At 43.8% G+C, this 115,343-nt stretch carries 107 protein-coding genes and 1 tRNA gene (1 of these 108 running past the window's edge); 21 read left to right on the forward strand and 87 right to left on the reverse strand.

Going from position 1 to position 115,343, the window contains the following annotated elements:
• From G601_RS26680 to G601_RS0119270, 16 genes are all read right to left on the reverse strand, one after another.
• Positions 1-329 (reverse strand): hypothetical protein (locus G601_RS26680; RefSeq protein WP_035791163.1); only part of this gene is annotated, 329 nt, incomplete at its 3' end.
• A gap of 11 nt (positions 330-340) precedes the next feature.
• Positions 341-1,327: an ABC transporter ATP-binding protein gene (locus G601_RS0119205; protein ID WP_026666302.1), complete on the reverse strand. Its 987-nt coding sequence runs from the start codon at positions 1,325-1,327 to the stop codon at positions 341-343.
• Positions 1,328-1,331: 4 nt separating this feature from the next.
• Positions 1,332-2,153 carry an ABC transporter permease gene (locus tag G601_RS0119210; RefSeq protein ID WP_242834458.1) on the reverse strand — a complete coding sequence of 274 codons (822 nt, stop codon included), beginning with the start codon at positions 2,151-2,153 and terminating at the stop codon, positions 1,332-1,334.
• 2 nt (positions 2,154-2,155) lie between these two features.
• Positions 2,156-3,070: an ABC transporter permease gene (locus G601_RS0119215; RefSeq protein ID WP_026666304.1), complete on the reverse strand. Its 915-nt coding sequence runs from the start codon at positions 3,068-3,070 to the stop codon at positions 2,156-2,158.
• Complete coding sequence (locus tag G601_RS24235) at positions 3,071-4,759, reverse strand: ABC transporter substrate-binding protein (RefSeq protein ID WP_051206078.1); 1,689 nt, start codon at positions 4,757-4,759, stop codon at positions 3,071-3,073. It lies immediately after the preceding gene.
• Entirely contained in the window at positions 4,756-4,893 is a 138-nt protein-coding gene (locus G601_RS26685) for a hypothetical protein (protein WP_207638071.1), read from the reverse strand. The genes G601_RS24235 and G601_RS26685 overlap by 4 nt, the downstream gene beginning before the upstream one ends.
• 42 nt (positions 4,894-4,935) lie before the next feature.
• Positions 4,936-5,244 carry a hypothetical protein gene (locus G601_RS0119225; RefSeq protein WP_026666305.1) on the reverse strand — a complete coding sequence of 103 codons (309 nt, stop codon included), beginning with the start codon at positions 5,242-5,244 and terminating at the stop codon, positions 4,936-4,938.
• A 115-nt stretch (positions 5,245-5,359) separates the two neighbouring features.
• Complete coding sequence (locus G601_RS25475; RefSeq protein ID WP_051201002.1) at positions 5,360-6,118, reverse strand: response regulator; 759 nt, start codon at positions 6,116-6,118, stop codon at positions 5,360-5,362.
• A gap of 27 nt (positions 6,119-6,145) precedes the next feature.
• A complete protein-coding gene (locus G601_RS24245; protein ID WP_035791165.1) occupies positions 6,146-7,669 on the reverse strand; it encodes an alanine/glycine:cation symporter family protein in 1,524 nt (507 codons plus the stop codon).
• 35 nt (positions 7,670-7,704) lie between these two features.
• Entirely contained in the window at positions 7,705-11,136 is a 3,432-nt protein-coding gene (locus G601_RS24250; RefSeq protein WP_051206083.1) for a DegV family protein, read from the reverse strand.
• Entirely contained in the window at positions 11,133-13,184 is a 2,052-nt protein-coding gene (locus tag G601_RS0119245) for a response regulator (protein ID WP_026666306.1), read from the reverse strand. The genes G601_RS24250 and G601_RS0119245 overlap by 4 nt, the downstream gene beginning before the upstream one ends.
• A 151-nt stretch (positions 13,185-13,335) precedes the next feature.
• Positions 13,336-14,757 (reverse strand): amidophosphoribosyltransferase, encoded by a 1,422-nt coding sequence (locus G601_RS0119250; protein ID WP_026666307.1) that lies wholly within the window; start codon positions 14,755-14,757, stop codon positions 13,336-13,338.
• A gap of 121 nt (positions 14,758-14,878) precedes the next feature.
• A complete protein-coding gene (glgD, locus tag G601_RS0119255) occupies positions 14,879-15,997 on the reverse strand; it encodes a glucose-1-phosphate adenylyltransferase subunit GlgD (protein ID WP_026666308.1) in 1,119 nt (372 codons plus the stop codon).
• Position 15,998: 1 nt separating this feature from the next.
• Positions 15,999-17,141 carry a glucose-1-phosphate adenylyltransferase gene (locus G601_RS0119260; protein ID WP_026492467.1) on the reverse strand — a complete coding sequence of 381 codons (1,143 nt, stop codon included), beginning with the start codon at positions 17,139-17,141 and terminating at the stop codon, positions 15,999-16,001.
• A gap of 169 nt (positions 17,142-17,310) precedes the next feature.
• On the reverse strand, positions 17,311-18,993 hold the full coding sequence (locus G601_RS0119265; protein WP_026666309.1) for an extracellular solute-binding protein: 1,683 nt from the start codon (positions 18,991-18,993) through the stop codon (positions 17,311-17,313).
• A gap of 23 nt (positions 18,994-19,016) precedes the next feature.
• Positions 19,017-20,339, reverse strand: a complete 1,323-nt coding sequence (locus tag G601_RS0119270; protein ID WP_026666310.1) for a glycoside hydrolase family 27 protein — start codon at positions 20,337-20,339, stop codon at positions 19,017-19,019.
• A gap of 204 nt (positions 20,340-20,543) precedes the next feature.
• Between G601_RS0119270 and G601_RS0119275 the strand changes: the two genes are divergently transcribed.
• The gene (locus tag G601_RS0119275) at positions 20,544-20,807 is read left to right on the forward strand and encodes a hypothetical protein (protein WP_026492464.1); all 264 of its coding nucleotides are present in this window, start codon (positions 20,544-20,546) and stop codon (positions 20,805-20,807) included.
• Positions 20,808-20,861: 54 nt separating this feature from the next.
• Here G601_RS0119275 and G601_RS0119280 read toward each other — a convergent pair whose 3' ends face one another.
• From G601_RS0119280 to G601_RS0119315, 8 genes are all read right to left on the reverse strand, one after another.
• A complete protein-coding gene (locus G601_RS0119280; RefSeq protein ID WP_026666311.1) occupies positions 20,862-21,347 on the reverse strand; it encodes a hypothetical protein in 486 nt (161 codons plus the stop codon).
• 44 nt (positions 21,348-21,391) lie between these two features.
• Positions 21,392-22,372: a phage tail tip lysozyme gene (locus G601_RS0119285; RefSeq protein WP_026492462.1), complete on the reverse strand. Its 981-nt coding sequence runs from the start codon at positions 22,370-22,372 to the stop codon at positions 21,392-21,394.
• A gap of 90 nt (positions 22,373-22,462) precedes the next feature.
• Positions 22,463-23,242, reverse strand: coding sequence for a CheR family methyltransferase (locus tag G601_RS0119290; protein WP_026492461.1), 780 nt, complete (start codon positions 23,240-23,242; stop codon positions 22,463-22,465).
• Positions 23,243-23,451: 209 nt separating this feature from the next.
• Entirely contained in the window at positions 23,452-24,585 is a 1,134-nt protein-coding gene (gene rpsA / locus G601_RS0119295; protein ID WP_026492460.1) for a 30S ribosomal protein S1, read from the reverse strand.
• Entirely contained in the window at positions 24,566-25,420 is an 855-nt protein-coding gene (gene ispH, locus G601_RS0119300) for a 4-hydroxy-3-methylbut-2-enyl diphosphate reductase (protein WP_026492459.1), read from the reverse strand. The genes rpsA and ispH overlap by 20 nt, the downstream gene beginning before the upstream one ends.
• A 3-nt stretch (positions 25,421-25,423) precedes the next feature.
• Positions 25,424-26,086 (reverse strand): (d)CMP kinase, encoded by a 663-nt coding sequence (gene cmk / locus G601_RS0119305; protein ID WP_026666312.1) that lies wholly within the window; start codon positions 26,084-26,086, stop codon positions 25,424-25,426.
• Positions 26,087-26,255: 169 nt separating this feature from the next.
• Positions 26,256-27,545, reverse strand: a complete 1,290-nt coding sequence (locus G601_RS0119310) for an NAD(P)/FAD-dependent oxidoreductase (protein WP_026666313.1) — start codon at positions 27,543-27,545, stop codon at positions 26,256-26,258.
• A gap of 21 nt (positions 27,546-27,566) precedes the next feature.
• Complete coding sequence (locus G601_RS0119315) at positions 27,567-28,118, reverse strand: TetR/AcrR family transcriptional regulator (RefSeq protein WP_026492456.1); 552 nt, start codon at positions 28,116-28,118, stop codon at positions 27,567-27,569.
• 247 nt (positions 28,119-28,365) lie between these two features.
• On the opposite strand from G601_RS0119315, the gene G601_RS0119320 reads away from it, so the two are divergent.
• On the forward strand, positions 28,366-29,124 hold the full coding sequence (locus G601_RS0119320; protein ID WP_026666314.1) for a hypothetical protein: 759 nt from the start codon (positions 28,366-28,368) through the stop codon (positions 29,122-29,124).
• A 115-nt stretch (positions 29,125-29,239) separates the two neighbouring features.
• Here G601_RS0119320 and G601_RS0119325 read toward each other — a convergent pair whose 3' ends face one another.
• Positions 29,240-30,595, reverse strand: coding sequence for an NCS2 family permease (locus G601_RS0119325; RefSeq protein ID WP_330368879.1), 1,356 nt, complete (start codon positions 30,593-30,595; stop codon positions 29,240-29,242).
• A gap of 328 nt (positions 30,596-30,923) precedes the next feature.
• On the opposite strand from G601_RS0119325, the gene G601_RS0119330 reads away from it, so the two are divergent.
• A complete protein-coding gene (locus tag G601_RS0119330; RefSeq protein WP_026666316.1) occupies positions 30,924-32,933 on the forward strand; it encodes a methyl-accepting chemotaxis protein in 2,010 nt (669 codons plus the stop codon).
• A gap of 95 nt (positions 32,934-33,028) precedes the next feature.
• On the opposite strand, the gene G601_RS0119335 is transcribed toward G601_RS0119330, so the two are convergent.
• The 18 genes from G601_RS0119335 to prdC form a co-directional block, all read right to left on the reverse strand.
• Complete coding sequence (locus tag G601_RS0119335; protein ID WP_026666317.1) at positions 33,029-34,255, reverse strand: aspartate aminotransferase family protein; 1,227 nt, start codon at positions 34,253-34,255, stop codon at positions 33,029-33,031.
• Positions 34,256-34,292: 37 nt separating this feature from the next.
• Positions 34,293-34,979 (reverse strand): AAA family ATPase, encoded by a 687-nt coding sequence (locus G601_RS24255; protein WP_051206085.1) that lies wholly within the window; start codon positions 34,977-34,979, stop codon positions 34,293-34,295.
• Positions 34,980-34,998: 19 nt separating this feature from the next.
• Positions 34,999-35,739 (reverse strand): amino acid ABC transporter ATP-binding protein, encoded by a 741-nt coding sequence (locus G601_RS0119345; RefSeq protein ID WP_026666318.1) that lies wholly within the window; start codon positions 35,737-35,739, stop codon positions 34,999-35,001.
• Between the two features lie 11 nt (positions 35,740-35,750).
• On the reverse strand, positions 35,751-36,518 hold the full coding sequence (locus G601_RS0119350) for an amino acid ABC transporter permease (protein ID WP_242830079.1): 768 nt from the start codon (positions 36,516-36,518) through the stop codon (positions 35,751-35,753).
• A 75-nt stretch (positions 36,519-36,593) separates the two neighbouring features.
• Positions 36,594-37,514, reverse strand: a complete 921-nt coding sequence (locus G601_RS0119355; protein ID WP_026666319.1) for a transporter substrate-binding domain-containing protein — start codon at positions 37,512-37,514, stop codon at positions 36,594-36,596.
• 364 nt (positions 37,515-37,878) lie between these two features.
• Positions 37,879-39,075 (reverse strand): PucR family transcriptional regulator, encoded by a 1,197-nt coding sequence (locus G601_RS0119360; RefSeq protein WP_035786551.1) that lies wholly within the window; start codon positions 39,073-39,075, stop codon positions 37,879-37,881.
• 95 nt (positions 39,076-39,170) lie between these two features.
• Entirely contained in the window at positions 39,171-40,049 is an 879-nt protein-coding gene (gene sdaAA / locus G601_RS0119365) for an L-serine ammonia-lyase, iron-sulfur-dependent, subunit alpha (protein ID WP_026666320.1), read from the reverse strand.
• Positions 40,050-40,052: 3 nt separating this feature from the next.
• Positions 40,053-40,718, reverse strand: coding sequence for an L-serine ammonia-lyase, iron-sulfur-dependent subunit beta (gene sdaAB, locus G601_RS0119370; protein WP_026666321.1), 666 nt, complete (start codon positions 40,716-40,718; stop codon positions 40,053-40,055).
• 125 nt (positions 40,719-40,843) lie between these two features.
• Entirely contained in the window at positions 40,844-41,995 is a 1,152-nt protein-coding gene (locus G601_RS0119375) for an iron-containing alcohol dehydrogenase (RefSeq protein ID WP_026666322.1), read from the reverse strand.
• A gap of 19 nt (positions 41,996-42,014) precedes the next feature.
• Entirely contained in the window at positions 42,015-43,106 is a 1,092-nt protein-coding gene (locus tag G601_RS0119380; RefSeq protein WP_026666323.1) for a proline racemase family protein, read from the reverse strand.
• A 4-nt stretch (positions 43,107-43,110) separates the two neighbouring features.
• The gene (locus G601_RS0119385) at positions 43,111-43,704 is read right to left on the reverse strand and encodes an AAA family ATPase (RefSeq protein ID WP_026492443.1); all 594 of its coding nucleotides are present in this window, start codon (positions 43,702-43,704) and stop codon (positions 43,111-43,113) included.
• Entirely contained in the window at positions 43,673-44,497 is an 825-nt protein-coding gene (locus tag G601_RS24260; RefSeq protein WP_051200998.1) for an amino acid ABC transporter ATP-binding protein, read from the reverse strand. The genes G601_RS0119385 and G601_RS24260 overlap by 32 nt, the downstream gene beginning before the upstream one ends.
• A gap of 13 nt (positions 44,498-44,510) precedes the next feature.
• Positions 44,511-45,176, reverse strand: a complete 666-nt coding sequence (locus G601_RS0119395; protein ID WP_026492442.1) for an amino acid ABC transporter permease — start codon at positions 45,174-45,176, stop codon at positions 44,511-44,513.
• A 30-nt stretch (positions 45,177-45,206) separates the two neighbouring features.
• Positions 45,207-46,148 (reverse strand): ABC transporter substrate-binding protein, encoded by a 942-nt coding sequence (locus tag G601_RS0119400; protein WP_026492441.1) that lies wholly within the window; start codon positions 46,146-46,148, stop codon positions 45,207-45,209.
• Between the two features lie 214 nt (positions 46,149-46,362).
• Positions 46,363-47,097, reverse strand: coding sequence for a D-proline reductase (dithiol) protein PrdB (gene prdB, locus G601_RS0119405; protein WP_255346228.1), 735 nt, complete (start codon positions 47,095-47,097; stop codon positions 46,363-46,365).
• 76 nt (positions 47,098-47,173) lie between these two features.
• Complete coding sequence (locus G601_RS27045) at positions 47,174-47,620, reverse strand: CBO2463/CBO2479 domain-containing protein (RefSeq protein ID WP_026666325.1); 447 nt, start codon at positions 47,618-47,620, stop codon at positions 47,174-47,176.
• A gap of 13 nt (positions 47,621-47,633) precedes the next feature.
• Entirely contained in the window at positions 47,634-49,436 is a 1,803-nt protein-coding gene (prdA, locus tag G601_RS0119415; protein WP_026666326.1) for a D-proline reductase (dithiol) proprotein PrdA, read from the reverse strand.
• Between the two features lie 17 nt (positions 49,437-49,453).
• The gene (gene prdC / locus G601_RS0119420) at positions 49,454-50,767 is read right to left on the reverse strand and encodes a proline reductase-associated electron transfer protein PrdC (protein WP_026666327.1); all 1,314 of its coding nucleotides are present in this window, start codon (positions 50,765-50,767) and stop codon (positions 49,454-49,456) included.
• Positions 50,768-51,092: 325 nt separating this feature from the next.
• Between prdC and G601_RS0119425 the strand changes: the two genes are divergently transcribed.
• The gene (locus G601_RS0119425; RefSeq protein ID WP_026492436.1) at positions 51,093-51,974 is read left to right on the forward strand and encodes a LysR family transcriptional regulator; all 882 of its coding nucleotides are present in this window, start codon (positions 51,093-51,095) and stop codon (positions 51,972-51,974) included.
• Positions 51,975-52,117: 143 nt separating this feature from the next.
• Positions 52,118-53,392: a sensor domain-containing diguanylate cyclase gene (locus G601_RS25480; protein ID WP_026666328.1), complete on the forward strand. Its 1,275-nt coding sequence runs from the start codon at positions 52,118-52,120 to the stop codon at positions 53,390-53,392.
• A gap of 94 nt (positions 53,393-53,486) precedes the next feature.
• Here the strand turns inward: G601_RS25480 and tpiA (G601_RS0119435) are convergent, their stop codons facing one another.
• From tpiA (G601_RS0119435) to gap, 5 genes are all read right to left on the reverse strand, one after another.
• Positions 53,487-54,236, reverse strand: a complete 750-nt coding sequence (tpiA, locus tag G601_RS0119435) for a triose-phosphate isomerase (RefSeq protein WP_026666329.1) — start codon at positions 54,234-54,236, stop codon at positions 53,487-53,489.
• Between the two features lies 1 nt (position 54,237).
• Positions 54,238-54,753 carry a shikimate kinase gene (locus G601_RS0119440; RefSeq protein ID WP_026492433.1) on the reverse strand — a complete coding sequence of 172 codons (516 nt, stop codon included), beginning with the start codon at positions 54,751-54,753 and terminating at the stop codon, positions 54,238-54,240.
• A gap of 84 nt (positions 54,754-54,837) precedes the next feature.
• Positions 54,838-55,584, reverse strand: coding sequence for a triose-phosphate isomerase (gene tpiA, locus G601_RS0119445; protein ID WP_026492432.1), 747 nt, complete (start codon positions 55,582-55,584; stop codon positions 54,838-54,840).
• Positions 55,585-55,599: 15 nt separating this feature from the next.
• Positions 55,600-56,835, reverse strand: a complete 1,236-nt coding sequence (locus G601_RS0119450; protein WP_026666330.1) for a phosphoglycerate kinase — start codon at positions 56,833-56,835, stop codon at positions 55,600-55,602.
• Positions 56,836-56,990: 155 nt separating this feature from the next.
• Positions 56,991-58,016: a type I glyceraldehyde-3-phosphate dehydrogenase gene (gap, locus tag G601_RS0119455; protein WP_026494260.1), complete on the reverse strand. Its 1,026-nt coding sequence runs from the start codon at positions 58,014-58,016 to the stop codon at positions 56,991-56,993.
• Positions 58,017-58,378: 362 nt separating this feature from the next.
• On the opposite strand from gap, the gene G601_RS0119460 reads away from it, so the two are divergent.
• The gene (locus G601_RS0119460) at positions 58,379-60,436 is read left to right on the forward strand and encodes a methyl-accepting chemotaxis protein (protein WP_026666331.1); all 2,058 of its coding nucleotides are present in this window, start codon (positions 58,379-58,381) and stop codon (positions 60,434-60,436) included.
• Positions 60,437-60,571: 135 nt separating this feature from the next.
• Positions 60,572-61,402 (forward strand): histidinol-phosphatase HisJ family protein, encoded by an 831-nt coding sequence (locus G601_RS0119465; protein WP_026666332.1) that lies wholly within the window; start codon positions 60,572-60,574, stop codon positions 61,400-61,402.
• 181 nt (positions 61,403-61,583) lie between these two features.
• Here G601_RS0119465 and G601_RS0119470 read toward each other — a convergent pair whose 3' ends face one another.
• Both G601_RS0119470 and G601_RS0119475 read right to left on the reverse strand, forming a co-directional pair.
• On the reverse strand, positions 61,584-63,611 hold the full coding sequence (locus G601_RS0119470) for a methyl-accepting chemotaxis protein (protein WP_026666333.1): 2,028 nt from the start codon (positions 63,609-63,611) through the stop codon (positions 61,584-61,586).
• Between the two features lie 29 nt (positions 63,612-63,640).
• Positions 63,641-63,853, reverse strand: coding sequence for a hypothetical protein (locus tag G601_RS0119475; RefSeq protein ID WP_207638072.1), 213 nt, complete (start codon positions 63,851-63,853; stop codon positions 63,641-63,643).
• A 249-nt stretch (positions 63,854-64,102) separates the two neighbouring features.
• Here G601_RS0119475 and G601_RS24270 point away from each other — a divergent pair, with 249 nt between their 5' ends.
• The 9 genes from G601_RS24270 to G601_RS25490 are packed head-to-tail and all read left to right on the forward strand — an operon-like array spanning position 64,103 to position 70,905.
• Positions 64,103-64,795 carry a GGDEF domain-containing protein gene (locus tag G601_RS24270; RefSeq protein WP_207638073.1) on the forward strand — a complete coding sequence of 231 codons (693 nt, stop codon included), beginning with the start codon at positions 64,103-64,105 and terminating at the stop codon, positions 64,793-64,795.
• 12 nt (positions 64,796-64,807) lie between these two features.
• Complete coding sequence (locus G601_RS0119485; protein WP_026666335.1) at positions 64,808-65,296, forward strand: RNA polymerase sigma factor; 489 nt, start codon at positions 64,808-64,810, stop codon at positions 65,294-65,296.
• Positions 65,293-66,447 (forward strand): transglutaminase domain-containing protein, encoded by a 1,155-nt coding sequence (locus G601_RS24275; RefSeq protein WP_051200996.1) that lies wholly within the window; start codon positions 65,293-65,295, stop codon positions 66,445-66,447. The genes G601_RS0119485 and G601_RS24275 overlap by 4 nt, the downstream gene beginning before the upstream one ends.
• A 16-nt stretch (positions 66,448-66,463) precedes the next feature.
• The gene (locus G601_RS0119495) at positions 66,464-67,516 is read left to right on the forward strand and encodes a type II secretion system F family protein (protein WP_026492424.1); all 1,053 of its coding nucleotides are present in this window, start codon (positions 66,464-66,466) and stop codon (positions 67,514-67,516) included.
• Positions 67,517-67,523: 7 nt separating this feature from the next.
• A complete protein-coding gene (locus G601_RS0119500; RefSeq protein WP_026666336.1) occupies positions 67,524-67,883 on the forward strand; it encodes a hypothetical protein in 360 nt (119 codons plus the stop codon).
• Positions 67,880-68,368, forward strand: coding sequence for a DUF4860 domain-containing protein (locus G601_RS0119505; protein ID WP_026492422.1), 489 nt, complete (start codon positions 67,880-67,882; stop codon positions 68,366-68,368). The genes G601_RS0119500 and G601_RS0119505 overlap by 4 nt, the downstream gene beginning before the upstream one ends.
• A gap of 9 nt (positions 68,369-68,377) precedes the next feature.
• Positions 68,378-68,965, forward strand: a complete 588-nt coding sequence (locus G601_RS24280) for a hypothetical protein (protein WP_035791168.1) — start codon at positions 68,378-68,380, stop codon at positions 68,963-68,965.
• A complete protein-coding gene (locus G601_RS25485; protein ID WP_026492421.1) occupies positions 68,955-69,371 on the forward strand; it encodes a hypothetical protein in 417 nt (138 codons plus the stop codon). Before G601_RS24280 ends, G601_RS25485 begins: the two co-directional genes overlap by 11 nt.
• Positions 69,372-69,420: 49 nt before the next feature.
• Complete coding sequence (locus G601_RS25490) at positions 69,421-70,905, forward strand: diguanylate cyclase (RefSeq protein WP_026666337.1); 1,485 nt, start codon at positions 69,421-69,423, stop codon at positions 70,903-70,905.
• A gap of 33 nt (positions 70,906-70,938) precedes the next feature.
• On the opposite strand, the gene G601_RS0119525 is transcribed toward G601_RS25490, so the two are convergent.
• From G601_RS0119525 to G601_RS0119545, 5 genes are all read right to left on the reverse strand, one after another.
• The gene (locus tag G601_RS0119525) at positions 70,939-72,879 is read right to left on the reverse strand and encodes an ABC transporter ATP-binding protein (protein WP_026666338.1); all 1,941 of its coding nucleotides are present in this window, start codon (positions 72,877-72,879) and stop codon (positions 70,939-70,941) included.
• A 19-nt stretch (positions 72,880-72,898) separates the two neighbouring features.
• Entirely contained in the window at positions 72,899-74,647 is a 1,749-nt protein-coding gene (locus tag G601_RS0119530; protein WP_026666339.1) for an ABC transporter ATP-binding protein, read from the reverse strand.
• A gap of 127 nt (positions 74,648-74,774) precedes the next feature.
• Positions 74,775-75,908, reverse strand: coding sequence for a DUF4317 domain-containing protein (locus tag G601_RS0119535; RefSeq protein WP_026492022.1), 1,134 nt, complete (start codon positions 75,906-75,908; stop codon positions 74,775-74,777).
• Between the two features lie 10 nt (positions 75,909-75,918).
• Entirely contained in the window at positions 75,919-76,521 is a 603-nt protein-coding gene (gene fliY / locus G601_RS0119540; RefSeq protein WP_026492023.1) for a flagellar motor switch phosphatase FliY, read from the reverse strand.
• 133 nt (positions 76,522-76,654) lie between these two features.
• Positions 76,655-77,305: an HAD family hydrolase gene (locus G601_RS0119545; protein ID WP_242834459.1), complete on the reverse strand. Its 651-nt coding sequence runs from the start codon at positions 77,303-77,305 to the stop codon at positions 76,655-76,657.
• A 219-nt stretch (positions 77,306-77,524) separates the two neighbouring features.
• Here G601_RS0119545 and G601_RS0119550 point away from each other — a divergent pair, with 219 nt between their 5' ends.
• The 5 genes from G601_RS0119550 to ptsP all read left to right on the forward strand — a co-directional run bounded on the left by G601_RS0119550 (position 77,525) and on the right by ptsP (position 83,423).
• Complete coding sequence (locus G601_RS0119550) at positions 77,525-78,274, forward strand: DeoR/GlpR family DNA-binding transcription regulator (RefSeq protein ID WP_026666341.1); 750 nt, start codon at positions 77,525-77,527, stop codon at positions 78,272-78,274.
• Positions 78,275-78,313: 39 nt separating this feature from the next.
• The gene (gene pfkB / locus G601_RS0119555; RefSeq protein WP_026666342.1) at positions 78,314-79,222 is read left to right on the forward strand and encodes a 1-phosphofructokinase; all 909 of its coding nucleotides are present in this window, start codon (positions 78,314-78,316) and stop codon (positions 79,220-79,222) included.
• Positions 79,223-79,300: 78 nt separating this feature from the next.
• Complete coding sequence (locus tag G601_RS0119560) at positions 79,301-81,238, forward strand: PTS fructose transporter subunit IIABC (RefSeq protein WP_026666343.1); 1,938 nt, start codon at positions 79,301-79,303, stop codon at positions 81,236-81,238.
• A gap of 105 nt (positions 81,239-81,343) precedes the next feature.
• Entirely contained in the window at positions 81,344-81,607 is a 264-nt protein-coding gene (locus tag G601_RS0119565) for an HPr family phosphocarrier protein (protein ID WP_026492028.1), read from the forward strand.
• A 109-nt stretch (positions 81,608-81,716) separates the two neighbouring features.
• Positions 81,717-83,423 (forward strand): phosphoenolpyruvate--protein phosphotransferase, encoded by a 1,707-nt coding sequence (ptsP, locus tag G601_RS0119570; RefSeq protein ID WP_026666344.1) that lies wholly within the window; start codon positions 81,717-81,719, stop codon positions 83,421-83,423.
• 199 nt (positions 83,424-83,622) lie between these two features.
• On the opposite strand, the gene G601_RS26335 is transcribed toward ptsP, so the two are convergent.
• The 32 genes from G601_RS26335 to ychF all read right to left on the reverse strand — a co-directional run.
• Positions 83,623-83,787 carry a hypothetical protein gene (locus tag G601_RS26335; RefSeq protein WP_155829476.1) on the reverse strand — a complete coding sequence of 55 codons (165 nt, stop codon included), beginning with the start codon at positions 83,785-83,787 and terminating at the stop codon, positions 83,623-83,625.
• A gap of 204 nt (positions 83,788-83,991) precedes the next feature.
• The gene (locus G601_RS24295; protein ID WP_035786292.1) at positions 83,992-85,527 is read right to left on the reverse strand and encodes a Na+/H+ antiporter NhaC family protein; all 1,536 of its coding nucleotides are present in this window, start codon (positions 85,525-85,527) and stop codon (positions 83,992-83,994) included.
• Positions 85,528-85,720: 193 nt separating this feature from the next.
• Positions 85,721-87,055 carry an NADP-specific glutamate dehydrogenase gene (gene gdhA / locus G601_RS0119585; RefSeq protein WP_026666345.1) on the reverse strand — a complete coding sequence of 445 codons (1,335 nt, stop codon included), beginning with the start codon at positions 87,053-87,055 and terminating at the stop codon, positions 85,721-85,723.
• 205 nt (positions 87,056-87,260) lie between these two features.
• On the reverse strand, positions 87,261-88,241 hold the full coding sequence (locus G601_RS0119590; RefSeq protein WP_026666346.1) for a Gfo/Idh/MocA family protein: 981 nt from the start codon (positions 88,239-88,241) through the stop codon (positions 87,261-87,263).
• Positions 88,242-88,335: 94 nt separating this feature from the next.
• A complete protein-coding gene (locus G601_RS25910; RefSeq protein WP_026666347.1) occupies positions 88,336-89,784 on the reverse strand; it encodes an SH3 domain-containing protein in 1,449 nt (482 codons plus the stop codon).
• Between the two features lie 28 nt (positions 89,785-89,812).
• Positions 89,813-89,884, reverse strand: a tRNA-Arg gene (locus G601_RS0119600).
• Between the two features lie 31 nt (positions 89,885-89,915).
• Positions 89,916-90,830: a DUF5688 family protein gene (locus G601_RS0119605; RefSeq protein WP_026666348.1), complete on the reverse strand. Its 915-nt coding sequence runs from the start codon at positions 90,828-90,830 to the stop codon at positions 89,916-89,918.
• 111 nt (positions 90,831-90,941) lie between these two features.
• Positions 90,942-91,499 carry an elongation factor P gene (efp, locus tag G601_RS0119610; RefSeq protein ID WP_026492034.1) on the reverse strand — a complete coding sequence of 186 codons (558 nt, stop codon included), beginning with the start codon at positions 91,497-91,499 and terminating at the stop codon, positions 90,942-90,944.
• A 121-nt stretch (positions 91,500-91,620) separates the two neighbouring features.
• A complete protein-coding gene (locus tag G601_RS0119615) occupies positions 91,621-92,058 on the reverse strand; it encodes a type II 3-dehydroquinate dehydratase (protein WP_026666349.1) in 438 nt (145 codons plus the stop codon).
• 8 nt (positions 92,059-92,066) lie between these two features.
• Positions 92,067-93,455, reverse strand: coding sequence for a shikimate dehydrogenase (gene aroE / locus G601_RS0119620; protein ID WP_026666350.1), 1,389 nt, complete (start codon positions 93,453-93,455; stop codon positions 92,067-92,069).
• Positions 93,456-93,487: 32 nt separating this feature from the next.
• Positions 93,488-93,997 (reverse strand): YqeG family HAD IIIA-type phosphatase, encoded by a 510-nt coding sequence (locus tag G601_RS0119625; RefSeq protein ID WP_026666351.1) that lies wholly within the window; start codon positions 93,995-93,997, stop codon positions 93,488-93,490.
• A gap of 88 nt (positions 93,998-94,085) precedes the next feature.
• On the reverse strand, positions 94,086-94,367 hold the full coding sequence (locus G601_RS0119635; RefSeq protein WP_026492038.1) for a hypothetical protein: 282 nt from the start codon (positions 94,365-94,367) through the stop codon (positions 94,086-94,088).
• 147 nt (positions 94,368-94,514) lie between these two features.
• On the reverse strand, positions 94,515-95,267 hold the full coding sequence (locus G601_RS0119640) for an ABC transporter ATP-binding protein (protein ID WP_026492039.1): 753 nt from the start codon (positions 95,265-95,267) through the stop codon (positions 94,515-94,517).
• Positions 95,268-95,289: 22 nt separating this feature from the next.
• Entirely contained in the window at positions 95,290-96,090 is an 801-nt protein-coding gene (locus G601_RS24300) for an ABC transporter ATP-binding protein (protein ID WP_051200936.1), read from the reverse strand.
• A gap of 11 nt (positions 96,091-96,101) precedes the next feature.
• Entirely contained in the window at positions 96,102-96,938 is an 837-nt protein-coding gene (locus tag G601_RS0119650) for an ABC transporter permease (RefSeq protein WP_051200937.1), read from the reverse strand.
• On the reverse strand, positions 96,938-97,870 hold the full coding sequence (locus G601_RS0119655; RefSeq protein ID WP_330364436.1) for an ABC transporter permease: 933 nt from the start codon (positions 97,868-97,870) through the stop codon (positions 96,938-96,940). Before G601_RS0119655 ends, G601_RS0119650 begins: the two co-directional genes overlap by 1 nt.
• A gap of 73 nt (positions 97,871-97,943) precedes the next feature.
• A complete protein-coding gene (locus G601_RS0119660; RefSeq protein WP_026492042.1) occupies positions 97,944-99,554 on the reverse strand; it encodes an ABC transporter substrate-binding protein in 1,611 nt (536 codons plus the stop codon).
• A gap of 78 nt (positions 99,555-99,632) precedes the next feature.
• Positions 99,633-100,145 (reverse strand): transcriptional regulator NrdR, encoded by a 513-nt coding sequence (gene nrdR / locus G601_RS0119665; protein ID WP_026492043.1) that lies wholly within the window; start codon positions 100,143-100,145, stop codon positions 99,633-99,635.
• Positions 100,146-100,339: 194 nt separating this feature from the next.
• On the reverse strand, positions 100,340-101,602 hold the full coding sequence (gene ftsZ, locus G601_RS0119670) for a cell division protein FtsZ (RefSeq protein ID WP_026492044.1): 1,263 nt from the start codon (positions 101,600-101,602) through the stop codon (positions 100,340-100,342).
• Positions 101,603-101,680: 78 nt separating this feature from the next.
• The gene (locus G601_RS0119675; RefSeq protein WP_026492045.1) at positions 101,681-102,478 is read right to left on the reverse strand and encodes a cell division protein FtsQ/DivIB; all 798 of its coding nucleotides are present in this window, start codon (positions 102,476-102,478) and stop codon (positions 101,681-101,683) included.
• A 12-nt stretch (positions 102,479-102,490) separates the two neighbouring features.
• Entirely contained in the window at positions 102,491-103,705 is a 1,215-nt protein-coding gene (locus G601_RS0119680) for a putative peptidoglycan glycosyltransferase FtsW (RefSeq protein WP_330368881.1), read from the reverse strand.
• Between the two features lie 12 nt (positions 103,706-103,717).
• On the reverse strand, positions 103,718-105,088 hold the full coding sequence (gene murD / locus G601_RS0119685; RefSeq protein ID WP_035791177.1) for a UDP-N-acetylmuramoyl-L-alanine--D-glutamate ligase: 1,371 nt from the start codon (positions 105,086-105,088) through the stop codon (positions 103,718-103,720).
• 54 nt (positions 105,089-105,142) lie between these two features.
• The gene (locus G601_RS0119690; protein WP_026492048.1) at positions 105,143-107,503 is read right to left on the reverse strand and encodes a peptidoglycan D,D-transpeptidase FtsI family protein; all 2,361 of its coding nucleotides are present in this window, start codon (positions 107,501-107,503) and stop codon (positions 105,143-105,145) included.
• A 4-nt stretch (positions 107,504-107,507) separates the two neighbouring features.
• Entirely contained in the window at positions 107,508-107,948 is a 441-nt protein-coding gene (locus G601_RS0119695; protein ID WP_026492049.1) for a cell division protein FtsL, read from the reverse strand.
• Between the two features lie 40 nt (positions 107,949-107,988).
• Positions 107,989-108,933, reverse strand: coding sequence for a 16S rRNA (cytosine(1402)-N(4))-methyltransferase RsmH (gene rsmH / locus G601_RS0119700; RefSeq protein WP_026666354.1), 945 nt, complete (start codon positions 108,931-108,933; stop codon positions 107,989-107,991).
• A 40-nt stretch (positions 108,934-108,973) separates the two neighbouring features.
• Positions 108,974-109,414: a division/cell wall cluster transcriptional repressor MraZ gene (gene mraZ, locus G601_RS0119705; RefSeq protein ID WP_026492051.1), complete on the reverse strand. Its 441-nt coding sequence runs from the start codon at positions 109,412-109,414 to the stop codon at positions 108,974-108,976.
• A 695-nt stretch (positions 109,415-110,109) separates the two neighbouring features.
• A complete protein-coding gene (locus tag G601_RS0119710) occupies positions 110,110-110,916 on the reverse strand; it encodes a hypothetical protein (protein WP_026666355.1) in 807 nt (268 codons plus the stop codon).
• 233 nt (positions 110,917-111,149) lie between these two features.
• Positions 111,150-112,289, reverse strand: coding sequence for an SLC13 family permease (locus G601_RS0119715; RefSeq protein WP_026666356.1), 1,140 nt, complete (start codon positions 112,287-112,289; stop codon positions 111,150-111,152).
• Positions 112,290-112,455: 166 nt separating this feature from the next.
• Complete coding sequence (locus G601_RS0119720; protein WP_026492054.1) at positions 112,456-112,653, reverse strand: PTS ascorbate transporter subunit IIC; 198 nt, start codon at positions 112,651-112,653, stop codon at positions 112,456-112,458.
• On the reverse strand, positions 112,653-113,720 hold the full coding sequence (locus tag G601_RS0119725; protein ID WP_026666357.1) for an SPFH domain-containing protein: 1,068 nt from the start codon (positions 113,718-113,720) through the stop codon (positions 112,653-112,655). Before G601_RS0119725 ends, G601_RS0119720 begins: the two co-directional genes overlap by 1 nt.
• A gap of 41 nt (positions 113,721-113,761) precedes the next feature.
• Complete coding sequence (locus G601_RS24305) at positions 113,762-114,700, reverse strand: CPBP family intramembrane glutamic endopeptidase (RefSeq protein ID WP_051206089.1); 939 nt, start codon at positions 114,698-114,700, stop codon at positions 113,762-113,764.
• 239 nt (positions 114,701-114,939) lie between these two features.
• Positions 114,940-115,343 carry the 3' portion of a redox-regulated ATPase YchF gene (gene ychF, locus G601_RS0119735; protein ID WP_026492056.1) on the reverse strand. The gene runs 694 nt beyond the window's last position, so the window shows 404 of its 1,098 coding nt (coding positions 695-1,098); the start codon falls outside the window, past its right edge — the gene reads right to left on this strand; the stop codon is at positions 114,940-114,942.

The following is a 115,343-nucleotide window of genomic DNA, read 5'->3' on the forward strand; positions in this document are numbered from 1 at the left end:
CCCCCGAAAGGCCACTCCCGCAGGTCAACCAATACACTAACTTGTTCGCGGATAGACGTAACGCCCCCAGAAGGCCACTCCCGCAAGTCAACCAACATGCGCCAATCCGTCCCCACTGACTCAACGCCCCCTGATTGTTCTAAGATTCTGAGCCAGAGGTATTCCCCCAGCCACCGCGTAAGCGGCTTGCCCTTGAGAGCGCAAAAAATAACTGCTACACTGCCGCGAGCGACGGAGAAAATCTGATTGTTCTTGAGTTCCTCGCCGTCGGTGACCACTATCCAGCAGTTATTTTTGGTGCTGTCAAGGGTGGCGTCCGGCCTTCTCATCCTATATCCTCTTAACCTATTGAATGGCAGCGGACATAGTGATCTTCCCCTACCTTTTTCATCTCTGCCTTTTCAAAAAAGCATTTCTTTATATCATCGGAGCAGCGAAGGCAAAACTCGCAGCCCTTAAGATTCCTTGCAGCAATAGGTATATTCCCAGGGATGGTCTCCAGAAATTCAGGGTTATCGCCTACCCTTGGGATTGATGACAAAAGTCCCTTGGTGTAAGGGTGCACAGGATTTCTGAAGAGCTCCTGCACAGGAGCCTGCTCCATTATTGAGCCAAGATACATGACATATACGTAGTCGCAGATAGTTGATACCACGCCCAGGTTGTGGGTTATGACCAGGGTGCTCATGGAATAGTCTTCGCTCATCTTGCGGATAAGCTTAAGAATCTGTGCTTCAATAGTTACGTCCAGAGCGGTAGTGGGTTCATCTGCAATTAGTAGCCTTGGTGAACCTATCATTGCCATGGCTATCATTACTCTCTGGCGCTGACCGCCTGAGAGCTCATGAGGCCAGGATTTGTACCTTCTTTCAGGCTCCTTGATACCAACTGCATCGAGCATCTCTATTACTCTCGCCTTTGCCCTTGCCTGATCCTTTTCAAGCTTGTGTATCATCAAAACTTCTTTAATCTGATCGCCGATGCACATCATGGGATTTAGTGAAGTCATGGGCTCCTGGAATATCATCGCAACGTCTGTACCGCAGCGCTTCCTTATGTCCTTCTCAGATAAGGGCACAAGGTCGCACACATCCCCTGATTCCTCATGCCAGAGGATCTGCCCGTCTGTCACGCTGACAAAGGGAGGAAGGATATGGTTTATGGACTTTGCGGTGAGACTTTTCCCGGATCCGGACTCGCCAACTAACCCTACTATTCCTCTCTTTGGAATCGTAAGGTTTATGTGCTTTACAAGCGGTACCGTATCCTTCTTTTTCTTTACGGATACAGTGACATCTTTCAGTTCGAGAAGTATGTCTTCGTTCATAGCTTTAATACTTCGTCTTCGGATCAAGAATATCCCGAAGCGCATCACCCAGATAATTAAACGCCATTACCAGAATCATTATCGTTACAGAAGGAACAAGTGCCAGCCAGGGCATATTAAATAAAAGTGTCTTGGACTGATTAACCATAAGTCCAAGTGAAACATCAGGGGGCTGAATACCTATCCCCAGGAAGCTAAGAGCGCTTTCAGACAGGATTGAGGATGGAATATTCAGAGTAAAAAGGACGATCATCGTAGGCATGAGATTTGGAATTATATGCTTTACGATTATGGCAAACCACTTCACTCCCATAGACCTCGCCGCCTGGATATATTCATTTTCCAAAATGGATAATGTGACAGACCGGACTATTCTCACGATGCTTCCACACTCCATTATCACAATGGACAGCACCACTGAAACAAAGGTGCCTCCAAAGGTGTACATAATAACCATGGCAAGCAGCATTCCCGGAAATGCCAGGGTCACATCTGCGATCCACATGATGATCATATCAGCCGCTTTTCCATGATACGCTCCTATGATGCCAAGAATTGTTCCGACAAGAACGGCCATGGCTGTTGGTAAAACAGCAATCATAAGTGACACTCTGGTGCCATAGAGCATTCTGGTAAAAACATCCCTGCCCAGCTCATCTGTTCCAAACAGATGCCCAGCTCCGGGTTTTACAAGTCTTACTGCCAGATCCTGTCTCGTAACATCATAAGGAGACACAACCGGCGCAAGGACTGCCAGAATCGCAATACAGATAATGATCGCCGCCGATATGACCGCTGCTTTGTTTTTAAAAAACGTCTTCATCATATCTACACTCTCATCCTCGGATCCAGGCATACATTGATCAGATCAGCAATAATGTTACCAAGTGAAATCACAAGCGCAGAAAACAGAACAGTGCCCTGAAGAAGCGGCATATCCCTTGTCTGCACCGCTGTCAGGGCAAGCTTACCAAGCCCCGCTATTCCAAATACGCTCTCGGTTATGACTGCTCCTGAGAGCATGCCCGATAACTGCAGAGCCATCATGGTAATAATGGGAAGCATGGCATTTTTAAGTCCATGTCGTAATACAGCCTGTCTTGAGGTGAGTCCCTTGGCTCTTGCCGTATCAAGATATGGCTGGTCAAACTGCTCCATCAGATTGGAGCGGGTAAGTCTTGCGACGCTACCCGCGCTATTCCATCCAAGAGCGATGGCGGGCAGTATCATTGAAGCGATACTGCCGTCATACATTAGTGGTAAAAGTGAAAATTTGAAATAAAACAGATACTGTAAAAACAATGCCACCATAAATACAGGGAGGGATACTCCCAAAAGTGAGACTCCCCTGAAGAGATAATCAGGAAGTCTGTCATGATGTATTGCAGAAATCACGCCGATGCTGATTCCTAAAAGCCATGCAAAGAAGGCCGCAAGAACCGTCAATTTCAAGGTATAGGGAAAAGCCGTAAGAACCAGAGACGACACGGACTTTTTCATGTAATAGCTCTGCCCCAGGTCGCCGCGGAGCACCCCTGCAAGGTAGCCAAAGAACTGCTCATGCAGAGGTCTGTCCAGTCCCATTGTTGCTGTCAGCCGCTCAATGGTCTCTTTATTAACATGATCATTAAGAAGAACTGCCGCGGGATTGCCCGGAATAATCCAAAGCACAATGAAGATCAAGGCTATAACACCAAGGAAAACCAGAACAACCCCGACGCATCGTCTGATAAATCCACCCATTTACTTTAGTGTAACTCCCGTGAAATAAATGTCATTCCAACCTGCCCAGTGAGGTGTAAATGATGAAACTCTGTCACTGATAACATACATATGCTTTAGTGAGAACATAGGAACCCATGCGGCATCATCCTGAACCACCTTCTTCTCAAGAGCCGCATATTCAGCCATTCTCTCATCCTGATCAACAATGCCTCTTGCAGCAGCTATTCGATTAATCACATCAGTATCAGTATAGTTATTGGATCTGAGAACCGTATTATCCTTTGAGCCAAAGAATGTATAGATAACATTATCGGGATCGTTATAATCCAGTGTCCACATCGCAAGGTATGCAGGCATATCACCGCTGTTTCTAAGCTCCAGATAACTGGCCTGATCATAATTTTTTATAGTCGCATTAATACCTACATCCTGCAGGTTCTGAGCTATTATCTGAATAACATTCTTGTTCGACTCATTTTCTGAAGATTTAAGTGCTATTTCCAGATCAAAGCCATTAGCATAACCCGCTTCTTCCAGAAGCTTTTTAGCTCCGTCAGGGTCATGTTTTAACCATCCCTGATTAGCCTCACTGTAACCAAGGCATCCTGAAGGGTATACCCCATCTTCCAGTTTTCCGTCTCCGTTAAAGATTGACTGCAAAATAGATTCGCGATCAATAGCCAGCTGGATTGCCTTTCTTACTTTGAGATCATTCAAGGGCTCAATCTTTTCATTTAGTATCAGAAAATTAACACCCAGGCGGTCCACAGATACAATGCTGTCCTTATACTGTGTCTTATAGGTTGAATCAACAACTGCAGAATCAATAAGCTGACAGTCTAAAATATCGATGTCACCCTTCTGGAAAGCCATATCCATGGAAGAAGCATCCATAACTCTCAGGATAACCTTTTTAACAGAAGGCTCTTTTCCCCAGTAGCGCGGATTATATTCGAAGGTCAGTCCTGCGCCGCGCTCCCACTCTGTTACGATATAAGGGCCTGAACCGATGGTTTTCTCAGGTACAACGCCGAAGTCATCGCCGGCACTTGTCACAAGTGATTTGGACATTATTATTGTTGGAGGTGTTGCAAGCTGTGCCAGGAATCCTGAAAAAGGCTCCTTAAGGGTAATGGAAAAATGAGTATCATCATCCACCTTGATACCACTCAGCTCAGTAGCTTTTCCTTCCATAAGGGCATCAGCACCTTCGATAGAGATTCCATAGTCGGTCTGCTCGCTGTCAGGAAGTGTAAGCATTCGCTCAAAGGTAAACTTTACATCTTCTGCAGTAAGAGGAGTTCCATCAGAGAAAACCACTCCGTCGCGGAGTGTAAAGTTATAGACCAGTCCATCCTCGGAGACGCTATAATCCTCCACAAGATTTTTCTCAATACTGGATGAACCATCACTGCCTTTTACAACCATGAAAAGTGTATCAAATACATTCATGGGCACAAGGTAATCGTTAGTGGTCTTGTGAACATCCATAGTGACTATATCAGCGTTCACCGCAATACGAAGTAACCCTGCTTCCGTATCCGCAGTATACTGACCCGCTTCCGTAGCCGTAGCGGAATTTTCAGTTTCCCCGGTTGCAGGTTCAGATGCGGACTCGTTTGTGGTCTTAGACGAACCACAGGCAGCACACATAAAGATCATTGAAGTAGTGAGGCCCAGGGCCAATGCTTTGCTAATTCTTCTCAATTTGGTGTCCTCCTCATAATTAATCTTTCCGGTAAATAAACTCCTCCACTTAAAATTATAGGGTAAATATGGGTGAGAACAATATCACAAACAGTAACATATTCTAAAGTTTTTAATAACAATATAATGTTCATATAAAGTCTGAATTTTTCACATAAAAAAATGATGACAGTCGTTTAAACTGTCATCACTATATTCATGAAGTCTTTGTATTTTCTTGATAGATTCGGCATCGGAATAATCAGCTCCGGGAAATACCTGATATCACCTGTCTCTGAGATTACCTTGCGCTTGTCCTGATTGACTATGAAAATGTCAGCGTCAAAATCCCAGGTGTATGAATTGTAGTCTTCCATGAACTTCTTTTCCGGGAAAAACGATGCCAGATTTTCCTTCCTTAATCCCTCAAACTCACGTGTATCCGCATATTTCTTGGCCATAATCTTAAGTACATTGTTAGTGAAATCTATCGTTACAGTTTTCATATACTACTCCAAACCTTTTCAATCACAAATAGATAATCAAAATGCAATATCTTGTACTTATTATACCAATTTTAATGCTTTTATATCAATATGATGTTTTAAAACAAAACATTTTTTACTTATTGAAAAATTCTCTTATGGTAACAAGAAGGTCTGACTTAGTCGCTGACTTCAGAACGTACCCCTGGGGTTTAAGCTTTATAACCTTAGCTACGCTCTCCTTCTTATCAACTCCCGTAAGGAAGATTACGGGGATTGAGGCTGTTGTCTGATCCTCTCTTAGCATCTGCAACACCTGGGGGCCGTCAACTATCGGCATCTCGTAGTCAAGGAGAATAAGGTCAACCTTGTTTTTGGTAAGGAAGGTAAGGCTCTGTGCACCTGATGCCACGATATCTACTCTATATGAGTCCTTAAGCCACTCTGCTACCATCTTGGCATAATTGGGATCGTCATCCACTATCAGGATTCGCTTCATGACGGCCTGCTTCTTGTTCTTCTCCATAGCCCTTTTGACCATGAATCCGAAATCCTCGATGTCCAGCGGTCTGTCAAACCAGATGAGATACTCACCCAGCTTTTTAAGTCTTGAAACCAGTATTCCCTTCATCTCAACTTCACCGATGAGAACGATTGGTTTACCGCTATCCAGTGAATAATCAGCAAGATAAACCAATGACTTCATAAGGTCATCGGATATCTCATCAGGCAGATAGATAATGAAAAGATCCGCATCATTCCTGTGCGCTTCTATTCGTTCGATCTTAGCCTTTGTGATAACTGAATGGAATTTCATCTCAGTCAGCTTCATCTCAATGCTTCGAACAATTATACTTTCCTTATCACTGATAAGCATAGCTGTTATCTTTTCCATTTATGCACCTTCCTCCATCACCACGAGTTAATCTGCACCCTTAAGGACAGCTCTTAGGGCTTCCTTCTGAATATCTGCGTCATAGGACAGAATAGCGTCTACATTTTTACCTTTGATTTTTCTATCAGTATAATTCTTTGTTAATCTTATTATAAGGGGTATTTGAGCTACAAGTCCAATGAGATTTGGAATCATCATAAGACCGTTGAAGGTATCTGAAATATCCCATGCCAGATTGGACTCCATAACCGCACCAAAAAGTATAAGTCCTACAAAAAGAAATCTGTATAGCTTACCCATCGTAACCCCGAACAGGTACTCCGTAACCTTCGCGCCATAGTAAGACCAGCCAAGCACCGTTGTAAATGCAAACAGGGTAATCGCCAGAACCACAAACCACTCTCCCGGTTTTCCAAAGTGTGCTCCAAAGGCCTGTGTCACCAGTGTGGCATCATTTACGCCTTCCTTTGCTAGTCCTGTCTCTAAGTCTATGAATCCCGAATTAAGGATTACAACAGCCGTGATCGTGCATATAACCATCGTATCAAGGAACACCTCTGCTATGCCCCAGAGTCCCTGATGAACCGGCTCTCTTACGCAGCTGGTGCTGTGAACCATAACTGAGGAGCCAAGTCCTGCTTCGTTTGAAAATACGCCTCGCTTACAGCCATTTTTAATAGTGTTTAAGGCCAGCGCCACAGCTGATCCTGCTGCCCCTCCTTTTATTGCAGAAGGGCCAAGTGCAAATCGGAAAATAGCTGCAAATACAGCAGGTATTCCTCTGATATTCATCAGGATAACTATGATGCAGCCCACCGCATAAAAGAAGGACATATACGGCACTAATAGCTCTGAAACCGCTGTCATTCTTCTATAGCCACCAAGAATAATGACAGCCGTGGCAGCAAGTAAAACCAGTCCTATTGCCCATTCAGCATTGGGAATTCCTATATACTCTCCGGTATCCTTCCCCGCCAGGAAGGCGGCCTCAACATTTAAAGTTATCTTATTTATCTGCGCCATATTACCTATTCCAAAGGACGCCAGCGCTGTAAAAACGCAGAACAAAATTCCAAGAATTTTTCCTAGCCTTTTGCAATGCTTCATGGAGCCAAGGCCATCCTGAAGGTAATACATAGGTCCGCCCGACCAGGCACCCTCTATGTTTCTTCGCCTGTAGTACATTCCAAGAAGGTTCTCTGAGTACTTGACCATCATTCCGAAAAAGGCCGCAACCCACATCCAGAATACAGCTCCCGGGCCGCCCATGCATATAGCTGTGGCAACGCCCGCAATATTGCCGGTACCTATGGTAGCGCATAACGATGTCCAGAAGGCCCTTCGCTGGGATAAGGCTCCTGCATCATTTATGATGCGGCCCTTTCCGTTCATTATCCCGAAGGTGTTCTTCACCCAGTGTACAACGTGTGTGATCTGGAAAAAGCCCGTAATGACCGTGCAGATAAGACCTGTTCCCAAAAGCAGGAAAAGGCCGAAGGTTCCCCATGCAAAGTTATTCACCGCATCATTTATCCGGATTACTGTTTCCATGCAGAATTTCCCTTCTAATACATATTACACCATCATCACTTTAATATCTCCAGGATTCCGTCATAATCAAGCTGCGACGCCCTGGCTGACAGAGCTTCAAATTTTTCCTTTTCATCGTCAGGAATTTCATAGCGCTTAATGTCGTTCATGATGTCTTCAACTGCGCTGTAATCCATGGCTTCAGCTGCTTCCTTAAGTCCGTCGTAGACGATACCCAGAAGGAACGCATCCGCTACAGGTTTACTACGCTTTTTGGCCGTTTCATCCCTGGGTTCCTCAAATACCTTACTGAGCTTTTCCTTATAGGCCTTGTACTCCTCCATGAATTCATCATGGTGTTCCTTGATAAATTCTATGTCATCAGCTTTTCCTGCCATCTCAAGATTCTCAGCCTTCTTGGAGGTCTTAAGTGCGCCTATGAGCTTACAGGAGCTCTTAAGGGCATGAATCTTAATGGTGTAGGAAGGCCAGTCACTGTTTTCAAAATAGCCCTCCAGCTCCTTGGAATAATCCTCGATGGACTCATAGAATATCTTAAGAACTGATTTAAAGGCATCCTCTGAGCCGCTGTTCTTAATTGCAGCATTGCCCTCAATTCCTTCTATTTCGTCGTACCATTTGGGCCCAGGGGCCCCCGCTGCTACTGCTTCTACAGCTACTTCCTCAGAGCTTTCTTCCTCATCAGCTTCTTCTGTATCCTGCTCCTCTTCCAAAAGAAGCTCTTCCTCTTCTTCGTCCTCGATAATCTTTTCCTTCTCAAAGAAGCTTGAGAGATTGTAGGACTTGTTGGTCTTTACAAAGTAGATAATTCCTAAGGATCCGGGACCACAGTTTGAGGAAATAGCGGCTGATGCCTGCTTAAACACTACATTTTCGAAGTAAGCATATTTACTTATCTCTTCCTTAACCCACATAAGAATGTCCATGGGTATATCCACATAGGTTATGAAACACACCTCGGGATCAGGAATCACATCAACAGGAAATGCGCTTGCAATATATCCCTTATAGGCCTTCCTGCTGTTGCCCATCCAGATGCTTCCCACGCGATACTTATTGCCCTTTATGACAACGCTCGGATGTAAATTAAGACTTCTTGCCAGCTTGTCGATTCCGGAGCTCACAAGACCTTTTCTTGCCATGAACTCAGTAGTATCCATGATGAAGCTGCACTTTAAGCGGGTTTTTACCTGCTCAAGCTCTTCTACTATCTCTTCTACATTATCCTTCATCTGCATCAGCTTGCAGGCTATGAGAACAAGTAAGCCTGTAGCTGAGGAGAGACACTCTGAATTGATTACTGTAACGTTATCAAAGGACTTCGCGGCCTCCGAAGCTATCTTGTACTCATCACTCATACTGGTAGTAAGTGATATGTGGATAAGATGATGAGCCTTCTTTAATCCTGCTGCAAAGAAATCTGTGTACGCCGCTTCATCAGGTGGTGTTGACGTAGCATTTCTGCCGCTTCTTATGTAGCGCATAAGCTCATCTGCTCCCATCTGAATGCCGTCCTTAAATACTCCCTCTTCTGTCCTGATCTGGAAGGGCAAAATAGGAATGTGCAATTTTTTAAGAAGTGATCCCGGAAGGTCACACATACTTGTAGATGTGATTATTACGGGAGCTTTTCCTGAATAGCCTGTAGCGGTATTTATGTCCTCTCTCAGGTTCATAACCTTGCTTCTGCCCACAACAAGCTTCTCTATCGGAATGAACTTGATAAGCAGCTTTTCAAGAGCCTCACCGGATACCGGCTTTACCAGGTAACCATCGAAGCCTGCACGGTTATACAGCTCCTTATTATCGCTTCCTGCGTTGGCAGTAAGAACCACCACAGGTGTTGCAAGATTAAGTCCTCCTGCATGGTTTCTTATCTTCTCAAGGCACTGTATACCATCCATCTCAGGCATCAGATGATCCATCAGTATGACATCGTATTTGTGCTTTAAGTCAAGCTCAAGGGCTTCCTTACCGCTCACAGCCTTATCGATCGTCATATCGGTATCTGCAAGAAGCTTGGCCTCTACCTCGAGATTCATAACATTATCATCAACGATGAGGATTCTTGCTTCAGGTGCGCTGAAGCTGCTGGTATAAATTGTCCTGGTTACAGCACTCTGATTGTGAATATTGAGCTCGCCGATATGTGTGGCGTCGGAAATGCCCTGGTTTAACACAACAGTGAAGGTTGAGCCCTCTCCGTATACACTGTTTACGGTGATGGTTCCGCCCATAAGGTCAACAAGCTGCTTTACTATGGAAAGTCCAAGTCCCGTTCCTTCAATGTAGCGGTTCTTCTCTTCATCCACTCTCTTAAAGGCATCGAAAAGATAGGGAATAACTTCCTTCTTTATACCCATACCTGTATCTGAAACTGAAATGGTAAGGGCCACTGTTTTTTCATTCTTCTGCTCACTCTCAATGCGAAGGTCGACACTACCGGCACCTGTGTATTTAACCGCATTGTTAAGAATATTGATGATTATCTGCCTGATGCGTATCTCATCACCATAGAGAACCGTAGGTACTGAAGGATCAACGCTGACGCCCAGCTTGATGCCCTTTTCATGGGCTTTCAGCCAGACCATATTAACTATCTCAGAGAGCATGTCACCTATTTTGTAGTCCACAGGAACGATGCTCATATTTCCGGCTTCCATCTTGGAGAAGTCCAGAATGTCGTTTATAAGGGACAGGAGCATTTTGCCTGAGCCCTGGATTCCATTGGCATCACGCACTATCTCATCTGTCGCATCAGGGTCACGAAGTATCAGCTCATTTAATCCCAATATGGAATTGATGGGCGTGCGGATTTCATGGCTCATGCTGGAAAAGAATCTGTTCTGGGATTTTGTAAGTTCCTCAGCCATTTCCGCAGACTTTCTGGCACGGGAATTTTCATCCTTGAAAAACATATTCTGAAGCCAGGTCATGGCAAAGCAGATGATACCTACAAGTACAATGGACATGTACGAATCAAACAGGAATACACTTTTTGAATGCTCATAAACCAGCTCAGGGTGATAGTATTCAAGCATGTAGCAGCCAAGGGACATGCTTACAATGAGTACAAATATCACTCTTCTCCACATACCTGTGAGGACAAGACCTGCATAAGTAAATATGAAGATGATCCACAGAACGCCTCCGCCTTCTACACCGCCTCCAAAGACAAACAGCGAAGGAAGGATGATAAATACCAGGCCAAGGACTGTAATTTTCGTAGCCACATAAACCTTATTATGCTTAAGAGAGATTATCATTATGACCGGAACAAATATCAGCGTTCCTGCAATGACGGCGATCTCATGAGGGTTTTCCTGCTCAATAATATCGCCGATAAGTGCGATCAGTACTGTCACCTCAGAAATGCAGGAAAGGGCTATATATATTCTCTCCTTGATATCTCTCTCAGGATCTCTTATGGCATCCATGATGTTTCTTATAAGCCCGTTTTTCTTCATAATGACTGACCTCCCTTATCTTCAACTGATTTGGGAAGTTCCCTTGTCAAAACGCGTTCAAAGTCAGCGATATTTATGGGCTTTGCAATGAAGCCGTCAAAGCCCTCCTGTATGAACATCTCTCTCGCACCGGAAACCGCATTGGCAGTAAGTGCTATTACCACGATGCTCTTATGCATATCTGCTGCCACGGATTTAATCTGCTTCATGGCTTCAACGCCGTCCATACCGGGCATCATGTGGTCCATGAATACCACGTCATAGTCATTATTGCGGAACTTGCTTATAGCTTCCTTTCCGCTTCCTGCTGTATCCGTAATGATTTCATAGTCCTTGAAAAGCTCTGTTGCAACCACAAGGTTCATGGGTTCATCATCAACAACAAGGGCTCTGACATTCTTAAATGACGGTCTTGGATTCTGTCCTATATCTGTAAGATCACCTGCTTCGCGGCCTTCGTTGAGTACCTTGATTACAGGATATGCATAGAGAGGCTTAGGCATTACAAGAACAGCACTACCTGTATTTGGCTTAAAGCCAGGTGATGCAGATACTGCCACCACGACATCTCCCTTACTCATCTCATCGAAGTATTCGGGATTTTCCTCGTATTCCTCCTGCCCCATGAAAATAACTGAAATATCAAGCTTTTCCTTTAGCTTTTCTATCTCACCTACTGTCTCTGCGGGATATAGCGGAACTCGGATTCCTGCTGCAAGATTAGTCGCCATAGAGCGATAGAAATCGCGGACTATAGGAACCTTGTACTTATCCGAGCGGACATGGAAAATGATGTCTCCGCTGAAATCATTTGACAGCTTAAGACATGGATTCTTGTCCACAACCTTCTGAGGGATTGTCACACGGACAGTGGTTCCTACGTGCTTCTCACTGTCGATTTTTACAAAGCCTCCCATCTTGTGGGCATAGCCATACACGATAAATAACCCAAGACCGATTCCGCCTGAGCTGCGATTTCTTTTCTTATTGACCTGATACATGCCCTTGGAGACAGATGCTATCGACCATCTGTCCATACCGATACCTGTATCAGTCATCTCTATACAGAGGTTTACACCGTAGTCTGTGTTCTCCGTAAAGGCCTTTACATAGATTCCGCCTTTTCTGGTAAATTTTATAGCGTTTTCTAAGAGGTGCCTGAATATCTTATGGATCTTCTTAACGTCTCCCAGCATCTTTGAAGGGACCTTCGGATCCATATCCACGATCATCTCAAGATTTTTTTCATTGTTCAGAAAACGGAAGCCCACCACAACGTCATTTAGAAGTGATGTGCTCATGTATTCATCCTCTTCAAGAATTACCTTCTCTCTCTTACATTCCGTGTAATCCTGAATATCCTCGATCTGGTAGGCAAGGCGGATTCCGGCATTTTTAATGGAGTATGCCTCGTTGCCCACATTCTTTTTAATCAGCATCTCTGACATGCCGTTTACTACATTTACAGGGGTTCTGAGCTCATGGGAAATATTGGAAAGAAAGTCCTCCATGTCCATATCAACAGATTCGATACGCCGCTCCTTTTCCGAGTCAGACTGCATCATCTCCTGTCTGTTATCAATGGCTTTGGTGCAGCAATAATAGAACATGGTAACGATGGCTACATGGAGAACGATTCTCGATATTGTCATGGAATCAAATGTGAAGTTCAGATTACCGATGGCCATGACAAGCTGCATTCCCATGATCAGGATGTATTCAGCCAGCAGCAGGTTCATCATATATATATCATCGTAGAAGGAAAAAGCGACCATGGAAATACCAACCACCAGAGCAACATCAAAAAAGCTGCTCTCGTGGACGCCATGGAAAAAGATCGCCAGCATCGCAAAGGCAAGACCTGCAACCTTGCGCACCTTGTATTCAGGATTCCCGGAAATATGCATGAGCCACAGACCCAGAGTACCAATAATAATGATCGGCGGAACCCAAAATTCCCAGCCGGCCAGGGTAGTCTCTATCGCAAGGCCTACGCAAGCAACGGAAATAAGGAGAATAATAAATCTCTCATTTTTCGCCTGGTCCATATTTATCCCTCTCATAAGAAAACACTATCCCGTATACATTTATTCTAACGTGAGGTGATAACTTTTTTATAGTTGCAAATCGAAACATTTGCTAAAGAATTTATAAAAAAACCACACCCATTTTTCAGGGTGTGGTGCGTAGATTCGTATATTATTCTTTGCCGCTCCAGCAGTATGTGCAAAGCTTGCAGGGCTCCATGGGAATAGCCTCAACCATATCATCAAGTCTGTGATAATGAAGTGATGTGAAATTGAGCTCTTTTCTTATCTCCTCAAGCATAGCCTCGTACTGGGGTGAGTCGGGATCAGTATACTTTCTTACTGTCTCCTCGCCCGGCTTCGGATAGCCTTCAAGCTTCTCGATAACTCGTCTGGTGATAAGCTCCATCTCTGAGTTGGAACGTGAGAAGTTGAGGTATTTACATCCATATATAAGCGGAGGACATGCAGGTCTGATGTGAACCTCCTTAGCACCGCTCTTATACAGGAATTCTGTGGTCTCACGAAGCTGTGTACCGCGCACGATAGAGTCGTCGATAAGAAGAAGACTCTTGTTATTTATGAGCTGATTAACGGGAATAAGCTTCATCTTGGCGATGAGATCACGTCTTGACTGAACTGTAGGCATAAAGGATCTCGGCCATGTGGGTGTGTATTTTACAAAGGGTCTGGAATAAGGAATTCCTGATGCGTTGGAATAACCGATAGCGTGAGCCACACCGGAATCCGGAACGCCTGCAACGATATCGGGGTGCAGTCCTCTTTGCATATCACGCTGGGCAAGCTTCTTACCACAGCCGTATCTCATATTCTCGACGTTAAGTCCTTCATAGCAGGATGCCGGGAATCCGTAGTAAATCCAGAGGAATGTACAGATGCGCATCTCGTCAAAGGCAGGTGCCACGATCTCCACACTCTCAGGAGTGATATATGCTATCTCTCCGGGGCCAAGCTCCCTGTAGGGATCATAGCCGAGGTTTAAGTAGGAAAAGCTCTCAAAGCATACGCAGTAGCCCTCTTCCTTATGGCCTATCTGAACGGGAGTCCTTCCGTATCTGTCGCGGGCGGCATATATACCCTCGGTAGTCATGATGAGCATTGTCATTGAGCCCTTTATGATCTCCTGGGCATAACGTATTCCTTCAACTATTGTAACCTTCTGGTTGATGATGGAAGCTACCAGCTCTGTGGGGTTGATATCTCCACCACTCATCTCGAGAAAGTGGGATCTGTTGTCCGCAAAAAGCTTATTGGTTATCTCCTCAAGGTTGTTGATCTTACCCACTGTTGTAATGGCGTATGTGCCATGATGTGAGCGTACGATAAGGGGCTGCGGCTCGAAATCTGAAATACAGCCGATACCAAGATGACCTTCCATTCTAAGCATATCCTCTTCGAATTTAGGTCTGAAATATGATCTCTCTATATTGTGAATGGAACGGTCGAAGCCTTTTTTCCTGTCATATACAGCAAGACCTGCACGGCGAGTGCCGAGATGTGAATGATAATCTGTTCCGTAAAACAGATCAAAAACTGCGTCTTCACGCGATGCTACTCCAAAAAAACCACCCATGGAAACCTCCCTGAATAATGATTATCATTTGAACTATACGCTCTACATGATAACACAAAGAAGGTTCCATGTGTGGTTTTAATTTTTGAATATTTTATGTAGTTCTGTTAACGCTTGGTGATTAGAGTCTATCGTTTCTCTTTACGTAAGCAGGTGTTACAGATCCGGATACCACCTTTTTCACATGTCTTATCTGTGCCCACTTATCGATTACGGCATTCTCGATATAAACGCCATCAGCGATATCGTTGTAGGCAAGAATAATCGAATTCCTGACAACTGTATTTTTACCAATGTGAACATTACGTCCAATGATGGAATTCTCAACTGTTCCCTCAATGAGACCTGCGTTACATACAAGTGAGTTAACAACCTTGGCGCCATGTACGTACTGTGTAGGGCACGCATCTGTGGTTCTGGTGTAGATAGGCCACTCAGGTCTGAAGAACTCCATTGAAGTACTGTAATCAAGGAGTTCCATATTTGCTCTGTAGTAGTCATCAAGGCTTGTTATTGCAGCAAAGAAGCCCTTGTGCTGGAAGCCTCTTACATCAAGCTCTTTGCAGGAAAGAGCTATCATATCAGCAAGTGAATATGCTGAGGATTCCTTTCTTGACTTCTTGATGAGGTCTATGAAAATCTCCTTGCTCATAACATAGGTGTCCATGCTGATATTTCTCTCCTTGGCGGTACCCATGTTGCGCTCAAGTGACTCTACACCCTTCTGCTTATTCAGAGTTACTATATTGCAGCCTCTGTAATATTCCTTAGCCTGATCTACTTTATGGTAAAGCAGTGTAATATCTGTTCCGGATTCAATATGCGCATCCAGAAGTGCCTCATAATCCTGTTTATAGATCATGTAGCTGGGTGCTATGACAACGTACTCCTGGGGCATACGCTCAATCTGCTCAATATTTTCAAGATAAGCGTTGATATCAGTATTATAAATGGAGCTTGCACCGTTGTTCTGTGTGAAGAACATCTGAATAGCTCCGCGCTTGGAGTTGATGTTGTAATGGCGACCGGATCCGATATGCTCTACAATGGAACGTGGTCTTGAGTTAAGGCATACCTGGATTCTCTCGAAGCCGCTGTTACTCATGTTCGAAATAGGAAAATCGATAACACGGAATCTTCCAAGGAATGAAAATGCTCCGATAGGTCTGTAATCGTGAAGTCCCTCAACTCGAATAAAATTAGAAGCGGAATTTATCACGCCAAATGCTCTGCTTGCCATATCACTTATCCTCCCCCTTTATACTTTTTGCAACAAGGAGGATTTCTTCACTCTTCTTGTTTCCAACAGTTACATTTCTGCCTATACGGACATGGTCAGCTACGAGGCATCTTGTGACTGTAGCGCCCTCAAGGACAACTGCTCCCGGCATAAGCACGGAATCTGTAACCTTAGCTCCGGGGCCAATCTTAACTCCCGAGAAGATAACTGAGTTCTTAACCTCACCGCCGATGGCAGAGCCCTGGTTGATGTATGCTCTGTCGATCTTGGCACTCTCTGCGATGTACGCAGGTGTCATACCTGTATCCTCTGTATAGATCTTCCAGGATGTATCAGCAAGGTTAAGCTCGTTCTCGCTGTCCAGAAGGTCCATATTGGCCTCCCAGAGAGAATCGATTGTTCCCACATCCTTCCAGTAGCCCTTGAATTCATAGGCATAGAGAGCCTTGCCTTCGTCGAGCATTACAGGGATGAAGTCCTTACCGAAATCATGGCTTGAATCCGGATTCTTCATATCCTCGATAAGCATCTTGCGCATGGTCTTCCAGTTGAATATATAAATACCCATGGATGCAAGGTTGCTCTTCGGCTTCGGGGGCTTTTCCTCGAACTCCACAATACGTCCGTCATTTGCAGTATTCATAATACCGAAACGGCTTGCTTCCTTCATGGGAACGCCTATAACGGCAATAGTTGCGTCTGCATTATGCTCCTTGTGGAATCTGAGCATCTTATCATAATTCATTTTGTAAATGTGATCTCCGGAAAGAACAAGTAAATACTCCGGATCGTAGGCATCGATAAAATCGATGTTCTGAGAAATGGCATCAGCCGTTCCGCGATAAACGTCAAAGCCTGAATCAGCTTTTTCTCTGGGTGTCAGAACGAATACACCGCTGTCCTTGGTATCAAGGCCCCAGCGTCCGCCTGCAGCCACATAGCTGTTCAGAAGGACTGACTCATACTGTGTAAGTACTCCGACAATATCTATACCACTGTTAGCACAGTTACTAAGCGGAAAATCTATGATACGGTATTTTCCACCGAAGGCAACAGCCGGCTTAGCGACTTTGTTGGTAAGCTCGTGAAGACGGCTTCCTCTTCCACCGGCAAGTATCATAGCAAGCATGTTAGTTTGAGCCATATCAAACCCCCCTCTTTTTTCATAATTGTAGATACAATAATTTTAAGCGGTGTGCACAATAATTTCAATAAAAATTAGGGGATTTCAGATAAAATAGAGGTTATATTTTTTTAATAAAATAACCTCCCCATCTCATAAAATGAAAGGGGAGGTTTCGCTGCAAAAATTGTCATCTGTACAGTGTGTCGATCTGCTCCTGAAGAGCGGCTGTCACGTCATCAATTCCTTCAAGAGCCAGCTCCTTTTGCATCTCTTCAACGATGCTCTCTGCCGTGCCGTTGTATTTGCCAAAGGATATCTGCTTCATATAGGTCTCATAGATTTTGTTGCACTTCTCTATTTTGGCCTCTATCTCTGTCTCATCAGGAACAAACTGTCCGTAGGGATAGTCATATTTTTTCTTGTCATAAGCTGTGTATAATTCGTCTACTACATCCCAGTTGGTGTCGGCATCACGGATCTCAAGATTGTCATTTCTGCCCCACCAGAAATCGGTTATATCATAGATGTTATCACTTTCAGGGTCGTATCCCTCCGGTTTTGCTCTTAAGCCCTCTTCGTTTATGATGTAGGATATGCCCTCTATTCCATAGCAGATAAGCCTGTAGCAGGTTTCATTGTTACGAAGCATATCATAAACCATAAGGGCTCTCTCAGGATTCTCTGACGCTGCAGAGATGGCCATGGCACCGTGGGTTATTGTTCCGGAAACAAGGTTGTCATTCTCCTCTCCAAAGTAGAAGAAGCCGGACTCCGCATTTGGGTTATCTTTATATAACACGTTCTCTTCATTTTTAGAGCAGAGATTTACGAAGGTTTGGGTGTGATGCTGTTCTGCCGCAACAAGTCCTCTCCTGTACTCAAGCCTGTTATCACTTTTAGGCTCATCCATGACGTGGGAGGTCCAAACTCCCATCCTATCCCATTTTTTCATAAGCTCGGCATACGCAACCAGTATATCCGTATCGTCCATTGCAGGAACATAAATCGTGTAAGGATCTTCTCTGGTGCCTCCCCAGAGCTTCTCATTGCCAAGGCTGTCTATAGGCACAAACTCGGAATGGGAGGTTATCCATCCTTCCGCCATATTGTTATACATGGTGGAATTCGCATCCCAGGGACAGTTCAGCTCGGGATGATTTTTCTTTACATACTCAAAGTACGTTGTCATGTCATCCCAGCTCTTTACGCCCTTTTTCAGTCCCGCTTCCTTAGCAAAATCCATGCGGTAGATAAAGCCATGATTGGTCCACTGGGTGTAGTTATCCTCTGGCATAAAGTATATCTGGTCATTATATTTGCACATTTCCCAGTGCTCCGGTGAAACGGATTCGTAGGTCTTGGGAGCATAGGTTCTTAGTATCACATCTGACAGCGGAAGAAAAACTCCTTTTTTCACATTTGCCCAGCCGTCAAGCCAGTCCGTGGAAGCGCCTATAAGATCAACGCTGCCGTCCATAAGTCCTATCTCTTTATTGTATTTTTCCAGGTAATTATCCCAGCCTACAAATTTAATACTGAGCTCTGCGTTTAATTCATCGCCAAGGATTTCATTTAATTCGGCGATTGTCTCCCTGAGCCTCTCAGATGCTTTTCCTGTAGGCTCATCACCAATCGTAAGGTAATTTATGACTACGTGCTCAGATGTGTCTATGCCGGAGGTATCAAAGCCGGCCCCTTCCTCATTTCCCTGAGAAATAATGTTTTCAGAGGAATAAAGAATATCCTCCGAAGCCACAAAGCCGCCATCATTTGTATTATGGGCAGTGTCTTCAGGCGCAGACTTTTTGCAGCCTGCTCCGCCCACAATCATTATGAAGCATAATAAAGTTGCCAGTACCCTCTTTTTCATAGGCACACCTCTAGCGCTAATCGTCAGCCAATTCTATAAACCTTAACTCCGTGTGGAGTTATTGTTGATTTAAGTGTCCTGCAATCCTCAAATGAGAAATCCGAGGTATTTCCATTCCATACGTCAGTAACGCTGGTGGATTTATCAAGTATCTCTGTCTCGGATATATCCTCTAAATCTGCGCTGATCTCTCTCTCCTCATCACTGGTATTGAAAAGAGCGATATAACATTCTGTCTTACTCTCGTCGCAGTTTTTCCAGATTGCTTCGTCATCTGTTCTGAGTACCTGTTCACCGTAATGACGGCCGTCCATGAGCTTTAAAAGATCCTTGTTGATGAGGTACTGCAGATCCTCAGCTGTCATCTTGGTGAGCTCACCGCCTATCATGAGGGGTGAACCGAACATGCACCAGAGACTCATCATTGTGCGGAGCTCATCACCGTTAAAGTTGGATCTTCTCTCATTGCCAAAGCCGTAGCCAAGCCATCCGATGGGAAGCATGTCACAGTCAGGGTAGTTGCCCCTTGATGTTCTCTTGTTCCAGGATTCGCATCTGTAGAACATCTCCTTTAAGAGTCTCCAGTCATCCCAGAAGTCATCGGTAATACGCCACATATTGGCATTTTCCTCATAGAAAAATGCTCTGTCCACGTGAGCAGGTCCCGGTGAAAGTGAAAGAACGATGCTTCTTCCGGTCTTCTCAATTGCTCTGTGAATCATCTTTGTTTCTTCATAGCCGCTGAATCTGATGCGGCCTCCATCAGGATAGAGGAAGCTGTCGCAGATATCATCGCACTTGATAAAATCAACGCCCCAGTCTGCATACATTTGAATGAGATCATCGTAGTATGCCTGTCCTGCCTCGTTATTTCTAACGCCGTACATATCAGGGTTCCAGCCGCAGATTGACCATGCATCTGCTGCTATATCAGCTGTGTACTCACTTCCGTGGATCTTACATCTGTTATGTGCTGCCTGTCTCGGTATTCCTCTCATGATATGGATACCGAATTTCAGGCCCTTGGAGTGAACGTATTCTGCCAGCTTCTTAAAGCCGCTTCCGTCCGCAGATGAAGGAAATCTGTTAGGTGAGGGCAAAAGCCTTCCGAATTCATCCATCTCATCATCCCCAAAGGGAATGTACTGATAGTCCTGTCTTCTGCTTCCGGCATCATTTGAATACCACTCAATATCAACAACTATGTATTCATATCCAAACTCCTTAAGATAGTTTGCCATGAAGTCTGTGTTGGCCTTGATCTCGGCCTCTGTTACCTTAGTGTCGTAGTAGTCATAGCTATTCCACCCCATTGGAGCACGTCGTGCAAAATCATTCTTATTCATACCTTTTCCTCTCCCCGTTGTATGTCATATATAGTTTAATTATGTCACATAATCACGATAATGGTTATTATATTTTCATTAAAAAACTGTATCAAGTCTTTTCTTGAAATTGGAAAAAAATTGTGCTATTCTGTATGTAGTTTTTGAAACTACATGTGAGGGTTATTTATATCACTTGCATATTTTTAGCAATTGGAGGCAGGTATGACAGCAAAGGAATTAAAGCATTTTTTCAAAGAGCATCTGGTACCATCCAAGCTCTACAAAATCGGTAAACATCGTGATGGCAGAATATGCCTCACCGAGCACAAGGGAGTCTGGGAAGTATATTTCTTTGAGCACAAGGAAAAGATAGGACTCATGAGTTTCACAGACGAGAACAGCGCCTGCCAGTCCATGAAGGAAGAACTCCGCAAGATCATGGAGAGCATCTACGAGATCACCTGGAAGCCCAGTCTTACTTCTTAACAGAATTAAAAGAGCCCGATTGTAGTAAATTCTACAACCGGGCATTTTTCATTCTTAAGATCTAAAGTACAGGATTGCACAGACTATTGCCATAGCCCAGAATGCAAAGCCTATAAAGGTGGTGGTGCGGGCACTGTCGTAAGCCTCCTGAAGGACGTAATTCTCTTTTATCAGTTCTATTCTTTCCTCTTCGTGTCCGTCGTAGATCGGAGGCTCAGGCTCCTCTTCCTCCTCTTCGGAGGTCTCCTCGGAATTCTCCTGTTCTTCCTCAGTTCCACCGGTTTCATTTTCAAAGGCAATGTTCTCAATCGACGGCTCTTCAGGCTCGGGAACGGGCATCTGGATATCCTCACCGGATATCTCAGCAACACCCGGCTCGGTGCCATCACCATCGCCCTCTTCCTCGTCCTCATGACCTATCAGGCTGGGATCCTTGAGTTCAGGCTTCGGCGGCCTGTTAAACTCTCCCACTATGAAAAAGCCCATTCCTACAAGAAATATCGCAAGTGAATAGATCAAATAAATCTTGTTATGTCCCATATAAGCCCCGCCTCATAAAACAAAACTTATCAATACCAAAGGTATCATTCCTTTTTAACACTTATATCCTCAGGTGCTACCTTCTTAAGCTTCTTTGCGTAGTCCTTCTTTACACCGCCCTTCACATAGAAGGTTGCACCCTCGCCGATATTCTTAAAGCAGCCCTTGGAGAAGGTCTTAACCTTTTTGGATTTGATTGTTATATCATTTAAGTTGCTGCAGCCATAAAAAGCGCTTTTACCAATCTTGGTTACGTTGGCACCGATTGTCACCTCTTCAAGCTTCTCGTTGCCCTTGCAGGCTCTTACAGCTATGGAAGTAACCTTGGCATTTATATTGCCAATCTTAACTCTGTTGGGTATATCAAGGCTTATAGCGTCCGGATTAGCCATTCCCTTAAATGCCACCTCAAAATCGCCTGTAGCCTTGAAGGTTCCGAGCTCTGTCACATAGACCTTTCCCTTTTTAAGCTTAGCCTTTACGTTCTTGTACTTAGGCCAGTACTTGTTCTTTGCAAGGTCGCCTCTTTCCTTAGCCCTGTAGTCTCTGTCTGAAGGAACCTCGAAATAATAGCACCAGTCATGTCCGGCATTATAGGCACCGTTTGCGGAATTCTTCACACCCTTAACCATGGAAAGTGTATTGGGATAGTAGGTATTAAGCTCATACTGCAGATAGTTGAGCTGACCCTCTAAGTCTGACCAGTCATAGCCATGGTCATCACACCATGCTCTCATTCTGGACATTCTCTCTGCATGCCACTGACAGATTCCGTAGCTTGTTCCGCCATCACTTGTAGCCTCTGTCCTGAAGGAGGATTCCTTCTCGATGTTAGCCAGGACTCCTGAGCCCGCAGCATTGTTGAAGCCCATCTCCTGCCTGAGGAAATAGAATATCTTTTCCTCATTGTTTTTTCCATTTAAAGATGCAGCCTTAACACTGCACCGCGGTGTAACCAGACTGCATCCTATAATAAACGCTATACCTAATAATACCTTTGCCCCAAATTTAACCCCTTTTTTCATACCAGTTCTCCTTTTTAATGAAGCTCTGCTCTCACTTCGTTCGCCAGAGCAAAGTTCGATAACGGAAATCGAAGATTTCCTATCTCACTTTTACATCGGCTTTTCGTAGTAGAAAGAGCTCTTTCTTATAAATCCTATTTCCTTATAATTTATAATCTGCTCTGTGCTACCAATAAAGAGCACACCACCGGGAGCAAGAGAATCGTAATACTTTCTGAAAATCTCATCCTTTGCTTCCTCAGTGAAATATATAAGCACGTTACGGCATACGATAAGATGATAGTCCTTCGGATAAGGTTCTCTTAAAAGGTCTGCCTGCTTAAAGTTTACACGCTTTTTAACGTCATCGCAAACACGCCACTTGTCGCCTTCCTGTGTGAGGAATTTCTTCTTAAGCTCTGCCGGAACCGCTGATACTTCCTTGGCATCATAGACACCTGCTCTTGCTTTTGCAAGGGCAACTGTATCAATGTCCCACGCTGTGATATTGATCTGATTCAGCGGAATATGGTTAGACAGCAGCATAACTATGGTATACGGCTCATCTCCTGTAGAACATGCAGCGCTCCAGATCTTCAGGTTCTTACCGAACTTCTTGATAAGCTCGGGAACCATGTTCTTATCCATAAGATTCCACTGGTCGATATTTCTGAAGAACTCTGATACGTTAATTGTAAGATACGTAATAAAGGTCTCACGAGCAGTCTGATCTTTTTTGATAAGATCCATATACTGATCGTATCCCTTACACTCTGTCTTACCAATAAGCGTATCGATCCTGCGCTTCATCTGTTTCTCTTTATACGCATTAAGATCAATCTTAGTCAGCTTATAAACTTCGCCCTTAAACCACTCATAATCAACTGCCATTTCCAGACCCCCTCGTGAATTGATCACTTAATCAGAAATGCATTCCTTATAGAATTGCATAGTTACTTATGGTTTAAGTATAACCAAGCGCTATATTTATGTAAAATAAAATAAACATAAACAATATTAAGTTTATATATCAAAACGTTATTTCGTAAAGAAAAAGGACTGCCGCACCATTAATGCGACAGTCCGGAATGAACTAATTATTATTCAGCATCCTGTTCAGCGATAGCCTTCTCAATATCAACTGATACTACATCGCCATCCTCTTCAGCATCTTCCTTCTCAGGAGCTGTAAGAGCCTTGATGCTAAGGCTGATCTTGCGATCTGCTTCATTGAAGTCTACGATTCTAGCTGTAACTTCCTGTCCGATGCTAAGTACATCTGAAGGCTTCTCAATGTGCTCTCTAGCGATCTGAGATACATGAAGAAGTGCGTCGATGCCGGGCTCAAGCTCGATGAATGCACCGAAGTCAGTCATTCTGGCAACCTTACCAGTTACCTCGTTACCAACTGCATACTTAGAATCTGCATCCTTCCAAGGGTTCTCATCATCAAACTTTCTTGAAAGAGCGATCTTGCTGCCGTCGATACCCTTGATCTGAACCTTAACTGTATCGCCAACCTTGAAGGTCTTCTTAGGATTCTCAACGCGGCCCCATGACATCTCAGAGATGTGAAGGAGTCCGTCTGCTCCGCCGAGGTCGATGAACGCACCGAAATCTGTAACGTTCTTAACTGTACCTTCAACGATATCGCCAACACCGATTGTCTCGAAGAGCTTCTTAGCCTGCTCAGCCTTCTCAGCAGTGATAAGCATCTTACGGTTACCGATGTATCTTCTACGCTTCGGATTATACTCAGTTACTACGAACTGGATCTCCTGTCCTTCGTACTTGGAAAGATCCTTCTCATAAGTATCTGATACAAGACTTGCAGGGATGAAGATACGAACTTCATCAACTACTACTGTAAGTCCACCATCAAGTACCTGTACAACCTTAGCTGTAAGTACTTCCTGGTTGTTATAAGCTTCTTCAATGCGCTTATTACCTCTGTCGAGGGCAAGGCGCTTATATGACAGGATAACCTGACCGTCTGCGTCGTTGGTCTTAAGGACTTTGACATCCATTGTGTCACCTTCCTTAACCACCTGAGTCAGATCGATACTGTTATCATTGCTGTACTCGTTCTTTGTAAGTACACCATCTGACTTGTAGCCAATGTTAAGAATAATCTCATCAGGCTTGACAGATATAACAGTGCCTTCAACGACCTCCCCCGTATGAATTGTTTTGAACGACTCATTGAGCATTTGTTCAAAAGATTGTTCTGACATGATTCTGAACCTCCTCGATAATGTTCTTTGGGGTGGACGCCCCGGCGGTTATTCCCACTAGTTTAACCGCTTTAGGAAGTTCTAAATGCAAGTCATCCAGTGTTTGAATAAAATATGTATTTGCACACTTCTTACTGCATATCTCATACAGTTTCCTTGAATTAGAACTGTGCGCTCCGCCTATCACTATCATAGCATCAACCTGGCCGGCAATACGCTCTGCTTCGGTCTGCCTTTCTTCAGTTGCACTACAAATAGTGTTCACAACATTAACATTGTAGCGCGTATTAGAAAATTTATCAACGGTTTCTTGAAATTTATTTGTGTTAAATGTTGTTTGGGAAACGATACATATATCAGTTCCCTCCGGAATGTCGAGATCCAGAGCTTCATCAGGGCTCTCAACAACATAGACAGGACCTGATGCATAGCTCACAATTCCATCTACTTCGGGGTGTTTCGCACTTCCGACAACAACTATTGTCTTACCCTCGGCACTCTCCTTCTCAACTATGTTGTGAATTCTTTTTACAAAGGGGCAGGTAGCATCGATATACTCGATTCCACGCTCCTTCATGATCTCATAAATCTCTTTTCTGATTCCGTGAGATCTTATGATAAGAATTCCCTCGGTGAGACTTTTGAGCTCTTCCTCACCCTCTATCACGCTGACGCCCTGTTTTTCAAGGTCAGCTACAACTGTCTCGTTGTGAATGATAGGACCATAGGTGTATATCTTTTTATCAGTATTCTTTTTTATCTGATCGTAAACAACGTCTACTGCTCTTGTGACGCCAAAGCAAAAGCCAGCGTGCTCAGCTAAAATAACTTCCATAAATCAATTTCCTTTATAAAGCTCGATTATTTTATCCGCAACCTCATCAATTGTCATGTAGGAGGAGTCGATCTCCACAGCGTCATCTGCCTTCTTAAGAGGTGAGTTCTCTCTTGTCATATCCCTGTGGTCGCGCTCCTTGATATCCTCTTCTATCTCATCGATATTGCAGGTCTCGCCCTTCTCGATAAGCTCCTTATATCTTCTCTCTGCGCGGACTCTTGTTCCTGCAGTGAGGTATACCTTAAGCTCTGAATCAGGAAGAACCACGGTTCCGATGTCTCTTCCGTCCATAACAACATTAGTTGTCTTTGCCATTTTCCGCTGAAGCTCTACAAGCTTGGCTCTTACCTTTGCATTTGCACTGGTCTTTGAAGCCATTGCGCTTACCTGCTCGGTTCTAAGCTGTGAATTTACATTCTCTCCGTTCAAGTAAACAACCTGCTCACCATTCTCATGGCCGATAGAGATGTCTGCGCTGTCGATGTTCTTCTCGATCTCCGCACTGTCCTCTCCTGATACGCCATTTCTTATCATATGAACAGCCATAGCGCGATACATAGCGCCTGTATCAATATAAATAAAACCAAGCTTCTTTGAAACTATCTTTGCAATTGTACTCTTACCTGCTCCTGCAGGTCCATCTATAGCAATACTACTTCCCATTATTTGTTCTCCTTATCTATATATATTCCTTCAGGTAATATACATAATATTTGCTCCCGTCGGACCAAACACTTCACCGAGCCCAAAGCATCAATCTCAGCGTGCAGAGGCACTCGAGATTGATTGGTCTCGGTTCCGCGGTCCGAAAGCTCGCAAAGTATTATGTATATCACCTTACGGAATCGTTATCTACATCAGCAGCACTCTCTCCTGCCAGGTGGCCGGTAGACCATGCAATTTGGAGATTGAAGCCGCCGGTTTGAGCATCAACGTCAATGACCTCCCCTGCAAAGTATAAGCCCTTAATTTTCTTTGATTCCATAGTTGAGGGGTTAATGTCGCTGGTTGCGACGCCGCCTCTGGTAATGATTGCCTCGGGGAATCCTCGAAGGCCGGTTACATCCATCTTGATGTTCTTTATAAGACTTACAAATTCAAGTCTCTCGCCTCTTGTTATGGCATTTACCTGCTTCTCCGGATCTATACCGGAAAGTTCAACCATTATAGGTATCATCTTTGAAGGAAAAAGTGCATTCAGGCTGTTTTTGAATTGCTTGTTCTTAGCATTTTCAAATTCTCTCTGAATTCTCTTATCAAGCTGTTCCTCTGTGAGAGCGGGCTTGAGGTCGAGGTGAATCACATAGGAATATTTCTCGCCCTTTTTATCTGCCTCCTCGTAATAACAGCTCGAGGTCAAAATCAAAGGACCGCTCACACCAAAGTGAGTGAAAAGCATCTCTCCAAAGCCATCATACACGTACTTCTTTTTCTTACCGGGGCCCGATGCAGGTATCTGCTCAAGCTTAATGGCAACATTTTTGAGCGCCAGTCCCTGAAGCTCTGTGCACCACTTCTGCGCCACCTCAAATGGAACCAGCGACGGTGTGGTCTTCGTAACCTTATGTCCCAGCTCCTTGGCGAATTTGAGGCCGTCTCCGGTTGAGCCTGTGGAGGGATAGGATAAGCCTCCTGTGCAGACTATGACGGAGTCGAACTCGGAGATTCCGGAATCCTCGGATACAATGCCCTTTACATGGCCGTCCTCAGACACCTGAATCCAGCGAACCTCGTCCTGATAGCGGATGTCCACCTTGAGCTTTTTTAATATTCTCACAAGAGTACTGATAATATCTGAGGAGTGGTCGGACACAGGAAAAACGCGGTCTCCGCGCTCAGTCTTGAGCTTACATCCGTTCTCCTCGAAAAGACGCATAACCTGGGTGTTATCGTATCCATACAGCGCACTGTACAGGAACTTGGAACCGTGAGGTATCTTGTCAAAGTACTCTGAAATATCACAGGCATTTGTCACATTACATCTGCCCTTGCCGGTAATGTATATCTTCTTACCGGGCTTCTCATTTTTCTCAAAAATAGTGACGGCTGCTCCGCTCATCGCCGCGGAAATAGCCGCCATCATTCCGGCTGCACCGCAGCCAATTACAGCAACCTGCTTCATAAAACTCCAATTACTCCAAAATTATGAAAGCCTGAAAGCTTCATATGCTGACTCAAGCATGCTAACGGAATCAGCCTCTTCAAGGTCATAGTCTCCTGTAACAGCCATGCAGCCTGCGCCGTGAATGAATATCCACATCTTCATGAAAAGCTGCTCAGCATCAGGAACGCCCTGACTCTTAGCCTTGGAAACCTCACGTACAACGTTCTCATCAGAACCGTTAACAACGTCATACATGCTGGCGCCCTCATTGGCCTCTGATACAAAGAGAAGCTTGAAAAGATTAGGATTCTTCTGAGCGAATGTGATATAGCTCAGTCCAAGATCCACGAAGGGTGTCTCATGCCTGGTTGCGATTCCTCTGCAGAAATCCTCAAAGTATGCCACTGCCTTGGCTACAACGTCCTTCTTAAGCTCATCCATGTTGTCATAAATTCTGAAAATCGGCTGTGTAGAACAGCCTGCTGCAGCTGCCAGTCTTCTTGAGGTGACCTTGTCAAAGCCTTCCTTCTTGGTTATCTTAAATGCCGCATTTACAATTTCTTCCTGTGTAATAGTGGCTTTCCTGGACATATCCTAATCCTCCGTTATCATATTATGAATTGTTTATCGTATCATGTGTTATTATTTTAGTGTTTCGACCTGTCGGTGTCAACATGGATTTTGCATAGTAATTTGAAATAAAAATTCGAAAAAATATCAGTATTACGAATATTATTTTCTGACTATTTCAGTAGTTGTCAGATAGTTTCAAAAATGATATAATCATTATAGGTATTTATATTCCGTTTTACCCGACATGGGTGGACTGGAGGTTGCCATGGCAGATCTTAATATTTCAGCTGTTGGTGGTACCGAACGTGTACAGCTCACCACTACTACCGATCAGACCAAAGCTGCTGATCAGTTAAAAGAACAGATAAAGGAAGAAAGCTCGAGGAAAGAACATGTAAAGGAAGTCCTTGAGGATGTTATAGCCAAATCCAAGGATGGCGACACCGCCCAGGCCAGTAAGAAAAGCCAGGACCTTTTAAAGGATTCAGAGGAAATCGGCGATGTCAAAAAGATGCCTGATAAAAAGGATGACCATGAGCCCTCGGCTGCAATGAAGCTCCTTGATGAGATCATGAAGAAGCAACAGGATAAGCCCTCTCCCGCTGAGCGGATGAAGGAAACCTTAGAGCGCCAGGAGCGCCTGAAAAACACTCAGGCTGATCTCTCCGAGAAGCCCAATCTTCACACGCAGGCAGAGGCCAGAGAGGCTTCCAATAAGACAAAGACTCACAATTATAATTCCTATTCCGATGCTCAGCTACAGCAGATGTACATAAACGGTGATATCACACGATATGATTACGATCATGAGATGGAAGGCAGAACTGAAAAAGGAAAGGAAAACGCAGACGAGGCCAGGAATGAAAAGATATTCAATGAAGGAATCGTCAGAGTTATGGAGAATGAACGTCAGGCAGAAATAAGCGGCTCCTCTATCGAGAATGCTTTCTCCGACTACTCCAATGACAATATGAGGGCAGAACAGCGAATGGCAATGCTTGATGCCGCAGAGCTGCTGACATAAAAAGTATGTTACAGAAACATCATAGATTACCCTAAAAAAAGCTCACAGTGCTGAAATCTTTTTCAGCCTGTGAGCTTTTTGATGTCATATTATATACGGCTATGCTGACATGTAATTACTGGAAGTCAGTAACAAGTGCAGCGATACGTACAGCGAACATTATGAATACGATCCACATAACGGGTGAGATGTCCTTGATCTTGCCGATGAAGATCTTAACAAGAACCCAGCCAAGAACTGCGAACATGATACCTGTTGCAATTGAGTATGAAAGAGGCATCATAACAAGTGCGAAATATGCACCAAGTGTATCAGCAAGGTCACCATCAAATGTGATGTTCTTTGCACTTGAAACCATAAGCATTCCTACATAGATAAGAGCCGGAGCTGTTGCAAAAGAAGGAATAGCAAGGAATACCGGGCTAAGTACAAGTGAAATAAGGAACATAACAGCTGTTGTAAGTGCTGTAAGACCTGTACGTCCACCTGCTGCAACGCCTGCACTTGACTCTACGAAGCTTGTTACTGTAGAAGTACCAAGGCATGATCCTGTTACAGTACCAACAGCGTCTGACATAAATACAGCACCAACCTTAGGAAGGTTACCGTTCTCATCAAGAAGGTCTGCCTTATCAGCAACACCTACTACCGTTCCTACGGTATCAAAGATATCAACGTAAAGGAAACTGAATACAATCGCAATAAACTGTACGAAGTGTGATGCAGCCCATCCAAAGTCAAACTGGAATGCAGTCTTGGAAATACCGCTGATCTGGTTAAGTCCCTGTGAAAAATCAGGGAATACGTGACCTGCTGTGTACCAGCCTGTAGTCTCAGCGATCATACCAAGGATCCATGTAGCAAGGATACCGATAAGCACTGAACCAGTTACCTTGAAGTGCTCAAGAACTACTATTATGATCAGACCAGCAAGGCAAAGAACAACGTCTGCATCAGCAAAATCACCGAGAGCAACTGTTGTTGACTCATCGGGAATGATTACGTTAGCGCCTCTAAGACCAATGAACGCGATGAAAAGACCAATACCTGCTGAAATACCGAACTTAAGGTTCTGGGGTATGCTGTTTATGATCTTCTCGCGGAATTTTACAAGTGACATAAGAAGGAAAATAATACCTTCTACAAATACGGCTGTTAAGCAAATTCTGAAAGCGTTCTCACCCTCAGCTGCAAGCTCGCCAAGACATACTGTATAAGCAAAGTATGCGTTAAGACCAAGTCCTGCTGAAAGAGCGATCGGGTAATTTGCAAAGATAGCCATGCAGAATGTCGCAATTGCTGATGCTACCGCAGTAGCTACAAATACACCACCTGCATCCATTACAGTGCCCAGAATACTGGGGTTAACGGCGAGAATATACGCCATAGAAAGGAACGTGGTAAGACCGGCAATAATCTCGGTTTTTACCGTAGTATTGTGCTCCTTTAATTTGAAAACTTTCTCCAACATGTTTCATTCCTCCACACAATGTCTTCCGGTTTGGACCCTTTGCCCAAACATAAAAAATATAGCATAAAAAGGAGAGACCGAAAAGTCTCTCCTTACATATTAATAAACAATTTTTCATAAAACAGATCAACTCTTTATGTTCTTATTGTATACATCCAGATCAACAAGCTCTTTAATCTAACAATGCAATTTCATTTAAAATAAACTGTATATTAAAAATCGATTAAATATTCACAAAATCGCATTTCCCGCACTTTATAGAGATATAATTCAGAATAGAAGGTTTCTTTATTATTTTTGTTTTTATATTTCATCTCGGAGGCACATTATGGCTAAGAACGCAAATTCTGAAGGCAAAGTAAGTTTTAAGAACAGTATTAAAACAAAGCTTATTTCTGTCATGATCCTCGCAGCTGCATTGCCGCTCCTTGTGGCAATCATCGTAAGCTACAACACGTCCACTCAGAAGGCCATGGAGGATGCGCAGGAGTCGTTGGAGTGGCAGGCTAACTATATTGAGCGTAAGTTCGGAAATATCCTCGACGCCAACATGAACATGATACGAAGTATCGCCGGCAACCCCACTGTCATTAACTTTGTAAAGGGCGATGCAGGCATCCCCTATGACGCTGTTCAGTCTACTCTTGCAGAGTGTGACTCAATTCTTGATGACGGCGATACCACAGCCATTGCCGGTCCTGACGGTATGCAGGTTGCCAGAACAAAGGGTGATTTCATAAACGTATCTGATAGAGAATATTTCCAGAAAGCTATATCCGGAACTATCTATGTATCCAACATTCAGATAAGTAAAACCACAGGAAGAAGAATGATCACATTCGCCTGCCCTATTAAGGATGGAGATACTGTAATAGGTATCGTTCACAGAAACTACGATCTGAACAATTTTCATGAAATGCTGGCTGCTGAGGCAGAGGATGCTTTCCTTGTTGACAGAGAAGGAATGATTGCAGCTCACTCACAATATGAAATCGGCGAAGGAGCTCATGAAGAAGAAAGCCGTGCGCAGTCAGAGTTCATGACATCCGGATTAGATAAGGGCTTCTACTATGTTGATACAGGAAAAGGCTATAACGCATACGTTGCATACGTAAAAGAACCCAAGTCCCAGTTCACAGTTTGTGCAGCAACTGATTCCAATAAGATTCTTTCATCAGCAAGACGTTCAGCAATTATCGTCATTATTGTCGGTGCTGTACTTTTGATTGTTGCAATCATCATTTCCTTCGTCATGGCAAGCAGCTTCACAAAGCCTATCCAGATAGTTGGAGATGCCCTTAAAGCGCTCGCTGATGGACGCTTCGAGAAAGTTGGAGCAGCCGCTGCCAGAAAGGACGAGTTTGGAGAAATAGCAAGAGATACCAATTCCGTAATAGAAACTCTCGATGAAATAGTTACCCATATAAAGGAATCTGCTGCCAATGTAGGCTCATCATCCGAGGAGCTCTCAGACATGGCAAATCAGATTTCCCAGACTGCAGAGGATGTTTCAAATGCCGTTCAGGAGATTGCATCCGGTGCAACCCAGCAGGCAGATGAAATTCAGAGTGCTTCTGAAAATGTCGGTCTCATCGGAGACGCTGTCGGTGATGTTCAGACCTCCACAGGAAGTCTCTCAACTCTCGCAGGCAAGATGAAGGAAGCATCCGAGATATCCAGCAAGTCCCTGTCATCTCTCCAGGATTCCTCCGCTGAAATGACAGCCAAGATTGATGATATCTCCAGAACCATTCAGGCAACCCAGGAAGCAGTTGATAACATCAGTGAAAAGGTTGAAGGAATCACTTCCATCGCAACCCAGACCAATCTCCTCTCCCTCAATGCTTCTATCGAGGCAGCAAGAGCCGGAGAAGCAGGAAAAGGCTTCGCCGTTGTTGCTGAGGAAATCGGAAAGCTGGCTGAGGATTCCAAGCAGATGGCTGATGATATCATGACGGAAATGGGAACACTTCTTGAACAGAGTAAAGCAGCCGTTGCAGCAGCTGAGGATGTTAAGCAGGGTAACAACGACCAGCAGATAGCCATCGGCGAAACCTTGGATGCAGTTAACGGAATGCTTGAGGATATCGGAAGCACCGTAGGCGGTGTTCAGCTCATCTCCCAGGGTGCAGATACCTGCGAATCCTCCAAGAACGCAGTGGTTGATACCATGAGCGCGCTCTCCGCTATCTCCGAAGAGAACGCAGCTTCTTCAGAAGAAACAGGAGCATCCATGCAGGAGCTTTCCGCTACGGTTACAACCCTTGCAGGATCAGCTGACAGCTTAAAGCAGATTGCCGAGCAGCTTAACGAAGAGATGAAATTCTTTAAATCATAATAGATATCACGATATATAAAAATATGGTGCCTGCCACGATCAAGTGACAGGCACCCTTTTTGTAGTTTTTATTTTCTTACTATAATGTATAAGTTTTATGCAACCTCTGCACTGAGACACTTTACTGTATCTCTGATGATATCAACAGCTGTGTCGCAGTCCTTTTCATCAATGATAAGCGGAGGTACCATTCTTATAATGCTGCTGCCGATGGCTGTAACAAGGAGATGTCTGTCGATGCAGCCGTGCTTTACATCTACAGCATTTACAGTCTCATCAAACTCTACGCCAACCAGAAGTCCCTGGTGACGAACATCCTTAACGTGAGGGATTGTCTTAAGCTTCTCAGCGAAGTAGTCTCCCATCTCGGCTGCATTTCCTGCAAGATCTCTCTCAAGGAGCTCATTAACTTCTGCAAGAGCAGCTGCGCAGCATACGGGATGTCCACCGAAGGTTGTTCCGTGGGAGCCTTCAGAAAATGCCTTTGCAACCTCCCTGGTAGCGCAGATAGCACCGATAGGCATTCCGCCGCCAAGAGCCTTAGCCATGGATACGATATCGGGCTTTATTCCATAGTGCATGTAGCTCATAACCTCACCGGTTCTGCACCAGCCTGTCTGAACCTCATCAAGAAGGAGAAGCATACCTTTTTCATCACAGAACTCACGAAGTCCCACAAGGAATTCCTTTGTTGCAAGATGTACACCGCCCTCGCCCTGTACAGGCTCAACCATGATTGCGATTGTGTTCTCCGTGCATGCATCCTTGAATGCCTGAAGGTCATTATAGGGAGCATAGGAAAAGCCGTAAGTCATAGGTCCAAAGCCAATCTGGCAGCCGTTTCCAGGCTGACCTGTTGCTGACATGGCACCGAAGGTTCTGCCGTGGAAGCCCATCTTAGCGGTAACGATGTGATACTTGTTGGGGCCGTACTTCTCAATACCATATTTTCTTGCCATCTTGATCATGGCTTCGTTAGCCTCTGTTCCGGAGTTCTGATAGAAAATCTTATCCATTCCGATGGTCTCACAAACCTTCTTTGCAAGAAGTGCCTGAGGAATTGTGTAGGGATAGTTGAAGGTCTGCATCAATGTCTTTGCCTGCTGAACTACTGCATCAACTACTCTCTCGTTACAGTTACCTGCTGAGTTAACGGCGATACCTGCATAGAAATCCAGATACTTTTCACCCTTCTCATCATATAAGTACTGCTCCTTGCCACTCTCTGCAAGGAAGTCAAATCTCTCAAAAGTCGATATCATGTACTTGTCGGCCATTTCCTTAATCTCTTCTGCTGTATATTCTGTATCCTTTAATTTCATAACCTTCTTCTCCTCTTCTTTTCATATATTTAAAGCCTTATTGAACAAGCTTTAATCCCTTGTCTGAATGTCTGTCCTTTTTGATCTGACTCTCAGTGATGAAGCCCTTTATGATGAGGTACCGCTCAATGATGTCAACGCAGTGGTCTATTCCTACCCTCTCACTGTTTAGGGTCATGTCGTAGTTAACAGGATTTGTCCAATAGTTGCCACCTGTGTAGTACTTGTAGTAATCTGCCCTGTACTTGTCCGTTTTCTCTATTGTGGAGTGTGCCACCTTTTCGGACACGCCCATGTTTTCCATGGTTCGCTCCACGCAGAATGAACGTGGAGCTTCTATATAGATACTCACGACGTTGTCTCTTCCGCGAAGTACATAATCTGCACATTTTCCGACGATAACGCAGGGCTCTGTGTCTGCCAGATTTTTTATAATCTTGCACTGATACTCGAAAAGTCTGTCATCAGATACGAATTTTTCATTCCTTGCAATATAGCTTTTGGATCTTGGAAGTCCCTGAAGGAAGCTTGAAAATCCGCTGCTTTTGCTGAGCTTTTCATTTACCTCCTGAAAAAGCTTCTCATCCAGTCCGCTCATCTGACTTGCCAGAGTGAGGATTCTGTTTTCATAGCAATGTATTCCGAGTTCCCTGGCAAGTGTGGATGCTATCGCTTTGCCCCCGCTACCAAACCCTCTTGCGAAGGTCACAACAAAGTTTCTCATAAATCTCTCCTCTCTCCTGTCAGCCTGCAAGATATCGTGACAGGAATTCTCTTGTTCTTGCATTCTTCGGATTTGAGAACAGTATTTCCGGAGCTGCATCCTCAGCCACATATCCGTTGTCCATGAAAATAGTTCTGGTGGAAACATCTCTTGCAAAGGCCATCTCATGGGTAACGATGATCATTGTAAGTCCTGTAGTCGCAAGTTCCTTCATTACTGCGAGAACCTCGCCCACCATCTCGGGATCAAGAGCTGAAGTAGGTTCATCAAAAAGAAGTATCTCAGGATTCATGCAAAGTGCTCTTGCGATGGCAACTCTCTGCTTCTGTCCGCCTGAAAGCATTGAGGGCTTTGCATTTATGTAGGGCGCCATTCCAACTTCCTTAAGGTGTGTAATAGCTCTGTCGAAGGCTTCCTCCTTTGAAATGTGGAGCACCTTTCTGGTGCAGAGCATGCAGTTTTCAAGCACTGTCATGTTGTTGAAAAGGTTGAAGGACTGGAACACCATTCCCACCTTTGAGCGATAGTCATTGATTTCCTTCTGGACGTCCCTTACTTCCTTATCGTGATAGAAAATCTGTCCTCTGGTCTGCTTTTCAAGTCTGTTGATACAGCGGAGGAGTGTTGATTTTCCTGAGCCTGAGGAACCGACTATGCAGATAACCTCTCCCTTATTAACTTCGATATCTATCTTTCTCAAAACCTCGTGATTTCCGAAGCTTTTGCCAAGATCCTTAATGGAAAGAATTTTTTCACTCATAGTCTGCCTCCTCACTGGTTGTCCATGTACTCAACTGCCAAAGCATAGTCTTCGCTGCCCTGCATGCGCTTCTCAATAAGAATGAATAGCTTATTGAATACGAAGCACAGTACAAAATAGATAAGAGCTATAACCAGATATGATTCAAAGTATTTGTAGTAGTTACCGCCAGCGGTCTTTGCTGCCATGAACAGCTCCTGAACCGCTATTACATTAAGAACGGATGTCATCTTGAGATTGGTAAGAAAGGTGTTTGCCATCTCAGGGATGATGTTTTTAAAGGCCTGAGGCAGCACTACGTAAAACATTGTTTTCATCGGGGACATTCCCATTGCAAATGCGCCTTCTCTCTGGCCTATGTCAATGGATCCGATACCTGCTCTTACTGTTTCAGCCATGTAAGCTCCGGTGTTTAAGACTGTTACGAGAATACCTGCAAATACAGGAGTCATCTCGACATTAGCCTGTCTTAAGCCGTAGTAGATGATCATCGCCTGAACGATCATCGGTGTATCTCTGAAAACTTCCACATACACGCTGCTGATCCACTTAAGGACTCTTACAAGTATTTTCTTAACCACGTTGTCTCCGGGATTTATGGTCATGTCCTGAATAACACCTATCAGGTATCCAAGGACGAATCCCACTATTGTTCCGATGACTGCAGTGTAAAGTGTAAGGTATGTACCCTGTAAAAACATGGCGGAATATTTTCCTGCCAGAAATATTGTCCACTCCAGAGAGTTGGTTGGTTCTCCCGATAATAAACTCATAATCATAGTGCTACCTCGTTACCCTATCCTGGTATTTTTGTTATTATCAGGTGCCGTAAATCCGGCACCTGCTTTATATCTTTAGTTTGCTGCGGGCTGCTGTGTAAGAACCTTATCCATAAGCTCATCCATCTTTGCCTTGTCGTTCCAGCCGATTGCATCCATAGCACCCTGGATCTTGTCGCAGAGCTCTGTGTCATCTTTTCTTGTTGCGATGCAGACATTTACCATTTCTTCATCACCTGTGAAGGTGTCGTTTTCATCAAGTCTGATCATCAGTAGGTCGTCATTTGTAAGAAGTGCTGACTGTGCTGTGGGAACGTCTACGATAAATACGTCTGCCACACCGTTTGCTACTGCCATGAAGCACTCAGATGTTGTCTCGAAGTTGGTTCCTGTAACTGCGCCTTCAACCTGATCAAGAAGAGGAATCCATCCGCATCCAAGCTGAGTTGTAAGTACACATCCAGTACCATTTAATTCTGAAAGGCCTTTGACATCTGCATAAGGGCCATCCTTCTTAACAACGATGCAGTTATCTCTGTAGTAGTAAGGCTCTGTAAAGTTGTAAGCAAGCTGTCTCTCTGCTGTTCTTCCCATTCCTGCGATGATACAGTCATAATCACCTGCGTCCATTGAAATTCCGATCGATGACCACTCCACCTTGTGAATCTCAAGGTCCATATCAAGCTCATCTGCGATCATCTGTGCAACTGCTACATCATAGCCGTATGCGTAGTAGCTTGAATCATAGATCGGAACTGCCTTGCTTCCATCAGGAGTTGTGTCTGAATCCTGAGTCCAGTTAAATGGAGCGTATGCACATTCCATACCAACACGAAGAACTGCTCTGTCTGAAGCTTCATCTGTCTTGGGAGCTGCCTCATCAGCGATATCCTCTGAAACGGGTTCCTCAGTTTTCGCTGCAGCTGATCCGCATCCTGCGATTGCTGTCATAAGCATCATTCCTGATAATAAAGTTGCTGCAAGTCTCTTTTTCATAACGTTTCTCCTCCTAGATCTAAATTGATAATTCAGCATTGCTTATTTTTGTAAATAAGAATTTCGCTTGCGAAATTCTCGCGCCGAGCGCGGTTGCAGAATGCAACATATTCCATTCGCGCGAGTGCGCATCCACGCGGAGCGTTTTAATATCATAGGAAAGCAATTTCCTATGATATTAAAAGGCGCCGTTCGAAGTTTTGAACTTCTACGGCGCCCTTGCTGTATGTGTATATATTATTCAGAGTGATATTCTCCATCAATGTGCACAATGCACAGTCCTAATATTGTCATTTGCACAAACGTAAAAAATGCTCAGCCCACAAGATGTAGATAAATAGTGGGCTGAGCATCATTATATAGGTCATAAAAACATAAGTCTTTTTACCAAAATGCAATTAACAAGATCAAGATACTTGATGTAATCATCCAGTTCAAAATCAAGAAGCTCCTGAATCTTATTAAGTCTGTACTGCAAAGAATTCCTGTGTACATATAGTTCTTTGGCTGTGTTTGCAGTATTAAAACCATTCATGTAATAGGCAAGCAAAGTATCAACAAGGAAGGTTCCGTTTGCGTGATCATACTCCTCAAGCTTTTCAAGATTCTTATTACAGTAATCCAGGATCTCACGCTGGTTCCCGGCGTTGAACATATACTTGTAGATGCCCATTGCGCTGGCGCTTAGTACCTTTTTCTTCTTGGGATTAGGGAGCATATCGATCTTGGGAATAAGGCTCTTTGCCTGCTGATAGCTCTGTCCAAAATCCCTGGGATCAGTGTAGGGCGCTCCTAAAATGCAGGTGCCTGAAATCTTCCCCTTAAAGCTGTCGCTTGAATCAATTCTTCTCAGGATTTTTTCAAGCTCATGCTCTATCTGTTTATCCTTCCTTGCCTCAAACAAGAGAACAAACTTATTAAGGAATCTCATGAACATGGGCCTTCCTTCCATGCCTGTGACCTCACGACTAAGGACGTTACCGTAGTACTCGTAGGTGTGCTCATCCTGCTCATGATTTATTCCGTATTTGCGGTCCACGATTATTATTCCCACGCGGTAGGGCTCTGTGAATTCTATTCCGAACTGGCTTGAGATTTTCTCAATGTACTTATCGCTGATATCGTAGCCAAACAGAAGGTTATAAAGGAAATCCCCTTCTCTCTTGTTTTGAAGGCTATCCTCCATTATGAGCTTTCCAACACTCTGGTCGATGTCGACGAAGGATGCTCCCTTCCACCTCACGTAAAAAAGCGGAAGTGATAATTCTTCCGCTCTGGTAATTACTTCAGGTGACAGTTCCTCCCTGTCCTCAACAATGGATACCGCAAGTCCGGATATTCCAAGGTCATTAAGCTCCTCCATGACAGCAAGGATATCCTCAGGTTTATATCTTTCGTAGTCCACAACAAGGAGGGCATAATTCCCTCTGTTCATGTGTTCATCATAGGGCTTCGTCTGAACGAGATACGTCCAGGAAACCATGCGGTCAAGTCCCGCCTCCCCGGAAACAAGCTCAACTCCATCCAGCTTCAAATTAAGTATATCTCTACATGTAACCATTTTTCTTCCTCAGTACTTATGCTTTTTAGTAATTTTTTATGCCATTTTGGGTTAGCCTCTACTAACCGCAAATACACTTTTTAACCAAGTAGTAATCAGCCTATTTCCTGCATCTGCTTTTCACAAAAATCCTGAGCAGTCTGGGTAGTCGCAAGTCCCTCCTGACCGGTCTCCCGCAGGCATGCCGGAATGAGGTGTCCGATTCTTCCCATGGCATCTATAACTTCATCCACAGGGATTCTGCTCTTAACTCCTGCCATTGCAAGGTGAGCTGAAACAACTGCGTTCACTCCGCCGTAGGCATTCCTCTTGATGCAGGGCACTTCCACAAGCCCGGCCACAGGGTCGCAGGTAAGGCCAAGAATACTCTTTATGCAAAGGGCAACGGAATTGAGAATCATCTCATTATCTCCGCCTTCGAGATATGTAAGCGCGCCTGCTGCCATGGCTGCTGCACTTCCAATCTCCGCCTGACATCCGCCCTCTGCGCCCGCAATACTTGCACTCTCCGCAAGGACTTCGCCTATTCCCGCTGCCACATAAAGGGCTTCAATTATCTTTTCCTCGTCTGCCTTTTTCTCTTCCTCGTAGGTCAGAAGCACCGCAGGAATTACGCCGCAGGCTCCCGCAGTGGGCGCCGCAACTATACGTCTCATGCAGGCATTGGATTCGCCCATCTTAACTGCCTTCTCTATGACTGTTGAAACAAAGTCACCTACAAGCGCTGAGCCTGATGCATTAAACTCCCTGACCTTTTCGCCGTCGCCGCCTGCCATTCCGCTTTTTGAAGTTAGCTTTGCATTGTAGTTTTTATCAGCATCTCTCATGGCAGAAAGTATATCCTGCATTTTCTTATAGGACTCCTCTGCAGAAATGCTCTCCTCTCTGCAGTCTTCCTCCTGGACAACCTTCCACATGGGCGTATTTTTTTCATTTGCAATTTCTATAATTTCTTCAAGTTTCTTAAATGCCATTGCTCAGCCCTCCACCAGAGAATAGTATGTGACCTTCTCTATACCTTCCAGATGTTCAAGCCACCTTAAGGCTTCTGCCGGTATCTCCTGATCACACTCAAGTACCATAACCGCATGACCGCCTCTGGACTCTCTGTAAAGCTGCAGCGTAGCCACATTTACAGACTTATGTGCAAGCATGCTGGTCACCTCTGCTACGTGTCCCGGCTGATCCTGATTATGTACGATAAGTGTTGGATGTTCTCCTGAAAAGTTAGCAGAAAGACCGTCCACCTTAGCTATATTTATAAGTGAGCCTCCAAGGGATTCACCAACAACCTCAAGCTTCTTTCCGCTTTTTCCAACAAGCTTCATAAGAACGGAATTAGGATGGGCTTCTTTTAATTTTGCTACCCCAAAGGAAAGTTTCATTCCCTTTTGAGCTGCTATATCAAAGCTGTTTGGTATATTTTCATCGTCAGGCTCCATTCCAAGAAGGCCTGCCACCAGGGCGTATTTCGTTCCATGCCCGTTACCAGTAGCAAGGAATGATCCGTATAACAGAATCTCAGCCTCAGCGATTTCTTCTCCCATAAGCTTTCTTGAAACGAATCCTATTTTCACCGCTCCCGCTGTGTGAGAGCTTGAAGGGCCTACCATAACAGGACCTACTATGTCAAAGATGTTCATTATGCCTCCTGCCAGAATATCACATCGCTTAGATATGAAATGGCAAATTTTAGATTTTGTACTATGAGATTAATTATAACGCCACCTTGCAGAAAAGGTCACGGGATAATTAACCATAACCCTTATCAGATATAGGCCCTGCTGTAGAGATTAAGGATATCTTCCTTTGTTGTCTTTCTGGGATTTACCAGTATGTTACCGCTCTTCATTGCATCATCTGCCATGACATCAAATTTATCCTTGCTTACACCAACTGTTTTAAGCCCTGCAGGAATTCCCAGTGACTCATTTAGCTTAGACAGAAAATCTGAGAGCATACCTGATGAAAAGTCCTTACTGTCAATATTTTTCCCGCTTACAGCCCTGTAAATATCGTAGTATTTTCCTTCATCTGACAGAGCATTGAACTCTACTATCGTGGGAAGAAGAATTGCATTTGCAACCCCGTGGGGCACATCAAAATATGCACTTACAGGATGGCTCATGGCATGAACGTTACCAAGCCTTGCATGTGAAAAAGCTATGCCGGCAAAAAGTGAACCAAGGAGCATAGCTTCGGCTGCCTTTACATTGGATCTGTCAGCAACGTAGGGGCAGATATTATTCCCGATAAGTTCAAGTGCCTTAATGGCAAACATATCTGAAAAGGGTGACGCTGCAAGAGAAAGATACGCCTCCAGCGCATGGACCAGAGCGTCAACGCCGCAGGCTGCTGCAGTCTTTTCAGGCACGCTGTAAATGAGCTCAGGATCGAGGATTGCATACTTAGGGATAATGTGCTCACTTCCCACAGTAAGCTTGTAATTTCTGCTATGATCCGTGATAACAGCAAAGGCTGTGACCTCTGAGCCTGTTCCGGCAGTTGTCGGAATCGCAATTATGTCAGCTGTGATCTCCTTAACCTTGCCAACTCCCTCGTATTCTGTTATATCGCCTCCGTTTGAAACAACTACAGCCACAGCCTTGGCAACGTCTAAGGGTGATCCGCCTCCAAAGGCTACTATGAAGTCAGCACCGCTTTCCATATATCCCTTTGCTGCCTTCTTCACAGTGTCTGTGCAGGGATTGCCCTCTGTCTCTGTAAAGGCTTCGCTCTCTATTCCCTCACTTCTAAGTGCATCAGCGCATTTATCAACCATACCTATCTTGTTAAGGTGCGGACCCGATATAATATACGCCTTTTTACCACCAATCCTCTTACCAAGCTCAGGGAGCCTCTTAAGGCTCCCTGCACCAAAAACGATATTCTGAGGTATTGAAAAAGAAAATGATTCCATGTTAAATAACCTCCACTTTTTATGCTAATCTTTTATTTCTGTAACGTATTCCAAGATGATCATCGTTCTCCATGGGATGATCCTTTTTATCCTTTCCAAGAAGGAATCCGTATTTTAACGGATCGTCCTCATCGATTACCCACTCATTAAGTCCTGTTATATAGGCACTTCCCATTATCTTTGGAATTATTCCGTGTTTTCCTCCCACATCCACTGCTGTGGTTGCTACTCCCTTGAAAATCGCTCCTGTTATACTCTCGTAGGTAAATACTTCGTTAAGTCTAAGGAGCCCCTTTGCATAGAGGGCTGCCAGCTTGGCACTGGTTCCTGTTCCACAGGGTGACCTGTCAGCCTGGGCATCTCCGAAAATCACACAGTTTTTCATATCTGCCTTTGGATTCTTTGTGTGTGCATAGAATTCCACCAGGTCAACACTTGTGATATCAAGGTAGGGATGCTTTATTTCAACGGTTCTGTTTATAGCTTCCCTGATTCTCATTCCAAGCTCTGTTATCTGATCAATGTTACTCATCTCAAGCCTTAAGCCGATTTTCTCCGCATCCACAAGAGCAAAGAAGGATCCTCCAAAGGAAATGTCGTAGGTGATCTCGCCCCAGTCCTCGAAGTAAAGAACCTGGTCCTCCAAATACAGGAAAGACGGCACATTAAGTATGCTTGCTCCCACCGGCTTTCCATCCTCTACATGCACCCTTGTCTTAATGATTCCCGAGGGTGCATCAAGCACCACATCAGTATATGGTTCTACCGCTTCAACCATCCCGGTCTCAACCAGCATGGTGGCTGTACCTATACTTCCGTGACCACACATATTCAGGTATGAAGCGCTGTCCATGAAAATCACTCCCACATCAGCGTCCTTGTGCACAGGCTCGGTAAGAAGTGCTCCAAACATGTCCCTGTGACCTCTTGGCTCGAGCATAAGGGCTTTTCTTAGAAAATCGTAATGCTCTATCACATAATTTTTCTTTTCCATCATGGTGTCGCCTACAAGCTTTGGAAATCCTTCGTAGACTATCCTTGTGGACTCTCCCATGGTGTGAGAATCTATGGTTTTTATTCTATATGCATATTTCCCAAGACTTGGTTTCATATTATCAGTCCCCGTATTTTTTCTTTACTATTGCCGCCAGTGCCTGTGCAGTTCCTTCCACTTCCAGAAGTGCACTGTTGATTATTATGTGCTTATGCTTCGGATCAGAAGGTGCGTACCCTGCAAAATACTTGTGGTAATTCAGCCTCGCCTTATCAACCTCATTTATCATTTTCTTGGCGTCTTCCTTTTTCATACCAAGACTCCCTACACAATTGGCGAGCCTGTCAGCGTAAGAAGCATATATATAAACATGTATTGCGTCCGGGTCATCCTCAAGAATGTAGTCAGCGCAGCGTCCTACAATGATGCAGGAGCCTCTTCCTGCCATTCTTGAAATGATCTGACTCTGGCATTCAAATATCTTCTTTTGTTGCTCCAGTGAATCTGTCCCCAAAGGAAATAGCATATTCCAGAATGATGTTTTCTTTTCCTCAGAATCACTAAGTGTTGAAACCGGCATGTTCATCTGCTTCGCTGTGGCTTCAACAATGTCCCTGTCATAGAACTCAACCTCCAGAAGCTCTGAAAGCCTTTTGGCTATTGGTCTTCCCAGACTTCCAAATTCACGAGTTATTGTCACAACAAACCTTTTCATGGCCATTCCTCTTTTCAGAAATATTTTTTATCGAGCTGTCATTACCATCACCGCTATGTAAAAGGAATCTTGATAAAAATGCTCTTGTTCTCTCCTGCTTGGGATTACCAAGTACCTCCCTGGGGCTTCCTTCTTCAACCACATACCCCTCGTCCATAAAAATGATGTGATCAGCAACGTCAAGGGCAAAGTCCATCTCATGGGTCACCACGATCATTGTCATTCCCTCTTTCGCCAGCTCGGTCATAACGTTTAAAACCTCCCCAACCAGCTCCGGATCCAGAGCGCTTGTAGGCTCATCAAAAAGCAGCGCCTCCGGTTCCATAGCCAATGCCCTTGCAATAGCGACTCTTTGCTGTTGTCCGCCTGAAAGCATGAAGGGCTTAGCCTCTGTTTTTTTTTCAAGTCCAACCTTTGCAAGAAGTTCCAGGGCTTTTTCCTTTGCTTCAGCCTTGTTCATATGCCCTGTCAGAACAGGTGCCATGGTCACATTTGCAAGAACGGTTTTAAGCGGGAAAAGATTGAATCTCTGAAAGACCATTCCTACCTCTTCCCTGAATTTTCTTATATCTGCATTCTTATCAAGGATGTTGTCTCCCTTATAGATGATTTCTCCGGAGGTGGGCTTCTCCAGCTGATTGATGCATCTTAAAAAAGTGCTTTTCCCTGAACCGGAGGGACCTATGATGCAGACAACTTCGCCTCTTTTTATTTCTACATTGATGTCCCTTAGTACCTCCAGGTCTCCAAAGGACTTTGCAAGATGTCTTACAGATATCAAACTCTCACTCATAAAAATACCTCCATCACTTTTTAGTAATATTCTCAACCATCCTTTGAAGAATCATCAGTATCGATAACAGGACCAGATAGAACAATGCGCAGGCAGTGTAAGCAGGAAGAGTATTGTAGGTTCTTGCAACATAGTTCTGTGTCTGTCTTGTAATGTCATTAACTGAGATTACCGATAAGAGCGCTGTGTCCTTTACGGAAATGATGAACTGGTTAAACAGCCCCGGAATCATGGCCTTAAAAGCAGGAGGGATGATTATGTGAGTAAGGATCTGGCCCTTTGTAAGTCCAAGGGCCTCTCCTGCTTCTTTTTGTCCAAGTTCAACACTTTCAAGGGCTCCCTTTACGATCGCAGATATAAAAGCTCCGGCATTTAGGGTAATAACAGTGATTCCTGCTACCACAGAATCCAGCACGAATTTCTTATGGGTTATCCCTGTTATGATGGCCGGAACTGCAAAGTATACATACAGCGCCTGAACAACCAAAGGTGTTCCTCTTATGATCCACACGTATACATTTGCTATTCCTCTGGCTATTTTGTTCTGACAAGAAAGCGCATATCCACTGACAGCCCCCAGAATAAATCCAAGCAGGATACCGATTATTGCAATCATCATGGTAATCTGCAGACCCCGAAACAGCATCGGCATGATTGCCTGTAAAAACTCAAAACTCATAATCATCACTCCTCAAGTAAGACTTTTTAGTTATTCACACCATTTTGCCTTGATCTCATCAAGAACTCCTGTCTCAGAGAGATAATCAATGGCTTCATCAAAATCCTTTATAAGGTCGGGATACTCGTCACATGCACTCATGGAAAGTGCAACTGCGTAGGGTGCCTGACCTGTGTAGAACTCATCTCCTACAGTTTTAAGCTTTATCTCGCCTGTCTTAATTGAATAAGCTGTTCCTGGAAGATCGTAGATTGTTGCATCAGCCTGCCCGTCTTCAACTGCCTTATAAGCAAGAGCCTGGGAATCATAGGACTGGATGCAGCTCTCAGGAAGATTTGCAACGCCGTATTCGTAAGCGATTGTTCCGCTCTGAAGAGCTACTGTGTAATCACCGCTTGTTAAGTCCTCGACAGATTTGATTGTCTCGTTGTCAGGGCTTACAACAACTACAATTCCTGCATCATAGTAGGTCTTGGAGAAGTTCATGGTCTTCTTTCTTTCATCAGTAGCGCAGAGTGCAGCGGCTCCTACATCGAGCATGCCCTGGCTAAGTGATGTTCCAAGGGGACTGTAATCCATATCCTGAATAGTCTCATCAGCTATTTCAAAACCAAGTACATCCTTAAGTGCATATAGGAAATCCACATCATAGCCCTGAAGGGTTGTGCCATCCTCAGCAAAATAAGAGAAAGGTGCATAGGTGCCGGATGTTCCGATTGTAAGAGTTACGCCTTCCAATGATCCAAAGCACTCAGGCTTATCTGAATCAGAAGCTGTAGCTGTTTCTTCAGTAGTCTCTTCCGTTTCTGTCTCAGCCTCTTTAGTGGTTTCTTCTGTTTCAGTTTCTTTTACTTCATCAACAGATTCCGTAGCTTCCGATGTCCCCGAAGCTTCACCGGATGATCCGCATCCTGTCACCACACCTGCAAGCATTGATGTCACCAGTAGCATTGATAGAACCTTTTTTTTCATAATTTTCTCCTCCATTTCCTTTGCTTTTTCAATAAGAGCATCCTGTCGTTTTCTTATCCCCGGGGTTTTCCAGGGTATAAAAAAACAGCAGACATAAGCAACATAAACGCCATTGTCTGCTGTTCTCATTGAATTATCATGTATTTTTACATAGACTATTTAGTTTGTAAACTAAGAGTTTCTCATGTCTGTCATTACAAATCTTAATGACGGATCATACATTGTGTCTGTACTCATAGGGAAGTACCTTTGTCTGGTTGTAGCTGGGGCAGTCCTTTACCCACTCAAGGGACTCCTTTATGATAGCTGTCTGCATGGGAATATTGTTTGGCTCACCTGCGTTTGATCCGATCGGAACATGAGGCGCTGTAATTCTTGGAGCACCCTGCTGCCTTGCAATGGGCGGGAGGGCTGCTATCACAACGCAGCTCATTCCTTCAGCTTCACAGCATCTTGTAACAATTGTTGCTGACCTGTGACAGGTTCCGCAGCCACCTGTACAAAGAACAATATCCACTCCCTGTTCCTTAAGCTTTCTTGCAATCTCGGGGCCTGTTTCGTTCTTGAACTTCTCAACGTTTCCGCCGCCTCCCATGAAGGTGTAGGTCTCCTTTGAAAGCGATCCGATGAACCCCTCCTCTACCAGTTCGTGAAGTCTGTCGATGGGGAACATGGCATTTACGTCCTTGTTGATGTCAGAGTTGTCAAAGCCGCCGTGAGTAACCATGAGCTCAGATGAGGGAGTATCAAACTCGATTGTACGATAAGAAAAATCTCCTGATGTATTAAAGGGTGTCTGGCTCTTTTTATGTATTCCACCCGCAGTGATAAATGCCACCTTACATTCACTTAAGGGCTTTTTTAATTCTGTGAAAACCGGTCTTGGAGTTACCGGTACAAATATTTCTGACTGTAATCCGCTAATTGTTGTTAATTTCATATCTGTCACCTCTTTCTGTTCTTTTAAAGATTCATCATGGTCTTTTTGGTTTTAGGTTTTTCCATTAAGCATTTGCCACTAAAATCTAGATTGTTCTTGCAGGAATATCGCGCTTTCCAACGGCTCTCATGGGGCTCAGGTAAAACTCCACCATCTGACCGCATTCAAGTGACATATCCGTAAACACCCATCTTCTGGGTACTGCCACCGTTCCAAGGTCATCCATAGTCTCCACCTTAACAGCCGTATCATTGACCTCTACGATTTGTCCTCCCACAAGACATGGTGTAAACAGGTTATCCCTTATAGAGCTGTCATCATAGTCATAGCCCGCATCCTCTACCTTGAGATAGCTGAAATGGAATTCCAGCTCCACGCCAGGCTCCAGTTCAATTTCTGATAAAATGATTTTTTCAGGAATCGTTATAACGCCAAGTCTTCCATGCAAATGCACCTTTACCATATCTTCGTTTATCTCTTTAACAAGTCCTCCCATAAGGATGGGATTTATAATATAATCCAGTTTTTCCATAGGCTTTACCTTTTTAATGAAGAGTGCCACTTTCAACAAGCTCTGTCTCTTTAAGGCCAAGGAGTTTGTTGTTAGCATTGATAACATCGTTATTCCACTTCTTGGGAGCAGGAAGAATCTCAACACCGCTCATTTTGTTCTTTAGCATTGCGATAGCTCTTGTAGCTACCTCCTTTGTTACACAGGAGCAGCCTGCAATATTGTTTTCAAATCCGCCCTTATCCATGTTTTCTTCAACCATTGCTGTGGCATATTTATTGCCCACTACGAGCTGTCCCTGATATGCACAGAAGGATACTCCCACAACGGGTATTCCTCGTTTTCCTGCCTGCTCAATGTGCTGTATGAAATCAATATGGTTGTTACCAAAGCCCTCGGTTGTGATGATGCAGCCATCCACATCAAGGGATTCAAGAAGGGATCCAAGCCTCTCTGAAACCCAGAGCTTTTCATCATTGACCTGAGGTGATCCGACAAAGATAACACCGATAAGATCCATCTCCTCATCTGCAGCCAGGCCCTCAACAAGGGGCTCGCGGATGTAATGTCTTGTCATCTCCTTAGTTGCAGGTCCGATACATGTAAGAGCATGGATGGAACCGTCTCTAACCTGGTTAGGTGTAAGCATTATCGGAACATTACCGCAATCTACATTTTTCTGACCTCCAAGTATTCCGCAGGGTTCTGTAGGACAGATAACATTATCGTGCATAGCTCCCTGTCCCATGATTTCCTTAACGAGCACAACTCTGGGGTTTCCTGGTCTTCTTACATCCTCGCAGATTTCTTCGCGGATCACTTCGCCGTCATATTTCTTAAGCTCATCTCTTATGGCCTGAATGATATAGTCCTGACACTTGTGAGCTGCGAAGGGGCCTGGTCTTGTCATACCTGAAAGTCTCTCAATAACTACATGGCAGCGGATAATGATATCCTTTTCATCTGCGCATCCCGGATGTCCAAAGTACATCTTTTCATCAAGGTATCCTTCAGATGATCCAAACTCATGGATCTGTACACCATCCTCATCTACACCTGTCAGCATAAATACAACGCCTTCAGCAACCTTGGTAACGCCGTGTCCAAGCTCGCCCTCAACCTTTGTAGCAATCGGACATACATCCATAATTGTGTCTGTGTACACATGTCTCTTGTCCGGATAAATTACATCAAGCTCTATGCTCTTGCAAAGCGGATCTTCCTTTACTGCTCTCTTTGTGATAGCTGAATCAATCGTAATCCTGCCATCCTTTATAGATGTCTCAGAGCCAATCTCAACTTCATTGATTCTGATGTGCTGCTTTTTAAGAGTGTTGAAAACCTTCTTGGTTTTAGGTGCTTCTTCTTTCCTGGTTTCTATCTCCCCGGTACTGGGCTCTTCACATTTTATGGTGCCGCCGTGCTCAAAGGCTGCAATTGGAATATCAAGTGAAAACTGTTCAAGATCCTTAGCCTTACCAATTTCAATATGTATCATGTTATTTCCCCTTCCTGTTTTTGTAGTAGGTCTCTCCTCCTCTTTAGTACATGCTTCTTCTGTTTTCTCAGGCTTCTCATCTGTGTCATTTACCTTATCAAGAACCTCTCTGGTGATAGGAGTAAGTGCCTCCACATCAGTGGTAAGAGTACTTCCAAGCACCTGCTCAATCCTGAGTCCATCGCTACTAAGTTCAAGTAATCCCGCTTCAATCATGTCTTCAAAAAGTGCCGGATCCTCTAAGTCCGCTTCTGATATCACAAGTCCCTTCTGCCTTCTGCAACAAAAGATTGCAGGATCCTTTAAATGCATCTGTAATGTTTCCTTTGTTATTGACATACCTTTCCTCCCTATCCTTAATGTATTTTTCTGATTAGTTTTATATTTACGGCTCTGTTGGCCTGATCAGTGCAGTGATAAACCGGTAACCCAAGCTTTGGCGCACAGCTCATAACTGTATTGGAACAATCTGTGCAATTGCTTATCAGTACTGCCTGTGCTCCTGCTTTTTTAAGCTTCATTATCTTTTGAACCTGTCCCGGACATTTCCCCGGGTTCTCGCACTTTAAAGTGTTCTTAACGGGAATAGCCTGTTTACAGGATTCGACTCCTACAACACTGCTTCCAAGGCTTTCTGCAATTTCCCGTAGTCTCTTTTCATCAGCTCCGCATGCACAAACAAGAAGTCCTATTTTTTCAGGTCCCTTAGGAAAACATTCAGTTACTATAAGTCCTCCTGTGGTTTTAACTACCGGCTTATCTGGCTCTGTTCGTTTACCTGTAAAGGGTCCGCCCATTATTATTTCTCCGTAGCCTTCTCTGCAGCCGCCCTGTTCATCCAGAATACTTCCAACGCTTTTTCCTATTGGCACATCCATGAGAACTTTTATGATATTTTCTTTTTCGCAGCCCTTTATCTTCCCCGCTACCGTCATGTTCTTATCGATGAGCGGTTTTTTAAGGTCGACTGCTTCCTGAATTCTGCAGGCTGTCTCAGCGTTTATGACAATTGCATCTGCTTCAAGAGGTAGCGAAGTAACCGATAAAAGCTTTCCAAGTGTTTCTCTTATAACCGCTCTTTCTTCGCCCATGGGATACATGTTTGGAAGAAGGGTGACCCTTATCTTCTCTTTTTGCTCTGATTCCCCGAGTGCTTCCTTTAGCTTGGTGATTGCTTTTTCATGAATCTCTTTTATTGCTATGATTCCTCTCTTTGCGCCTGTGATATCCATTGCAATCTCAAGTCCCCTTAAAAGCTGCTTCGGATTTTCTTCAATGGCTCTGATGTTATGTTCCAGGATCGGTTCACATTCAGCTGCATTTATGATTACTGTTCCTTCACCCTGAAACTTTCCCGAAAGCTTTACGTATGTAGGAAATCCCGCTCCGCCAAGACCGATGATTCCTGCCTTTTGTATAAGCTTTAACGGTTCTGTTTCAGTAAGCTTAATGTAAGTGGCTTCCTGCTTTTCATCAGCGTCAATCACTATCTCGTTTTCACTTACCTCTTTTACAATTCCGAAAACGCTTGAATATATAGGGCAGCCCATTTTGCCCTCCTCTATATATGCAAGAAGCTGCCCTCTACATATGTTGTCACCCTTGACAACTGTAGGGGCAGCTTTCGCTCCGATACCCTGTATAAGAGGAAAACAGTACATCTGTCTCATATCCTGTACCTCGCTTCCTTCGACTTGCCTAGATTATAAGCACCTGCTATTTATCTTGTAAAATGAACAAATTTCAAACTGTCATTAAAAATTCTCATCTTACTATCCCATTAAATAAAATCATTGACCTATTTGGATCGATGTATTATATTTGGTACCATATTATTTATTCATGAAAAATTTTCATATATAAAATGGCAAAGGCGTCAGAAGATTATTCTTCCGGCGCCTTTTTTCTTATAGATAATCCTTTGGATTACCTATAAAGCACAGATTTTGCGTAACTTTTTGTCTTATTGAATTATTTGATATTTGGGAGCATTCTATGGATATAAGAAAGCTTATACTTTTTGAAGACGTTGCAAACACACAGAATTTCACCAAAAGTGGTGATAAGCTTGGCTACACCCAGTCAGGTGTAAGCCACATGCTCAAATCACTGGAGGATGAGCTTGGCTTTACTTTGTTCATACGTTCCAAGCAGGGAGTAAAGCTGACAGATAGTGGTCTGGGAATCCTTCCAGCGGTCAGGTCACTTCTAAGTAAGTATGAGAACCTTACTCAAACCGTCAACGAGATACATGGTATTGAAAAGGGTTCACTTACAATCGCCACATTTTCGAGTATATCTATTCATTATCTCCCAAAAATCATTCATGAATTCAAGGAAAAGTATCCGTCCATAAATATTGAACTTCTAGAAGGTGGAACTGATGATATTGTCAGCTGGGTAGAAAATGATATTGCAGACTTTGGCTTTTTGAGCCATGAAAATACTAAGAATCTTGAGTGGATCACATTGGCTGAGGATCCGTTACTTGCTATTATGCCTAAGGATTCAGAGCTGCCTGAAAGTGGTGCTATTAACATTGAATTCTTCCAGGACAAACCATTTATCATGACCTCAATGGGCACAGATTATGATGTGCACAAAGCACTCACTACATCTAATGTAACGCCCAATGCTATTTTTTCATCCAAGGATGATCACGCTATTATATCCATGGTCTCTAATGCGCTGGGCGTCAGCATTCTCCCCGGTCTCGTTGTGAAAGGCTTTGAGAATCAGGTCTCATGCTATGCAATAAATCCATATTATTCAAGGACTCTTGGAATCGCACTCAAATCAAGGGAAGCCCTGTCTCCTGCCGCAAAGAAATTCATAAAGCTTGCTACGACTATTATCAGTAGTAATCCACTTAGATAACAAAAGAAAAGGCTGCCGCTATATTTTTACCATCAGATTATAACCATTTATTATTTTTTTTATTGCAATTTAATATATTTATCAAACTGAATATCGTAATATTAAAAATGAGGTATTGTTCTGTCTTCAAATGAGAATAAGCTATGGAAAACTTCACTTTTGACAAAGATATTCAAACTGCATATGAGCAATTGCTACATCCTATTGCAATTTTCCATGTTACAGAAGAAGGGGTAAAAACAGTAGTTGTATCCCGGGGCTTTTGTGAGCTCTTTGGCTATGCGGATTTTGAGCAGGCTTATAAGGACATGGAAAATGATAGCTTTACGATTGTGCATCCTGATGATGTAAACAGAATCAAAACAGAAATGAGACGATTTTTAACAGCGGAAGGCAGATATGAGGTCATTTACCGTTCGAACCAAAAGGATGAAACCCCAAATAAATTGCTGCGTTCCGAGACTAAGTTTGTGCACATGGATAATGGTGTGGTATTGGCTCACGTCTGGTACATGGATGAGAGTACAGACGTAAATCAGAAGATTATTGATCTTGCCCAATCCGTTACAGCTCTTCTTACTAACATGCCTGCAATGACTTTTTCAAAGGATGTGCTAACCAGAAAATATCTCGCTTGTAATCAGGCTTTCGCAGACTATGCGCATAAAGAAACACCTGATGGGGTTGTTGGTCTTACAGATTTTGAGATATTTGATGAAGATACGGCACTTCATTTTATCGAGGACGATAAGAAGGCACTGGCTATGGATAAGCCATACATTTTCTATGAGGATGTACCTGATGCAGCAGGTAATCCCCGCAGATTCCAGACGACTAAGCTTAAATTTGTTGATACAACCGGAAAAGAGTGTCTTCTTGGTTTGTGCCAGGATGTCACAGAAGCGATGCAGATTAAAAAAGAATATGGTGAAAAGCTGGCCTACGCCAATGATCAGGCTCAAATTGATGCACTTACCGGAATCAGGAATAAATATGCATATAATGAATTGGAACAGAAAATAAACGACCGGATCAAAAAGGGCATCCAGGATAAGTTTGCTATTACTGTTTTCGACGTGAATGATCTTAAAAAGATCAATGATACTCTTGGACACCAGGCAGGTGATGAATATATACGTAATGCATGTAAATATATATGCACAAAATTCAGACATAGTCCGGTTTTCCGCATAGGTGGTGATGAGTTCGTTACTATTTCTGAGGGAGAGGACTATGAGAATATCGATGAAATATTGTTCTTTATATCAGAAAATAATAAAGACGCCAAGCGTACCGGAGGAATGGTAATAGCCTTTGGTATGTCAAGTTTTAGTGATAACGATGAGGATGTAGCGTCTGTATTTATGCGGGCTGACAAGCTCATGTATGAAAATAAGAATGAGCTCAAAAAGAGCTGACGACCTAGCCTATACTGCACAGGGCTCATCCATCCTATTAAATATAGAAAAACCACCGACAAATGCCGGTGGTTTTTAATGTATATTGTATGAATTACTTATAATTTACAATCTTGCCAAATTCAGGCTTAAGTGATGCGCCTCCTACAAGACCGCCATCGATGTTGGGCTGAGAGAAAAGCTCTTTTGCATTGCCTGCATTAACAGATCCGCCGTACTGGATGCGAACGCACTCTGCTGTATCCTCGTCGTAGATTTCAGCAATGCACTCACGGATAGCCTTGCAGACTTCCTCTGCCTGCTCTGATGTGGCAGTTACGCCTGTGCCGATGGCCCAGATAGGCTCGTAGGCGATAACCATCTTAGCAACATCTGATGCAGGAACGTCAACAAGATCAGATTTAATCTGCATTCTGATCCAGTCAAGGGTGATACCCATCTCTCTCTGCTCCAAAGTCTCACCGCAGCAAAGGATAGGTTTAAGGCCATGCTCAAATGCCTTCTTAACCTTCTTGTTAAGCTCCTCGTCTGTCTCGTGGAAATACTCACGTCTCTCTGAGTGTCCAAGGATTACATACTTAACACCTGCATCTACGAGCATCTCAGGTGAAATCTCGCCGGTGTATGCACCGCTCTCTTCAAAGTACATATTCTCAGCGCCTATTGCAATATTGGTTCCGCGTGTTGCTGTGATAGCGGGAACGATGTCTATTGCTGGTACGCAAAATACTACATCTACGTCAATGGATTCTACCAGAGGCTTAAGAGTAGCAATAAGTTCTACTGTCTTTGCCGGTGTCATATTCATTTTCCAGTTGCCGGCTACTATCTTTTTTCTTTCCATTTTAAATTCCTCCCTGTTCATGCAGCTTTGCAAGAACATCTGCAAGCACCTCTTCCATGGTGTTGTGCTTCTCATCTATGATAATATCTGCATATTTCTCGTAGAGCTTGCTGCGCTCATTATAAAGGGACACCAGTGACTGGCCTTCCCTCATGACAACGCCTCTCTGCTTAACATCGTTTAAGCGCTCTGTGAGAACCTCCATGTCTACCTTCATGTACACTATTGTGCCGATATTCTTAAAATGCTGCATCGCTTCGCTTCCGTAGACAACGCTACCTCCGGTTGCTACTACGGTTTTCTGAACCTCGATACCAGCATTTATTCTATTCTCAATATCAATAAAGCCATCGATACCTTCCGTTTCAATAATCTCGGAAAGCTTACGGCCTTCTTTTTCCTGAATCACAATATCTGAATCTACAAAATTATAACCAAGGATCTTGGCAAGTATAACGCCGACTGTACTCTTTCCTGATGCCGGCATTCCAATTAAGACAATGTTATCTTTTTTCATAATATTCTCCGGTGAAAAAAACGGATTCAATTGGATTAATCTCCAAATTGAATCCGTTTCTAAAAATCTTATTAGGTTATCTTATTAAGCGTTTACAATCTTGCCAAAGTCAGGCTTAAGTGAAGCGCCACCGATAAGACCGCCATCGATGTTGGGCTTTGAAAGAAGCTCAGCAGCGTTGCCAGCGTTCATTGATCCGCCATACTGGATGCGAACTTCATCAGCTGTAGCCTGATCATAAAGCTTAGCGATGAGCTCACGGATAAGTCCGCAAACTTCCTCAGCCTGATCAGCTGTAGCTGTCTCACCTGTTCCGATAGCCCAGATAGGCTCGTAAGCGATAACAAGCTTCTTAACCTGGTCAGCTGTTACGCCATCGAGATCCCATGTGATCTGTCTCTCGATCCACTCCTTGTATGTGTCAGCCTTACGAAGTGCAAGTGACTCACCACAGCAAAGGATAGGCGTAAGGCCAGAAGCGAATGCCTTCTTAACCTTCTGGTTGATAAGGATATCGTTCTCACCGAAGATATCTCTTCTCTCTGAGTGACCGATGATAACGTACTCAACACCAGCATCCTTAAGCATAGGAGCTGAAATCTCGCCTGTGAAAGCGCCGCTGTCAACGATGTAGAAGTTCTCAGCACCAACGTGTACGTTTGTGCCCTTAACAGCCTCTACTACAGGTACGATATCGATAGCAGGAACGCAGTAAACTACGTCTACATCATCATTCTTTACAAGATCTTTAAGCTCTGCACAAAGAGCTACAGCCTCGCTGGGAGTTTTGTTCATCTTCCAGTTGCCGGCAATTATTCTTCTACGTGCCATTTTTTAATGTCTCCTTTACTTATCATCTGCAGCAACTACGCCAGGAAGTTCCTTACCTTCAAGGAACTCGAGGGAAGCTCCGCCACCTGTTGAAATGTGGCTCATCTTATCAGCGAAACCGAGCTGGTTAACAGCAGCTGCACTATCACCACCACCGATGATTGTTGTAGCATCTGTCTCAGCAAGAGCCTTAGCAACAGCCTTTGTACCTTCAGCAAGTACAGGGTTCTCGAATACACCCATAGGTCCGTTCCAAACAACAGTCTTTGCGCTCTTTACAGCGTCTGCGAAGAGCTCTCTTGTCTTAACGCCTATATCAAGACCTTCCTTGTCAGCAGGGATTGAGTTTGACTCAACGATAGCTGTCTCGATGTCAGGATTGTCGATAGGATCCGGGAAACCACCAGATACAACTGTATCGATAGGAAGAAGCAGCTTCTTGCCGTTCTTCTCAGCCTTCTCCATCATTTCCTTACAGTAATCAATCTTCTCGTTATCAACAAGTGAAAGACCAACTTCATATCCCTTAGCCTTAAGGAATGTGTAAGCCATACCACCACCGATGATAAGTGTGTCGCACTTCTCAAGGAGGTTATTGATAACGTTAAGCTTATCAGCAACCTTAGCACCACCAAGGATTGCTACGAAAGGACGAACCGGATTCTCAACGGCGTTGCCGAGGAAGTCGATCTCCTTCTGCATAAGGTAACCAACTGCACAGTTGCCACCCTTTTCACGAACATACTTTGTAACAACAGCTACGGAAGCGTGTGCTCTGTGAGCAGATCCGAAAGCGTCGCATACATAGTCATCGCAAAGATCAGCAAGCTCTTTTGCAAAAGCTTCGCCAGCATCTGAAGGCTTTGTCTCTTCCTTGCCACGGAAACGTGTATTCTGAAGAAGAACTACATCACCCTCGCCCATAGCCTCAACTGCAGCAGTTGCATCTGCACCTGTTACGTTGAAGTCTGCAATGAATTTAACGTCCTTGCCAAGCTTAGCAGAAAGGCTCTTTGCTACAGGAGCAAGAGACTCGCCGTCGTTGGGACCGTTCTTAACCTTACCAAGATGTGAGCAAAGGATTACCTTGCCGCCATCTGCGATAAGCTTTTTGATTGTAGGAAGTGCAGCGTTGATACGTGTCTCGTCTGTGATCTCGCCGTTCTTAAGAGGTACGTTGAAGTCACAACGAACAAGTACTCTTCTGCCCTTTGCGCTGAAATCGTCAACTGATTTCTTATTAAGTGCCATTATTTTATTCCTCCTAAAATAAAAAATAAGAGGGTCAGGTCCAAACGGACCGGACCCTCCTTAATGATTCCAAGTTTTACAAGGAAGTTCGACTCTCGCTATCGCTCGATCGAACTAAGTGCGCACCAAGCGCTCGCGAGTACCTCGCGCGGTGCTTACTTAACGAACTTCTCGAAGTACTTGATTGTACGAACCATCTGAGATGTGTATGAGTTCTCGTTGTCATACCATGAAACAACCTGAACTTCGTAAAGATCGTCGCCAATCTTTGTAACCATTGTCTGTGTAGCATCGAAGAGTGAACCATATGTCATTCCAACGATATCAGAAGATACGATCTCATCCTCGTTGTAACCGAATGTCTCAGGATCTGAAGCTTTCTTCATAGCCTCGTTGATGCTATCCTTTGTAACCTCTGTGCTGCTCTTAACTACAGCGAAGAGAAGTGTTGTTGAACCTGTCGGAACCGGTACTCTCTGAGCAGCGCCGATGAGCTTGCCGTTGAGTTCAGGAATAACAAGGCCGATAGCCTTTGCAGCACCTGTGCTGTTAGGAACGATGTTAACAGCGCCTGCACGAGCTCTTCTAAGGTCACCCTTTCTCTGAGGACCATCGAGGATCATCTGATCACCTGTGTAAGCATGGATTGTTGCCATGATACCAGACTGGATAGGTGCGTAGTCGTTAAGAGCCTTTGCCATAGGTGCAAGGCAGTTTGTTGTACAAGAAGCTGCAGAGATGATGTTGTCATCTGCTGTAAGTGTCTCGTGGTTAACGTTATATACGATAGTAGGAAGATCATTTCCTGCAGGAGCAGAAATAACAACCTTCTTAGCACCAGCGTTGATGTGTGCCTGAGCCTTATCCTTAGATGTGTAGAAACCTGTGCACTCAAGAACAACGTCTACACCGATTTTGCCCCAAGGAAGGTTATTAGCATCAGCCTCCTTGTAGATCTCGATCTCTTTACCGTTTACTGTGATAGAGTGATCGCTGAATGATACCTTGTCAGCGTACTTATACTTACCCTGAGAAGAATCATACTTGAGAAGGTGTGCAAGCATCTTAGGATCTGTAAGATCGTTGATTGCTACGATCTCTGTTCCCTCGTGCTCGAACATCTGTCTGAATGCAAGACGACCGATACGGCCAAAACCATTAATTGCTACCTTTACTGCCATTTTAAGTCCTCCTAAAATGATTAAAAATAATTTATTTGCTGTTACTAATTCTTTACAACGTGATTGTCAAAAATTTGACAGCAAAATTATTTTATCTGACTTCTCAGATTTTTTCAAGTAATCTTGGGCAAAAACATAAAATAATCACAATAAAAACACATCAAAACACAAAACCGTAAACATATAATAGAAATGATTCATTTTTTTCTGTTTTTTTCTTTCCCTTAATTGATATAGGTTAAATAATTCTAAAAACGCTAACAATTCTATAAACTCCATTTATTTTTATGTTATTTCGTTTACAATAATTTTTAGGATGTCAATATCCCGGCTTTATGCCATTAAAATATGGAGGTCTAAAAATGTCAGTAAATAATGAAGGTTCCAATGCAAGTAATGTAAAGTCTTCAGGTTCCAAAAAGGTTAAACGAAGTATCAGTAAAACTCTTCTGCTTAGCCTGATGCCGATCATCATTATCGGCGTTGTGGCAATAATCATTTTCCTTACTTTAAATGCCAAGCAGACAATTACTGATGTTTCACTTATGGATCTGCAGGCTGAGACCAATGCCAATGCCTTAGAGCTTGGCACATCCTTTAGAATGCTGACCGCAAAGTTCGGCGAATACTGCGATACCATGGAGCAGGTTCCTTTCGAAGATCACGATGCTCTCCTTAAATACATCGAGCCCTCAGCAAGTTATAGCGCTATCAAGAATTCCGGTATATATATCGGTTTTTCGGATGACAGCTACATTTTTGCGAACCATTCGGAAATGCCCGCAGACTGGAGACCCACACAGCGTGATTGGTATAAGGAAGGTCTTGGTCATGAGACCTTTGTTGAGACAGAGCCCTATGTAGACGCAACAACAAACAGCCTCTGTGTTACATTTGTACGCCAGAACGATTTTTATAATGGTGAAATCGGTGTTTGCGGAGCAGATGTGTTCCTTAACGATCTTCAGGAGCGTGTAAACCAGCTCGCTCCTATGAAAACCGGTGGATCAATAGTACTTGACGGCGACTATATTATTTCCTTCTTTGATCCCTCACTTAACGGAACCAAGATCTCCGAGTCAGGCAATAATTATTTGAAAGAGCTTAAAGCGCATATTGACAGCGGTTCTACCGATATTATCACCCTTACTCAGGAAGGCACAGCTACAAAAATGTATGTTGCCTGCTCTCCTATTCAGGGAACAAACTGGACTCTTGTATCATCCATAGCTGTTGCCGATGTAGAGGCAACTGCAAACAAGTTCATGAACATTGCAATGATAGCAATGATTCTGCTTATCATTGTTATCGCAGCAGTTATCATTATCACAATCAACAGAGTCATCACAAAGCCCGTGCATGGCCTCTCCGAGAGCATTCTCAAGATCTCAGGCGGTGATTTCACTGCAAAGATGCCTCAGGATAAGGGCGACGAGATTGGTCTTATCAGTAAAGAAATGGATAACTATGTGCGAACAATGAACAGCACCATCACTTCCATCCAGACCAAGGCTGAACAGCTAAAAAACGACTCCTCAACTTCCCTGGATGCCTCCGGCAAGATGACGGAAGGTGCAAACGAGCAGTCCATTTCCATGGGTCAGATCCAGACCACCATGGATGATATCGCAAACGCGGTAAGTGAGCTGGCAAATAACGCAACCCAGCTTGCAGGTGCAGTGGCAGACCTTACCGACAGTGGAACAAGAACAAATGAAGTCATGCTGGAGCTCGTAGATCAGGCCGATGTCGGTCAGCATGATATGAATACGGTTCAGCAGAACATGGAGACCATCACAGCCTCCATGAATGAAATGAACAGCGTAGTTACAACAGTTGGAGAATCCGCTGATAAGATTACCGAGATTGTTGAAATGATCGAATCTATTTCACAGCAGACCAATCTCCTCTCCCTCAACGCTTCAATCGAGGCTGCAAGAGCAGGCGAAGCAGGAAAAGGATTTGCAGTCGTTGCTGATGAAATCGGTAAGCTGGCTCAAAATTCTCAGGATGCAACCAAGGAAATCAGTGCCATCATCACTGAGATCACCAGTCTTATCCGTAATCTTGCCGAAAAGTCACAGGCCAACATGGAGGCCATCAACAGTAACAGCGAAGCCGTTGCCAAGGCAGGAGACAGCTTCAACAAGATTTATGAAGACCTCAACAGTACTGCTGCTACTATGAAGGATATGATCAGCATGATGGGCAATGTCAATGATATCGCATCGAGCGTTGCCGCTATTTCCGAAGAGCAGTCGGCAAGCTCCGAGGAGGTCACAGCTACTGTTACCTCCCTTGCACAGAGTGCTCAGGATATTGCCAATGAATCCAAGGGTGTCGAGGATGTTGCCAACTCCGTATCAGACTCCGCTTTGTCCATCAACGATGAGCTGAGTAAATTCATAATCGATAAATAAACCAGATACAAATTATAAGGCGGTGGCCACAGAGGCTGCCGCCATATTTTTTGTTATAATTTCGTTTTTATTTGGAAACTTACCTGTAAAGTGCTAAAATTAAGGCTCAAAATATGACAAATGGAGAAAACGATTATGTCAAATAGATTACCCGCGGATTTTCATATGCATACCCACCACTCCGGAGACTGCGATACTCCCATGGAGATGGTCATCGAGCAGGCCCTGAAAAAAGAGCTTCCTGCCATATGTATAACCGAGCACATGGACCTCGATTATATTGTCTGCGAAACCGATCCTGCAGGAAAATTTGAGGTTAACACCGCTGAATATCAGGATGAGCTTCTACTTTATAAGGAAAAATATAAGGGAATAATCGATATATATTTCGGAATCGAGCTGGGTCTTCAGCCTCAGATAGTCAAAGAGAACTCAGACTATATTAGTAAATATCCCTTCGACTTTGTAATCGGCTCAAACCATCTGGTTCACAAAAAGGATCCCTACTACTCTTCCTTCTACGAAGGACGCACTGAGAGGGAAGCCTTTATGGAATTCTTTGAATCAACCCTGGAGAACATCCGTCTTTTTGACGATTTTGACGTACTGGGACACCTTGATTACCTTGTCCGCTACGCTCCCAATCTCAACAGAAATTACAGATATAAGGACTACAGCGATATAATCGATGAAATCCTAAAGACTCTTATAAGCAAAGAAAAAGGCCTTGATGTAAACACCAAAGCCCTTTATTCTGAGCCTTCTTTGGGAGACCTTAATCCCTCCAAAGAGATACTTGCCCGCTTCCGCGAGCTTGGCGGCGAAATCATAACCTTTGGATCAGATGCCCATAAGGCTGATAACGTTGCCCTTGGTTTTGAAACTGCAGTGGAAATAGCAAAGTCCTGTGGCTTTAAGCATTATGCGCTTTTCTCAGAACGTAAGGCTACCTTCCATAAATTATAACCTCGCGCAGTGTTTTTTAAGGAAGTTCGACTCTCGCACTTCGTGCTCGATCGAACTAAGTGCGCACTAAGCGCTCGAAAGAACCTCGCGCAGTGCTTTTTTTAAGGAAGTTCGACTCTCGCACTTCGTGCTCGATCGAACTAAGTGCGCACTAAGCGCTCGAAAGAACCTCGCGCAGTGCTTACTTAAAGAACGCCATCTCCGAGTTGAGCTTTTCTGCTACTTCCTTCAGTGAATCAGCTGAGGAAGCAAGGGTCGTAACCGTAGCTGAAAGCTCCTGCATTGAAGCACCGGTTTCCTGTGATGATGCCGCATTTTCTTCGGAAATTGCGGACAGGGAAGCCATTGCGTCAGCCACAACATTCTTGGCATCCACGCAGGTTCCTGCATCATTTTCTATACTCTTAACACTTACAACTGTTGAGGAGATATCTTCTATCATAGCGTTTACACTCTGAACAGTAGTACCGAGAACCTGCTGCTGTTCGTCGTTCTGACGCTGTACTTCGGATGCCATTGCAACTGCTGACTGTGACTCTGTAAGAAGTACATCCATCTCTCTTCTTATGTCGTCTGCCATATTTCTTGAATCATCGGCCAGTTTTCCGATTTCTTCCGCAACTACCGCAAAGCCTTTTCCTGCCTCACCTGCTCTTGCAGCCTCGATTGAAGCATTGAGTGAAAGGAGGTTGGTCTGGGATGCAATGGATGCAATGCCCATAACCTTTTCATTGATATTCTCAACCGCTTTACTTGTTGCACCGATCTTCTCGGTAATCTGTACTATACTCTCGCTCATGCTCTCTGAGCTGTGCTGCAGATCTGCGAGACTCTGAGCTGATTCGGTACTAACCTCCTGCATCTTGCCTGCCAGATTGGAAAGGTCATCTGTGCTGGCCTGAACGTTACCGGTTGCTTCTCCGATACTTCCAACATTCTCCGTAACACTCTGGATCTCATCAGCCTGCTGAGTAGCTCCGGATGCAATCTCCTGAACCGCATTTGATACATCATCCGCAGTCTGGGAAATCTGATTTGCCGTATCTGCCAGTTCCTCGGAGGAAGAATTTACGGATACCGTCGAGGTCTTGATGCTCTCTACTATTGAAGAGAGCTTATCAATAACTGCATTTGTACTATTAATGATAACTCCGAATTCATCCTCTCTCTGCGTGAACTTCTCGATTTTTCTAAACTCACCGTCAGCAAGCTTACTTACAGTATCATTCACTTCCTGAAGAGGCTGTGTAAAGGAGTTGGCCATCATAAGGGATATGATAATAGCAGCAATTACCATAACTATTCCAATTGCAATGCTTATAAGTGCACTGGTCTTGGCTTCTGACATTACCGTATTATAATCAGCCACCATAACGACAATCCATCCGGTCTCGGGTTCCTTTACAAAGGACATAAGAACCTGCTTACCATTATCTTTTCCAAGATATGCGCCGGAGGTTGCTGACTGTGCTTCCTGATAAATACTAAGACTGGAGTAATCCTGCAGATCATTTGCATCAACTTCAAACTCGGTATGTCCGATAACCTGGCCCTTGCTATCGAGAATAAAAGCTTCCTCTCCTTTTGAAGAATCAGCTGCATCCACAAGGAAATCATGTAAACCTTCAAGAGAATAGCTTCTCATAATTGTTCCAATGATCTGTCCACCGGCATCCTTGATTCCTGTGATGATAAAAATAGTAGCCTTACCTGTTGATTTTGATGCGTAAATATCTGAAACAAAGGTATTTCCTTCCTTTATACATTTTTGGAAATAATCTCTGTCAGCAATATTTTGAAGTTCTCCTGAGGATCTAACCACCTGCTGTCCGTCGGGAGCGGTAACAACTATAGAGTTATCACCCTGAAGCTTTGATTCAATATCCTGCAGCCATTTCTGCATGGACTCATGATCACGAAGTTCATCTTCGCTTTGCATATATGCGATCATATTAGGATTGGTAGCTGCCGTTTCAAGGCCGATAACCATCTCCTCAATGTATTGCATATACTGTTTTTCTACAATCTCAGCCTTTCTGGTATTGATTGTTTCCGCATCCTCCAGGGATTTATTCATGGAGCTGTTGTAGCTTATAATAAGCGTTATAGCCAGCGGCACTATGCAAATAAGCAGCATTACCAATATCAGCCTGGGTTTTACGCTCTTCAATGAAAATCCCTTACTCTTCTCGTCGTTACTCTTAGCCATAATGATTACCTCCTCATAAGGCAAGTGATTTATGTATCTTTTTCAACTGTCAGAAAACACTCCTCTGCCAGTTCTGTTTCTTTCTCATAGAGAATATCTTTAAGATAAAATGCGGAAATTCTCTTCGGAAACGATGAAATATCATCTCTATTCACTCCCATTTTTAAAAGCCGTTTTCTTAAACGGGAGCACTCATCCAAATACAGATAACCAATTCCGGTAGCTATTATCAGTAAAATCATGACAAAAATATATACAACAATCATTGACATCACCTCATCCTAAATTATACTAAATAGCATTTCGATATTGTGCGATTTTCCGAATATTTAAGGGGAACTTTATCCTTAGTTTATGGTTAATACATTTTTTTTAAATAACCTGTATCTTATAATGTTATTGAGGATTTTATGCAATCAAACGGTACTAAAATGCTGAAAAACAACTGTTGGAGAGTTTTGATGCCTTACAAAAAAAGCCTTGCAAAAAAATTGAAACTGACAAAAACCATATTCATGACCGTACTCATAGTACTTGCCTGTTTGTACTTTGCGATCATCCTCTTTAGTAAGGATTTTCGCAGCACGATAATGTCGGACAAGCTTTTTCTTGCCACCTTTGCGATCACCTGGCTGAGCATTCTGACAGGCTTTGTGAGTATGTTTATGGATTTTCTTTTATTAAAAAAGAATGCCGAGGTGGCAAGAGATTTAAACGATCTCTCCTTCCTTGATAAGCTTACCGGTCTGCCAAACAGATACAGCATCGACCGTATCTCGCAAAAGTACGATTCACCTGAAAAGCTGATGCACCTTGGCTGTATCCTAATCGCAATCAAAAACATCAAGGAGATAAATGAGGACAAGGGCAGGGCCGCCGGAGACAAGGTGATCTCCGATTTTTGTTCAATCCTTGAATCCGTAGGAACCCAGTACGGACTTATCGGAAGAAACAGCGGAAATGAGTTTCTCGTCATTCTTGAAAACTGTGATCAGAACTCTGTGGAATTATTTATGGGCGAGCTGGGAAGACGCATTCACAACCACAATGCCATCTCTCCCGATTCACCTATAGAGCTTGAGTATTCAAGTACTTTGGAGGATGAAGTTAGCGCCGACCATTTTTATACGCTGATAACAAATGCTTACCAGAGCTTTGAGGATAATCCCAAGGCCCTTGTATAGAGGTAAAAAAATATGCTGACAGATAACACCGCAAAAATCAGAAGACTTGTCCTTGGGGCATGGAATGATGATACGGAAAGCTTTGCACAGCTCTACTGCCTCACCGTGGATGACACCTACAACTACTGCAGAATAATTCTGGACGATGAAAAGGAAAGCCTGGAAGCGGTATCTGAAATCTATAACATTGCAAGGAAAAATATTTTAAAGCTGAAGGACCCGTCACTTTTCCCTGCGTGGCTAAGGCGCATAGCCTTCGATGTATGTTATGAGAAAAATGTGGCAGACACAAGGACAGACCTGTACTCTCTGCTACATCCGGAGGAGCTTATGTCCCTGCCGTTTTTCGAGAAAGAGATATTCTTCCTTCACGATTTTACAGGTCTTACGGACAAAGAAATTGCAGGCGCTCTTCACATACGAAAAAGTCATGTTAACCGCACTCTTTCACTGGCGCGGGATCACATGCTCGAACTAAGGAAGCTGTCAAGAACACCATGAAATACGAAAGAAATCGCTCTAACAAATTTCATATAAGCGATGATGATGCTTCTAAGATACTGGTAGATATCATTCACGAAAGCGGCAAGGAAATTGATTTTCTATCAGATACTGAAACTGTGGAAAAAAACAGAGACGATGAAAACCATTTTATCTCATCAGTGACAATAAACATTTTTGCATGCCTTGTGATGATCGTGCTGACGCTGTTTTCACCGGTGCTCCTTCTTATTCTTCCTACCGGTCCTGTGATAGATGAGGACAGGGCTCTGGCTGCCAAAGCAATGGCAAACAGAGAAAGCTATGATGTGACAGGCCTTGTTAAGGGCAAGCGGGACAACACTCCCCTTTGCTTAAGACCGACTCCCGGAAGAAAGGAAGTACTAAAAAATGACATAACCATGGTTGATATAACCAATGCAGCAGACGGTTATATTATCGTGCAGTACACCGGAGATTCCGGTAAGGTAAAGCTCCGAATTACAGGTCCTGACGAGATCGTCTATACCTATAACCTTGCTGTGGACGGCGGAAAAGAGGAGGTTTTCCCGCTTCAGGCAGGAGACGGCGAATACCTGATATGTGTATACGAGAATCTTGCTGCAACCCAGTATGTGACAGCATTTTCTCAGAAGGTGACCGTAACTATAAACGATAAGTTTTTGCCCTTCCTGTATCCCAATCAGTATGTGGATTTCAACGAGGGCAATCAGGCCATAGCCTACAGCGAGTATCTCTCCTACACCGCAAACAGCGACTTAGACGTGGTATCCTCCGTTTACAACGCGCTGATAAGCAGCCTCACCTACGACTACGAGGAAGCAGAGACCGTTCAGAGCGGATACATCCCTGATGTGGATGAGGTGCTGACCACAGGAAAAGGAATATGCCTTGATTATGCAGTTTTGATGACGGCCATGCTCCGCTCCCAGAGGATACCCACAAGAATGGAGGTGGGCTACGCGGGAAGCGCCTACCACGCATGGATAAGCACATACATAACCGATATTGGCTGGGTTAACGGAATGATAAAGTTCGACGGCAAGGAATGGTCACTTATGGATCCGACCTTCGCTTCAACGACAGATACTGAAAAGCTTGCAAACTTCATCGGAGACGGCAAGAACTATCAGAGAAAATACATTTACTGAAAACAGGAGAAACCGGATGAAATCACGGGTAAAAAAGGTCTTAACCGATTATGAAATTTCTGTTTTTTGCAGACAGATGGCCCTTCTTATCAAGGCCGGAATAGCGCCCTTAGAGGGAATTGAGATCATGCTCCAGGACTTCAAGTTCGAGGATGATGACTCCACGCTGCGCACCATTTCGCAGATACTAAGCTCGGGTGAAAAATTCCATATAGCCCTTCAGATGACAGGGGCTTTTCCGGGATACGTGATTCATATGGTCACCATCGGTGAGGAATCCGGTAACCTCGACCTTGTAATGGATTCGCTGGCTGACTACTACGAGCAGGAGGATACCATCAGAAACAACATCAGCAGCGCCATCTCCTATCCTCTTATCATGATAGGCATGATGATCGTCGTTATCATCGTTTTGATAACCCAGGTTCTGCCCATTTTCGGACAGGTATTTGCACAGCTCGGAACCAGTATGAACAGCTTTTCAAGGTCTCTTATGTCCATTGGAAATGCCCTGAATAACTACTCCGTGCTTTTCATAATAATCATGGTGATCTTTTCAGGAGCATGCATATTCTTTGTAAAAACAACCAAGGGGCGCACGCTATTCAGATCCATAGGAATGCATATTCCTCCTATTAGAAAGATATACAGCGAGATTTCAACAGCCAGATTTGCCAACGGAATGGTGCTTACACTGTCAAGTGGAATGGACACCTACGAAGGCCTGCGGCTCGTAAGTAAGCTCGTCGAATATAAGGAAATGGCTGCAAAAATCGACACCTGCCGCTCTCTTATCGCATCCGGTGACAGCTTCCCGGAAGCCCTTCAGGAGGCGGGAATCTTCAACAGATTCTACTCGAGAATGGTGGCAATCGGTTTTCAGTCAGGTTCCATGGACACAGTAATGAAGCAGATTGCAAGAAAATATTCCGATGAGACCCAGAGAAAAATGTACAATTTCATTTCCATATTGGAGCCCACTCTGGTTATCATTTTGTCACTTATCGTCGGACTGATACTGCTATCAGTAATACTGCCTCTAATGGGAATTATGTCATCGATAGGATGATGGTTTTATGGAAGAAATTACTTTAAAGAAAAAAGAGAACTTAATATCCGGAATCCTTGGATTCATGATTCCGACCATTATCCTTGTCGTAGTTGTAGGTGTGTTTTTCACAGGTGTAGCTCAGATAAGTCAAAGCACCATCAACAAACAGGAGGAGAGCCTCCACACCGCAATTGCGAGGGATATTGTGCAGTGCTACTCCATCGAGGGCATCTACCCTCCGAGCCTTGAGTATCTGGAGGAGCACTATGCTCTTGTCTATGACAAGGACATATTTTTTGTAGACTACAGACCCATCGCATCCAATATTTATCCGGATGTGACGATTTTGCGCACAGAAAAGAGTTTCGTAGGTAATAATCCATGAAAAGAAATATGGACAGCAGACATACCGTGGATATGCTTTTCGTTATCGCACTCCTGTTTCTCTTTGCGATGGGAGCGCTGATGCTGATTGCCCTTGGCTCAAGCATATATAAGCGTGGTGTGGACACTCTTACGAAAAGCTATGACAAGCGCACGGCTTACGCTTATATCACTGAAAAGCTGAGGCAGTGCGATGAAGAAGGAAGTATCAGCACGGACATTTTTAACAAGTCCGGTGCGATCCGAATAGACAGTCAGATAGGCGATACGCCTTACGTAACGTACCTTTACGATTATGACGGTGCTCTGATGGAGCTCTATGCAAGAGCCGATGCGGGGGATCTTCCTCCTGAATCCGGTCAGAAGATAATGAACATCCAGGGTCTTGTCATAAATTCAAAGGGAAACGGAATGCTGGAAATAACCATCACTTTGGAGGATGGTGAGGACCTGACCTTTATTACCGCCAAACGTTCAAGCGAATGAGGATCATAGATGGACAGAGCAATACACAGTAAAACGAGCCTATTTCTTATGGAGCTCATCATAGCGATTCTGTTCTTTTCAATTTCGGGAGCAATCTGTGTCCAGCTTTTTGTAAGGGCTCACACACTCTCCGAGACCTCTGTCGAGATGAACAACTCTGTGCTTTGGACCCAGAATATATCGGAGGTGTTCCATGGACTAAAGGGGAATCTTCGCTCCATAGCGGATTTTTACTCCGACAGCTCCATAGTTCTGGTCTCCTACGAGGACAATCCAGAGGTCGGAACTCTGGTTATGTTTTTTGATGAAAACTTTGAGCTGATACGTTTTCCTACAGAAAACGGTGCTCTTGAAAATGCAAAGTATGAGCTTCTTCTTTGCATCTCAGAGCTCCCTGCTGCTGAAGTTTATGCAGATACTGCTGCCGACACCGGACGTATGGACGGCAACGCTCTTGTGGGTGAGATAGCCCTGATCAGGATGGAGAACAGCCTTATTATCGATCGCATCTCCAAGGACGCTGATCAGGATGTTATCTCTGACAGATTTACTGATTATTACATAGGAACAATGGAGGTCAATGCTGATGAAACGTAATCCTGTTTACAGCACCCATATCGGCGCGGCATCAGTATTACTCATTTTCCTGGTGTTAAGTCTTATATCCTTCGCCGCTCTGACTTTAGTTAATTCCAGGGCGGACTACGTGTTGAGTCAGAAGATGCAGGAGCGCTCGATTGCCTACTACAGGGCCTGTCATGAGGCAAACGGCTTCATAGCAGAGCACGAACCTGCACTTAGAAATGTAAGTTTTGATGAGGAAAAAGCTGATGAAAAGCTCATTGAAAAGAGCTTTACCTTAAGTGAATTCCAGACCCTGGATGTTGCGATAACGCCCGCCCATGAAGATGACGACTCCACATACAGGATAGCCCAGTGGAAGGTTGTAACCCATGACGAGAATCTGATTCTGGATGAAACCCTTCCTGTGCTCAAGCGTTAACACAGCCCCGTGATTTAAATGTACTGCTGATCTTTTTTGAGGTATGAATATGTCTGATTCGGAATTAAGATACTTCAGCCTAAAAAAAGAATATAAGCTTATCCTTGAGTATTTCGATAAGTGTGCACACTCTATCAGAGAGAGTAACAAATACTCTCTCCGCAAAGCATGCATGTATATATCCATGGTCACTATTGCCATGATATTTATCGCCAAACTGGTTGTTCCCGACTTCAGAATAAGCCTCGCTCATCTTCTTCTCTGTCCATTCCTTGGCTTATATTATCTGATAAATCTTTACACCAGGAATAAGGCCATTAAATCTACCACTGTCAGCGATATTATCTGTCTGTCCTTTTATTTCATGCTGTTTATTATCTTTATTTTCAGGGACATGACCTCTGATCCCGGAAATCAGTCTATCTGGTTCCCTCTGTTTCTGATGGTATTTCCTACTGTATACATTGCAAGGATGTATAAATACGGGCTTTTTGGTATTTTGCTCGTTGCGATTTTCTGCACCGCATCCTATTACTGTAAGCCCTACAACGTCTTCCTCAGGGATGTTTATGTCGCCTTTGCTTCCTACATTCCTTCCATGCTCTGCGCCCAGATCATCCTGGTATCCCGTGCCAAGGAGGGTCTTGCCATTGCGGAGCTCACCAAGATAAGCACTATAGATAAGCTTACCTTCCTTCTTAATAAGGGTGCTCTTCTTTCCTCGATAAACAATTTCTTCGATCGCAGAAAGCCAGGCGAGCCCTGCGGAATGTGCGTAATTGACGTGGATAATTTCAAGCAGGTAAATGACAATTTTGGTCACAACGTCGGTGACCTTCTCCTGTCAAACCTCGGAGATCTCTTAAGAAAAAATTTCCGCTCCTCTGACTATATCGGAAGATTCGGTGGCGACGAATTCATGGTCTTTATGCCGGGCATAGCACGCCTTGATCTTGTGGAAATGCGCTGCAGGAGTCTGCAGATGATGCTTATGGATCTGGACCTTGGAACAGGAACAAAGTTCACGCTTAGTATAGGAGCCATCATCGACACCGGTGACCACCCCATGGGCGAAGTATTCCGCATGGCTGACGATGCCCTCTATCAGTCCAAGGTTATGGGCAAAAACAGTGTGAGCTCCTGGATCATCCCCGAATCCCGCACCTTTGAAAAGCCTCTGATTCTGCTGGCCTGCCCTGAGAATCACCCTCGCTCCAAGCCTTTTGTTGAAGCTGCCTCTGTTAAATTCGATGTAATCGAAGTTCACAGCGGTGACGTTGCCCTGTCTAACCTCAGTCAGTATCGCGAAACCATACGCCTTGTGATTGTAGATCTTGATCTTGAAAAACTCTCCGGCAACCAGGTTGTACAATATATAAAGGAACGTGCCGGCTTCAATCACATCCCTGTTATCGCCGTTGCTTCCGAAGAAGAATCCTTCATGGAAGCCCGTGAATGCGGCGCGGACAGAGTCTTCTTTGAAACAGAAAATTCAGCCTCCTTCAAGACTGCAATTGAGGAACTGATTAAATAAAAATGGTTGAGCAAGCTGCTCAACCATTTTTTATTACGCACTAACCATTTCCGGTTTATTACCTGTGTAAAGCTGATAGTATCTCTGCTTCATTTCAAGAAGCTCTTCGTGTGTACCCATCTCTACGATTCTACCCTGCTCAAGAACTACGATCACATCTGAATTCTTAACAGTTGAAAGTCTGTGAGCGATGACGAAGGTTGTTCTTCCATGCATCAGCTTGTCCATACCATCCTGGACGATTTTCTCGGTACGGGTATCGATGGAGCTTGTAGCCTCATCAAGAATAAGTACCGGCGGATTAGCGATGGCTGCTCTTGCGATAGCAAGGAGCTGGCGCTGACCCTGTGAAAGATTTGCTCCGTCACCTGTGAGCATTGTGTTGTAGCCTTCAGGGAGGCGCTTGATAAAGCCATGGGCATTGGCGAGCTTCGCTGCTGCCTTGACCTCTTCATCTGTTGCATCAAGCTTACCGTAGCGTATATTCTCTGCTACTGTTCCGGTAAACAGGTGGGTATCCTGCAATACCACGCCAAGAGATTTTCTAAGGTCTGCTTTCTTTATCTTGTTAACGTTGATGTTGTCATATCTGATTTTTCCATCCTGAATGTCATAGAAACGATTTATCAGGTTGGTGATTGTGGTCTTACCTGCACCGGTTGAACCAACCAGAGCAACCTTCTGACCGGGCTTGGCATGGAGAAGGATGTTGTGAAGTACCATCTTTTCATCTGTGTATCCAAAGTCCACATCATTGAAGGTAACATCTCCTTCCATGGGCTGGTAGGTTGTTGTGCCCTCAGCCTTGTGGTAGTGCTTCCATGCCCAGCGGCCTGTGAACTCCTTGGATTCCACAATCTGGCCATTCTCTTCCTTGGCATTAACAAGCATTACGTAGCCGTCATCCATCTCAGGCGTCTCATCAAGGAGCTTGAAAATACGCTCTGCACCTGCAAGGGCCATGATGATACTGTTAAACTGCATTGATACCTGGTTGATGGGCATTGAGAAGCTCTTATTAAATGTGAGGAAGCTTGCAAGTCCTCCAACGGTAAAGCCAAAATACGGATTAAGAGCTATTGCTCCACCGACGATAGCGCATACAACGTAGCTCAGGTTACCAAGCTGTGCATTTATAGGTCCGAGAATTCCGGAATAAGCATTTGCTCTGAATGCGCTCTGGTAAAGCTCCTCGTTGAGCTCATCAAATCTCTTGATTGCCTCGTCCTCATGACAGAATACCTTGACTACCTTCTGGCCTGTCATCATCTCTTCAATGAAGCCGTTAAGTGCACCGATGTTCTTCTGCTGAGCAACGAAGTTTTTACCTGAAGCTCCTGTAGCCTTAGCTGTTACAAAGAGCATGAAGGCTACCATTGCAAGAGTAACACAGGTCAGCGGAACACTCAGTATAAACATTGAAAAAAGCACACTGACAATTGTGATCGCACTATTTAAAAGCTGCGGAATACTCATGCCTATCATCTGCCTGAGTGTATCAATGTCGTTTGTGTAGATTGACATGATATCGCCGTGAGCATGTGTGTCAAAGTATTTGATAGGCAGGGATTCCATGTGATTAAAAAGCTCTATTCTAAGGTTCTTAAGAGTTCCCTGTCCTACATAGATCATCAGTCTCGCCTGAACGAAGGCTGCTACTACACCGATTGCGTAGAAAATAATTACCTTTCTAATTGCTCCGGCAAGCGGGCCATAGTCCGGATTAGCCTGTCCTATCAGGGGCGTGATGTAGCTGTCAATAAGTGTCTTGGTAAACATAGTACCCTGAACACTGGCTATAACGGATAAAATGATGCAGATTACAACAAGCACCATCTGAATTCCATAGTCCTTAAATACATAAGACATAAGTCTTTTAAAAAGCTTGCCCGGATTTTTAATCTTAGGTCTCGGGCCGCCACGCATATGGCGATTACCGGGGCCTCGAACTTCTCTAACTTTTTCTTCTGCCATTTATGTAAACCTCCGTTTTTTACTTTGGTGAATCGAAATCTGCATCGCCGCTTGAACCAACCTGTGATTCGTAAACCTCACGGTAAATCGTGTTATTTGCAAGGAGCTCCTCATGAGTTCCAAAGCCGTCCACCTTACCATCTTCCATTACTATGATTCTGTCACAGTCCTGAACACTTGATATTCTCTGAGCGATGATAAGCTTTGTGGTGTTAGGTATTTCCTCTGCAAATGCCTTTCTGATCTTGGCATCCGTAGCTGTATCAACCGCACTTGTGGAATCATCAAGGATAAGAATCTTAGGCTTTTTAAGAAGGGCTCTTGCGATACAAAGTCTCTGTCTCTGTCCACCTGAAACATTGGTTCCGCCCTGCTCGATATAGGTATCATAGCCATCAGGCATCTTTTCAATAAACTCGTCTGCACATGCAAGGCTGCAGGCTCTTTTTACCTCCTCGTCGGTGGCATTTCTGTCACCCCAGCGAAGGTTCTCATAAATAGTTCCGCTAAAGAGGACATTTTTCTGAAGTACTACGGAAACCTGATTACGAAGGGCTTCCATGTCGTACTTTCTGACATCCACTCCTCCGACACTGACTGATCCCTTGGATACGTCATAAAGTCGGCTTATAAGATTAACAAGTGAGGACTTGGCAGAACCTGTTCCACCGATAATACCTATGGTCTCACCTGACTTTATTTCAAGGTTGATATCCTTAAGTACAGGCTCCTCTGACTCCTTGTTGTATTCAAAATCAACGTGGTCAAACTTAATGCTTCCGTCCTTAACCTCCATGATGGGCTTTTCAGGATTGGCAAGGCTTGTCTTCTCGTCGATAACCTCAACGATACGCTTCGCACTTGCAGATGACATTGTCACCATAACGAATATCATGGAGAGCATCATAAGACTCATGAGGATGTTCATGCAGTATGTAAGCAGTGACATCATGGCACCTGTTGTGAGCTCATTTGAAACGATCATGTGAGCACCTACCCAGCTGATAAGGAGGATGCAGGCGTAAACTGTCGCTGTCATTACAGGTCCGTTCAGGGTAACGACCTTCTCTGCCTTTACAAACATCTCATAGATGTTAAGTGCTGCTGTCTTGAACTTGTCGTTCTCATACTCCTCGCGGACGTATGCCTTTACAACACGGATTGCAGATACATTTTCCTGAACGCTCTCGTTAAGTCTGTCGTATTTCTCAAACACTGCCTTGAAGTACTTGGTAGCCTTGTTCATTATGATAACAATGAAAACTCCCAGGCACAGAACTGCGATAAGATAGATAGACGCAAGTCTGGGTGAAATAATAAACGACATGATCATGGCTATTACCATGGAAGCCGGAGCTCTCATAGCCATTCTGAGGATCATCTGATATGAGTTCTGTATATTGGTAACGTCAGTTGTAAGTCTTGTTACAAGTCCTGATGATGAGAACTTATCGATGTTTGCAAAGGAAAAGGTCTGAATATTATCAAACATCCTTTTTCTAAGGTTCCTTGCAAGACCTGTGGAAGCTCTTGAACCAAAGTAGGCTCCGCCAAGACCGGCAAGAAGTCCGAGCAGTGCAACCACAATCATCAGTATTCCTGTGCGGATGATGTAGCCCATGTCCGCACCATTAATGCCAAGGTCCACGATACGTCCCATGAGCACCGGTATGATCATCTCGGCGATGACTTCACCGATCATGCACAGGGGCGTCAGAAAGCTTGGCAGGGTAAATTCATGTAATTCCCCAAGTATTTTCTTTACCATCTTTTCACCTTCCTCTTTTATATTGTGCGTAGCTTTTACAGATTCGGAAAGCTTTTGCACCGAAAAACAGAACCGTAGAGCGGTTCTGTTAATCTATCATACATACAAATTGTGTCCAATCTGTTAATTACTGAAGAAAAGTACGTACATTTATTCCATTTACTTCAATGTGGTCATCAACTGCGATAACAAGGCACTGTCTTCCGTCGATGATCCTTGATTCAACAAGGTCTGCTCTGTCGGGATCAACCTTGATCACAACGTTGGGCGCAGAGATGTCAAACTTCCTTGTGTTAGCAATGTTGGTAACAAGAAGAGGCTGCTCCTGCTCTCCCACTATCTCCTGATAGTTGTGATCGAAGTAATCCATTCTGTCATCCGGAACACCACTATCCTTAAGAAGATGCTTAACATCATCTCTGGAAAGTTCAAAATGAACCTCATCCTCCTCATGATCCTCAAGCATGGTGGTCAGATTTTCATGGATATTCCTCATTACATCGTAATCTGCCTCTTCACCTATGGTCTCCTCAACCAGAGCCTGGAAAAGTGTCTTCTGTTCAGGCGCTGACATCGGCGGTCTTCCTCCGAAAAGTGCCTGGATGAATTCCGGCTGAATGTCATTGGGCTTTTTGGAGAAATAGAGCATGTTGTGAATATCTGCGTTACGCTCTATAAATGCAGGGAAAAGGAATCCCTTCGCAGGACCGTCAACAACCCAGTCACGGTATCTGTCCTCGATCTCATTGGTCTTATCGTTGTAGCAAAGACCTGCCTTGGAGGGCTTTACAGGGCAGATGCTGCAGAGCATGTAATCATAAATATTCTCAGATGCATCCTCCATCTCAATACCGTCATTGGTTATTCCGGGAACATCATAAATAGCATGGACGAGAATAATAAAATAGCTGTCCTCCATGAAAAGGTTCCCGATGATCTTGTCATAAAACTCATCAATAAGACTATCATCCTCAAGATGAGAGTCTCTAAGACGCAGTAAAAATTCCTGCGTTCCGCCTTCCTGTTCCTGATCAAGTGGAAATTCAAGATTTATAAGACTTTTCCCGAAAACACCTGAAAGTGTGTGCTTGAAAATGTCCAGATATTTAAACATTTCCTCTTCGGGTATACTTCCAAACGCCTTCTTAAATACAAGTCGTTTGTTCAACTCCCCATCAACATAACACCCGCAGATGTGATCAATAGTACATCTGTCGGGTGTGAATTGTTTCCTTATTTCTAATACTTCTGCTTTGTTCATGTGTGCTTATCTACTCATCCTTTGCTATAAATTTATCACACATCTCGCGAGCAAACTGAACCGGGTAGAGTTGCACCATAACTGAATCTATAAGATTTTCAATAGTCATCTTAAAAGCAATCTTAACGAAATTATCGTATTCTGTTTCAAAACTTTTTTCAAAAATCTTCACACTGTCAACATCGATTCTGTTGACTATAGGTGTGCTGATATCAGTAGGCACGCTGAGCATCATCGAAAGAGATGTAGCTGCTGCTCCCATCATCTGGTTCATGGCTTCTGAAGCTGCTGAAAGATGGAGATCTGAAATCTCGCAATCAGTATTCGTTCCATCGCCGCCCATCATGAGATCTGTCATGACCTTGACATCATTTTCCTTAAGGATTAGGACGTTATTACCTGTAAGTCCCTTGACATAATGAATCTGCACGAAAATGCAGGTTTTTTCATAGTCATCAAGTGATTCACTTCTCTTGATAACGCTTACGTTAGGAGTGGTAATATCAACCTTCTTGTTTACCATCATACTAAGTGTGGTAGCTGAATTACCCATACTGATGTTGGCTATTTCTCCTAATGTGTCTATCTGTTGGTTTGTAAGTGCCTGATCCATAAGAACCCCTCGCTCCTTGTATAATCAGTTTTTAATTACTTAAGACAAAGTAACCATCGCTAGATATCACGGATATACATCTATTTTATGCCATTAGAGTGTGGGTGTAAAGGAAGTTTCGGTCTGTGATTTCTTAATTTTCTATAATATTTTTGAGTTCTAAAAGTGAATCAAACCTCTTATAATAGAGTCCTTTTACTTCCTCTTCATCGTCATTCTGATCAGGAATGTATATGGTTTTAATCCCTGCGCCCGCTGCTGCGCGGACTCCGTTTGGAGCATCCTCAACCGCTATGCAGTTTTCCTTAGGTACTCCGACCTGCTCTGCTGCATACAGGTAAATATCAGGCTTTGGCTTTCCTTCCTTTACCATGGTTGCACAGCATATTTTGTCAAAATACTCAAAGAGGCCTACATTTTTAAGATATCTCTCTGTGCGCTCCTCATCCGTGGCAGTTGCAGTGGATATGATGATTCCGCTCTCCTTAAGCCATGAGAGGATCTCCCTTGCACCGGGCTTTAAGCTTATGCCTTCTTTTTTAATATGCTCCTCAAAAAGCTTCTTTCTGTATTCTCTTACTTCCTGATAATTAAAATCATCGCCGTACCACTCTTTAAATCTCTCAGGTGCAAAGGGTCTTCCGAGGCTCCTGAGCTGCAGGGTCTGCTCCCTTGTCATCTTGTATCCAAAGTGTTCAACGGCCCTGGGCCATATGATCTGGTAGTACTTCTCAGTGTCTATAAGTGTTCCGTCCAGATCGAATAAAACTGCTTTTATCTCCATAATCATTCTCCTAACTAAAACATTATAAGATTTTCATAAACATGTTGTAAGTGATTTTTTACAATTTTTTGTGATTATTTTTGTTTATTAATATTTCATTAATGTGATTATCTGTGATTGACTTTGATTATTTGTGATGATATTCTTTACTCAGATGGTGAACACAATTATGTTTTTGTGCGTAAACGCACCATCATAATCATTTTGGGGAGAATAATCATGCTTACAGAAGAAAGAAGATCTGCGATCGTTTCTTATATAGAAGAACATAAGGCAGCAACGGTTCAGGAACTGGTTGAAGCACTGGATACATCAGCAGCAACGATAAGACGTGATCTTAACGCACTTCATGCTGAACGCAGAATCCTCAAGGTTTTCGGAGGAGCAACTTCACTTAGTTCCAAGGACGTCAACACTGTAGAGCCTTCCGTAGCAGAAAAAATACAGAAGAACACTGAAGAGAAGGACATCATCTCAGAATATGCCTCTTCTCTCATACAGGATAACGACTTTGTATATATTGATTCCGGTACAACCACTCTTCATCTGATCGACCATATCACTAATAAAAAAGCAAAATACATCACTAACGGTATCGTTCATGCAAAGAGACTTCTCGAGAGAGGCCTCTCCACCATGATCATCGGAGGAAGAATCAAGCCGGTTACAGAAGCAGTCATCGGTCCTGATTGTGTCGAAGCACTCAGTAAGTTCCACTTCACAAAAGCATTCATGGGAACCAACGGTGTATCGGTTCAGGCAGGCTTCACTACCCCTGATGTGGACGAGGCTCTGGTCAAGGCGGAGGCCATTAAGCACACTTACCTCTCCTACGTCCTTGCAGACCACAGTAAATTCGGTGTAGTAAGCTCAGTCACTTTTTCAGACCTGCGAAGCTGCTGCATTATAACCGATGAAGAGCCCCCAAAAAAGTACAAAGATCAGACGATCATCAAAGCAGTTCCGTAAGCAAGAACATAGCTTCATTATTTTTGAAGGGAGAAAAACATGATTTACACAGTAACGTTTAACCCGGCCATTGACTACATTGTCCGCATGGACAAGCCTCTGGATCCCGGCATGACAAACCGCTCGGTTTCTGAGGATTGCTTCTTTGGAGGTAAAGGCATCAATGTTTCTACTATATTGAAGAACCTCGGAATCGAGAACACTGCCCTTGGCTTTGCGGCAGGCTTCACAGGAGAAGCAATCGTAGAGGATGTAAAAAGGAAGGGAATTCTTGCTGATTTCATAATGCTTGATAAGGGAATCTCAAGAATAAACGTAAAGATAAAATCCGAGCAGGAAACAGAAATCAACGCTCAGGGTCCTGCAATAAGCGATGAAGCTTACAACGAGCTTTTAAAGAAGCTCGATAATTTAAAAGAGGGCGATATGCTGATCCTTGCAGGAAGCATTCCCAGCACTCTTCCCAGCGATGTATATGAGATCATCCTGGACAGATTAAAGGATAAGGGCGTCATCTTCGTAGTTGACGCAACCAAGGACCTTCTCATGAATGTTCTTAAGTATCATCCTTTCCTTATTAAACCTAACAATCACGAGCTTGGAGAGATGTTCGGCACAGTTCTTAAGACCGATGATGAGATCGAGGAGCATGCCAAGAAGCTTCAGGATATGGGAGCAAGAAACGTACTCATCTCCATGGCAGGCGACGGTGCGATGCTTATCACAGAGGACGGTCAGCGCTTCCGCGTAGGTGTTCCGAAGGGTAAGGTTAAGAACTCAGTCGGAGCCGGTGATTCAATGGTAGCAGGCTTTGTTGCAGGATATATGAAGACAAAGGATTACAAGGTAGCCTTGAATATGGGAACTGCAGCAGGCAGTGCAACAGCTTTTTCAGACGATCTCGCAACAGGCGAGCTTATCAACAGTATTTACGAGACATTAGAATAACAAGTCTCGTTTATATATAAACAAAAAACGTATTGGGGTACACTCAATAGCAATGCTTATGCATAGAAAGGGAGAATAATGAAAATCAAAGATCTTTTAAGCAAAGAAGGGGTTAGCTTAAATCAGACCGCTGCAGACCAGGGTGCTGCAATCGATCTAATGGTAGCTCTTCACGACAAGGTTGGTAACCTGAATGACAAGGCTGCTTTCAAGGCAGCAATCGAAGCAAGAGAAGCAAAGGGATCAACTGCGGTTGGTATGGGTATTGCCGTTCCGCATGCTAAAACATCAGCTGTTAAAAAGGCTGGTCTCGTAGCAATCACAGTTCCTTCCGGTGTTGATTACAAGTCTCTTGATAATCTTCCCAGTAAGCTCCTGTTCATGATCGCAGCTCCTGACGGCGCTGCTGACACACACCTTGAAGTATTGTCCAAGCTTATGACAATGCTCATGGATCAGAGCTTTACACAGTCACTTATCGCAGCTAAGACTCCGGAAGAATTCCTGGATATCATCGATAAGCAGGAAGCTGAAAGAGATAAGAAGAATTCCTCTTTAGAAGGTCCTGCAGCTGCTACTGTAAAGTCCAATCTCAAATTCCTCGGCGTAACAGCATGTCCTACAGGTATCGCTCATACTTACATGGCTGCTGAGGCTCTCGAGCAGTGCGCTAAGGACAACGGCATCTCAATGAAGGTTGAGACTGATGGTTCAGGCGGTGCTAAGAACGTTCTTACTGCTGCTGAGATTGCTGAAGCTGATGTTATCATCATCGCAGCAGATAAGAATGTAGAGATGGGTCGTTTCGACGGCAAGAAGGTAATCAAGGCTTCAACTGCTGATGCAATCCATCATTCAAGCGATCTCATCGAGCGTGCTACCAAGGGCGATGTTCCGGTTTATAAGCACACTGGCAGCAAGGCTTCCGCTGATGCATCTTTCGACAATGAGAGCGCAGGAAGAAAAGCATACAAGCACCTCATGAACGGTGTATCACATATGCTTCCTTTCGTTATCGGTGGTGGTATCCTTATCGCTATCGCATTCCTTCTCGATGACTATTCAATCGATCCCAGCAACTTCGGTTCCAACAAGCCTGTAGCTGCATGGTTTAAGTCAATCGGTGGAACAGCATTCGGATTTATGCTTCCTATCCTTGCAGGATTTATAGCTCAGAGTATTGCAGATCGTCCCGGTCTTGCAGTTGGTTTCGTAGGTGGTGCTCTCGCTGCATCAGGTGCTACATTTGCAGCTCCCGGCGGTGACATTCCTTCAGCTTTCCTCGGTGCTCTTGTTGCCGGTTTCGCAGCAGGTTACATCGTACTTGCAATCAGAAAGCTTACAGACGGTCTTCCGGCTGCACTTGAAGGAATCAAGCCCGTACTCATCTACCCTCTCTGCGGTATCCTGGTAATCGGTCTTGTAATGTGTGCTATCAATCCTATTGTTGGTGCTCTTAACGCATGGATCACAGGCGTACTTAACGGAATGAGCAGTGGCTCAATCGTAATCCTTGGAGCAATCCTTGGTGGTATGATGGCAACAGATATGGGTGGCCCGCTCAACAAGGCTGCTTACGTATTCGGTACTGCTGCTCTTGCAACAGCAAGCCAGAACGATCAGACAGGTTGGATGATCATGGCAGCAGTTATGGTTGGTGGTATGACTCCTCCGATCGCAATCGCAATTGCAACACTTATCTTCAAGAACAAGTTCACAGAAGGTGAGAGAAAGTCAGGTCCCGTTAACTTCATCATGGGTCTTTGCTTCATCACAGAGGGTGCTATCCCGTTCGCAGCAGCAGATCCGCTTCATGTAATTCCTTCACTCATGATCGGTTCAGCAGTTGCAGGTGCTCTTTCAATGGCATTCAAGTGCACACTTATGGCTCCTCACGGCGGAATCTTCGTATTCCCTGTTGTTGGAAACGTAGCTATGTATCTTGTAGCACTCCTCGTTGGATCAGTGGTATCAGCAGTTCTTCTTGGCATCTTAAAGAAGAATGTTGAGAAATAAAACCTTATTTGATTAGTTGTTTTTGGGGGCACAGCTGTATTATGCAGCTGTGCATTACCCATTTTTAGATAAAATATTTTTCACACAAGAAAGGAAATAATAATAATGGTATCAAAGAACATCACAGTAAAAAACGAACAGGGTATGCACATGCGTCCCGCTTCTCTTCTTTCACAGAAGGCAACACCTTTTGACAGCAACATAAAGATTCTTTTCAACGGAAACAGCTATGACTGCAAGAGTGTTATGTTCCTTATGAGCGCATGCATCAAGTGCGGTTCCGAGATCGTGCTGGAGTGTGATGGTCCCGACGAGGAAAAGGCTCTCGCTGAGCTTTCTGAGTTTATTGAGTCCGGTATGGGTGACTAAAGTAATCACTTAGCGAGGTGTTTTCGAGCTTAGTGTACTACTTTGTTCTGGCGAGGGCTCTGCCCGAGATCAGAACTTCCTTATTAAAAAAATGGAGGTCTTAACACACATGTATAAAGGAATAGCCGCATCAAGAGGCATAGGCATAGGTAGCATCTGTAGAATAATGGAGCATGATCTGTCATTTGAACCTAAAAAGATTGACGATCCTGCTGCAGAAAAAGATCGTTTTCATAAAGCTATTTCAGATTTTGTTGAAGAGACAAACATTATGGCTGAGGATGTCAGAAAGCGCATTGGCCCCAAGGAAGCTGAAATTCTTCAGGGCCACGCTGTAATGATCTCAGACCCTGCCATGTCCGGAGAAATGGACAAGATGATCGATTCCGGACAGTGTGCAGAAACAGCTCTTACCGCTGTCTGCGATATGTTCATTAACATGTTTTCACAGATGGATGATGAGATGATGAAGCAGCGCGCTTCCGATATTTCAGACGTAAAGGTGAGCGTTCTTAAGAAGCTCCTCGGAATCGAAGATATCGATATCAGCAAGGTGGCTCCCGGAACTGTTCTTGTCTGCAAGGATCTTACTCCTTCCATGACATCACAGATCATAAAGGAGAACGTAACCGGTATCATCACAGAGATAGGTGGAAAAACCTCTCACTCTGCTATTCTTGCAAGAGCGCTTGAGATTCCTGCTGTTCTCTCAGTTCCCGGAATCGTGGAACAGGTTAAGGACAAGGATACAGCTATCATCGACGGTACAGAGGGTGATGTTTTCATAAATCCCGATGGCGAGATTCTTTCAAAATATATGTTAAAGCGCGAGGAGTTCATCAGAAAGCAGTCCGAGCTTAAGACCTTCATCGGTAAGGAAACAGTTAACGCTGACGGAACAAAACTTGAGCTCTTCTGCAACATCGGTACTCCCAAGGACGCTAAAAAGGCTATCGAATGTGACGGTGAGGGAATCGGTCTTTTCAGATCAGAGTTCCTTTTCATGGACAATACTCACCTTCCTACGGAGGATGAGCAGTTTGAGGCCTATAAAGAGGCTGTACAGACCATGGATGGCAAATGTGTCATAATCCGTACACTGGATATTGGCGGTGACAAGGATATCCCGTATCTCGGCCTTGAGAAGGAGGAGAATCCTTTCCTTGGTTACAGAGCTGTCCGCTATTGCCTTGGCAATGAGGAGGTCTATAAGACACAGCTCCGCGCCATTATAAGAGCCAGCGCCTTTGGTAAAGTAAAGATAATGATTCCTCTCGTAACAACAGTTGACGAAGTAAGAAGCGTCAAGAAGCTTGTTGCAGGCATCAAGGAAGATCTCAAAAATGAAGGCATAGACCACGATGAAAACATCGCTGTGGGATGCATGGTAGAGACAGCCTCCGCTTCTCTTATTGCTGACCTTCTTGCTAAGGAAGCTGATTTCTTCTCAATCGGAACCAACGATCTTACTCAGTACACCATGAGTGTAGACAGAGGAAATCCTAAGGTTGCTTACCTCTATTCCTCCTTCCAGCCTTCAGTGCTCCGCTCAATAAAGCATATCATTGAGTGTGGTAATAAGGCAGGAATACCTGTAGGAATGTGCGGTGAAGCCGCTGCAGATCCTCTTATGATACCTCTGCTCATGTCCTTTGGACTTGATGAATACAGCGTGAATCCGGTACTTGTACTGACAGCCCGCTGCATCATTTCTAAATGGTCCAAGGCTGAAGCCGATGCCCTTACAGAAAAAGTAATGGCTATGGATACAGAGGCTGAAATCGTAGCAGCTCTTAAAGCAGCCGCTAAAGAATAAAAGATCGAGTAGGCTGACTCCTACTCGATTTCGCACACGAACATTCCGCACTTCGTGCTCCATGTTCTTACAACCGGCAAATGAATTTGTATGCAAGCATCCATTCGCTTGCCGGTTTTGTGCAACAAAAAATAAGGGATAACCGCCTTGCGGTTATCCCTTTTAATATGCCTTATATATTTTTACTTCTGCTTCAATATCAAGCCTTCTGAAGGCTCTGAAGCATCTCTATTGCTGTTCTGCTCTCGCCCCCGCTAACAGTTGTAGCAGGTGAATTATATTTCCCCAGAAGCTTGCATCTCATTTCTTCAGGGTGATTGTACAACTGGTCCATGATGCGATCAAATGCTTTTTTCCATTCCATACTCTTTCTCCTTGCTTAACCTGAAGGTCCCCACCATCAGATTCTGAATTCTACGTCTGTCTCTCTCCTCCCAGAATTAAGACATCGATATTTTCAGATGCAAGGATAATATTAAAGCATAGCCACCTTTCAATCAAGGAACAAAAACTTAAGAAATTCTTAAAATTTTATTACATCATTTTCCGTTTATAAAGAAACTTTTTTTCATTGCTGCTTTTTAAAAATCACCCTACTGCCGAGAATAGTACCAATCATAAGAACAATAGCTATCGGCAGTACTACGATACCGTTGCGGATATAGCCTGCGATAATGTAGGAAATACATGATACAGCCGCTGCTGTGATAGCATAAGGAAGCTGCGTCGATACATGATTGATATGGTGACATTGTCCTCCGGTACTTGCCATGATGGTGGTATCTGATATAGGTGAGCAGTGATCTCCGCAAACAGCTCCTGCCATGCATGCAGAGATTGCAATGATCATAAGCTCATTGTTCATATCTGAACCAAATACCTTGGCAACTATGGGAATAAGAATTCCGAAGGTTCCCCAGGAGGTTCCTGTTGCAAATGCAAGGAATGCTCCGATTACAAATACGATAGCAGGAAGGATGCTCATAAAGCTCTGCTTATCAGCGATTGTTTCAACCAGACCGCCAACGTAATCAGCTGCTCCAAGAGAGTCTGTCATAGCCTTAAGTGTCCATGCAAAGGTCAGAATGAGGATACCGGGAACCATACTCTTAAAGCCCTCAGGAATCGCATTCATGCACTCATTAAAGCTAAGAACTTTTGTAGCCATCATAAATATCATTGTAACTATAAGGGCTGATACAGAGCCAAATACAAGGCCTACAGATGCATCAGAATTAGCAAATGCATTAACAAAGTTTTCGCCCTCGAAGAAGCCGCCTGTATAAATCATTCCTATTACACAGAAAACAATGAGTGTAACAATAGGAAGAACCAGATGAATAACCCTGCCCTTCTGTGATACCGGAGGCATGGGCTGATCTTCAGCACCTGTCATACTCGCATGCTGCTTTACATGCTTATTGATCTTATTTCCGTGAGCCTGGGCATTTAACTCAGCAAGTCTCATCGGACCATAATCAATGCCGGTAACTGTAAGAGTTATCATCATGACAATAGTAAGAATCGCATAATAGTTATAAGGTATTGCTCTTACGAAAAGAGAAATGCCGTTTGCTCCGTCAACGAATCCTGTAACAGCTGCAGCCCATGAAGAAATAGGTGCAATAATACATACAGGTGCTGCAGTTGCATCTATAAGATATGCCAGCTTCTCTCTTGAAATCTTGTGCTTATCGGTAACCGGTCCCATAACTGAACCAACTGTCAGGCAGTTGAAATAGTCATCAATAAAAATAAGACATCCAAGTGCTATGGTAGCAAGTTGTGCTCCGACCTTCGTCTTTACATGGGTTGTTGCCCATTTTCCAAAAGCCACCGAACCTCCGGCTCGGTTCATCAGCATGACCATATTTCCCAGTACAACAAGGAATATAAGAATACCAACATTCCAGCTGTCAGAAAGCTGTCCAATCATACCGTCAACAAAAACATGTTGCATAGTTAATACAGGGTTAAAGTTAGAATAAAGAAGACCACCAACCACAATTCCTATGAACAGGGATGAATAAACTTCTTTGGTGATCAGTGCCAGGGCTATCGCGATAATAGCCGGCAGAAGTGCCCAAAAACTATTTGCAAACATAAGCTCCCCTCCTATCATTTTATAATAATATTATAATAGTGATTATTGAATAATGATACATTTTTTATTCAAAATAACGCTAATTTTGTTCATACCATTATCCATAATGATTCCAAAACTTTTTTCTTAAAAAATGAAGCCCCACAGTATAGAACTGCGAGGCTATCATTATTATATGACCTATTTGTCAGTATTATACAATACCCTGAGCCTTCATAGCTTCTGCAACCTTAAGGAAGCCTGCAATGTTAGCACCGGCAACATAGTTGCCCTCCATGCCGTACTTCTTTGCAGCATCATCGATGTTGTGATAGATGTTAACCATGATCTGCTTGAGCTTAGCGTCAACTTCCTCGAATGTCCAGCTAAGTCTCTCAGAGTTCTGGCTCATCTCAAGAGCTGATGTAGCAACACCACCTGCGTTAGCAGCCTTACCACCTACGAACATTACATTGTTCTGCTGTAAGTACTCTGTAGCCTCGATTGTAGTAGGCATGTTAGCACCTTCACATACAGCCTGAACACCGTTAGCAACCAGCTGCTTAGCATCCTCAAGGTGAAGCTCGTTCTGTGTTGCGCAAGGAAGTGCTACGTCACACTTGATGCTCCATACGCCTCTGCCCTCGTGATACTCTGCAGACTTTCTTGCAGCAGCATACTCAGTAAGACGTGCTCTCTTAACTTCCTTAACCTCCTTAAGAAGCTCAACATCGATTCCTTCGGGATCATAGATCCAACCTGTAGAATCAGAACATGTAACAGGCTTAGCACCGAGCTGCTGTGCCTTCTCGATAGCGTAGATAGCAACGTTACCAGCACCTGAAACAACTACTGTCTTGCCCTTAATATCTGAACCATTGCACTTTAAGAGCTCCTCTGTAAGGTAAAGAAGGCCGTAACCTGTAGCCTGTGTACGAGCAAGTGATCCGCCGTATGTAAGACCCTTACCTGTAAGAACTCCCTCGTATGTATCACGGATTCTCTTGTACTGTCCGTACATGTATCCGATCTCACGTCCGCCTACACCGATATCGCCGGCAGGAACGTCTGTATCAGCACCGATGTGTCTGAAAAGTTCTGTCATGAAGCTCTGGCAGAATGCCATGATCTCTCTGTCAGACTTGCCCTTAGGATCAAAGTCTGAACCACCCTTACCACCACCGATCGGAAGGCCTGTAAGTGAGTTCTTGAAGATCTGCTCAAAACCAAGGAACTTGATAATACCAAGATTTACTGAAGGATGGAAACGAAGTCCTCCCTTGTAAGGTCCGATTGCTGAATTGAACTGAATACGGAATCCGTTGTTAACCTGAACCTGTCCCTTATCGTCAACCCACGGAACTCTGAAAAGAATCTGTCTCTCGGGAGTGCAAAGTCTCTCAAGGAGTGCATCCTTTCTGTACTCTTCCTCGTTAGCATCAATAACTACTCTGAGGGAATCAAGTACTTCCTTTACAGCCTGATGGAATTCCGGCTGTGCGGGGTTCTTCTCGACAACATAATTGTAGACTTCATCAACGTATGACATTTTTGCTCCTCCTATAGATAAAAAATTATTTAGGCGTACCAGACCCTTAGGTCAGCTCTCGCAAAATTATACAAAAAAAGAGCGTAAAGCTTTAAAGGTCTTTACGCTCCCTTGCGTAGACACCACTGTCTGACAAGTATTATTCCACAGACACTGATAAACGTCAAGCACTTTATTACATTAAACTGAAAAAGTTTTTCTTCCATCATTCGCCGGGGAATTTCACTTCCGTCTGCTTGCGGATGAAATCCATGGTATTCATGATCTTAAGCGTAAGGGCATGGGGCATATCAGGACACTCCTTCCATCCCTCTTCAAGGGCATCAAAAGCTGCCTGCACCTCGTATTCATAGCCTGTTATCTGCTTTTCCCTCTTATAGAAGCCCACCTTCTCACCGGCGTTATTATAAACCGTAATGCTTGAGAAGTTATTGATGTCCTGAACCTCTATATGTCCGTTGGCACCGTAAATAATACCCTTGCAGGGGCCACAGGATATTGCTGAGCATGTAACGATTGCCTGCTGTCCGCTTCTGTATTTGAGAGTTATTACATCCTGTGTATCCATTCCATGTTCATTGAGTACAGCCTGACTCTGAATGTCGGTTATGTCCTCTCCCAGGACCATTGACGCAAAGGTAAGTCCATATACTCCAAGATCAAGAAGGGCTCCGCCTCCAAGGGAAGGATCCTGTATTCTCTGCTTCCATGCGATATTAAAGCTAAGGTCAGCCATTACCAGGGAAATATCCCCTATTACATTGCTGGATATAACCTCTTTAAGCTTATCTGCAAGCGGAAGGAATCTTGTCCACATTGCCTCTGTAAGAAGCAGGTTCTTTTCCTCAGCAAGCTGAAACAGCTCCTTCGCCTGGGCTTCATTAAGTGTAAATGCCTTTTCACAGAGGACGTTCTTGCCATTCTCAAGAGCCAGCTTCACATTCTCAAAATGAGCTGAATGGGGAGTAGCCACATATATCAGGTCAATCTTCGGATCCTGGCACAGCTCCTCATAAGAGCCATAAAAGGTCTTTATCTTGAACTCCCTGGCAAAGCTCTCAGCCTTCTCCTTTGTTCTGGAGGCAACAGCATGACAGACAACTCCTCTCATACCGCCAAGGGTCTTAGCCATCATTCTTGCAATATCACCGGTTCCCATAATTCCAACTTTTTTCTTATTAAACATTTCACTACCTCTTGCTGTTTCACAAAATTAGCATTTGTAACTACGAAATAAAAAGCGCGAGCACTGATCGTGCATCGCGCTTAATTTAATTATATCACTCTTTTTTAAGGAATTCAGATTTTATATAACCGGTCTTGCCATTATATTCTACCTTAGCCCAACCGCTTGCATACTGTTCCTTAACATCTACAATATCATTTGCATAAATTGTAGTAATAGCTTCCGTATCGGTACTCTGACCCTTACGAAGCTTAATTGCTTCTGATACCTGCATCTTACCTGTATCGTAAACACTTACCTTTGAAGAGTTGCTTGCTGTCTGCTCTTCTGTCTTCTCCTCTGTCTGCTCCTCAGTGGTCTCTTCAGTAGTTTCCTCTGTGGTCTCTTCAGTAGTTTCCTCAGTGGTCTCTTCACCGGCATCAGCCTGATCCTCTGTAACCTCTTCGAAGAACTCTGACTTTACGAATGCTGTGCCGCCGTCATATTCGATCTTACTCCAGCCATTCTCAAGAGCCTCAATTCTTGTGAACTCCTGACCGATTTCAGTCTTACCAACCTTATCCGCAGTCTCTGAATCGGAGCTTCTGATATTAACTACGTCCTTAGCCTTGATCTTGGTAGCAACGGGCTGAGCGGGCTCCTCTGTAGTCTCCTCAGCAGGAGCTTCAGCGTTCTCGCCTTCAGCAGTCTCCTGATTCTCACCCTCGGGATTCTCAGCATTCTCACCCTCTGCAGGTGCAGTCTCCTCTGCGGGAGCCTCTGCTACAGTGGTTTCACCTGACTCGATAGCTGCAAGAGCCTCACCTACTGATACCTGAATGCTTGCGCTCATATCTGAAAGGAACTGAGCAAGTCCCTCATTACCTGCAATAATATCGTTATAGTTAGCTGCTACTGAGTTATTAAGATCAACAACATCTGCCTGAAGTGAAATATTGCTGATATACTCTGTGATCTTGTCATCAACAACATCACCGTTTATGTAGAGATTACCATTCTCGTCAGTGCATACATACATGGTCTGCATTCCGGGAAGAGGTGTATCATAACCATTGAAAAGAACCTCTGTGTAAACATAAGCGACATAGCTTCCCTCTACAGGGCCGGGCTTGGTGTAAACATCAACGGTAGGAATATCGCTGATATACTGAGATACTTCCTTAAGTCTGAGCTCCTCTGTGGACTCAAGACCTGTGTAGATGGACTTGATAGTGTCCATATCTCCTGAAGCATACGCTGTGAAATACTTGCTCATAAGCTCATTCACATTCTCATACGCATTCTTCTCAAGATCAACTTCCGGTACTACATAGCTTCCGTTATCATCTACGGTAGCCTGTGAATCCTCCCTCTCTGTCGGAATAGTTCTGTTATTTGCACTAAGTGCAATTACTATAGTCAGTCCAACCGCAACAACAAGTACAATAGGCATTACAAGCTTTTTATTATCTGAGATAAACTCCCAAAAATTTCTTTTATCCTGTGCCGCAAACGGATTCTCCGGCTTCTTTTTCTGGTTAAAATTCATTCCCTTAAAATTCATAATTCTATTTCCTTCCTGTGACAAAAGATGCACCCGACAGGAATCGAACCTGCATTAAAGGCGTCGGAGGCCTCCGTTCTATCCATTAGACTACGGGTGCACAAATTGTTACAGATTTATTACGTACCCGACTATAATACCATAGTATCTTTGACATATTCAACCTTTTTTATATTATCACACGTTCTGTCAAAGTAGTACAAATTGTCAGACAAAACGTCCTCCGGAAGCACGCTGGTTTCATTAACACATTTTACCATATCTTTTAGATTGAACGCTCCATTAATTATTTCAGAGGCTGCAATCATTATGACTTCATGCCTTGATGACGGAATAATATAGAAGTCACTTTCCATCATATCTCCTACTTCCTTCAAAAGCCCGGGATATATTACGACTGCTGCTCCGCCCACAAAATTTGTATTGCTGGCAACAAGGAATCTGTTCCCTGTAAAATAGCTTGCAAACCTCGTATCTCCTGTTCTTTCTCCTATAAAATCCCCCATTGATACTATCTTTGCAGGTAATAATTCAGGAGTGTTGTCTATGGCCGCTTCATAGAGGTCCTCCTCCGTAACATCCCATATCTTCATCAACATATTGTCCACGGTAATGTTCCCTTCTATTCCAAGAACGCCAAGTGAGATAAAGTATGTTACCGCCAGATCCTCCACAAGTCTGTAGGGCATGTTCTTTAATCGTTCTTCATTTCTTACGCTGTCTATAAGTCTGAAGCATATTCTGTCATATATGGCATCAAAGTCCGTAATAAAGCCAAGGTCCACCTGTCCCTTTATTTCATGCTTTTCAAACAGATTTATTACATCTGAAAGGACTGCCTCAAAATCCCTTCCCTTTGCATATTCCTCATAGAAATCATCGAGGTAAATTGTTGGAGCGCAGTTGCTCCCATTCTTTTTAACGCATAAGCCGTGTCTTATCAGTCCATTGTTCTTTACAACATCCGAATATTTCACGGTTGCGCTGTCTCCATAGTATTCCTTAACCTTCTGTGTTACTTCATTATAAAATGTTACTTTTTCCAATTTCATTTTCTCCTTTAAAATTGTGTTCAAAACGCAAAAAAGGCAATGAAAGCTATAAATTACTTTCATTGCCTTACAAGTCTATAAATACAATTTTCAGAAAAACGGTAATTAAACTCTGGAGAGGTATTCTCCTGATCTTGTGTCAATCTTGATTGTGTCGCCTTCGTTAACGAAAAGCGGAACCTGAACAACAGCACCAGTCTCAACAGTAGCAGGCTTTGTAGCACCTGTAGCTGTATCACCCTTGAAGCCGGGCTCTGTCTCTGTGATAGCGAGCTCTACGAAAAGCGGAGGCTCTACAGCGAAGACATTACCATTGTAAGAGTTGATCTGAACTGTCTCGTTCTCCTTAACATACTTCATAGAATCGCCAACCTGATCCTTTGTAAGGGAAATCTGCTCATAAGACTCGTTGTCCATGAAGTTGTAAAGATCGCCATCAGCATAAAGATACTGCATATCCTTACGATCGATACGAGCTGCAGGGAACTTCTCTGTGGGACGGAAAGTTGTCTCCTTAACACCACCATTGATAATGTCCTTAAGCTTTGTTCTTACAAATGCTGCGCCCTTACCGGGTTTAACATGCTGGAATTCTATTATCTGACATACATTGCCATCGATCTCGATGGTCATACCGTTTCTGAAATCACTTGCAGAAATCATAAAAATCCTCCTAATATATACAAATCAAACAACTACATTATATTATACTAATGTTATATTTTTTTCAACAGTTTTTTGAAGTAAATCAAAGCAGCCGTAAAAATGCCTGCTTTTCTCAGATTCAGACTTCTATTCCCAGGCAGTAATCTATTGCTTCAAGGTATCCCTTAAGTCCGTGTCCGTAAATCTGAAGTTCACAGGCAGCCGCAGTAACGGAATTGGCTCTGAAGTCCTCTCTCTCCTTAATGTTAGAGATGTGTACCTCAACCTTCACAATATTCTCGAGACTTTTTAATGCATCATGAATAGCATAGCTGTAATGGGTGTAGGCTCCTGGGTTAATAATGATCGCCTCGGTTCCATCAAAGTAAGCCTCCTGAAGCTTATCTATTATTGCGCCTTCATGGTTTGACTGCCATGTGGTGATATCGCTCCCTGTCTCCTTTGCCTTATCCTCTATCATTTTTATCAGATAGTCATAATTCTCATTTCCGTAAATGCTCTTTTCCCTGATTCCAAGGAAGTTAAGATTGGGTCCGTTAATAACCAGAATTTTCATAAGTATCCTCACAGCATAAGTTCTATTATTTCATTTGCAACCTGATCAATGCTCTTGTCATCAGTATCTATCTCGATGTCACAGGCTGCCTTGTAGACATCCCTGCGCTCCTCCTGAAGCTCCTTTATCTTGGCAAGAACATCATCGGATTTAAGAAGTGGTCTTGATTTGTCGCCCTTCACTCTCTCATATACGGTCTCGGGACGGGCCTTCAAAAATACCACAGTTCCTATTCTCTTAAGATAGTCACGATTTTCAGGCTTTATGGGAAGTCCTCCGCCAACCGAAAGGACAATACGCTTTCTTTTGTCCTCACTGAGCTCCTTAACGAACTCTGTTTCCATATCGCGGAAAGCGCCCTCTCCCTGCTCCCTGAAAATAGTATTGATGGTGGCTGACTGCATCTGCTCAATCTCTGCATCAGAATCAAGCATTTCGTAGCCGAGGATCTCACAGAGCCTTACCGCAACCGAGCTTTTTCCGCTGCCCATAAAACCGGTAAGAACTATGCTCTTTCCATCCATGAGCTCTCCAAGGAGCTTGCCATAGAGCCTTCCACACAGGGATTCCTTGACCTTGATGCCATTCCACATCTCGTAGGCGTCGATTCCCTGATATAAAAGCATCTTAAGTCCGGAGATGCACTTGGCACCTGCCTCCTTACAGAGCTGTAAAAATTTGGTGTTAAGCGGTCTGTATACCGCATCAAAGCCTATCTCAACCTTTTTATAGAACCCGGTATCCTCTATAACCGCGCTATCCGGGTTGGGATGCATTCCCACCATGGTCATCTGGAAGCAGATATACTTTCTGTCATCCGGAAGCTCGTTGTATTTTGAAAGCTCCATCGGAACCGCAACGTCTTTTCCCACATAGGCGTTTACGTCCCTGCAGAGAGCCTCTGCCCTCTCCAGTGTGCGATTCAGGATAAAAATCTCCTTTGCGCCTTCACTTGCGGAAAGAAATGCCGCAGGTCTTGCCACGCCGCCTGCACCGAGGATCACAACGGATTTCCCGAGGACATCAACTCCTGCCTCACGAAGTGATCTGCTGATTCCGGAGTAGTCCGTATTATATCCCCTGAACCCTGTGCCATCGTGGGTTCTTACAAGGGTATTAACTGCTCCTAATCTCTCAGCAACAGGATCTATCTCCTTCAGATAAGGCATAACCGCGCTCTTGTGAGGAACAGTTACATTCATCCCCAGAATATCAAGAGCCAGCGCGCCCTTAACGGCGGCCTCAACGTCCTCTCCCTTGACCTCAAAGGGGACATAGACCATGTCAGTATCAGTGATGTCGTTTAATGTATTATGTATTGCCGGTGACAGAGTGTGATGAACAGGATTACCAATAAGTCCACACACTCTTGTTGTTCCCACTACTTCTCTTTTCATACAGGCCTCCGATAAATTACTGGATTATAATATCATTTCCCGTGTTTTCTGACGTGCCTTTTATAGAAAAACAAAACTACCGCTTCAAGGCGCCTCTTTAAAACGATCTGTATCTCTTCTTTTTTATCAATCTGGCCTACAAGGATTGTGTGCATACCTGCCCTGTTCGCTCCCCAGACATCAGTAAAAATCTGATCTCCCACAAACAGTGTGTTAGCAGGCTCAGTTCCCATCTTTTCCATAGCCTTAAGATAGCCCTTAAGAAGGGGCTTATTGGCCATGTGAATGTACTCAGCCTCCACAGCCTGGGCAAAGGGCGCTACTCTGGGCTCCTTATTATTGGACAAAAGAAGTGTCTTAAAGCCCATCTCATGAAGCCTGTCAAAGAGCTCCACCGCTCTGTTATCAGCAGGCGCACCGTGAGGAACCAGCGTATTATCTATATCAAAGATAATCCCCCTGTAGCCTTCATCATAATAATTTTCAAATGGAATTGTATAAGTTGATTCCGAGGTCTCGCTCGGATAAAGTAAATGTCTCATAGAAATGACTATACCACATTAAATAGCGCTTCTGCCATATAAACAAAAAAATCGGACAGGAATATTTCCTGTCCGAAAAACATATTCATCAATCTAACTGGAGTACAACTCCGTCCTCATCATTGCTGATAACCTTAGCGTCCTTAAGCTCTGCAGCTCCGGTTAAAACCTTGTTTCCAACAAAGTACTGATACTCGTGAAGGACTGAATCCTTCTCCATATCCATAACAGCCTTCTGCATTATGCTGGACTGTATTCCACCAAGCTCCCCAAGTCCTGAAAGTGAACTGTCCTTGTTTTTGTTATCAGAAGACTCCTTCTTCTGATACATGCCATTCATATAAGAATTGCCATAGCTATTTATTCTCATATGCCCCTCCTTCTTTTTCCATACGCTAACAATTGTACCTGAAAGCAGTGGGCAAATCAATTGAGTTAGTCTTTTCATTTAGCTATTTCGGCATAAAAGTTCAATAACTTTAGGCTTTTTTGAAATTTTTATTCAGGATTACAAAAATCACTTGATTCCGGCAGCGGTAAGAAGTTCCTTTGTGTAGTCATTCTGCGGATTCCTGTAGACCTCATAGGGAATACCGTATTCCTTTATTTCTCCGTGTTTCATGATGGCAACGTGATTGCATATCTGATAGATCACGCGAAGGTCATGCGATATGAAAAGAATGGTTATCCCCAGGTCGCGGTTAAGCTGCTGAAGAAGCTGCAATATCTGCGCCTGAATTGTTACATCAAGAGCTGAAACCGGCTCGTCAGCAATAATAACCTTGGGAGATCTCATAAGCGCAACGCCTATGCTTACTCTCTGTCTCTGACCACCGGAGAGCTGTGAAGGATATCTTTCAAGCATCTCCTTGGGAAGTCCGATAGCCTTCATTATCTCGAGGACCTTTTCCTTCCTCTCCTTGGGAGTCCACTTTCTCTCCTTATCAACTCTCAGAGGCTCCTCCAGGAGCCATCCGATTTTCTTACTGGGATTAAGGGATGAATAGGGATCCTGGAAAACCATCTGGGTATCCGAGTATTTGAGGTTTATCTCACCCTCAATGTCCTTGTTCATACCGACGATAGCCTTAGCCAGCGTGGATTTACCACAGCCGGACTCCCCAGCCAGTCCAAGTATCTCGCCCTCGAAAACATCGATGGATACGCCCTTAAGCACCTGGTGTCTTCGCTTTTTGCCGAAGATATTTTTCCTATATTGTTTATAGTAAACCTTCAGATCCCTGATCTGAATTACCTTTTCCTGTTCCATATAATAACCTTATCTTGCGCGTTTAGCTTAGATCTATTTGCGGAATCGCTGCAATCAGCTTCCTTGTGTAGCTCATCTTGGGATGTCTGAAAATATCCTCAACATACCCGGTCTCAACTATATTACCACTCTGCATTACGATCACTCTCTTACAGATCTGTCTTATAAGCGACAGATCATGGGATATGAAAATAATCGCTGTTCCCTTTTCCCTGTTCATCTTCCGAAGGAGCTCAACAATCTGTGCCTGAATAGTCACATCCAGAGCTGTAGTGGGCTCGTCAGCTATAAGAATCCTGGGCTCACCTATCATCGCAGCAGCTATCATCACACGCTGTCTCATTCCACCTGAAAGCTCGTGAGGATATTTCTCGTACAGCTTCTCGGGGTCATGCATTCCAACAGCCGTAAGCATCTCGATGGCACGGCGCTTTCTCTCCTTTTTGTCGATATCCTTGTGATGGATTCTGAGAGACTCCTCCACCTGCCAGCCGATCTTCTTTACCGGATTAAGCGAGGTCATGGGCTCCTGGAAAATCATTGATATCTCATCGCCCTGATAAGACCTGAGCTCTTTTCTTGAGCATGTCAGAAGATCTGTGCCGTTAAACATTATCCTTCCTTTTTTCGTAAGTGCATGTCTTTTTAAAAGGCCTGCGATAGCAAGAGCGCTCATGCTTTTTCCTGAGCCTGACTCTCCGACTATACCTACTATCTCGCCTTCCTCCAGCATCAGATCGAAGTCCTCAACTACCGTCTCCGGCTTGTCGTGATCGTGAAATTCTATATGAAGATCTGCAACATCGAGAATTACATTTCCCATCAAAGTACCTCTTAATTCTTAATACGCTTGATTCCCTCTCCGAGGAACGAAAAGCCTAAAACCATCAGGACGATAACAAGACCTATGCTCATAACATAGCTTGGTCTGTTAAACAGATATCCCTGTGCGTCTGAAAGCATTTTTCCAAGGCTTGCGTGAGGCGGCTGCGCACCTATTCCCAAAAAGCTAAGTCCTGCCTCTGCAAGAACCGCATTATTAAAACCGATCATAACTGAAGAAAGCAGAACTCCAACAGTATTAGGAAGTATATGGACGAAAATTATCCTTATGTTCGACGCTCCCTGAAGTCTTGCAACTTCAACATAATCCATATTCTTACATCTGAGGAACTCTCCTCTTACAATTCTGGCAAAGCTTGGTATAAAGGATATTCCAAGAGCTATTGCGACCTGGTAGGTTCCGGTTCCGAAAAGGCTGACAAAAACCAGTGACAGCAGAAGACTCGGAAAAGCCAGCATCGCATCTATGATTCTCATGGTGATCTCATCACCTATTCCGCCAAAATATCCGGTAAGAGCGCCGATAATAGTTCCTATGCCCGCGCCTATGAGAATTGTAAACGTAGCGATGGCAACAGTGATCCTGCTTCCGTACATAACTCTGCTGAACACATCGCGTCCCATGTTGTCAGTTCCCATAATGTGCTTAAAAGAAATGCCCTGAAGCTTTGCAGACGCATCCATCTTAGTCGGATTGTAGGGGGTATAAAAAAGCCCTACGATTACCATAAGCAGAATAAATCCTGTGATAATAACGCCCAGAAGCAGGAAGGTATTCCTCTCTCCGGTGGCCTTATTCTTTTTAAACAGCGAAAAGAATTTTTTCATCATTCCTCCACCTCGATTCTGGGGTCAATGATTCTGTAAATAATATCAACCAAAAGATTGATAACAAGTACCATGATTGCTATGCCCATGATAATAGCCTCAACCACAGGATAATCACGGTTATTAATAGAAGAAAGAAGTATGCGGCTCACTCCGGGTATTCCGAAAACCTGCTCAATTACTATACTTCCGGCAACCATATCTGCAAGTGCCATTCCCATAAAGGTAATTACGGGGATCATGGCGTTTTTCAAAACATGAAGATAAAGAACAGCATTGGTGGTATTACCTCTGCTGTACGCAGTTCTTGTGTAGTCCTTACCTGCTTCCTCGATAACGGAGCCTCTGAGGAGCTTTGTAGCCATGGCTGCCTTTGGAAGAGCTATGGCAAATGCGGGCAAAATAAGGTATTTCAAGAATCCTTCAAGATCCTTGGTATATGATACAAAACCTCCCGGCGTAAAAATCTTAAGGATAACGCCGAAAAAGAAGGTCAATAATATTCCTGAGAAAAATGGCGGTACAGCCATCATGATCTGGTTAATAACCGAAATGACATGATCAATTATTCCGTTCTCATACTTGGCAGTGTAGATTCCAAGCGGAATTGAAATGATGACCATGATAACAAAGGACATTACCGCGAGGGTAAGTGTGATCGGGATCTTTTCAGCAAGCATGCCTGCTACAGGCATCTTGTAATCATAGGAGGTTCCCATGTCTCCCTGCAAAAATGCGAAAAACCAACGAAAATATCTGACAAGAAGCGGATCGTTGAAGCCCAGCTTCTCTCTGTACTGTGCTATAAGTTCGGGTGTTGCCTCTGTACCGAACATTCTGGTGACAGGATCACCGGGGATTAGACTAAAAGCAAGGAACACGCACAAAGATACAACGAATAAAGTAAGCACCATGCTCAAAACTTTTTTCAATATATATCTCATATGCGTGTTCCTCTTTTTTTTAATAATGTAGTACACCAGTCTTAAAAAAACTCGCCCAGTGTTACTGTGCAGGCTTAATCTTTGCTAAATCCTGCGCGTAAAGCGGATAGAATGTATATCCTGTAAATTTCTTGTTAAGTACTACAAACTCCGGAAGGTCCTGAATGTAAACATTAGCTGCCTTCTCTGCAAGAATCTTCTCGCATTCCTTGTAGTTCTTGGTCTTCTCATCATCATCTGTAGCTGCAACAGCTGCATCTAATGCTGCATCATAATCAGCATCATTGAAGTTCATGAAGTTGTTATGAGCATCAGATCTGAATCTGCTAAGAAGTGCATAAGCTGTAAGTGTAGAAGCGTCTACACCAACAACAGTTGACTGGAAGTTGCGGTTTGTGTAAACATCATCAAGCCATGAATTCCACTCAACCTCCTGGATTGTTGCGTTTACGCCGATCTCCTTGAACTGCTCTACAAGCACCTGTGCTGTATCAACATGCTGTGTGTAGTTTGAAGGAACAGTTATTGTGAAATCAAATCCGTTAGGATATCCTGCCTCTGCAAGGAGCTCCTTAGCCTTCTCGATATCCTGGTTGTAGGTATCGTTAAGTGATGCATCAAAGTATTTTCCAAATGAAGGGAACATACTACTTCCAATCTCAGTTCCCTTACCATCTGATACAAAGTCCATGATGGTCTGAGGATCGATTGCGTAGCAAAGGGCCTGACGTACCTGTTCGTTATCAAAAGGCGCCTCTGCGTTATTCAGGTAAAGAGCCTGAACAAGGTTCATTGTTCCTTCATAAACATCAAACTTGTCTGAAATCTGAGACATCTGAGCTGATGTTACGCGGGCATACATATCAATTGATCCACCCTCAAGATCCATAACAACTGAATCAGGGTTAGCTTCAATCTTAAGTGTTACGTCTGCGATGTATGCGGGCTCGCCCCAATACTCATCAAACTTTGTAAGTATTATGTTTTCCTGAGGTGAACGTGATACAAACTTATAAGGGCCTGTTCCGATGGGGTTACCCTCGGGATCCTCGTTGGAAGCAGGGATAATAGCTACTGTCATGTATGCCAAGAACTCTGTGTTTGCTTCCTTAAGTGTCATTACAATTGTGGAGTCATCCTGGATCTCGACTTTATCAATATTAGAAAAAGCCGATATCAACGGATCTGTTCCATCGGTACCGGCATTACGCTCTATAGAATATTTAACATCCTCTGCCGTAACCGTGCTTCCATCATGGAACTTTACTCCATCTCTGAGTGTGAAGGTATAAGTCATTCCATCTTCAGAAATTGTATACTCACTGGCTATAGCAGGCTGAAGATTACCATCCTGATCAGGCTTTACAAGTCCCTCGTATACATTAAACAGTACCTCTCTGGTTCCCGCCGATTTTGCAATGTGCGGATCCATACTGTCAATATCCTGAGGGATACCTACGGTAATCTTAGAAAGATCATCTGCTCCTGCGGTGTTATCAGCGCTCTCCGTTTTACTGTCCGTAGTAGAACTAGCTGTCTCGGTCGCATTAGTTACATCCGGGGTAGACTCCTCTGCCTTTTTACTTGAGCATCCACTCAATGTAAGAGTCAGTGTCGTTAACACAACTAAAAGAGATGAAAGGCTTCTCCTTCCAATACTTTTCTTTATCATGTTACAATCCTTCTTTCTTTATTTAGTTTTTTGTCCTATAAAACTATACGGAAAGAAGTCTGATATGTCAACAAAGCATTACTCTTTTTTCAGCAAAGGTGTGTTTTTATCTGTGGCGTCAGTAATGACTCCCTCTTCTTCCTTCTCAAGGACGATCTTAAGCTCATCCATGAAGGTATTAACATCCTTGAACTCGCGATAAACAGAAGCGAATCTAACATAAGCTACCGGATCAAGATTCTTCATCTTCTCCATGCAAAGCTCACCGATAATTCTGCTGGGAATCTCCTTCTGCTCAAGATTGAAAACCTCTGTCTCCACAGCGTCAACGATAGCGGTAATCTGTTCTGCGCTTACAGGTCTCTTATGGCATGCTCTGAGCACACCTGCTTCAATCTTCGCACGATTATAGGGTTCACGATTGTTATCCTTCTTGATAACAATAAGCGGAATAGTCTCAACCTTCTCATAGGTTGTGAATCTCTTACCGCAGGAATCGCAAACACGTCTGCGTCTGATGGATGTGTTTTCATCCGCAGGTCTTGAGTCAATTACACGAGTGTTGTCTTTACCGCAAAAAGGACACTTCATAGCATTAACCTTTCTGTGCATCTTGCACATCTAAAATCAATATTTAGGGTATAAATTCTAAACCCACACAAGTTATTGTAACATCTATAATCGCAATTTTCTATATAAAAATTGCAAAATCGCGCATAAAATTCACAAAAACGCGCAAACAAAAAGAGCAGTTGCTAAGCAACTGCTCGTAAAATCGTTAATTTTTATTTCTTCTGTAAGAAATCCGGAATCTTAAGGCTCTTAGCTTCTACAGAGCTTCTTACTTCAGGAGTACGGTTAAGTCCTGATGCAGGTCTTGTAGGCTGCTGTACGCCAACAGGTCTCTGTGTCTGTGCTGACTGAACCGGACGAAGTGTATCGATAGTCGGCTCAGGAGCGATCTGCTGAACCTGAGGCTGTACCTGCGGCTGAACCTGTGCCTGCTGAGGTGCTGCACCGGGTGTAACAGGAGCAGCTGTAGGCTGCTGAGGTGCTGCTACGGGCTTTGCAGCAGGTCTTGCCGGCATGACGTTTGCCTTGTCATCGATACCTGTAGCAATAACTGTGATGTTACATGTATCAGACATTGACTCGTCATACATAGCACCGAAGATGATATTAACATCATCGCCTGCAAGATTTCTAATATAATCAGATGCGGTTGAAGCGTCCATAAGTGTGATATCACCGGAAACATTGATGATAACATTGGAAGCTCCATCGATCTTTGTCTCAAGAAGAGGAGACTCAACTGCCATCTTAACTGCGTCTGCAGCTTTGTCATCACCCTTACCGGATCCAATACCGATATGAGCGATTCCCTTATCCTTCATTACTGTCTGTACGTCAGCAAAGTCGAGGTTGATTACTGCCGGTACATTGATAAGGTCTGTGATACCCTGCACTGCCTGCTGAAGAACTTCATCAGCCTTCTTAAGTGCATCGGGCATTGTTGTACGTCTGTCAACAATCTGTAAAAGCTTATCGTTAGGAATAACGATAAGAGTATCTACATTGTTCTTAATTGTGTTGATACCTGAGAGTGCATTCTGCATACGAACACGAGCTTCGAAAGCGAAAGGCTTTGTAACAACGCCTACCGTAAGAATACCCATATCCTTAGCTATGCTCGCAACAACAGGAGCTGCACCTGTACCGGTACCGCCACCCATTCCGCAGGTAACAAAGACCATGTCAGCGCCCTTGAGTGCTTCGGTAATCTCTTCCTTGCTCTCCTCTGCGGCCTTCTGACCGATCTCAGGCTTAGCGCCTGCTCCAAGACCCTTGGTCAGCTTCTCGCCAATCTGCAAAAGCTTGGGTGCCTTGCAAAGCTGCAAAGCCTGCTTATCCGTATTAATTCCGATGAATTCAACACCGGAAATATTTTCTTCTACCATTCTATTTACAGCGTTATTTCCTGCGCCACCAACCCCAACAACGATAATCTTGGCACCGGATTCAGCCTCATTTGACTTAAGTTCAAGCAAGATAGTGCTCCTCCTTCATAACCTAAAACTCCTACAAGCCATTTTATAATTATTTTATACAATTTACAACCTTGAAAATTAATTTTTTTCTTCAAAAGTTATATTCTGAGTATTCTCATCATATTCTGACATTTCAAGGATGCCGCTCTTTCCCTGGAGTTCCGGCAAAATGTATTGTAATTGTATCACTTTTTCATCTATGTTGTCATTAGTTCCGAGACTAACTTCTACATTTTCGAAATAAACATAAAGGTGATAATCGCTGTCAAAGAAGATTTTATCTGCATTCAGGTCATATTTATTAAGTAATTGTGTAATATCAAGAATTTCAGCAAAAACCTCTTCATTTTCAACGGGAAGCTTCTCATGAAGGACTATATAGTCAAAGCTCAGTCCAAGTACAAGCGGAACATCATCGGAAGGGTCCTTCGAGGTCTCGACCACATATCCGTTTCTGTCAAAGTAGATATATCTGTCCAGGTACTTAACGTAGCCCGCTACTGCCTTTTCATAGACATTTATCCTGACCGTATCAGGTGCAAGGACCTCTACGTCCATCTTCTCGATAAAGGGAATGCCTGTTATGTCCTTGTTTTTATACTTCATGGACAGATAAATCGAATTCTTGCTGAGGTTATCCGTCATTATCATGTTCATGATCTCTTCGTCCGTGTAGTGGATATTACCCTCGACATAGACATTTGTTATCGTGTAGGTCTTGGAGACATGCAAAAAAGCCGAGAATAATCCGATAAGGATCACAATCAGCACAGCGCCTATTATAAAAAGGCTTTTATGAAGAAAAAACAGCTCCCCGAAGGACATTCGAGGAGTCTGTACCTTTCTTTTTTTTAATCTTCTGCGCTTCTTAGCCATTTACCCTAACCTTCAGACTTCAATATGCCTTGCGACGTTGAATACAATTCCAATCTCCGTAAGGAGGAAAAGCACGGCGGTTCCGCCATAGCTTATGAAGGGGAGTGTGATTCCCGTGTTGGGAATTGTATTGGTTACAACTGCGATATTAAGAATAACCTGAATTGAGATGTGGGCCATAACTCCGATAACAAGAAGTGCGCCGTACATATCAGGTGCGTTCTGGGCAATAATCATCATTCTGTAGATGAGAACGATGAACATAAGCATTACAGCGATAGCTCCGACGATACCAAGCTCTTCGCAGATAATTGAAAAGATCATATCGTTCTGAGCCTCGGGAATAAATCCAAGCTTCTGCATACTTTCACCAAGTCCCTTGCCGAATAATCCGCCGGAACCGATGGCATAAAGTGACTGCAGGGTCTGATATCCCTTGTCGTTTACGTATGCTTCAGGATCAAGCCAAGCAAGGATACGGGCAAAACGGAAGTTCAGCTCGCTGTGATAGCCGGCCTTTACAACCAATGCAACAACTCCTGCCGCTCCTGCCGCTGCAAATGCAACCAGGGCTATAAACCTCCTGTATCCGGGTGTTGCAACAAAAAGCATAAGAAATGCGATTCCGAAAATAATAACCGCAGAACTAAGGTTACTTGTTATCTTCCAAACCAGGACACAAACCGGAAGCGGTACTGCCAGTACAACCCAGAAGGCCTTGGGATTGGTGATGTTTTTACTAAGTTTACTGATAAATGTCGCAAGCACGATGATCATCGCAAGCTTAGCTGCCTCTGCAGGCTGAATTGAAACGCCACCGATTTTTATCCATCTGGACGCCTTGTTGATTGTCATACCCATAGGTGTCTTAACGAGAAGCACCAGAACTATGGACATCACATACGCCAGTGTCGCCATCTTTTTATATAAGTGATATGGAATCCTTGAAACGACTACCATAAGCCCTACTCCAAGAGCTGTTGGCAGCATCTGATGTTTTAAATAATAAGCCGAATCTCCCCATTTGAGTCTTCCATCATATGAACTTGTAGAATATAGCATTACAAGGCCAAAGACCAGTAAAAAGAGCACCACAAACATCATGCTGTAGTCAACATAGACCTCTTTCTTTGCCTTTTTCTTTGGCACCTCGCGGCTCATACCACGGGCAGCATACCCTCCTGCCCTCGCCGTACCGGCCATTCTTGCCATTCCTGCAGCCTCCATAATGAATCCCCCTTACAGACTGTTTACATAGTCCTTAAACTCTTTCCCTCTTACTTCATAGCTGGGGAACATGTCCCAGCTTGCACAGGCAGGTGATAAAAGAACCGCCTCGCCTGATACTGCATTATCACTACAGAACTTGAGCGCGTCCGCGTAGGTCTCCATAAATACATAGTCATGGAAGCCATGCTTATCAGCACATTCTGCAATCTTTTCCTTGGTAACTCCGATGAGTACAAGCTTTTTAACCTTGCCGTCAAAGGCCTCTATCCACTCATCATATTCACTGCCCTTGTCATATCCACCACCGATGAGATATGTGGGCTTGCACATAGCCTTGATGCCCTGGATAGCAGCATCAGGGTTGGTGCCCTTTGAGTCATTGTAATAATCAACCCCGTTCTTGGTTGCAACAAACTCGATTCTGTGCTCAACAGCCTTGAATGAGCGCACAACACCAAGGATAGTATCAAGGGGTATATTCATAGCCATGCCCATGGCAATTGCTGCCATGACGTTTTCATAGTTACAGGTTCCCACCAGGTTCATCTCATGAACATTCATGATCTTTGCAGAGCTTCCGTTTTCTGCGAGCATTATGTCCTCACCCTCAAGATAGAAGCCATTTTCAAGCTTCTCCTTTGATGAAAAGAAAACAACCTTTGCAGGGCATCTTCCCGCAAAGTCTCTGGTGTATTCGTTATCATAATTAAGAACACAGGTATCGTCCTTAGTCTGATTATTTGTAATGTTCTCCTTCATGGCTGCGTAGCATTCCATGGTGTGATGTCTGTTCAGATGATCCGGTGTAATGTTCAGTATAGCAGATACCTTCGCATGGAAGTTCTCAACCGCCTCAAGCTGGAAGCTGCTGATCTCGCCAATTGATACCGTGTCATCTGTCATCTCAAGAGCTCTCTCAGCATAGGAATAGCCGATGTTTCCAACAACATAGGTTGATGAAAAATGAGCTGCCATGATCTCTCCCACAAGTGTAGTTGTGGTGGTCTTACCGTTAGTTCCTGTAATAGCTACAAGCTGTCCCTTTGCAAAGTTGAACGCAAGCTCTATCTCACTCCAGATAGAAAGTCCAGCATCCTTAAGGCGCATGATAAGAGGTGAATCCAGGGGAACAGCGGGGCTTGGCACTACAAGCACCAGTTCCTTTATCACATCATCAGGAAGCTCTCCAATTATGATCTTAGGCTCTGCACCCTCATAATCACCGAGCTTTTCCTTAACTGCACTTTCAGAAACCTTTGTGTTTTCATCAAAGATAACAGGCTCTGCTCCAACTTTTCCAAGGAGTCTTGCGCTGCCTATTCCGGAAATACCGGTTCCTATTACAAGTACTTTTTTACCGATTATATCTTTTGCTAACATAATATTCCTTTTGTCCTTCTACAGCTCTTTTCGTAAAGAGCCTTTGTCTTTACCTTAATCTTCAACAGTTGGCGGATCATAATCAGGAAGTCCCTCTCCGCCTATTGAATGGCCATCCTCAGGATTTATGAGATCGCCTGTTTCCGGGTCAATATAATAACCCGTTTTCTCGTCTATTTCAAATGACTTCCATATAGGCTCGCCATTCTCATCAAGATTACCGGGAAGCTCATCCTCCGGGATTTTCTCCCAGATTCCGTCTCCCTCTTCGCCTTCTTCATCGGCATTACCATCTGTTACACCCTCGGTGTTCTCCTGCATTATGGGATTACCATCTTCATCAAGGACAGGGTTACCGTCCTCATCAAGAAGAGGTGTGCCCTCACCGGTGTCTATAGGATTGCCGTCCGCATCCACAGTAGCCTCAGACTTCTGAGCAGCTGACATCATGATCTCTTTTTCTCTGAGCTCATCAAGCTCTGCCTGCTCCTCTTCAGTTACAGGCTCTGTCATCGGGATGTTGAGGTAAGGAAGTGCCTCTGTGAGGACCTTTCTTACTATTCTAGTCGCAAACTTCGCATCAGCCTGATCCATTGCATTAGGTCTGTCAACAACGACATAGATTGCAATCTGCGGGTTGTCAGCGGGAGCGTATCCCATGAAGGATACTACGTACTGGCGGTTCTTACGCGGAATAGTCTCGGCTGTTCCAGTCTTACCACCTATCATGTAGCCTGCAGGTCTTGCAGTTTTACCTGTACCCTCTTCACCTGATACAACCTTGTTACAATACTGGATGATCTTCTGTGAAGTTGATTCTGAAATAGTCTGTCTTAAAACTCTGGGCTCAATACTCTTGATTGTAGCGCCTGAGGAATTAAGTATCTTACGAACAACATGGGGCTCATAGTACTTTCCGCCATTTACCAGTGAGCTGAACGCTGTGATCATCTCGATCATGTCAACGTTAAAGCCCTGACCGAAGGTACCGGTTGCAAGCTCTGCGGATCCCATGTCCTGAGCGGCATAGGTAAGTCCTTCTGTTCTTGCTTCACCCGCTAGGTCAACGTTGGTCTTAAGGCCAAATCCAAAGGTCCTCTGGAACTTTGCAAAGGTATCGGCACCGATAACCTGACCGATTTTCATCATCGCAACGTTACAGGATATCTCAATACCTCTCTCAACAGAAACAGCACCATCACCATATCTGTTGTGGCAGTAGATCTTGTGTCCACCTATCTCCATGAGACCTGTACATTCATACACCTCATTACCAGTTATGCAACCGGCCTCAATACCTGTTGCTACAGTAAAAGGCTTTGCTACTGATCCGGGCTCGTAGGTGTCGGATATGCAGAAATTTCTCCAAAGAGCGTTGAAATTCCACATTTTTTCCTCTTCACTCATCTCATCGATCATCTCCTGAGTGATGTAAACTCCGGAATCAAGTACGCTCTCGCCTGCTATTTTCAGACCTCTCTCATCAACTCTTGCCATTCCGATGAGATTGTCGGTGTTCTTGGTATCATTAAGGTCAAACTTGGGATAGCTCGCCATTGCAAGTACATCGCCGTTGTTCACGTCCATGATGACGCAGCCCACATTGTTTGCTCCATTACCCTGTCGAAAAGCGTCCTTGTAGGTGTCGTTAAACTCCTGAAGGTACTTCTCAACTATGCTCTGGAGATTGCCGTCAATCGTGGTAACGATGCTGTTACCATCAGTTGCGGGAATTGTGGTTCTCTCTAGGTTTGAATCCTCATCAATATATCCGTAGGTACGGCCATTGCTGCCGCTCAGAGTATCGTTGTAGTATTCCTCAAGTCCGAAAATACCGTTGTTATCACTTGTGGTAAAGCCAACTACATCGCAGGCCATTGAACCGTTGGGATATTTTCTGACATAGTTTTCTTCAAACCATACACCCTGGATATTCTCATCGTAGGTCTCACTTCCAAGAGTGATAAGTCCCTGGAACTCACTGATCTGATCGTAGGTAAGCTGCTTTGCAAGTACGTAGTACTGTGAATCAGGATGGTCTGAAAGGTAATTTCTGATTTCTCCCTCATCAAATCCAAAGCATCTTACAAGAGCTGCAACGGTAGGCTCGAGATATTTGTTGTCTTTTCCTGAGAAAACAAGCTTTGCATCCAGAATTACGTTGTAGACCTTTTCACTGTATGCAAGTACTGTTCCGTTTGCATCAAGAATCTCTCCACGCCTGTAGGGTATTGTTGTTGAGTCGTACTTTTGCTGTGATAAAACCTGCTTTTCGTAGTCCTTTCCGTTATCCCTGTTGATAAGGATAAGTCTGATACTCAAACCAACAAAAGCTGTCAGTACTATTATGAACAGCACTGCCAGCTTTTTTTTCATTCCTATAGTAAATTTTTGTGCCTTACTCTTTCTTCTCATAACTTTAGTTTCCGTCCGGTATAGGAGCTAATTGTCTTACATAATCATTTCCGCCACCATCAGAATATGTTATGATCTGCCCCTCCGTCGCGTAAGTCATGCCATACTCACCGATGGCAATGCGCTTTATCTCCTCCAAATCAAGACTGCTGACAGCCTTGTTATAAGCTTCGTCATTATCCTGCTTCAGTGTGTTGAGCTGCGCCTCCAGAGTGGAAACCTGCTTAACACTTGCTGTGATATCAGCCTGAAGAGTTATATACCATGTCAGTATAATACCTGTAGCCAAAACTGCAAGTGACAAAAATAACAAATATCCAAAGCTCATGCGGTGTGCTCTTCTTTTTGCCTGTGCACGCTTTTGTACGTAAAGCGGCATTTCCCCGCGTCTTACGGGCTCATTTAATTTTCTTGCGGTATTTCCGTAAACATATCTCTTTTCCATAACCAGTCCCTCTATATTTCTCTTGAAAACTGCCTTTTGTTTAATTTTCCTCTCTTCTTTCAAAAACTCTCAGTTTAGCGCTGGCACTTCTGGAATTTTCCGAAAGTTCTTTTTCAGAAGGCAATATTGGTTTTCTTGTAATAACTTTTCCCTTTGATTTCTTGCCGCACACACATATTGGTATCTCCGGCGGACAAGTGCAGGGCTTTTCATTTTTCCTGAAATTGTTCTTAACTATTCGGTCCTCAAGTGAGTGGAAGGTAATCACGCAGATTCTTCCACCTGGAGCAAGGAAATCTATCATTCCGTCAAGTGAATTTTCAAGCACGTCAAGCTCTCTGTTGCAGGCTATTCTCAGTGCCTGGAAGGTTCTCTTGGAAGGATGTCCTCCCTTTTCTCTCATTCTTGCAGGTATCGCAGCCTTTATAATGTCGTTCAATTCAAAAGTGGTCTCTATAGACTTTTCGCTGCGTCTTGCCACTATATGTTTTGCAATGTTCTTGGCGAATTTATCCTCGCCATAGTTTCTTATAATATGAAATATTTCCATCTCGGAAAATTCATTAACAATTGTTCCGGCGGTCAGCTCCTGTCTTCTGTCCATTCTCATGTCCAGAGGAGTATCGAATCTGTAGGTGAAGCCTCTCTCCTCGTTATCAAGCTGAAAAGAAGAGACTCCAAGATCAAGTAAAATTCCATTTACCTTTTCAATTCCAAGCTCTCTTATTCTGCTGACTGCGTTTTCATAGTTGTCACGAATGATCGTAACTTTATCTTTATAAGGCTCAAGTCGCTCAGATGCTGCTTTTATGGCATCCTCGTCCTGATCAATTCCGATGAGTCTTCCTTTATCGGAAAGCTTGGCTGCAATATGGCTTGAATGACCTGCGCCGCCCAGAGTTCCGTCGACGTATATTCCATCAGGATCGATATTCAGATTTTCAATCACCTCATCAAGAAGTACTGAGTAGTGTTTGAATTCCATATTGTTCACCATTTGCTTTTGTTACTTGTGTTAAGTGGTTTTAAATGCTAAGTCCGTAGGCGCTCATCTTCTCAGCAATACTGTCGATATCATCAAAGCTTGTAGCTTCTTCCCATTTCTCCTTGCTCCAGATTTCAACGCGGTTACCGACACCGGCAACAATCGCATCCTTCTCTATTGAAGCGTGGGTCAGCCAATTGGCCTTAAGAAGTATTCTTCCCTGTTTATCAAGCTCCACATCGTCAGCTCCTGCCATAAAGAATCTTCCAAGCTGTCTGGCACCGGGTATATCCATGGGCAAAGCTTTAAGCTTCTCCTCAAAGGCGTCCCAACCTTCCTGATCAAACGCAAAAAGACATCCATCAAAGCCCTTCGTTACAACAAACTGCTCTCCCAGCAGATCGCGAAACTTGGCCGGGATGATCAGTCGTCCTTTTGCATCGATTGAATGGCTGTATTCGCCCTTGTACGCCTTTCCCATTAATATCTACCACTTTTCACCACTTTGTGACACTTTTTACCACCTACATGTATAATATACCATTTTTTTCTATTTAACAACCTTTCAGAAACCGCGTTCTGGCTGATTTTGAGCGTAAAAAAGCCTCCCACCGTCTGGTGGGAGGCTCGCCCATACAAGATATTGTAGTTGGTCGTTTTGATTGGCTATATCTTGATTTTGTTATCATTCTTGTTAGAATTAGAAAATTTTTATTAATTTATTGTGGTGGTTTTAGGCCTGAGATGCGCTTGGGTTTTATTTTGATTTTTCTTCAGACAACCAAGCTTGGGGGTTGGGGCATTTTAGTTGTTCGATTTTTTCGTCCAGACAACTATTTATGCTATTTGGGGCTTCTTAGTTGTCTTGGTTTTCCTGTCGGACAACTATTTCTCTTATTCAGGGTTATTTAGTTGTACTATTTTTCCTTTCGGACAACTATTTCTGTTATTCATAGCTACTTAGTTGTCTTAATTTTTCCGTCGGACAACTATTTCCATATAGTAAGGCGTTCTAGTTGCTTTTCTTTTTCTCTCGGACAACTATTCTCATCAAATAGAGCATTCTAGTTGCCTTTCATTTTTTCTAAGACAACTTATCCCATCATACAGACAATTCTAGTTGCTTTTGATTTTTCTCATGACAACCATATTCCGCAGATTAAGAGCCTGAATTGTTTAATCTTTTCCAAAATGCTTACTTATAAAAGCTTCTATCCCCTTGCTATTCAAAGGCATTTGCTGGGTTTCAACAGTAATAAGCAATTCTTCACCAAGAAATATTCCAGTTTTCTCATAATCTCTGAACTTCTTCAAATTATTTTCAACATATTCTGTATTATCAACCATTCCAAGGTGCTCCCAAAACACTACTTTTCCGTTTCGAGGATTTAATATAGTAAAATCTGGATATCTCAATTCACCGTTAAAAATTCTGACCGGGCATTCATATCTATAAGCTATTCCATTGGAATACAGTAAATTTGCAATAAGCTCTTCCGACTTTGATCGTACACGCTCTCCTCTTTTGGTCACATGAAAAGGCACACCATCGTCTATCTTTTTAGGCTGATACACAATATTCTGCCAACACAAAGCATATTCATCATAAGTCATTTCAGCTATGTCGATTTTATTCTTTATCTCCCACGGAAACTCTGCCGATATTAAAGATGTCTTTTTTTGATATTTATCCAGAAAAGCCTTGATATTTTTAACTTCTTCTTTTGCCACAGCTATATATTTCTCATCATATCGTTTCTGAGCAAGGGCTGTAATCAGTTTTTCATTCTCCTTCTTAATGTATTTTCCCATTGGCTCGCCTTTTTGCCTCTGGTAATACTGATAGTTTTCCCTGTTTTTTATAATCTTAAGGTTCCCATCAGGGGCCTTTTTCAATCTCTTTTCTCTTTTTGCAATCTCTTTAGTCAGCGTTTCCTGCCTTTTGGTCAATCGCTTCAAAAAAGTATAATCAGACACTGTCATTTATATATCCTCCAAAATCAGGTCCAGATGCAATCATAAGGGTTGGCCCCATAATCACATCATTTTCACTCAGCTCGTACAAAAATAATCAATTTGCATAATATGTGAAAAAAGTATACTGAACGCATACTTATCGCCTCAGAAAAGCGACAAAGGATATTTTACATAAATCGGCATAAAAGTCAAGCCCTGATTTAGCAAACTGCTAACCAGGGCTTAAAATAACTTCATTCTTATCCAATTATTAATTTAAACAATATCAACGTAACCAGGAATACTACATTAACAATTGTAAACGCGATAATGTACTTTCCTCGTTTTTCCTTGTAATCATTGCCGTAGGCCTTGAAGGAAATGAGGCTGGCCATAGATGCGATCAGTGTTCCGAGGCCACCGACATTTACTCCGATAAGAAGCTCCTTGTAGTCAGACACGAAGCCAGACAGCATCAGGGTCGCAGGGACATTACTTATAAACTGACTTGCTATAAGGGCTATAAGGAATTCTCTTCCATCCGATACGCTCTGCAGAAAATCTCTAACCGCGGGGATTCTTCCCATATTTCCGGTGAAGATGAAGAACCCGATAAAAGTGAGAAGCAGAATATAATCAGCTCTAAGAAGGATTTTTCCATCCATCACGGCTACCACCGCAAGGATGATGAGCGCCATTACATACCAGGGCAGGACTCTCAGTACAGTTAAAAGTGCTAGCACAAAAAGCACTGAATAAACCGCAACCTGCTTCTTACTTCCAAAGCCCTTTACGACCTGATAGTTGTCTTTTCTCTCTCCCAAACTTTCTTTGCCATTTTTTATAAAGAACGCAGCAATCATCAAAAGCACCAAAGAAAAGACGCTATATGGCAGCATACACATGATAAAGGAGCCGATACTCATTCCCGTAAGGCCGTACAGATACAGGTTCTGCGGGTTGCCGATAGGTGTAAGCATGCTTCCAAGGTTCGCAGCGACAGTCTGAAGGGCGATTACAGGAATCATCATATCTTCTCTCCTGCAGCTGTGAAGCGTCATAAGCGCGAAGGGAACGAATGTGATAAGAGCCACGTCATTTGTGATGAACATACTTCCCAAAAAGCACATGAGTATCAGCACTATTGCAAGCTGACGACCGGTAGTAACTTTTCCAAGGAGCTTCTCTCCTATCTTCTCAAATATTGAGTTCTCACGGAATCCCTGAATAACAATCATCAGTCCCCACAAGATTCCCAGGGATCTGAAGTCCACATATTCAAGGTATCCCACATCAGGCCTTACCACAAATGCAGATATGATCGCAAGTATCCAGGCTATTACCAAAACCGGATCAGATACTATTTTTCTAAGATAATTTTTGACAGATATTTTTTTCATAATAAAAAATCTTCCCGTATAAACAAAATTGCTCCGAGAAGATAGTCTACAACAAAGTGATTATTGTTTCTACTTATTTTTTTATTGCACGCAAAAGCGGGGACAATATAATTTCTGTCCCCGCCATCATAGTATACGTACCCGTAATTATAGAATATGAAAAAGGCTACTTAATATCGAATTCCGGAGGCTCGTCAAGATGCTCTGATACATACTTGCCGTCCTTTTTCCTCTGCTTCACGCATTCCGTGAGGAGGTATTCAATCTGTCCGTTCACTGAGCGAAAGTCATCCTCTGCCCAGGCAGCGATGGCATCGTATAGCTTTGCACTGAGTCGAAGCGGAACCTGTTTTTTCTCAGCCATTAGTACAGGCTGCCCGAATTAACTATGGGCTGAGCATCGTGATTGCCACAAAGGACAACGAGAAGATTGGATACCATAGCTGCCTTCCTCTCCTCATCAAGCTCAACAAGCTCTTTTTCATTAAGTCGCTCAAGCGCAAGCTCGACCATTCCAACTGCGCCGTCAACGATAAGCTTTCTGGCGTCTACTACCGCTGCTGCCTGCTGTCTCTGAAGCATAGCTGCTGCAATCTCGGGAGCGTATGCAAGATATGTGATTCTAGCATCAACTATTTCAATACCTGCATCAGCAACCTTACTCTGGATTTCATCCTTTATGCGCTGAGCTACAAGCTCTGTTGATCCGCGAAGACTTCCGTCATCAGCCTGTCCGTCACCTGTTGTATCAACATTTTCAGTAATATCATAGGGATAAAGCTTAACAACATTTCTTACTGCGGTGTCACTCTGAAGTGATAAGTACTCCTTGTAGTTATCAACTGAGAACACAGCCTTTGCTGTATCTGTAACCTTCCACATAACCGCAACAGCTACTTCTACAGGATTACCAAGTAAATCATTAACCTTCTGTCTGGAATTGCTAAGTGTCATAACCTTAAGTGAGATTTTCTTTGATGTACCCGCGCCAGCCATCTGCATCTCTCCACCATTAATGGTTATGCCTGCAAGCTTCTTATTATCAGCGATATCTCCGCTCTGGCCAAGCTTAGTGTCAGCTGCAGGATTGAAGGCTGTGCAGAAAGGATTTACATAGTAGAAACCATCCTCCTTAAGAGTTCCGATGTACTTGCCAAAAAGTGTAAGCACCAGAGCTTCACCGGGCTTTAACACCTTAAGCCCAAGTAAGGGGAACCAGCCAAGAGCAACATACGCACAGCTAAGAATAAACAAGAATAAATTAATGCCTTCAGAGGTAACAGCTGCGATATATACTGAAGCGCCATCAAGTCCCATTGCAGTGAACACCAGGAGTACTATTGAAAGCACATAGATACAGCCAAACATAAGCATCATTGCCATTCCGTTTTTATGTCCCTTTATAATTTTTTCCTGTACTATTTCATTCATAACATTTACCTCCTAAATCAGTCTGTTTATATATTTATGTCTTATTGAAGTTCTGTTTTCTGAAAATCTGCTACCTCTGCATTACTGCCCGCATATCTTGATCTAAAGATAAGTGCCGCAACAATCATCATCGGAAGCCCTGCCAGGATGGCGTTGGGAGCGGGTCCCAAAAGTCTGAAGTTTCCGGTATCCGGCACACAAAGTGCCATCGGAATAGTCGCTGCTGCATTTATTGATCCATGTAAAATTGCAGGAAACCAAATGCATCCGCTCTTTTCATAAACCGCGTCACACAAAATTCCAAGTGTAATTGTGAATATGCAAAATACCAGCATTCCTGTAACAGGGAATCCGAAATAGCTGGGGCCGTATTCATATCCGATGAAGCCTATGAGAGGCCAGTGCCACATGCCCCAGATAATGCCGCCGATTATGATGCCCTTTGTTCTGCCGAATTTCTCCTTAAGGACGGGAGACATATATCCTCTCCAGCCTGCTTCCTCACCGACCGCTACGAACATATTTAAAAGTGGTGCATACAGTGCAGAAGATGCAGATGTAATAAGCATGTATGTCTGATAGGTAAGCCCCTGAGCTTCAAGTGCCTTCATAGCAGCTTCTCCTGCCTCTCCTGAAGCAGCCATTATATACTGTCCTGTCAGATCAAGATGCTTAGGGAAAATAAGGAAGTATATAGCTGCGCCTATCAGTGTAAGAAGAAACGGACCAAACCATGAAAACAGCAGTGTTCCGATATTCCCCTTGAATTTAGGCTTCCAGCCCATTCCCTTAAGCTTTACTCCGGATATTAGTGTTGCAACAAGCGGCACATACATCATAACTGCCATCAGGAGCTGACCTACCGCCGCCCCTCCGTTCTGATACAACATCCATACTGCAACCTGCATTACCCAGGCGATTATAAATACCCAGCGAAGGTATTTCATTAATTTTGTGTCTGTGTTTTTTGTAGTGTTCATAATATACCTCTTTCTTTGGGATGTAACTTTTATCTATTTGATATCATTATGATATCATTAATATTCTAAATGTCAACAGTTCTTCTAAGCATCAAATATAACAAAGACCGCAGACTCGAAATTGCTTCGCAATTCCTCATTGAAGCGCTGCGCGCTTCATACCAAAATAAAAGAAGGCACCAATCAGCAAGCCAGCTTGCATTGGTACCTTCTTTATTTTGCTGCGATGCTTTGCAGTATCACACGTTGAATCTGAACAGAATTACATCGCCGTCCTGTACAACGTATTCCTTACCTTCCATGCGGACAAGGCCCTTCTCCTTTGCTGCTGCAATTGAGCCCTCACGAAGAAGATCCTCATAATTGATAACCTCAGCCTTGATGAAGCCTCTCTCAAAATCTGTGTGGATCTTACCTGCTGCCTGAGGAGCCTTGGTTCCGATTTTTATAGTCCAGGCTCTTGTCTCGTCCTCACCTGATGTAAGGAAGCTCATAAGGCCGAGAGTTCTGTAGCTTGCTGCGATAAGCTTATCAAGGCCTGACTCTGAAAGTCCCATGCTCTCAAGGAACTCAGCCTTCTCGTCAGCCTCAAGCTCTGAAATCTCAGCTTCGATCTGCGCACTGATAACAAATACTTCGCTGC

Source organism: Butyrivibrio sp. FC2001 (assembly GCF_000424125.1).
In the GTDB taxonomy this organism is placed as follows: domain Bacteria; phylum Bacillota; class Clostridia; order Lachnospirales; family Lachnospiraceae; genus Butyrivibrio.

Excerpts from the sequence above, each read along its gene's own strand:
- G601_RS0119250 (WP_026666307.1), bottom strand. The coding sequence starts at position 14,757 with ATGGGTGGTTTTTTTGGAGTAGCATCGCGTGAAGACGCAGTTTTTGAT.
- G601_RS0119320 (WP_026666314.1), top strand. The coding sequence starts at position 28,366 with ATGGCAGATCTTAATATTTCAGCTGTTGGTGGTACCGAACGTGTACAG.
- rsmH (WP_026666354.1), bottom strand. The coding sequence starts at position 108,933 with ATGGAATTCAAACACTACTCAGTACTTCTTGATGAGGTGATTGAAAAT.
- G601_RS0119375 (WP_026666322.1), bottom strand. The coding sequence starts at position 41,995 with ATGGAATCATTTTCTTTTTCAATACCTCAGAATATCGTTTTTGGTGCA.
- cmk (WP_026666312.1), bottom strand. The coding sequence starts at position 26,086 with ATGGGAAGTAGTATTGCTATAGATGGACCTGCAGGAGCAGGTAAGAGT.
- gap (WP_026494260.1), bottom strand. The coding sequence starts at position 58,016 with ATGGCAGTAAAGGTAGCAATTAATGGTTTTGGCCGTATCGGTCGTCTT.
- sdaAA (WP_026666320.1), bottom strand. The coding sequence starts at position 40,049 with ATGGCATTTAAGAAACTTGAAGAAATTATAGAAATTGCAAATGAAAAA.
- gdhA (WP_026666345.1), bottom strand. The coding sequence starts at position 87,055 with ATGTCATACGTTGATGAAGTCTACAATTATGTTGTCGAGAAGAACCCC.
- G601_RS0119590 (WP_026666346.1), bottom strand. The coding sequence starts at position 88,241 with ATGTTTAATAAGAAAAAAGTTGGAATTATGGGAACCGGTGATATTGCA.
- G601_RS0119675 (WP_026492045.1), bottom strand. The coding sequence starts at position 102,478 with ATGGCTAAGAAGCGCAGAAGATTAAAAAAAAGAAAGGTACAGACTCCT.
- G601_RS0119380 (WP_026666323.1), bottom strand. The coding sequence starts at position 43,106 with ATGAAACCAAGTCTTGGGAAATATGCATATAGAATAAAAACCATAGAT.
- G601_RS0119640 (WP_026492039.1), bottom strand. The coding sequence starts at position 95,267 with ATGGAACAGGAAAAGGTAATTCAGATCAGGGATCTGAAGGTTTACTAT.
- G601_RS0119615 (WP_026666349.1), bottom strand. The coding sequence starts at position 92,058 with ATGAAAATTCTGGTTATTAACGGACCCAATCTTAACTTCCTTGGAATC.
- G601_RS0119470 (WP_026666333.1), bottom strand. The coding sequence starts at position 63,611 with ATGGCTAAGAGTAACGACGAGAAGAGTAAGGGATTTTCATTGAAGAGC.
- G601_RS0119720 (WP_026492054.1), bottom strand. The coding sequence starts at position 112,653 with ATGGCTGAGAAAAAACAGGTTCCGCTTCGACTCAGTGCAAAGCTATAC.
- tpiA (WP_026492432.1), bottom strand. The coding sequence starts at position 55,584 with ATGGCACGTAGAAGAATAATTGCCGGCAACTGGAAGATGAACAAAACT.
- G601_RS0119330 (WP_026666316.1), top strand. The coding sequence starts at position 30,924 with ATGGCTAAGAACGCAAATTCTGAAGGCAAAGTAAGTTTTAAGAACAGT.
- G601_RS0119205 (WP_026666302.1), bottom strand. The coding sequence starts at position 1,327 with ATGAACGAAGACATACTTCTCGAACTGAAAGATGTCACTGTATCCGTA.
- G601_RS0119355 (WP_026666319.1), bottom strand. The coding sequence starts at position 37,514 with ATGAAAAAGAGACTTGCAGCAACTTTATTATCAGGAATGATGCTTATG.
- G601_RS0119290 (WP_026492461.1), bottom strand. The coding sequence starts at position 23,242 with ATGGCAGTTGATTATGAGTGGTTTAAGGGCGAAGTTTATAAGCTGACT.
- G601_RS24255 (WP_051206085.1), bottom strand. The coding sequence starts at position 34,979 with ATGAGAAACTTTGTTGTGACCTTCGCAAGAGGGTTTGGTAGCGGGGGC.
- prdC (WP_026666327.1), bottom strand. The coding sequence starts at position 50,767 with ATGAGACAGATGTACTGTTTTCCTCTTATACAGGGTATCGGAGCGAAA.
- nrdR (WP_026492043.1), bottom strand. The coding sequence starts at position 100,145 with ATGAAGTGTCCTTTTTGCGGTAAAGACAACACTCGTGTAATTGACTCA.
- G601_RS25475 (WP_051201002.1), bottom strand. The coding sequence starts at position 6,118 with ATGGAAAAGATAACAGCTATGCTTATCAGTGATAAGGAAAGTATAATT.
- G601_RS27045 (WP_026666325.1), bottom strand. The coding sequence starts at position 47,620 with ATGGAAAAACTGGATTATATTATAAATCCCATCCTTATGGGAGGACTT.
- G601_RS0119475 (WP_207638072.1), bottom strand. The coding sequence starts at position 63,853 with ATGATTTTACTGATAATAGCTACCGGAATTGGTTATCTGTATTTGGAT.
- G601_RS0119550 (WP_026666341.1), top strand. The coding sequence starts at position 77,525 with ATGCTTACAGAAGAAAGAAGATCTGCGATCGTTTCTTATATAGAAGAA.
- G601_RS24275 (WP_051200996.1), top strand. The coding sequence starts at position 65,293 with ATGAAATACGAAAGAAATCGCTCTAACAAATTTCATATAAGCGATGAT.
- G601_RS24295 (WP_035786292.1), bottom strand. The coding sequence starts at position 85,527 with ATGTTTGCAAATAGTTTTTGGGCACTTCTGCCGGCTATTATCGCGATA.
- G601_RS0119215 (WP_026666304.1), bottom strand. The coding sequence starts at position 3,070 with ATGGGTGGATTTATCAGACGATGCGTCGGGGTTGTTCTGGTTTTCCTT.
- efp (WP_026492034.1), bottom strand. The coding sequence starts at position 91,499 with ATGATTTCTGCAAGTGATTTCAGAAACGGTATGACCATCGAGATCGAT.
- G601_RS0119635 (WP_026492038.1), bottom strand. The coding sequence starts at position 94,367 with ATGAGAATAAATAGCTATGGCAATTCTTATATGAATGGCATGTATCAG.
- G601_RS0119265 (WP_026666309.1), bottom strand. The coding sequence starts at position 18,993 with ATGAAAAAGAGGGTACTGGCAACTTTATTATGCTTCATAATGATTGTG.
- G601_RS24280 (WP_035791168.1), top strand. The coding sequence starts at position 68,378 with ATGGACAGAGCAATACACAGTAAAACGAGCCTATTTCTTATGGAGCTC.
- G601_RS0119505 (WP_026492422.1), top strand. The coding sequence starts at position 67,880 with ATGAAAAGAAATATGGACAGCAGACATACCGTGGATATGCTTTTCGTT.
- G601_RS0119650 (WP_051200937.1), bottom strand. The coding sequence starts at position 96,938 with ATGAAAAAATTCTTTTCGCTGTTTAAAAAGAATAAGGCCACCGGAGAG.
- G601_RS0119360 (WP_035786551.1), bottom strand. The coding sequence starts at position 39,075 with ATGGTTACATGTAGAGATATACTTAATTTGAAGCTGGATGGAGTTGAG.
- G601_RS0119425 (WP_026492436.1), top strand. The coding sequence starts at position 51,093 with ATGGATATAAGAAAGCTTATACTTTTTGAAGACGTTGCAAACACACAG.
- murD (WP_035791177.1), bottom strand. The coding sequence starts at position 105,088 with ATGTTAGCAAAAGATATAATCGGTAAAAAAGTACTTGTAATAGGAACC.
- G601_RS0119565 (WP_026492028.1), top strand. The coding sequence starts at position 81,344 with ATGGTATCAAAGAACATCACAGTAAAAAACGAACAGGGTATGCACATG.
- G601_RS0119385 (WP_026492443.1), bottom strand. The coding sequence starts at position 43,704 with ATGAAAAGGTTTGTTGTGACAATAACTCGTGAATTTGGAAGTCTGGGA.
- G601_RS0119495 (WP_026492424.1), top strand. The coding sequence starts at position 66,464 with ATGAAATCACGGGTAAAAAAGGTCTTAACCGATTATGAAATTTCTGTT.
- G601_RS24245 (WP_035791165.1), bottom strand. The coding sequence starts at position 7,669 with ATGGAAACAGTAATCCGGATAAATGATGCGGTGAATAACTTTGCATGG.
- G601_RS24260 (WP_051200998.1), bottom strand. The coding sequence starts at position 44,497 with ATGAGTGAGAGTTTGATATCTGTAAGACATCTTGCAAAGTCCTTTGGA.
- G601_RS26685 (WP_207638071.1), bottom strand. The coding sequence starts at position 4,893 with ATGAACATTATATTGTTATTAAAAACTTTAGAATATGTTACTGTTTGT.
- G601_RS0119725 (WP_026666357.1), bottom strand. The coding sequence starts at position 113,720 with ATGAATGAAATAGTACAGGAAAAAATTATAAAGGGACATAAAAACGGA.
- G601_RS0119325 (WP_330368879.1), bottom strand. The coding sequence starts at position 30,595 with ATGTTGGAGAAAGTTTTCAAATTAAAGGAGCACAATACTACGGTAAAA.
- pfkB (WP_026666342.1), top strand. The coding sequence starts at position 78,314 with ATGATTTACACAGTAACGTTTAACCCGGCCATTGACTACATTGTCCGC.
- G601_RS0119310 (WP_026666313.1), bottom strand. The coding sequence starts at position 27,545 with ATGAAGCAGGTTGCTGTAATTGGCTGCGGTGCAGCCGGAATGATGGCG.
- ispH (WP_026492459.1), bottom strand. The coding sequence starts at position 25,420 with ATGGAAGTTATTTTAGCTGAGCACGCTGGCTTTTGCTTTGGCGTCACA.
- G601_RS0119440 (WP_026492433.1), bottom strand. The coding sequence starts at position 54,753 with ATGAAAAAAGATAACATTGTCTTAATTGGAATGCCGGCATCAGGAAAG.
- G601_RS0119225 (WP_026666305.1), bottom strand. The coding sequence starts at position 5,244 with ATGAAAACTGTAACGATAGATTTCACTAACAATGTACTTAAGATTATG.
- G601_RS0119660 (WP_026492042.1), bottom strand. The coding sequence starts at position 99,554 with ATGATAAAGAAAAGTATTGGAAGGAGAAGCCTTTCATCTCTTTTAGTT.
- G601_RS0119395 (WP_026492442.1), bottom strand. The coding sequence starts at position 45,176 with ATGAGTTTTGAGTTTTTACAGGCAATCATGCCGATGCTGTTTCGGGGT.
- sdaAB (WP_026666321.1), bottom strand. The coding sequence starts at position 40,718 with ATGAACATCTTTGACATAGTAGGTCCTGTTATGGTAGGCCCTTCAAGC.
- G601_RS0119695 (WP_026492049.1), bottom strand. The coding sequence starts at position 107,948 with ATGGAAAAGAGATATGTTTACGGAAATACCGCAAGAAAATTAAATGAG.
- G601_RS0119560 (WP_026666343.1), top strand. The coding sequence starts at position 79,301 with ATGAAAATCAAAGATCTTTTAAGCAAAGAAGGGGTTAGCTTAAATCAG.
- G601_RS0119680 (WP_330368881.1), bottom strand. The coding sequence starts at position 103,705 with ATGGAGGCTGCAGGAATGGCAAGAATGGCCGGTACGGCGAGGGCAGGA.
- G601_RS0119710 (WP_026666355.1), bottom strand. The coding sequence starts at position 110,916 with ATGACAGTGTCTGATTATACTTTTTTGAAGCGATTGACCAAAAGGCAG.
- rpsA (WP_026492460.1), bottom strand. The coding sequence starts at position 24,585 with ATGTCAGAACAATCTTTTGAACAAATGCTCAATGAGTCGTTCAAAACA.
- G601_RS0119460 (WP_026666331.1), top strand. The coding sequence starts at position 58,379 with ATGTCAGTAAATAATGAAGGTTCCAATGCAAGTAATGTAAAGTCTTCA.
- aroE (WP_026666350.1), bottom strand. The coding sequence starts at position 93,455 with ATGAAAAGAGAAGTAGTGGGAACAACAAGAGTGTGTGGACTTATTGGT.
- G601_RS0119315 (WP_026492456.1), bottom strand. The coding sequence starts at position 28,118 with ATGTCCAGGAAAGCCACTATTACACAGGAAGAAATTGTAAATGCGGCA.
- G601_RS25480 (WP_026666328.1), top strand. The coding sequence starts at position 52,118 with ATGGAAAACTTCACTTTTGACAAAGATATTCAAACTGCATATGAGCAA.
- G601_RS0119285 (WP_026492462.1), bottom strand. The coding sequence starts at position 22,372 with ATGAAAAAAGGGGTTAAATTTGGGGCAAAGGTATTATTAGGTATAGCG.
- G601_RS0119270 (WP_026666310.1), bottom strand. The coding sequence starts at position 20,339 with ATGAATAAGAATGATTTTGCACGACGTGCTCCAATGGGGTGGAATAGC.
- mraZ (WP_026492051.1), bottom strand. The coding sequence starts at position 109,414 with ATGGGAAAGGCGTACAAGGGCGAATACAGCCATTCAATCGATGCAAAA.
- G601_RS0119545 (WP_242834459.1), bottom strand. The coding sequence starts at position 77,305 with ATGGAGATAAAAGCAGTTTTATTCGATCTGGACGGAACACTTATAGAC.
- G601_RS26335 (WP_155829476.1), bottom strand. The coding sequence starts at position 83,787 with ATGGAATGGAAAAAAGCATTTGATCGCATCATGGACCAGTTGTACAAT.
- fliY (WP_026492023.1), bottom strand. The coding sequence starts at position 76,521 with ATGGATCAGGCACTTACAAACCAACAGATAGACACATTAGGAGAAATA.
- G601_RS0119450 (WP_026666330.1), bottom strand. The coding sequence starts at position 56,835 with ATGGCACTTAATAAGAAATCAGTTGACGATTTCAGCGCAAAGGGCAGA.
- G601_RS0119690 (WP_026492048.1), bottom strand. The coding sequence starts at position 107,503 with ATGAGAAGAAAGAGTAAGGCACAAAAATTTACTATAGGAATGAAAAAA.
- G601_RS0119260 (WP_026492467.1), bottom strand. The coding sequence starts at position 17,141 with ATGGCTCAAACTAACATGCTTGCTATGATACTTGCCGGTGGAAGAGGA.
- G601_RS25485 (WP_026492421.1), top strand. The coding sequence starts at position 68,955 with ATGAAACGTAATCCTGTTTACAGCACCCATATCGGCGCGGCATCAGTA.
- G601_RS0119350 (WP_242830079.1), bottom strand. The coding sequence starts at position 36,518 with ATGATTATGAGTTTATTATCGGGAGAACCAACCAACTCTCTGGAGTGG.
- G601_RS0119715 (WP_026666356.1), bottom strand. The coding sequence starts at position 112,289 with ATGAAAAAAATATCTGTCAAAAATTATCTTAGAAAAATAGTATCTGAT.
- G601_RS0119245 (WP_026666306.1), bottom strand. The coding sequence starts at position 13,184 with ATGGACCAGGCGAAAAATGAGAGATTTATTATTCTCCTTATTTCCGTT.
- G601_RS24300 (WP_051200936.1), bottom strand. The coding sequence starts at position 96,090 with ATGGGAAATGTAATTCTCGATGTTGCAGATCTTCATATAGAATTTCAC.
- G601_RS0119535 (WP_026492022.1), bottom strand. The coding sequence starts at position 75,908 with ATGAACAAAGCAGAAGTATTAGAAATAAGGAAACAATTCACACCCGAC.
- prdA (WP_026666326.1), bottom strand. The coding sequence starts at position 49,436 with ATGTCAATAACAAAGGAAACATTACAGATGCATTTAAAGGATCCTGCA.
- G601_RS0119335 (WP_026666317.1), bottom strand. The coding sequence starts at position 34,255 with ATGAAATTAAAGGATACAGAATATACAGCAGAAGAGATTAAGGAAATG.
- G601_RS24305 (WP_051206089.1), bottom strand. The coding sequence starts at position 114,700 with ATGAACACTACAAAAAACACAGACACAAAATTAATGAAATACCTTCGC.
- G601_RS0119465 (WP_026666332.1), top strand. The coding sequence starts at position 60,572 with ATGTCAAATAGATTACCCGCGGATTTTCATATGCATACCCACCACTCC.
- G601_RS0119345 (WP_026666318.1), bottom strand. The coding sequence starts at position 35,739 with ATGAGTGAAAAAATTCTTTCCATTAAGGATCTTGGCAAAAGCTTCGGA.
- ptsP (WP_026666344.1), top strand. The coding sequence starts at position 81,717 with ATGTATAAAGGAATAGCCGCATCAAGAGGCATAGGCATAGGTAGCATC.
- G601_RS0119625 (WP_026666351.1), bottom strand. The coding sequence starts at position 93,997 with ATGAGACATTTACTTTATCCGAGCGAGACCTCGGAATCAACTTATACA.
- G601_RS25490 (WP_026666337.1), top strand. The coding sequence starts at position 69,421 with ATGTCTGATTCGGAATTAAGATACTTCAGCCTAAAAAAAGAATATAAG.
- G601_RS0119485 (WP_026666335.1), top strand. The coding sequence starts at position 64,808 with ATGCTGACAGATAACACCGCAAAAATCAGAAGACTTGTCCTTGGGGCA.
- glgD (WP_026666308.1), bottom strand. The coding sequence starts at position 15,997 with ATGGCAAGCAGAGCATTTGGCGTGATAAATTCCGCTTCTAATTTTATT.
- G601_RS0119400 (WP_026492441.1), bottom strand. The coding sequence starts at position 46,148 with ATGAAAAAAAAGGTTCTATCAATGCTACTGGTGACATCAATGCTTGCA.
- G601_RS0119500 (WP_026666336.1), top strand. The coding sequence starts at position 67,524 with ATGGAAGAAATTACTTTAAAGAAAAAAGAGAACTTAATATCCGGAATC.
- G601_RS25910 (WP_026666347.1), bottom strand. The coding sequence starts at position 89,784 with ATGAATTTTAAGGGAATGAATTTTAACCAGAAAAAGAAGCCGGAGAAT.
- G601_RS0119280 (WP_026666311.1), bottom strand. The coding sequence starts at position 21,347 with ATGGGACATAACAAGATTTATTTGATCTATTCACTTGCGATATTTCTT.
- G601_RS0119530 (WP_026666339.1), bottom strand. The coding sequence starts at position 74,647 with ATGGTAAAGAAAATACTTGGGGAATTACATGAATTTACCCTGCCAAGC.
- G601_RS0119275 (WP_026492464.1), top strand. The coding sequence starts at position 20,544 with ATGACAGCAAAGGAATTAAAGCATTTTTTCAAAGAGCATCTGGTACCA.
- G601_RS0119525 (WP_026666338.1), bottom strand. The coding sequence starts at position 72,879 with ATGGCAGAAGAAAAAGTTAGAGAAGTTCGAGGCCCCGGTAATCGCCAT.
- G601_RS0119210 (WP_242834458.1), bottom strand. The coding sequence starts at position 2,153 with ATGATGAAGACGTTTTTTAAAAACAAAGCAGCGGTCATATCGGCGGCG.
- G601_RS24250 (WP_051206083.1), bottom strand. The coding sequence starts at position 11,136 with ATGAAGAAAAACGGGCTTATAAGAAACATCATGGATGCCATAAGAGAT.
- tpiA (WP_026666329.1), bottom strand. The coding sequence starts at position 54,236 with ATGGAAAGAAAAAAGATAGTAGCCGGCAACTGGAAAATGAATATGACA.